108 protein-coding genes, 2 tRNA genes and 1 other RNA gene (1 of these 111 running past the window's edge) are annotated in these 115343 nt (G+C 30.6%); 64 read left to right on the forward strand and 47 right to left on the reverse strand.

Features of this window, described 5'->3' with window-relative positions; translation table 11 throughout:
- The first annotated feature begins 133 nt into the window (after positions 1 to 133).
- On the forward strand, positions 134 to 1162 hold the full coding sequence (gene porQ / locus Q0678_RS00005; RefSeq protein ID WP_299052195.1) for a type IX secretion system protein PorQ: 1029 nt from the start codon (positions 134 to 136) through the stop codon (positions 1160 to 1162).
- Positions 1162 to 1851: a (d)CMP kinase gene (gene cmk / locus Q0678_RS00010; protein ID WP_299052197.1), complete on the forward strand. Its 690-nt coding sequence runs from the start codon at positions 1162 to 1164 to the stop codon at positions 1849 to 1851. The genes porQ and cmk overlap by 1 nt, the downstream gene beginning before the upstream one ends.
- 190 nt (positions 1852 to 2041) lie before the next feature.
- Here the strand turns inward: cmk and Q0678_RS00015 are convergent, their stop codons facing one another.
- Positions 2042 to 2671 (reverse strand): 7-carboxy-7-deazaguanine synthase QueE, encoded by a 630-nt coding sequence (locus tag Q0678_RS00015; protein ID WP_299052200.1) that lies wholly within the window; start codon positions 2669 to 2671, stop codon positions 2042 to 2044.
- A 289-nt stretch (positions 2672 to 2960) separates the two neighbouring features.
- On the opposite strand from Q0678_RS00015, the gene rpsA reads away from it, so the two are divergent.
- A complete protein-coding gene (gene rpsA, locus Q0678_RS00020) occupies positions 2961 to 4784 on the forward strand; it encodes a 30S ribosomal protein S1 (RefSeq protein WP_299052202.1) in 1824 nt (607 codons plus the stop codon).
- Between the two features lie 418 nt (positions 4785 to 5202).
- Positions 5203 to 6594 carry a phosphoglucosamine mutase gene (glmM, locus tag Q0678_RS00025; RefSeq protein ID WP_299052204.1) on the forward strand — a complete coding sequence of 464 codons (1392 nt, stop codon included), beginning with the start codon at positions 5203 to 5205 and terminating at the stop codon, positions 6592 to 6594.
- A gap of 29 nt (positions 6595 to 6623) precedes the next feature.
- Here glmM and Q0678_RS00030 read toward each other — a convergent pair whose 3' ends face one another.
- Positions 6624 to 7514, reverse strand: coding sequence for a lysophospholipid acyltransferase family protein (locus Q0678_RS00030; RefSeq protein WP_299052206.1), 891 nt, complete (start codon positions 7512 to 7514; stop codon positions 6624 to 6626).
- 87 nt (positions 7515 to 7601) lie between these two features.
- Between Q0678_RS00030 and Q0678_RS00035 the strand changes: the two genes are divergently transcribed.
- A complete protein-coding gene (locus tag Q0678_RS00035) occupies positions 7602 to 8255 on the forward strand; it encodes a rhomboid family intramembrane serine protease (protein WP_299052208.1) in 654 nt (217 codons plus the stop codon).
- A 36-nt stretch (positions 8256 to 8291) separates the two neighbouring features.
- On the opposite strand, the gene Q0678_RS00040 is transcribed toward Q0678_RS00035, so the two are convergent.
- The 3 genes from Q0678_RS00040 to Q0678_RS00050 form a co-directional block, all read right to left on the reverse strand.
- A tRNA-Gly gene (locus Q0678_RS00040) sits at positions 8292 to 8364 on the reverse strand.
- Positions 8365 to 8427: 63 nt separating this feature from the next.
- Positions 8428 to 8874, reverse strand: a complete 447-nt coding sequence (locus Q0678_RS00045; RefSeq protein WP_299052210.1) for a GNAT family N-acetyltransferase — start codon at positions 8872 to 8874, stop codon at positions 8428 to 8430.
- Positions 8875 to 9025: 151 nt separating this feature from the next.
- Positions 9026 to 9099 (reverse strand) — tRNA-Met (locus tag Q0678_RS00050).
- Positions 9100 to 9209: 110 nt separating this feature from the next.
- Between Q0678_RS00050 and Q0678_RS00055 the strand changes: the two genes are divergently transcribed.
- Together Q0678_RS00055 and Q0678_RS00060 are read left to right on the forward strand one after the other, a co-directional pair.
- Entirely contained in the window at positions 9210 to 9590 is a 381-nt protein-coding gene (locus Q0678_RS00055; RefSeq protein ID WP_299052212.1) for an START-like domain-containing protein, read from the forward strand.
- Positions 9591 to 9689: 99 nt separating this feature from the next.
- Entirely contained in the window at positions 9690 to 10523 is an 834-nt protein-coding gene (locus tag Q0678_RS00060) for an aminotransferase class IV (RefSeq protein ID WP_299052214.1), read from the forward strand.
- Here the strand turns inward: Q0678_RS00060 and Q0678_RS00065 are convergent.
- From Q0678_RS00065 to Q0678_RS00085, 5 genes are all read right to left on the reverse strand, one after another.
- Positions 10520 to 11068, reverse strand: a complete 549-nt coding sequence (locus Q0678_RS00065; protein WP_299052216.1) for a YqgE/AlgH family protein — start codon at positions 11066 to 11068, stop codon at positions 10520 to 10522. The genes Q0678_RS00060 and Q0678_RS00065 overlap by 4 nt on opposite strands.
- A gap of 97 nt (positions 11069 to 11165) precedes the next feature.
- On the reverse strand, positions 11166 to 11438 hold the full coding sequence (locus Q0678_RS00070) for an HU family DNA-binding protein (RefSeq protein WP_299052218.1): 273 nt from the start codon (positions 11436 to 11438) through the stop codon (positions 11166 to 11168).
- A 187-nt stretch (positions 11439 to 11625) separates the two neighbouring features.
- Positions 11626 to 12579, reverse strand: coding sequence for a methionyl-tRNA formyltransferase (fmt, locus tag Q0678_RS00075; RefSeq protein WP_299052220.1), 954 nt, complete (start codon positions 12577 to 12579; stop codon positions 11626 to 11628).
- Positions 12576 to 14471, reverse strand: coding sequence for an ATP-dependent DNA helicase RecQ (locus Q0678_RS00080; protein ID WP_299052222.1), 1896 nt, complete (start codon positions 14469 to 14471; stop codon positions 12576 to 12578). The genes fmt and Q0678_RS00080 overlap by 4 nt, the downstream gene beginning before the upstream one ends.
- Complete coding sequence (locus Q0678_RS00085; RefSeq protein WP_299052224.1) at positions 14468 to 15010, reverse strand: ATP-binding protein; 543 nt, start codon at positions 15008 to 15010, stop codon at positions 14468 to 14470. Before Q0678_RS00085 ends, Q0678_RS00080 begins: the two co-directional genes overlap by 4 nt.
- A 91-nt stretch (positions 15011 to 15101) precedes the next feature.
- Here Q0678_RS00085 and Q0678_RS00090 point away from each other — a divergent pair, with 91 nt between their 5' ends.
- From Q0678_RS00090 to Q0678_RS00105, 4 genes are read left to right on the forward strand one after another with little or no spacing between them, the layout of a single operon-like run.
- Entirely contained in the window at positions 15102 to 15383 is a 282-nt protein-coding gene (locus Q0678_RS00090) for a DUF493 family protein (RefSeq protein ID WP_299052226.1), read from the forward strand.
- Positions 15384 to 15391: 8 nt separating this feature from the next.
- Entirely contained in the window at positions 15392 to 17029 is a 1638-nt protein-coding gene (locus Q0678_RS00095; RefSeq protein WP_299052228.1) for a peptidylprolyl isomerase, read from the forward strand.
- Positions 17026 to 17871 (forward strand): hypothetical protein, encoded by an 846-nt coding sequence (locus Q0678_RS00100; RefSeq protein ID WP_299052230.1) that lies wholly within the window; start codon positions 17026 to 17028, stop codon positions 17869 to 17871. The genes Q0678_RS00095 and Q0678_RS00100 overlap by 4 nt, the downstream gene beginning before the upstream one ends.
- Complete coding sequence (locus Q0678_RS00105; protein ID WP_299052232.1) at positions 17837 to 19216, forward strand: peptidylprolyl isomerase; 1380 nt, start codon at positions 17837 to 17839, stop codon at positions 19214 to 19216. The genes Q0678_RS00100 and Q0678_RS00105 overlap by 35 nt, the downstream gene beginning before the upstream one ends.
- Positions 19217 to 19302: 86 nt before the next feature.
- On the opposite strand, the gene Q0678_RS00110 is transcribed toward Q0678_RS00105, so the two are convergent.
- From Q0678_RS00110 to Q0678_RS00120, 3 genes are read right to left on the reverse strand one after another with little or no spacing between them, the layout of a single operon-like run.
- Complete coding sequence (locus Q0678_RS00110) at positions 19303 to 19842, reverse strand: RsmD family RNA methyltransferase (RefSeq protein ID WP_299052234.1); 540 nt, start codon at positions 19840 to 19842, stop codon at positions 19303 to 19305.
- Entirely contained in the window at positions 19839 to 20714 is an 876-nt protein-coding gene (locus Q0678_RS00115; protein WP_299052236.1) for a DUF3822 family protein, read from the reverse strand. Before Q0678_RS00115 ends, Q0678_RS00110 begins: the two co-directional genes overlap by 4 nt.
- Positions 20647 to 21381 carry a hypothetical protein gene (locus tag Q0678_RS00120; protein WP_299052238.1) on the reverse strand — a complete coding sequence of 245 codons (735 nt, stop codon included), beginning with the start codon at positions 21379 to 21381 and terminating at the stop codon, positions 20647 to 20649. Before Q0678_RS00120 ends, Q0678_RS00115 begins: the two co-directional genes overlap by 68 nt.
- A 104-nt stretch (positions 21382 to 21485) precedes the next feature.
- Here Q0678_RS00120 and Q0678_RS00125 point away from each other — a divergent pair, with 104 nt between their 5' ends.
- On the forward strand, positions 21486 to 22910 hold the full coding sequence (locus Q0678_RS00125) for an AAA family ATPase (protein ID WP_299052240.1): 1425 nt from the start codon (positions 21486 to 21488) through the stop codon (positions 22908 to 22910).
- Here the strand turns inward: Q0678_RS00125 and Q0678_RS00130 are convergent.
- Positions 22907 to 23857, reverse strand: coding sequence for a lipid A deacylase LpxR family protein (locus Q0678_RS00130; protein WP_299052242.1), 951 nt, complete (start codon positions 23855 to 23857; stop codon positions 22907 to 22909). The genes Q0678_RS00125 and Q0678_RS00130 overlap by 4 nt on opposite strands.
- Before the next feature lie 92 nt (positions 23858 to 23949).
- Between Q0678_RS00130 and ppk2 (Q0678_RS00135) the strand changes: the two genes are divergently transcribed.
- Entirely contained in the window at positions 23950 to 24807 is an 858-nt protein-coding gene (gene ppk2, locus Q0678_RS00135) for a polyphosphate kinase 2 (RefSeq protein ID WP_299052244.1), read from the forward strand.
- A gap of 4 nt (positions 24808 to 24811) precedes the next feature.
- Positions 24812 to 25594: a polyphosphate kinase 2 gene (ppk2, locus tag Q0678_RS00140; protein WP_299052246.1), complete on the forward strand. Its 783-nt coding sequence runs from the start codon at positions 24812 to 24814 to the stop codon at positions 25592 to 25594.
- Here ppk2 (Q0678_RS00140) and Q0678_RS00145 read toward each other — a convergent pair.
- Positions 25591 to 26223, reverse strand: a complete 633-nt coding sequence (locus Q0678_RS00145) for a hypothetical protein (RefSeq protein WP_299052248.1) — start codon at positions 26221 to 26223, stop codon at positions 25591 to 25593. The genes ppk2 (Q0678_RS00140) and Q0678_RS00145 overlap by 4 nt on opposite strands.
- 64 nt (positions 26224 to 26287) lie before the next feature.
- Between Q0678_RS00145 and Q0678_RS00150 the strand changes: the two genes are divergently transcribed.
- Positions 26288 to 26830, forward strand: coding sequence for a Smr/MutS family protein (locus Q0678_RS00150; protein ID WP_299052250.1), 543 nt, complete (start codon positions 26288 to 26290; stop codon positions 26828 to 26830).
- A gap of 16 nt (positions 26831 to 26846) precedes the next feature.
- The gene (locus Q0678_RS00155) at positions 26847 to 27992 is read left to right on the forward strand and encodes a cysteine desulfurase family protein (protein ID WP_299052252.1); all 1146 of its coding nucleotides are present in this window, start codon (positions 26847 to 26849) and stop codon (positions 27990 to 27992) included.
- Between the two features lie 28 nt (positions 27993 to 28020).
- Here Q0678_RS00155 and Q0678_RS00160 read toward each other — a convergent pair whose 3' ends face one another.
- From Q0678_RS00160 to dnaN, 11 genes are all read right to left on the reverse strand, one after another.
- Complete coding sequence (locus tag Q0678_RS00160; RefSeq protein WP_299052254.1) at positions 28021 to 29559, reverse strand: hypothetical protein; 1539 nt, start codon at positions 29557 to 29559, stop codon at positions 28021 to 28023.
- A gap of 7 nt (positions 29560 to 29566) precedes the next feature.
- A complete protein-coding gene (locus Q0678_RS00165) occupies positions 29567 to 31858 on the reverse strand; it encodes an FdhF/YdeP family oxidoreductase (RefSeq protein WP_299052257.1) in 2292 nt (763 codons plus the stop codon).
- The gene (fdhD, locus tag Q0678_RS00170) at positions 31851 to 32651 is read right to left on the reverse strand and encodes a formate dehydrogenase accessory sulfurtransferase FdhD (protein WP_299052259.1); all 801 of its coding nucleotides are present in this window, start codon (positions 32649 to 32651) and stop codon (positions 31851 to 31853) included. Before fdhD ends, Q0678_RS00165 begins: the two co-directional genes overlap by 8 nt.
- A gap of 74 nt (positions 32652 to 32725) precedes the next feature.
- On the reverse strand, positions 32726 to 33922 hold the full coding sequence (locus tag Q0678_RS00175; RefSeq protein WP_299052261.1) for a class I SAM-dependent methyltransferase: 1197 nt from the start codon (positions 33920 to 33922) through the stop codon (positions 32726 to 32728).
- A 7-nt stretch (positions 33923 to 33929) separates the two neighbouring features.
- Positions 33930 to 35012, reverse strand: coding sequence for an AI-2E family transporter (locus Q0678_RS00180; RefSeq protein ID WP_299052263.1), 1083 nt, complete (start codon positions 35010 to 35012; stop codon positions 33930 to 33932).
- On the reverse strand, positions 35013 to 36290 hold the full coding sequence (locus Q0678_RS00185) for a hypothetical protein (protein WP_299052266.1): 1278 nt from the start codon (positions 36288 to 36290) through the stop codon (positions 35013 to 35015). It abuts the gene before it with no gap.
- A 74-nt stretch (positions 36291 to 36364) separates the two neighbouring features.
- Complete coding sequence (locus tag Q0678_RS00190) at positions 36365 to 37228, reverse strand: RluA family pseudouridine synthase (protein ID WP_299053738.1); 864 nt, start codon at positions 37226 to 37228, stop codon at positions 36365 to 36367.
- Between the two features lie 5 nt (positions 37229 to 37233).
- Positions 37234 to 37653 carry a VOC family protein gene (locus Q0678_RS00195; RefSeq protein WP_299052268.1) on the reverse strand — a complete coding sequence of 140 codons (420 nt, stop codon included), beginning with the start codon at positions 37651 to 37653 and terminating at the stop codon, positions 37234 to 37236.
- A 39-nt stretch (positions 37654 to 37692) separates the two neighbouring features.
- On the reverse strand, positions 37693 to 39384 hold the full coding sequence (gene ggt / locus Q0678_RS00200; RefSeq protein WP_299052270.1) for a gamma-glutamyltransferase: 1692 nt from the start codon (positions 39382 to 39384) through the stop codon (positions 37693 to 37695).
- A 62-nt stretch (positions 39385 to 39446) separates the two neighbouring features.
- Entirely contained in the window at positions 39447 to 40049 is a 603-nt protein-coding gene (locus Q0678_RS00205) for an ACP phosphodiesterase (protein WP_299052272.1), read from the reverse strand.
- Between the two features lie 98 nt (positions 40050 to 40147).
- Positions 40148 to 41266 carry a DNA polymerase III subunit beta gene (gene dnaN, locus Q0678_RS00210; RefSeq protein ID WP_299052274.1) on the reverse strand — a complete coding sequence of 373 codons (1119 nt, stop codon included), beginning with the start codon at positions 41264 to 41266 and terminating at the stop codon, positions 40148 to 40150.
- Between the two features lie 354 nt (positions 41267 to 41620).
- On the opposite strand from dnaN, the gene Q0678_RS00215 reads away from it, so the two are divergent.
- The 3 genes from Q0678_RS00215 (at position 41621) to Q0678_RS00225 (ending at position 47118) form a co-directional block, all read left to right on the forward strand.
- Positions 41621 to 44107 carry a PIG-L family deacetylase gene (locus tag Q0678_RS00215; protein ID WP_299052276.1) on the forward strand — a complete coding sequence of 829 codons (2487 nt, stop codon included), beginning with the start codon at positions 41621 to 41623 and terminating at the stop codon, positions 44105 to 44107.
- A 309-nt stretch (positions 44108 to 44416) separates the two neighbouring features.
- Entirely contained in the window at positions 44417 to 46126 is a 1710-nt protein-coding gene (locus tag Q0678_RS00220) for a sodium:solute symporter (protein WP_299052278.1), read from the forward strand.
- Between the two features lie 17 nt (positions 46127 to 46143).
- Complete coding sequence (locus Q0678_RS00225) at positions 46144 to 47118, forward strand: Gfo/Idh/MocA family oxidoreductase (RefSeq protein WP_299052280.1); 975 nt, start codon at positions 46144 to 46146, stop codon at positions 47116 to 47118.
- A gap of 54 nt (positions 47119 to 47172) precedes the next feature.
- Here the strand turns inward: Q0678_RS00225 and Q0678_RS00230 are convergent, their stop codons facing one another.
- Positions 47173 to 48021, reverse strand: coding sequence for a DUF2911 domain-containing protein (locus Q0678_RS00230; protein WP_299052282.1), 849 nt, complete (start codon positions 48019 to 48021; stop codon positions 47173 to 47175).
- A 102-nt stretch (positions 48022 to 48123) separates the two neighbouring features.
- Between Q0678_RS00230 and Q0678_RS00235 the strand changes: the two genes are divergently transcribed.
- Positions 48124 to 48885 (forward strand): NAD(P)-binding domain-containing protein, encoded by a 762-nt coding sequence (locus Q0678_RS00235; RefSeq protein ID WP_299052284.1) that lies wholly within the window; start codon positions 48124 to 48126, stop codon positions 48883 to 48885.
- A 38-nt stretch (positions 48886 to 48923) separates the two neighbouring features.
- Here Q0678_RS00235 and gldG read toward each other — a convergent pair whose 3' ends face one another.
- The 3 genes from gldG to Q0678_RS00250 are packed head-to-tail and all read right to left on the reverse strand — an operon-like array spanning position 48924 to position 52186.
- Complete coding sequence (gene gldG, locus Q0678_RS00240; RefSeq protein ID WP_299052286.1) at positions 48924 to 50567, reverse strand: gliding motility-associated ABC transporter substrate-binding protein GldG; 1644 nt, start codon at positions 50565 to 50567, stop codon at positions 48924 to 48926.
- On the reverse strand, positions 50560 to 51276 hold the full coding sequence (gene gldF / locus Q0678_RS00245) for a gliding motility-associated ABC transporter permease subunit GldF (RefSeq protein ID WP_299052288.1): 717 nt from the start codon (positions 51274 to 51276) through the stop codon (positions 50560 to 50562). Before gldF ends, gldG begins: the two co-directional genes overlap by 8 nt.
- Positions 51277 to 51325: 49 nt before the next feature.
- Entirely contained in the window at positions 51326 to 52186 is an 861-nt protein-coding gene (locus tag Q0678_RS00250) for an SAM-dependent chlorinase/fluorinase (protein ID WP_299052290.1), read from the reverse strand.
- Positions 52187 to 52316: 130 nt separating this feature from the next.
- Between Q0678_RS00250 and Q0678_RS00255 the strand changes: the two genes are divergently transcribed.
- The 6 genes from Q0678_RS00255 to Q0678_RS00280 all read left to right on the forward strand — a co-directional run bounded on the left by Q0678_RS00255 (position 52317) and on the right by Q0678_RS00280 (position 56919).
- Positions 52317 to 53270, forward strand: coding sequence for a PhoH family protein (locus tag Q0678_RS00255; RefSeq protein ID WP_299052293.1), 954 nt, complete (start codon positions 52317 to 52319; stop codon positions 53268 to 53270).
- A 14-nt stretch (positions 53271 to 53284) separates the two neighbouring features.
- The gene (locus Q0678_RS00260) at positions 53285 to 53680 is read left to right on the forward strand and encodes a hypothetical protein (protein WP_299052295.1); all 396 of its coding nucleotides are present in this window, start codon (positions 53285 to 53287) and stop codon (positions 53678 to 53680) included.
- A 52-nt stretch (positions 53681 to 53732) separates the two neighbouring features.
- Positions 53733 to 54680, forward strand: a complete 948-nt coding sequence (locus Q0678_RS00265; RefSeq protein WP_299052298.1) for a phosphoribosylaminoimidazolesuccinocarboxamide synthase — start codon at positions 53733 to 53735, stop codon at positions 54678 to 54680.
- Positions 54681 to 54795: 115 nt separating this feature from the next.
- A complete protein-coding gene (gene fabV, locus Q0678_RS00270) occupies positions 54796 to 55983 on the forward strand; it encodes an enoyl-ACP reductase FabV (RefSeq protein WP_299052300.1) in 1188 nt (395 codons plus the stop codon).
- A 92-nt stretch (positions 55984 to 56075) separates the two neighbouring features.
- Complete coding sequence (locus Q0678_RS00275) at positions 56076 to 56558, forward strand: hypothetical protein (protein ID WP_299052302.1); 483 nt, start codon at positions 56076 to 56078, stop codon at positions 56556 to 56558.
- Positions 56551 to 56919 carry a glyoxalase gene (locus tag Q0678_RS00280; protein ID WP_299052304.1) on the forward strand — a complete coding sequence of 123 codons (369 nt, stop codon included), beginning with the start codon at positions 56551 to 56553 and terminating at the stop codon, positions 56917 to 56919. The genes Q0678_RS00275 and Q0678_RS00280 overlap by 8 nt, the downstream gene beginning before the upstream one ends.
- Before the next feature lie 261 nt (positions 56920 to 57180).
- Here Q0678_RS00280 and Q0678_RS00285 read toward each other — a convergent pair whose 3' ends face one another.
- On the reverse strand, positions 57181 to 57987 hold the full coding sequence (locus tag Q0678_RS00285) for a sulfite exporter TauE/SafE family protein (RefSeq protein ID WP_299052306.1): 807 nt from the start codon (positions 57985 to 57987) through the stop codon (positions 57181 to 57183).
- Positions 57988 to 58049: 62 nt separating this feature from the next.
- Between Q0678_RS00285 and Q0678_RS00290 the strand changes: the two genes are divergently transcribed.
- The 9 genes from Q0678_RS00290 to Q0678_RS00330 all read left to right on the forward strand — a co-directional run bounded on the left by Q0678_RS00290 (position 58050) and on the right by Q0678_RS00330 (position 69445).
- The gene (locus Q0678_RS00290; protein WP_299052308.1) at positions 58050 to 58469 is read left to right on the forward strand and encodes a helix-turn-helix domain-containing protein; all 420 of its coding nucleotides are present in this window, start codon (positions 58050 to 58052) and stop codon (positions 58467 to 58469) included.
- Between the two features lie 107 nt (positions 58470 to 58576).
- Complete coding sequence (locus Q0678_RS00295) at positions 58577 to 59791, forward strand: hypothetical protein (protein WP_299052309.1); 1215 nt, start codon at positions 58577 to 58579, stop codon at positions 59789 to 59791.
- Positions 59792 to 59802: 11 nt separating this feature from the next.
- Positions 59803 to 60063: a DUF4212 domain-containing protein gene (locus tag Q0678_RS00300; protein WP_299052311.1), complete on the forward strand. Its 261-nt coding sequence runs from the start codon at positions 59803 to 59805 to the stop codon at positions 60061 to 60063.
- A gap of 29 nt (positions 60064 to 60092) precedes the next feature.
- Positions 60093 to 61862: a sodium:solute symporter family protein gene (locus tag Q0678_RS00305; RefSeq protein ID WP_299052313.1), complete on the forward strand. Its 1770-nt coding sequence runs from the start codon at positions 60093 to 60095 to the stop codon at positions 61860 to 61862.
- A 290-nt stretch (positions 61863 to 62152) separates the two neighbouring features.
- The gene (locus Q0678_RS00310; protein WP_299052315.1) at positions 62153 to 64843 is read left to right on the forward strand and encodes a sensor histidine kinase; all 2691 of its coding nucleotides are present in this window, start codon (positions 62153 to 62155) and stop codon (positions 64841 to 64843) included.
- Positions 64844 to 64857: 14 nt separating this feature from the next.
- Entirely contained in the window at positions 64858 to 65223 is a 366-nt protein-coding gene (locus Q0678_RS00315; RefSeq protein WP_299052317.1) for a response regulator, read from the forward strand.
- A 49-nt stretch (positions 65224 to 65272) separates the two neighbouring features.
- The gene (locus Q0678_RS00320) at positions 65273 to 65509 is read left to right on the forward strand and encodes a hypothetical protein (protein WP_299052319.1); all 237 of its coding nucleotides are present in this window, start codon (positions 65273 to 65275) and stop codon (positions 65507 to 65509) included.
- Between the two features lie 89 nt (positions 65510 to 65598).
- Positions 65599 to 67509: an acetate--CoA ligase gene (gene acs / locus Q0678_RS00325; protein ID WP_299053742.1), complete on the forward strand. Its 1911-nt coding sequence runs from the start codon at positions 65599 to 65601 to the stop codon at positions 67507 to 67509.
- 169 nt (positions 67510 to 67678) lie between these two features.
- A complete protein-coding gene (locus Q0678_RS00330) occupies positions 67679 to 69445 on the forward strand; it encodes an ABC transporter ATP-binding protein (RefSeq protein WP_299052321.1) in 1767 nt (588 codons plus the stop codon).
- Here Q0678_RS00330 and Q0678_RS00335 read toward each other — a convergent pair.
- The 5 genes from Q0678_RS00335 to Q0678_RS00355 all read right to left on the reverse strand — a co-directional run bounded on the left by Q0678_RS00335 (position 69442) and on the right by Q0678_RS00355 (position 74522).
- The gene (locus Q0678_RS00335) at positions 69442 to 69996 is read right to left on the reverse strand and encodes a hypothetical protein (RefSeq protein ID WP_299052323.1); all 555 of its coding nucleotides are present in this window, start codon (positions 69994 to 69996) and stop codon (positions 69442 to 69444) included. The genes Q0678_RS00330 and Q0678_RS00335 overlap by 4 nt on opposite strands.
- Before the next feature lie 257 nt (positions 69997 to 70253).
- Positions 70254 to 70919, reverse strand: coding sequence for a PolC-type DNA polymerase III (locus tag Q0678_RS00340; RefSeq protein ID WP_299052325.1), 666 nt, complete (start codon positions 70917 to 70919; stop codon positions 70254 to 70256).
- 5 nt (positions 70920 to 70924) lie between these two features.
- Positions 70925 to 72835, reverse strand: coding sequence for a DUF294 nucleotidyltransferase-like domain-containing protein (locus Q0678_RS00345; RefSeq protein WP_299052328.1), 1911 nt, complete (start codon positions 72833 to 72835; stop codon positions 70925 to 70927).
- 2 nt (positions 72836 to 72837) lie between these two features.
- Positions 72838 to 73380: an NUDIX domain-containing protein gene (locus Q0678_RS00350; RefSeq protein WP_299052330.1), complete on the reverse strand. Its 543-nt coding sequence runs from the start codon at positions 73378 to 73380 to the stop codon at positions 72838 to 72840.
- Positions 73381 to 73433: 53 nt separating this feature from the next.
- Positions 73434 to 74522 carry a M42 family metallopeptidase gene (locus Q0678_RS00355; protein WP_299052332.1) on the reverse strand — a complete coding sequence of 363 codons (1089 nt, stop codon included), beginning with the start codon at positions 74520 to 74522 and terminating at the stop codon, positions 73434 to 73436.
- Positions 74523 to 74672: 150 nt separating this feature from the next.
- Between Q0678_RS00355 and Q0678_RS00360 the strand changes: the two genes are divergently transcribed.
- The 12 genes from Q0678_RS00360 (at position 74673) to Q0678_RS00415 (ending at position 89458) form a co-directional block, all read left to right on the forward strand.
- Positions 74673 to 75569, forward strand: a complete 897-nt coding sequence (locus Q0678_RS00360; RefSeq protein WP_299052334.1) for an ABC transporter ATP-binding protein — start codon at positions 74673 to 74675, stop codon at positions 75567 to 75569.
- Between the two features lie 114 nt (positions 75570 to 75683).
- Positions 75684 to 79334: a M1 family aminopeptidase gene (locus tag Q0678_RS00365; protein ID WP_299052336.1), complete on the forward strand. Its 3651-nt coding sequence runs from the start codon at positions 75684 to 75686 to the stop codon at positions 79332 to 79334.
- A 51-nt stretch (positions 79335 to 79385) separates the two neighbouring features.
- Positions 79386 to 80477 (forward strand): esterase-like activity of phytase family protein, encoded by a 1092-nt coding sequence (locus tag Q0678_RS00370; RefSeq protein ID WP_299052338.1) that lies wholly within the window; start codon positions 79386 to 79388, stop codon positions 80475 to 80477.
- Positions 80478 to 80488: 11 nt separating this feature from the next.
- Entirely contained in the window at positions 80489 to 81019 is a 531-nt protein-coding gene (locus Q0678_RS00375) for a hypothetical protein (protein WP_299052340.1), read from the forward strand.
- A gap of 104 nt (positions 81020 to 81123) precedes the next feature.
- The gene (gene dapA, locus Q0678_RS00380; protein WP_299052342.1) at positions 81124 to 81999 is read left to right on the forward strand and encodes a 4-hydroxy-tetrahydrodipicolinate synthase; all 876 of its coding nucleotides are present in this window, start codon (positions 81124 to 81126) and stop codon (positions 81997 to 81999) included.
- Between the two features lie 310 nt (positions 82000 to 82309).
- On the forward strand, positions 82310 to 83176 hold the full coding sequence (locus tag Q0678_RS00385) for an outer membrane protein assembly factor BamD (RefSeq protein WP_299052344.1): 867 nt from the start codon (positions 82310 to 82312) through the stop codon (positions 83174 to 83176).
- Positions 83177 to 83185: 9 nt separating this feature from the next.
- Positions 83186 to 83506, forward strand: coding sequence for a DNA-directed RNA polymerase subunit omega (locus tag Q0678_RS00390; RefSeq protein WP_299052346.1), 321 nt, complete (start codon positions 83186 to 83188; stop codon positions 83504 to 83506).
- Complete coding sequence (coaBC, locus tag Q0678_RS00395; protein WP_299052348.1) at positions 83506 to 84714, forward strand: bifunctional phosphopantothenoylcysteine decarboxylase/phosphopantothenate--cysteine ligase CoaBC; 1209 nt, start codon at positions 83506 to 83508, stop codon at positions 84712 to 84714. The genes Q0678_RS00390 and coaBC overlap by 1 nt, the downstream gene beginning before the upstream one ends.
- A gap of 83 nt (positions 84715 to 84797) precedes the next feature.
- Positions 84798 to 85691 carry a DUF4835 family protein gene (locus Q0678_RS00400; protein WP_299052350.1) on the forward strand — a complete coding sequence of 298 codons (894 nt, stop codon included), beginning with the start codon at positions 84798 to 84800 and terminating at the stop codon, positions 85689 to 85691.
- A gap of 71 nt (positions 85692 to 85762) precedes the next feature.
- Positions 85763 to 87415 carry a DNA repair protein RecN gene (recN, locus tag Q0678_RS00405; protein WP_299052352.1) on the forward strand — a complete coding sequence of 551 codons (1653 nt, stop codon included), beginning with the start codon at positions 85763 to 85765 and terminating at the stop codon, positions 87413 to 87415.
- 44 nt (positions 87416 to 87459) lie between these two features.
- On the forward strand, positions 87460 to 88266 hold the full coding sequence (locus Q0678_RS00410) for an SDR family oxidoreductase (protein WP_299052354.1): 807 nt from the start codon (positions 87460 to 87462) through the stop codon (positions 88264 to 88266).
- Positions 88267 to 88495: 229 nt separating this feature from the next.
- Entirely contained in the window at positions 88496 to 89458 is a 963-nt protein-coding gene (locus Q0678_RS00415; RefSeq protein ID WP_299052356.1) for a glycosyltransferase, read from the forward strand.
- A gap of 47 nt (positions 89459 to 89505) precedes the next feature.
- On the opposite strand, the gene mazG is transcribed toward Q0678_RS00415, so the two are convergent.
- From mazG to ruvX, 4 genes are all read right to left on the reverse strand, one after another.
- A complete protein-coding gene (mazG, locus tag Q0678_RS00420) occupies positions 89506 to 90285 on the reverse strand; it encodes a nucleoside triphosphate pyrophosphohydrolase (RefSeq protein ID WP_299052359.1) in 780 nt (259 codons plus the stop codon).
- Between the two features lie 104 nt (positions 90286 to 90389).
- A complete protein-coding gene (locus tag Q0678_RS00425) occupies positions 90390 to 90806 on the reverse strand; it encodes a DUF5606 domain-containing protein (protein WP_299052361.1) in 417 nt (138 codons plus the stop codon).
- Positions 90807 to 90909: 103 nt separating this feature from the next.
- Positions 90910 to 91500 carry a peptide deformylase gene (def, locus tag Q0678_RS00430; protein WP_299052363.1) on the reverse strand — a complete coding sequence of 197 codons (591 nt, stop codon included), beginning with the start codon at positions 91498 to 91500 and terminating at the stop codon, positions 90910 to 90912.
- A 110-nt stretch (positions 91501 to 91610) separates the two neighbouring features.
- Positions 91611 to 92021, reverse strand: coding sequence for a Holliday junction resolvase RuvX (ruvX, locus tag Q0678_RS00435; RefSeq protein ID WP_299052365.1), 411 nt, complete (start codon positions 92019 to 92021; stop codon positions 91611 to 91613).
- A gap of 209 nt (positions 92022 to 92230) precedes the next feature.
- On the opposite strand from ruvX, the gene Q0678_RS00440 reads away from it, so the two are divergent.
- Positions 92231 to 93046: a 2,3,4,5-tetrahydropyridine-2,6-dicarboxylate N-succinyltransferase gene (locus tag Q0678_RS00440; protein WP_299052368.1), complete on the forward strand. Its 816-nt coding sequence runs from the start codon at positions 92231 to 92233 to the stop codon at positions 93044 to 93046.
- A 14-nt stretch (positions 93047 to 93060) separates the two neighbouring features.
- On the forward strand, positions 93061 to 93816 hold the full coding sequence (locus Q0678_RS00445; protein ID WP_299052370.1) for a glycosyltransferase family 2 protein: 756 nt from the start codon (positions 93061 to 93063) through the stop codon (positions 93814 to 93816).
- Here the strand turns inward: Q0678_RS00445 and Q0678_RS00450 are convergent.
- The gene (locus Q0678_RS00450) at positions 93813 to 94559 is read right to left on the reverse strand and encodes a glycosyltransferase family 25 protein (RefSeq protein WP_299052372.1); all 747 of its coding nucleotides are present in this window, start codon (positions 94557 to 94559) and stop codon (positions 93813 to 93815) included. The two genes, Q0678_RS00445 and Q0678_RS00450, sit on opposite strands and share 4 nt — an antisense overlap.
- Before the next feature lie 88 nt (positions 94560 to 94647).
- On the opposite strand from Q0678_RS00450, the gene Q0678_RS00455 reads away from it, so the two are divergent.
- The gene (locus Q0678_RS00455; protein WP_299052374.1) at positions 94648 to 95610 is read left to right on the forward strand and encodes a Stealth CR1 domain-containing protein; all 963 of its coding nucleotides are present in this window, start codon (positions 94648 to 94650) and stop codon (positions 95608 to 95610) included.
- A 31-nt stretch (positions 95611 to 95641) separates the two neighbouring features.
- Here Q0678_RS00455 and Q0678_RS00460 read toward each other — a convergent pair whose 3' ends face one another.
- On the reverse strand, positions 95642 to 97636 hold the full coding sequence (locus tag Q0678_RS00460) for an LTA synthase family protein (protein ID WP_299052376.1): 1995 nt from the start codon (positions 97634 to 97636) through the stop codon (positions 95642 to 95644).
- 261 nt (positions 97637 to 97897) lie between these two features.
- Here Q0678_RS00460 and Q0678_RS00465 point away from each other — a divergent pair, with 261 nt between their 5' ends.
- Positions 97898 to 99319 carry an HD domain-containing protein gene (locus tag Q0678_RS00465; protein ID WP_299052378.1) on the forward strand — a complete coding sequence of 474 codons (1422 nt, stop codon included), beginning with the start codon at positions 97898 to 97900 and terminating at the stop codon, positions 99317 to 99319.
- Here the strand turns inward: Q0678_RS00465 and Q0678_RS00470 are convergent.
- The 4 genes from Q0678_RS00470 to Q0678_RS00485 all read right to left on the reverse strand — a co-directional run bounded on the left by Q0678_RS00470 (position 99311) and on the right by Q0678_RS00485 (position 104474).
- On the reverse strand, positions 99311 to 101140 hold the full coding sequence (locus Q0678_RS00470; protein ID WP_299052380.1) for an ABC transporter ATP-binding protein: 1830 nt from the start codon (positions 101138 to 101140) through the stop codon (positions 99311 to 99313). The genes Q0678_RS00465 and Q0678_RS00470 overlap by 9 nt on opposite strands.
- A gap of 4 nt (positions 101141 to 101144) precedes the next feature.
- Positions 101145 to 102860, reverse strand: coding sequence for a phospho-sugar mutase (locus Q0678_RS00475; protein ID WP_299052382.1), 1716 nt, complete (start codon positions 102858 to 102860; stop codon positions 101145 to 101147).
- Between the two features lie 52 nt (positions 102861 to 102912).
- The gene (locus Q0678_RS00480) at positions 102913 to 103869 is read right to left on the reverse strand and encodes a glycosyltransferase family 2 protein (RefSeq protein ID WP_299052384.1); all 957 of its coding nucleotides are present in this window, start codon (positions 103867 to 103869) and stop codon (positions 102913 to 102915) included.
- An 83-nt stretch (positions 103870 to 103952) separates the two neighbouring features.
- Positions 103953 to 104474, reverse strand: a complete 522-nt coding sequence (locus Q0678_RS00485) for a DUF4199 domain-containing protein (protein WP_299052386.1) — start codon at positions 104472 to 104474, stop codon at positions 103953 to 103955.
- A 175-nt stretch (positions 104475 to 104649) separates the two neighbouring features.
- On the opposite strand from Q0678_RS00485, the gene ffs reads away from it, so the two are divergent.
- From ffs to Q0678_RS00515, 6 genes are all read left to right on the forward strand, one after another.
- Positions 104650 to 104748, forward strand: an RNA gene (gene ffs, locus Q0678_RS00490) — signal recognition particle sRNA small type.
- 86 nt (positions 104749 to 104834) lie between these two features.
- Positions 104835 to 105638 carry an SDR family oxidoreductase gene (locus tag Q0678_RS00495; RefSeq protein ID WP_299052388.1) on the forward strand — a complete coding sequence of 268 codons (804 nt, stop codon included), beginning with the start codon at positions 104835 to 104837 and terminating at the stop codon, positions 105636 to 105638.
- Positions 105639 to 105849: 211 nt separating this feature from the next.
- Entirely contained in the window at positions 105850 to 106503 is a 654-nt protein-coding gene (gene fsa, locus Q0678_RS00500; protein WP_299052390.1) for a fructose-6-phosphate aldolase, read from the forward strand.
- Between the two features lie 279 nt (positions 106504 to 106782).
- Positions 106783 to 108456, forward strand: coding sequence for a 2-succinyl-5-enolpyruvyl-6-hydroxy-3-cyclohexene-1-carboxylic-acid synthase (menD, locus tag Q0678_RS00505; RefSeq protein ID WP_299052393.1), 1674 nt, complete (start codon positions 106783 to 106785; stop codon positions 108454 to 108456).
- Positions 108456 to 108947, forward strand: a complete 492-nt coding sequence (locus Q0678_RS00510; protein WP_299052395.1) for a DNA-binding protein — start codon at positions 108456 to 108458, stop codon at positions 108945 to 108947. The genes menD and Q0678_RS00510 overlap by 1 nt, the downstream gene beginning before the upstream one ends.
- A 32-nt stretch (positions 108948 to 108979) precedes the next feature.
- A complete protein-coding gene (locus Q0678_RS00515) occupies positions 108980 to 109657 on the forward strand; it encodes a transporter (RefSeq protein ID WP_299052397.1) in 678 nt (225 codons plus the stop codon).
- Here the strand turns inward: Q0678_RS00515 and Q0678_RS00520 are convergent, their stop codons facing one another.
- On the reverse strand, positions 109658 to 110809 hold the full coding sequence (locus Q0678_RS00520) for an alpha/beta hydrolase-fold protein (RefSeq protein WP_299052399.1): 1152 nt from the start codon (positions 110807 to 110809) through the stop codon (positions 109658 to 109660). It lies immediately after the preceding gene.
- A gap of 68 nt (positions 110810 to 110877) precedes the next feature.
- Between Q0678_RS00520 and Q0678_RS00525 the strand changes: the two genes are divergently transcribed.
- The 7 genes from Q0678_RS00525 to Q0678_RS00555 all read left to right on the forward strand — a co-directional run.
- Positions 110878 to 111717 carry a 1,4-dihydroxy-2-naphthoyl-CoA synthase gene (locus tag Q0678_RS00525; protein WP_299052401.1) on the forward strand — a complete coding sequence of 280 codons (840 nt, stop codon included), beginning with the start codon at positions 110878 to 110880 and terminating at the stop codon, positions 111715 to 111717.
- A 79-nt stretch (positions 111718 to 111796) separates the two neighbouring features.
- The gene (gene purU / locus Q0678_RS00530; RefSeq protein ID WP_299052403.1) at positions 111797 to 112666 is read left to right on the forward strand and encodes a formyltetrahydrofolate deformylase; all 870 of its coding nucleotides are present in this window, start codon (positions 111797 to 111799) and stop codon (positions 112664 to 112666) included.
- 70 nt (positions 112667 to 112736) lie between these two features.
- Entirely contained in the window at positions 112737 to 113345 is a 609-nt protein-coding gene (locus Q0678_RS00535) for a fumarylacetoacetate hydrolase family protein (RefSeq protein WP_299052405.1), read from the forward strand.
- 77 nt (positions 113346 to 113422) lie between these two features.
- The gene (locus tag Q0678_RS00540) at positions 113423 to 114664 is read left to right on the forward strand and encodes a competence/damage-inducible protein A (RefSeq protein ID WP_299052407.1); all 1242 of its coding nucleotides are present in this window, start codon (positions 113423 to 113425) and stop codon (positions 114662 to 114664) included.
- A gap of 88 nt (positions 114665 to 114752) precedes the next feature.
- On the forward strand, positions 114753 to 114992 hold the full coding sequence (gene rpmB / locus Q0678_RS00545; protein WP_299052409.1) for a 50S ribosomal protein L28: 240 nt from the start codon (positions 114753 to 114755) through the stop codon (positions 114990 to 114992).
- Between the two features lie 27 nt (positions 114993 to 115019).
- Entirely contained in the window at positions 115020 to 115202 is a 183-nt protein-coding gene (gene rpmG / locus Q0678_RS00550; RefSeq protein WP_087562587.1) for a 50S ribosomal protein L33, read from the forward strand.
- 52 nt (positions 115203 to 115254) lie between these two features.
- On the forward strand, positions 115255 to 115343 hold the 5' portion of the coding sequence (locus Q0678_RS00555; protein ID WP_299052417.1) for a DUF4295 domain-containing protein. The gene runs 64 nt beyond the window's last position; only the first 89 of its 153 coding nucleotides appear in the window; the start codon lies at positions 115255 to 115257; the stop codon falls past the right edge of the window.

A 115343-nucleotide genomic window follows, 5' to 3' on the forward strand; every position in this document is an offset into this window, starting at 1 on the left:
GCCGCCTTTCTTTATTACTGATCATTCAGTAACCTAAACCTCATATCTTAACGATATGAGGTTTTTTTATGTGTTTAGTGTAATAATAAATGTTATTTTCGTTCTAATTTTATAGACATTATTTAAATTTTTAATGAAACTCATATTATTTTCTTTTTTCATTCTATTATTATCCATTAACCAAACAAATGGTCAAGTTGGAGGTGAAAACATATATGAATTTTTAAACATTTCTACTTCGGCAAGACAAGTTGCTTTAGGAGGTGAAGTTTTAACACTTATAGACGATGTAAATCAACCTATTTGGAATCCTGCAACCATTAATAATGATCTAAATGGTTTGATTTCTGTTAATTATACTAGCTATTTAGCTGGTATTAATATTGGATCATTGTCATTTGCAAAAATGGTTTCCAGAAAATTTGGTATTCTACACGCTGGCATTAAGTACATTGATTATGGTTCTTTAATTGGTGCTGATATTCAAGGGAATGAAACAGGTAGTTTTAATGCCTCAGATATTGCTTTGTCTTTAGGGTATTCTTACAACATACCTTGGACAAATTTTTATATTGGGAGCAATTTGAGAGTTATAAATTCATCAATTTCAAATTTTTCTTCTTTCGGAATTTCTACAGATTTAGCTGTATTGTATAGTAGTCCCTTTAAACCATTTTCTATTACTTTGGTAGCAAGAAATATTGGTACACAAATTACTACTTTTGATGCTGTTCGTGAACAACTACCTTTTAAAATATCTTTAGGTGGTTCTTACCAATTAGAGCATGTGCCATTAAGATGGTATTTTACATTAGATAATTTACAAAAATGGAATCTTTCTGTACCAAATCCTTCTGAGCAGACGATAGATTTAAATGGTAATATAACAGAGAAAGAAGTTTCTTTTGCAAGCAATGCCTTTAGACACGTTGTTGTTGGTGGAGAGTTGTTTCCGGAAAGTGCTTTTAATTTACGTTTTGGTTATAATTTTAAAAGAGCGGCTGAGTTAAAGTTGCAGAATGTTAGAACTTTTAGTGGTATTTCTTTTGGCTTCGGACTTAAAATGAATAGGATAAAATTTAATTATGCATATTCTAAATTTCATTCTGCTGCTAATTCGAGTACTTTTAGTTTATTAATAGATTTAAATAAAAATGAATAATGAGTAAAAAAATAATAATAGCTATAGATGGATTTTCTTCTACAGGCAAAAGTACGATTGCAAAATTATTAGCAAAAAAGTATAATTATATTTATGTTGATACCGGTGCAATGTACAGAGCTGTAACACTTTTTGCGAAGAATAATAATTTTGTAGGTATTGATTTTTTATCTAAAGATAAACTTATTACTCACTTAAGTGACATTTCACTTTCCTTTAAATTTAATTCTAAATTGGGGTTTGCAGAAATGTATTTAAACGATAAAAATGTAGAAAAGGAGATTAGAACTTTAGAAGTTTCTCAATTAGTTAGTAAAGTTTCTGCAATTTCTGAAGTTCGAAAAAAATTGGTTGCAGAACAGCAATTAATGGGTAAAAGTAGTGGTATTGTTATGGATGGTAGAGATATTGGTACTGTTGTTTTTCCTAACGCTGAGTTAAAATTATTTATGACTGCTTCTGCAGATAAACGTGCAACCAGACGTTATAAAGAATTAATTGATAGAGGAGATAAAGTAGATTTTAAAGATATTTTATTTAATGTAGAAGAAAGAGATCGAATAGACTCTACTAGAGAAGATTCTCCTTTATTAGAAGCAGATGATGCAATTGGTTTTGATAATTCTGACATGGGAATACAAGAACAATTCGAAAGAATTTGTGCCTTGGTAGATAGAAGAATATCATAAGGTTATTCTTCTTTTTAGCCCAGATTGAAACGGCATCCTTTTTTTGATACAAGAGAAGTATTCAGAAAATTAATGAAAATAAATCTTTTTTAAGGTATTATTTTTAAAATGATGAGTCTAAAAAAAAAGATATAGTGAAAAGCTTGAAATAGCTTCAAATAAAACAAAATACTGAAATAAGTTTGGTGTTTTATGGGATATTTAAGTACTTGTGTGTTTGTAAAGAAATTTTCCATTTCGGATTTTTCATCACATAGTTTACAATTTCTTCGGTCATTTTTTCTTTTTTAGACCATTCTGGTTGTAAAAATAGTTTGCATTTTTTGCCTACTTTAGCGGCTTGTTCTTCAGCAAAATCAAAATCAGATTTATTATGAATAATCATTTTTAATTCATCTGCTTCTCTGTAAACTTCTTCTAAAGGTAATTTTGTTTTTTTAGGAGATAGGCAAAACCAATCCCATTTACCAGAAAAAGAATAGGCGCCAGAAGTTTCTATGTGTGTTTTTATATGGTTTTCTTGCAACAGATTTGTAATATAATCCATTGACCACATTAGCGGTTCTCCGCCTGTTATAACTACAGTATTTGCGTATTTTTTTACATTATTAACAATGGTATTTGCCATGGTTGGCGGGTGTAAATCGGCATTCCAACTTTCTTTAACATCGCACCAATGGCAGCCAACATCGCAACCACCAACTCTTATAAAATAAGCAGCGGTACCTGTATGTGCGCCTTCGCCCTGTATGGTGTAAAATTCTTCCATTAGCGGAAGCATGATTCCTTTGTTTACTAAGTCTTTTGTTTTTGTATCCATTGTATTTAAAATACGCCCTAAGGTATTAAAGTGCAAAGGTAGTTTTTTGATCTACAATTATACAATGAAACCAATATATTTCTGCTTTTTTATGTTGTTGAATTTACATATTATGTAAAAATAATTAGGACTAAAGTGCTATAAATCAAATCATTTTTGTAAGTTTGCACTCCTTTTTACGAGAACAGATTTATAAAAGGAATATTAGAAAATAAATTATAAAAACTACTCTTTGCGTTTTTATCGTTAAAAATCTGAAAAACAATAAGATACAAATTATTATTCAGAAATGTCTGAAGAAACAAAAAACACTGAAGAGCAGGTAGCTGCTACTGAAGTACAAGAAACAGCTACACCAGCTGTAGATCCAAAACAATTTTTAGCTGATTTTAACTGGCACAAATACGAACAAGGTATTGAAGCTGTTGATGAAGAAAAACTAGTAGCTTTTGAAAAAGCTTTAGAAGGTACTGTAGGTTTTGTAAATGAGCGTGATGTTATTGAAGGAACTGTAATTAGAATTACAGATAGAGATGCAATTATAGACATCAATTCTAAGTCTGAAGGAGTTATTTCTTTAAACGAATTTCGTTACAACCAAGCTTTAGCTGAAGGAGACAAAGTAGAAGTATTAGTTGATAAAAGAGAAGATTCTTCTGGTCAGTTAGTATTATCTCACAAAAAAGCAAGAGTTATTAAGGCATGGGAACGTGTTAATAATGCTCATGAAACTGGTGAAGTAGTAAACGGTTTTGTGAAGTGCAGAACAAGAGGTGGTATGATTGTAGATGTTTTTGGAATTGAAGCATTTTTACCAGGATCTCAAATTGATGTGAAGCCAATTAGAGATTACGATCAGTATGTAGAGAAAACAATGGAATTTAAAGTTGTTAAAATCAACCACGAATTTAAAAACGTTGTTGTATCTCATAAAGCTCTTATTGAAGCAGATATTGAATTACAGAAAAAAGAAATTATTGGCCAGTTAGAAAAAGGACAAGTATTAGAAGGTGTTGTTAAAAACATTACTTCTTACGGTGTCTTTGTAGATTTAGGTGGTGTTGATGGTTTAGTACATATTACAGATTTATCTTGGTCTAGAATTAACCACCCGAATGAGGTTGTTGAGTTAGATCAAAAATTAAACGTTGTAATTTTAGACTTTGATGATAACAAATCTAGAATTCAATTAGGTTTAAAACAATTATCTGCTCATCCATGGGAAGCTTTAAACACAGACTTAAAAGTTGGTGATAAAGTTAACGGAGAAGTAGTTGTTTTAGCAGATTATGGTGCATTTGTAGAAGTAGAACAAGGAGTAGAAGGGTTAATTCACGTTTCTGAAATGTCTTGGTCTACACATTTACGTTCTGCACAAGATTTCGTAAAAGTAGGTGATAAAGTTGAGGCGCAAGTGTTAACGTTAGATAGAGAAGACCGTAAAATGTCTTTAGGTATCAAACAATTACACCCAGATCCTTGGACAGATATTACTACTAAATACCCTGTAGGTTCTACACATACTGGTACTGTAAGAAATTACACTAACTTTGGTGTGTTTGTAGAATTAGAAGAAGGTATTGATGGTTTGGTTTATATCTCTGATCTTTCTTGGACTAAGAAAATTAAGCATCCTTCAGATTTTGTTACTGTTGGTGATAAATTAGAAGTACAAGTTTTAGAGTTAGATGTAGAAAACAGAAAACTAAACTTAGGACACAAACAAACACAGGAAAACCCTTGGGACGAGCATGAAGCTACTTATGCAATAGGTTCTAAACATGAAGGTACTGTTAAAGAAAAGAATGATAAAGGAGCAGTTGTAACTTTTGCTGATGGAGTAGAAGGTTTTGCACCAACAAGATTCTTAGAAAAAGAAGATGGTTCTAAATTAGAAAAAGGAGACAAAATCGAATTTGTAGTTTTAGAATTCTCTAAAGAATACAGAAGAGTTGTTGTTTCTCATACTTCTTTATTTAAAGAACAAGAAAAGAGAAATGTAAAAGTTGCTGTTAAAAAAGCGGCTGAAGCAGAAAAAACTACACTTGGAGACATTGGTGGTTTAGCAGCTCTTAAAGAGAAAATGGAAGCTGGAGCTAAAAAGAAAAAGTAATCTTTTGTACTGAACTCGATTCAGTATTTGATTATAATTTCTGCTTAGGCAAAAATCCATAATATTTAAAACCCGATACAATTTTGTATCGGGTTTTTTTATGCACTAAATTTATTTCAGTCTCTCATTTTTAATCAAACAGTAAATTACCATTTACAATAATAATAAGGGCGTTTCCCCGCAAAAAAAAGCGGGGTCAGGCTTTTTACTATATCTTTTTAAGTTTTCTCTATGTAATTTTTGCTAAAAATAAAAATCATTTCAAATGAAACTTAAAAAGGATGCCGTTTCAATCCTTAACGCAAAACGGCTAACACTATAAAACTTAATCTAAACTATTTACTACTTGCTAAATTACTTTAGAGACTCATATAATAAATTTATATTTGTTACTACAAAAAAAAAGAGATTAGAAAAGATGACATTAATAAAATCAATATCAGGAATTAGAGGAACTATCGGAGGTAAAACCGCCGATAATTTAACACCAATCGATGCAGTAAAATTTGCAGCTGCCTATGGAGCATTTATAAAAGAAAGAAATAAAGATAAGCAAGATATAAGAGTAGTAATTGGTAGAGATGCTCGTATTTCTGGTAAAATGATTTCTAGTTTGGTGGCAAATACTTTAGTTGGTTTAGGAATAGATGTGGTTGACTTAGGTTTATCTACAACACCAACAGTAGAAGTGGCGGTGCCTTTAGAAAAAGCAGATGGAGGAATTATTTTAACCGCATCTCACAATCCGAAACAATGGAATGCTTTAAAATTATTAAATGAAAAAGGTGAGTTTTTAAACGGAGCAGAAGGAGAAAAAATACTAGCCTTGGCAGAAAGTGAAGATTTCGAATTCGCAGCAGTAGATGATTTGGGAACGTATTCAAAAGACAATACCTATCTAGAAAAACACATACAAGAAGTTTTAAACTTAGAATTGGTAGATGTAGAGGCCATTAAAAAAGCAAATTTTAAAGTTGTGGTAGATGGCGTAAATTCTACTGGCGGAATTTTTATTCCTGCTTTGTTAAAAGAATTAAACGTAGCATGTGTAGAATTGTATTGTACACCAAATGGTGAGTTTCCTCACAATCCAGAGCCTTTAAAAGAACATTTAACCGATATTTCTGAACTGGTTGTTAAAGAAAAAGCAGATTTCGGAATTGTAGTTGACCCAGATGTAGATCGTTTGGCTTTAATTTCTGAAGATGGTTCTATGTTTGGCGAAGAATATACATTAGTAGCTTGTGCAGATTATGTTTTAGGAAAGTTAGGCGGTGGAAATACAGTTTCTAACTTATCTTCTTCAAGAGCATTAAGAGATGTAACCGAAAAACATGGTGGCACTTATACTGCATCTGCAGTTGGTGAAGTAAATGTGGTCATCAAAATGAAAGAAACAAATACGGTAATTGGTGGCGAAGGTAATGGCGGAATTATATATCCTGCATCTCATTATGGTAGAGATTCTTTAGTAGGTGTTGCGTTGTTTTTATCGCATTTAGCTACTAAAAAAATGTCTTGTAAGGCGTTAAGAGATTCTTATCCTAGCTATTTTATGAGTAAAAATAAAATACAGTTAACACCACAAATAGATGTTGACAAGATTTTAGAGACAATGGCTACAACTTACTCAAACGAAGATGTAAATACTATTGATGGTGTAAAAATAGATTTTGCAGATGAGTGGATTCATTTGCGAAAATCAAATACAGAGCCAATTATTAGAATTTATACAGAGGCTAAATCTCAACAAGCTGCAGATGATTTAGCAATTCGATTTATAGATGAAATTAAAGCGTTAATTGCTTAAAAATAATAAAATATCCAAAGAGTTTTAGTTTATTGAAACTCTTTGGGTACTTTATCTCTGTGTTTAAAACGCTTATGAGACCATAAGTATAATTCGGGTTGCTTTTTAATGTTTTCTTCCGTTAATAAAGTAAATTTATCTGTAATCTTATAATCTTCAAAGTCTTTTGGAGAATCGGTTAATAATTGAAATTCAACTTCATAATAACCTCTTTTTACTTTTTTAGCAACATAGTTAATTACAACAAAATCAAACTTTTTAGATAGCATTTCTGCACCAGTATGTACAGGTACTTTTATTTCAAAGAAATCTCTCCAATAATAGGTTTTATGTACTTGTGGAGATTGGTCACTTAACAAAATGTAGGCTCCTTGTTTTTTTTCTGAAACATTTTTTTGAATGGCTCTTACAGTATCTGAGGTTTTGTAGCCATTAATGCCAAATTTTTCTCTAGATTTTCTTACCCATTTTTCAAAATATTTATTTTGTAGTTTAGTGTAAGCACCATAAAGATCCATCTCTAACACCAAAGACATTCCTATAGACCATTCCCAATTTGCTTGATGCGCACCAACCAAGGCAATACTTCGTCCTTCATTTGCATATTTATTTACTAAATCTGCATTTTTGTATTTATATCTTTTCGAAATTTCTTTTTTAGAAATGGTAAACGCTTTTACACTTTCCATAATTAAATCTAAAAAGTGTTTAAAAAATTTCTTTGAAATTTCTTTAAGTTCTTTGTCCGTTTTTGTTGGAAAAGCAAGTTTTAAATTATCGAAGACTACTTTTTTTCTATATCCAACGACATAATACATTATTAGATATAAAAAATCTGATTTAATGTAAAGAATTCTCATAGGTAACCTAGAAAGTAACCAAATAATAGGGTAGGCTATGATATAGATAATTATGTTCATGAATAGTTTTTTAGGTCTACAAATATCGTATATAATTTTATAAACCAATAGTAATAGTTTGCTGTTTTTTAGTATGTTTGTTATATAATGAATACTATGAACCAAGCAGTTTTATTACTTATAATAGCAAATGTTTTAGTTTCTATGAAAGGTTTTAATGATTACTTTTTTTTAGATACATATAAATTTCAGGTAGGTAAAATAATATCTGGAGAAAAAATACGCACACTTACATCTGGTTTTTTACATGTAGATTGGATGCATTTAGGCTTTAATATGTATGCATTGTATCTTTTTGGGGGTATTGTTGCTAGTTTTTTAGGGATGGTTAATTTTGTTATTATTTATTTTGTTAGCCTGCTAGCAGGCAGTTTGTACTCTTTGTATTTTCATAAAAACGAACCTTATTACAGTGCTGTAGGTGCTTCTGGTGCTGTATCGGGTATTATTTATGCATCGATACTCTTATACCCAGCAATGGAGTTATATTTATTTTTTATACCCATTCCGATACCAGGTTATATTTTTGGAGTCGGTTATTTACTGTATTCTATTTACGGCATGAAAAAACAATTAGGTAACATTGGGCACTCTGCACATTTAGGAGGAGCGATGGGTGGTTTTGCAATTACATTATTAATAAGTCCGTCTTTATTTACAACAAATAGAATATTGGTAATATCTTTAGGAGTTGTTATTATGATGCTCTTACTTTTTGGCAATCAATTAAAAAAGCTATAAAATAAAAAAGCCTTATTATTTCTAATAAGGCTTTTGAGCGAAAGACCAGGTTCGAACTGGCGACATTCAGCTTGGAAGGCTGACGCTCTACCAACTGAGCTACTTTCGCGTGGTAAAGAGCTGCAAATATAATATGTTTTTTGAGTTTGACAATTATTTTTTAATCAAAAAATTAATAAAAATTTTTATCATCTCTTAATACTTTTAAGAAGTGAAATCCATAGATATTATAGCCTTCGTTATAATAAAATTTATGAGATTGTGGATTGCTAACATAGGCATTTAATTCAATAGCCTCGCAACCTTTGGTTTGTACGTGTTGGTCTATCCAACTAAAAAACTGTTTACCAATACCTTTGCCTCTTAAACTCTCATCAATAATTACATGATCTGGTTCTGCAGATTTACCAATATAATGCCTTGTAGAGTACCAAAGACCAGCAATACCGGCTAATTGATTATCAATATATAGACCAACACATTCGTAGTTTTGTAGTGTAGACATTTCTAAGACACGTTCTGTTAAAATATTTTTAGGTGTTTTTGTATTTAGCTTACCAAGTAGTGGTAGTATGGTAAGAATATCTTCTTGTGCAATAATTTTAATTAGAGTTTCCATTTGTTTGATTTTTACAAGTAAAATAGGGTGTTTTATATCGTTATAAAATGATCAAATAAAAAGTTGAATCACTTTGTAAAAATAATATTATCAGTCAATTATCCTATTCATTTAAATAAAAAAATCTCAAACAAATGTTTGAGATTTTTAGTAGCGAGAACGGGATTTGAACCCGTGACCTCAGGGTTATGAATCCTGCGCTCTAACCAACTGAGCTACCTCGCCATTGGTTTTGAGGCTGCAAATATAATTGAATTTTACAAACTAGCAAGTGCTGTTTTTAATTTTTTTTAAATAGAATTAATACCTATATTGCCTCCTTAAGAAAAAAAATAATGAATAAAGTAAAGTTCGAATTAGAAATTCCTATTCACGCATCACCACACATGTTGTATCAGTATATTTCATCACCTTCTAATTTACAAGAATGGTTTGCAGATAAAGTTAATTCTAGAGGAAAAGAATATAGTTTTATTTGGGAAGGAGAAGAAGAGAAGGCCGAGTTGATAACCAAAAAAGCAGATGATAGAATTCGTTTTAAATGGTTAGAAAGCGAAGACGATGATAGTTATTTTGAAATTAAAATTCAAGTAGATGCATTAACAAAAGATGTTTCTTTAATTGTAACAGATTTTGCTGAAGAAGATGAAGTGGAAGAATCTAAACAATTATGGGAAAATCAGATAGATGAATTAAGACACACAATAGGTGCTTAATTTTATTGCTTTTTATGATAACAAAACCCAACATTAATGTTGGGTTTTTTGTGCTATAAATTTAAAATACATTAATTTTGCAGTTCTAAAATATCAAGCATGATTAACTTTAATGGCGAGCTTTTATCTCAAGAAAATATACAAATAACTACTCAGAATAGAGCTTACAAATACGGAGACGCTATTTTTGAAACTATAAAGGTATTGCCAAGCAAAGTTGTTTTTTGGGAAGATCATTATTTTAGGTTAATGGCTTCTATGCGAATGTTACGTATGAAAATACCGCTAAGTTTTACTTTAGAGTTTTTAGAACAACAAATTTTACAAACTGTTGCAACACAAGAACAAGCCAGTGCTTATAGAGTTCGGTTAAATGTTTTTAGAAAAGATGGTGGGTTGTATTTGCCAGAAACAAATACAGTTGACTATTCTATGGAAGCAGCGCCTTTAGTACATAAGACAAAAGAAAGTTATTCTTTAGATGTTTATAAAGATTTTTACAATTATTCGGGTCTTTTGTCAACTATAAAAACCAATAATAGAATGTTAAATACTTTGGCAAGTATTTTTGCAGAGGAAAATGAGGTAGATAACTGTATCCTTTTAAATGAAAAGAAAGGTGTAGTAGAAGCTACTAATGGCAATATCTTTATGGTGAAAGGGTCCGTCATAAAAACACCTGCACTTACAGAAGGATGTATCAAAGGGATTGTAAGAAATAAAGTTATAGATATTATTTTAAAAAACAACCAATATACATTAGAAGAAACAACCATTTCTCCTTTTGAAATTCAGAAAGCTGATGAAGTTTTTATTACCAATGCAATTATTGGTATTCAACCGGTAACTAGTTATAAAAAAACTACTTTTAAAACGATAGTTGGTAAAAAAATGGCAAGTAATTTATCTGTTCTACAGATAACAAGTGCTTAGTTTTGATTAAAATCACTTGGTGCATTTGCCCAAAGTTTATAATCACCTCCTTTTTCTAATAATTTATTTTTCCATAAATTTTTATCATCTAGAGATAAAATATTTTCAAAATTATTATTTTCTAAGAACCACGAATTTTCATTCATTTCTTTTTCTAACTGTTGTTTTTCCCATCCAGAATAGCCCAAGAAAAAGCGGATGTCAGATTCTTTTAGACTGTTATTGTTTAATAATTCTTTAAGAGATTCAAAGTTTCCTCCCCAGTAAATTCCATCAGAAACCTCAATACTTTCAGAAATTATTTCGGGTTGGTTGTGTATAAAGTATAAGTTATCTTGTTCTACAGGTCCACCTTGATATACTGAGAAATTACAATTTATTTCTGGTATTAAATCATTGATAGTATATTTTAAGGGTCTGTTAAGAATAAAGCCAACCGCATTTTTTTTTGTAAATTCTGTAAGTAATACGATTGTTCTATTAAAAGAGGTATCATTTAATATCGTTGGCTCTGCAATTAATAATTTTCCTTTTGCTGGTTTCAAATTTTGATTTTAATATAGGTATCTAAATGTACTAAAAATTTTAACAAAAAAAAACTCTCTTTAAAAAAGAGAGTTTGTATACTTAATAAAGTAAGTTTTAGTTTACAGCTTCGCTTAAACCAGCACCTGCTTTAAATTTTGCTACATTTTTAGCAGCAATTTGAATAGTTTTACCAGTTTGAGGGTTTCTTCCTGCTCTAGCAGCTCTGTTAGAAACAGAAAACGTACCAAAACCAACTAAAGCAACTTTGTTACCACCTTTTAAAGCAGAAGTTACATTACCTGTAAAAGATTCTAATGCTGCCTTAGCTGCTACTTTAGAAATTCCTGCATCAGCAGCCATTGCATCGATTAAATCTGACTTGTTCATAATAAATTGTTTTTTTTAAATTAAATAATATTTTTTTGCCTTATAGCTTAACAAATATAGTAGGATTAAGGCCTTGTGCAAATTTGGACCCCATAAAAACCACTTTTTGTTGATAAAATGAGTTAAATTGTTAATAACGACAGTAAAAAAAGTGTAATTAATCTAAAAATCTGTAAAAACCTTACTATTAGAGGCTTTGCAAGACTTTTGCATCTTCAGTAAATTGATAGCCATTTAAAAGGCTTTGAGCATCCATTTTTTTCTTACCAGAAAGTTTAATTTCATCAATAATTATAAAACCTTCTTTAACTGCAATTTTTAATTCTTTTTTTGTGGCAATAATTTTTCCGATTGTTAAAGTATGCGATTCAAATACTTTTTTAACGGCATATACTTTTGCAGTAATTTCTTGTTCTCCATTCATAATTGTTGTCCAAGCTGCAGGAAAAGGGTTAAGCCCTCTAATTTTATTGTAAATGTTTTCTAAACTATCTGTAAAATCTATTTTACAGTTATCTGTATTTAGTTTATAAGCAGTTTTTTCTTCTAAATTTGGTTGTTTGGTAGTTGTTATTTTATCTTTAGTTATTAAGTCTACTGTTTTTAAAACAAGATCTGCACCAAGATGCATTAGTTTATCATGTAAAGTACCAACAGTTTCCTCTTTTAGAATAGCTATTTTTTCCTGTAAAATAATTTCTCCAGTATCAATTTTATCATCAATAAAAAAGGTGGTTACACCTGTTTCTGTTTCTCCATTTATTATTGCCCAATGTATGGGTGCTGCTCCTCTATATTCTGGTAATAGAGAGGCGTGTAAATTAAAGGTGCCTTTTTTTGGCATCTGCCAAACTGTTTTGGGTAACATTCTAAAAGCAACTACTATTTGTAAGTCTGCATTTAATTTTTTTAACTCAGTATTAAAGTCTACGTTTTTTAAGTTAGTAGGCTGTAGTATGTTTAAACCATTGGCTGATGCATATTTTTTTACAGCAGATTCATTTAATTTTCTTCCTCTACCAGCAGGTTTGTCTGGTGCGGTAATAACCCCAACAACATTGTAATTATGATCTATTAGGTTTTTTAAAATAGTAACCGCAAAATCTGGTGTACCCATAAAAACGATTCGTAAGTCTTTCATAATTTATTATTTAATTGGTATCTATTTAAATGATTGATTGCAATTTTATTTTCTATTAGCAACTCTTGCAAATGTATTAAAATGTCTTTTTCGTTTGCGGTAATTTGGTTGCAAATTTCTGAAGATGACAAATGATTTTCTTTTAAAAGAAGAAGAATTTTATTAGCTATGTTTTTAGTGTTTTTATTTTTTTCTGAGATACAAACATCGCAAATGCCACAATTTTCTTTTTTATTTTCATTAAAATAATTTAAAATCTGCAAACTTCTACAAATAGTGGCAGTTTGTAAATAATGAATCATGTCATCAGATTTTTGTTTCTTTTGCTTTACCAGCTGCTTTATTTCTTTTGCAAACCTATTAATCGTATAATCATCTTCTCTTGGTAAAAGAAATCTAATTTGTGCTTCATTATTTATAGAATTATAGATAACAATTTCATCTTTTTGCAAACGTTGTAAATTTGCTATTACAATTTTTGTTGTTAGTCCTGTTTTTTTAGCGATAAAAAATTCGTCAATATTAACTTCATTTTCAAATATACCAGCATAGGTTCTTAATAGCGTATTGGTAAATTTCTTTAAAATATTATTTTTATCAAGATAATTTAAAACGGTTCTACTGCTTACAGTAAATTGAAGTGTTGCTTTTTTATTATAATTGTTTTCAATTTCAACTATTCCATTATTTACCAATATTTTAATAGCGGTATCTACTTTTATTGAAGGAATTTTATTTTTTTTAGAAAACTCTAAAAGGTTAAATAAGTAAGATTCTGTTGGTTGTTCGCCAAATGAAATTCTGTAAGATTGACAAATCTTCTTATAAATCTCTTTTACTTCTTTTACGTTAATTTCTGTTTGATGCAATCGATCTTTGTACAACAGAATGTCTGATTGGTTATATAGCAATACTGCAAATGATTTTTCATTGTTTCTACCAGCTCTTCCTGCTTCTTGTAGGTAGTTTTCTATACTGCTCGGGATGTCTAAATGTATAACCAAACCAACATTGGCTTTATCGATACCCATACCAAAAGCATTGGTTGCTACCATAATGGGTGTTTTTTCTGTTAGCCAATTGCTAAAAGAACTATTTTTTTCTTCCGTAGAAAGACCTGCATGATAAAAAGAACTATTGTAGTTGTTGGTATTTAAAAAAGAGGCTATCTGAGTAGTTTTGTTTCTAGAATTTACATAAACAATGGCAGGTTTTTGGGTTTTCTTAAATATTTGTAGCAGTCTTTGTAATTTATCTTCAACGTTAAATATTTGGTAAGCTAGATTGTCTCTAAAAAAAGACTTTTTAAATAAAACAGGACTTTTTAAACTTAATGAAGTTGCAATGTCATCTAAAACTTTTTTATTTGCTGTTGCAGTTAATGCTATAAAATTTACCGTTGGATGTAACTCTTTAAGAAGATTAATATTTCTGTACGATGGTCTAAAATCATGACCCCATTCAGAAATACAATGCGCTTCATCAATAGCTATTAAATTGATGTTTAATTCTTTTATTTTTTGTTGAATAAAATAAGATTGAAGTCTTTCTGGTGATATGTATAAGAATTTAACACCCCCAAATTTAATATTATCAAAAAAGGATATTAATTCTTCTTGTGATGTGCCAGACTTTATAGTAACGGCCTTAATGCCTTTGTCGGTTAGGTTTTTTACCTGATCTTGCATTAATGCAATTAAGGGAGATATTACAAGGCAAACACCATTTTTTGCCAAAGCAGGTATTTGAAAACAAATAGATTTTCCGCCTCCTGTTGGTAGTAAAGTGATGACATCTTTGTCTTCTAATACAGCATTAATAATCTCTTCTTGTAGTGGTCTAAAACTATTATAATGCCAGTATTTTTTTAATATTTCTATTGATGAAATCATAGCTCGCAAGAGAGCGAATTAATAATAAAATTTGTTCTTTCTTGAATATTACCAAACGGAACATTGATTAAATTATACCCTAAACTCTTATAAGCTTTTTGTAAAAAAGTATCTATTATTTCTGTTTCTTCAAAAGATTCGTACCGTTCGTTATCAGTTGTATGAATTTCTTTCCATGGAGCAAAATGAAATACCTTGTCATAAGAATACAACTTGCTTTTGGTTAAAAAGGTTTCGGGGTATTTTGTTTTAAAATAATCCATGTAGGCATGAACATCAGGAATTCCTCTGTCAAAAAAAATAATGTTAGAATTTGCTTTTTTTGCCTCTAAATATTGCGCTTCTCTACCTTTTAAAAGTAGTTCACTAAAAAGTAGAGGTTCTGTTAAAAAAAGTTGATCTATACCTTGTTCTTTTGCTTCTAAAGTTACTTTTCTTGAGATTTCTGGCATGCACAAATAGTCTCTTTTTATTAACTCATCTAAAACCGAAGTTTTACCTGTTCCTGGTCCGCCAATTAATACTATTTTATGTTGCATCACACAAAAATAAATGATTCCATTAATAAAACTAATTTTTAATGTAATTTTGTGTAACTATTTTTAAGATTTTCTATAAAAAAAAAGAGATATGAGTATTGAAAATGATTTTTATACAAAGTTAAAGCTTCAGTTAGATGATACCACAACCTTTCCTGCAGATTATATGTACAAATTTATTGTGCCTTCTGATGGTAATCAAGTAGAAGAAGTAGCACAGATTTTTAATGATTCAGGCGCGGTCATCAACACAAAAAAATCTAAGACCGGAAAATATATTAGCCTTTCTATCGTATTAAAAGTAGCCAGTGCAGACAAAGTAATTTGGTATTATAAAAAAGCAGAAAAAATTAAAGGAATAATTTCATTATAATTAAAAATATGAAGAGCGTAGTTTTAGTAATTTTATTAGCTGTTTCATCAGTTGTGTATTCTCAAAATAAAGAGAAAGTTTTAGTGTCTATTGATGGTGAAAAAACAACCGTTTCTGAGTTTAAAAGAGTGTACGAGAAAAATTTAGATGCCATTGACAATGAAGCAGCCAAAAGTGTTGTTAATAATTTAGATTTATTTATCAATTATAAGTTAAAAGTAAGACAGGCTTACGATCTTAAATTAGATACGGTTAAAACATATATAAGAGAATTAGATACTTATAAAAAACAATTATCTACGCCTTATTTACAAGATACAACTTTTATAGATAAGCTTGTAAAAGAGGCATATTACAGAACAAAATTTGAAGTAAAAGCAAAACATATTTTGTTAAGAATACCAAGAGATGCATTGCCTAAAGATACAATAGTAATTTACAATAAAATTTTAAAATTACGAGAACGAATCTTAAATGGCGAAAAGTTTGAAACAATTGCAGCTCAATTCTCAGAAGATATTTCTGCAAAAGATGATGTAAGAACTGGTAGAAAAGGCAATGGTGGTAATTTAGGATATTTTTCTGCTTTTAGAATGGTTTATCCTTTCGAAGATGCAGCATATAAGACAAAGGTTAATGAAATTTCTATGCCCTTTAAAACCCAATTTGGTTATCATATTGTTAAAGTAGATGCTTTAAAAGAATCGCAAGGAGAAATAGAAGCAGCTCATATTTTAATTAGAGATACTTCTGCTGTTGGTAAAATTAAAATAGATTCCATTTATACTAAATTAAAGGCAGGTGAAGATTTTGAAACCTTGGCTACAAGTTTTTCAGAAGATCCAGGATCTAAAAGTAACGGAGGAAAATTAGGTAAATTTAGCACAGGTAGAATGGTAAAACCATTTGAAGATGCTGCTTTTGGCCTAAATAATATAAATGAATTTTCTAAGCCATTTAAAACAAACTTTGGTTGGCATATTGTAAAATTACTTAAAAAACACCCAATACAATCTTTTGAAGATATGAAGGTAGGTTTAAAGGCAAAAGTTAAAAAAAGCCCTAGAATGCAACTTTCTGATAAAGCAGTTATTAATAAACTTAAAAACCAATACAACATTGTTGAATTTGAGAAGGCTAAATTAATTTTGAATGATAAAAATATTAGAGCCATTCATAAAGATTCTTTACAAAATGTGCTGTTTAGTATTAATGATAAAAATATTACACAAGAAACATTTGTAAACTACATTAGAAACAGAAGGCATATTGCCGTTTTTACACTTTATAATAGTTTTAAAGATGCACAAATATTAACCTATTACAAAGAAAATCTTGTTAATACAGAACCAGATTATGCTGCTACTTTAAAAGAGTATGAAGATGGATTGTTATTGTTTGAGTTAATGCAAGATAAAATATGGTCTAAATCTTCTAAAGATACACTTGGTTTACAAACTTTTTTTGACAAGAATATTAAGAAATATAATTCTAACAGTCTAAAAGAAGTAAAAGGGCAAGTAATTAACGATTATCAAGATTTTTTAGAAAAAAATTGGATTGAAGACCTTAGAAAGAAGAGTACCATTAAAATTAATAAAAGAGAGTTAAAAAAAATAATTAAACATTACGGTAACGCTTTATGAGATATTTAGCTATTTATTGTTTTTTATTATCTTTTATTTCTTGTGATTTTTTTAAGCCCAAACAAGTAAAATCGTCTACCGATAAAATTGTTGCGTCTGTAAACAATGAAAATTTATACAGAAAAGATTTAGAAACTATTTTACCAGAAAACTTTGAAAAGCAAGACAGCATTGTACTTGTTAATAGTTTTATTAATAGTTGGGCAATTAAAAGACTTTTATTAGACAAAGCAAAAAATAATAGTACTCAAGAAAATTTAATTCAGATAGATAGATTGGTTAATGATTATAAAGAGAGTCTTTTAATTAACACTTATAAAGAGCAACTTGTTAAACAACAATTAGATACAGTTGTAAGTGAAGAAGAATTAGAAGCTTTTTACCATCAAAACAAAGAGAATTTTAAATTAAACGAAGAGTTAGTTAAAATAAAATATCTGCATGTAGACAATACGATACTAGAGAAAGACGAAATTATAAAACTCTTTAAATCGACTATAATTACTGATTTAGAACTATTAGAAAAAAAAGAGTTGAGTTTTAAATTTCATCATTTTAATGATTCTATTTGGTCTCAATTAGATAACGTTTTGTTAAAACTGCCTATTTCGAAGCAAAAACTGTTAAAAAAAACAAAATTCCTTCAAAAACAAGATTCAATAGGTTTATATTTGGTGGCTATAAAAGATGTTTTACCACGTAATTCTATTGCGCCGATAAGTTATATAACATCAACCATAAAACAGATGATTTTACATAAGCGTAAAATTGAATTAATACGAGAAATCGAAAAAATAATAGTAAAAGATGCAACACAGAATAACAATTTTAAAACATACTAAAGTATCAATCATTACCCTTCTTTTTAGCGTTATTAGTTGTGTTTCATTTGCACAGCAAACAAAGATAGACGGTGTTGCAGTTGTTATTGGTAAAAACATTGTTTTAGATTCTGATATCGAAAAATTTAAACAAGAGATTGTAGTAAGAAGTGAAGGTAAAATTACTATTACAGATTGCGAGATGTTAGAAGAATTAATGCAACAAAAATTAATGGCACACCATGCTGTAGTTGATAGTGTTACCGTGTCAGATGCAGAAATATCGGGAAGAGTAGATAGAAGTATCGATTATTTTACACAACAATATGGTTCTGTAGAAAAAGTGATTAAAGTATATGGCTTTAATGACTTGGCAGATTTTAAAAAGGAGTTGTCTACCGTACAAAAAGAGAATCTACTAATAGAAAAGGAACAAGAAAAAATCACAGAAAAAGTAGATGTTACTCCAGAAGAAGTTAGGTTATATTATGTTGGCTTAAAAGAAAAGGGAGAGTTGCCACAATTTCCTGCAGAGATAGAGTTGGCACAGATTGTTATAAAAGCAGTACCCTCAAAAGAAGAAACCGAAAAACTTTTGTCTAAGCTTAATGAGCTTAAAAGTGAAATAGAGCAGGGCGCTAGTTTTAGAATGAAAGCAATTATTAACTCAGACGACCCTGGTGTAACAAGTAACGGGGGTGAATATACCGTAACTAAAGAGTCTAGTTTTATAAAAGAATTTAAAGAAACAGCATTTACTTTAGATGTTGGTCAAGTATCTAAGCCTTTTAAATCTGAGTTCGGATACCATATTATGCAATTGCATAGTATTAAAGGAAACACTAGAGTTGCATCGCATATATTAATGCAACCAGATGTGTCTGAGCAAAAGTTAGCAGAGATTAAAGAAAAAGCAGAAAGTATTATTTTAGAAATTAGAGAAGGAAAAATTTCTTTTGAAGAAGCTGTTAAAAAATATTCTAATGATGATGAAACTAAAAATAGTGGTGGTTTAATAATTAACCCGTCTACTGGTGAGTCTAAATTTGATTTAACAAGAATGGATCCTGCTTTTTATGCACGTGTAAGTGACCTTAAAAAAGGAGAAATTACCGAGCCTTTTTACGATGAAGAAAGATCTGGAGATAAAATGTATAAGTTTATTTTGATGAGAGATAGAACAGATACTCATACAGCAGATATTATTGAAGATTATGTTAAAATTCAACAATTAGCACTACAGAAAAAGAAAGAAGAAACGATTACAAAATGGTCTAAAGAGAAAATTAAAGATACTTACATTAAGATAGGTAAAGATCATGGTAATTGTAGTTTTGATAAAAACTGGAAAAAAGAAGTACGTTAATTATTTTATAAATCAACGTTTTACTTTTAAACTATAAGCATATATTAAAAAACCGTAACTCATTTTATGAGTTACGGTTTTTAGTTTTAATTATTTTCGAAAAAACTAAAGACGTTTCCTCCATAGCGTTTGTCATAACTATGGTTTTTGTGATTAGAAAGATCTGTATGTTTAGAATGCTCTACAATTAATACGCCTTCTTCATTTAAAAGGCCTCTTTCAAACACAAGATCTACTATTTTTAAAAACTCACTTTCCTCAAAATCATAAGGCGGATCTGCAAAAATAACATCTACTTTTAAAGGCGTTTTTTCTAAAAATTTATAAACATCACTTTTAAATGTTTTTATTGGTAATTCTAACTGTTCTGCAGTTTGATTGATGAATTTTATACATCCGAAGTGCGCATCTACAGCATTGATGTCTTTAGTGCCTCTAGAAGCAAACTCATAACTAATATTACCAGTACCAGCAAAGAGGTCTATTACAGCAATATTATCAAAAAAGTAGGTGTTGTTTAAAATATTAAACAAAGACTCTTTTGCCATGTCTGTTGTAGGCCTTACAGGTAGGTTTTTAGGTGCAGATAAACGTCTGCTTTTGTGTTTTCCAGAAATTATTCTCATGTACCTAAAAGTATATAGTTAGTGTGTTTTGGTGTGTTTAGTTCTTTAAAAATAGGGTTGTTACTTTCTAAGAAGTTACAATCTCTAATATATTTGTATGCTATTTTATATAAGTCAGATTCTAATAAGATAGCGCCTGTAAAGTACACTTTTATTTTTTCTGTATCTATTTTTAGTTGCTCGAAAGAAAAAAGTAGATAATACATAAAGTCTTCTTTGGATAAAAAAGAAAACGAATTTGAAAAAATTAATTTTTTATGCTCGATAACAACCAAATCAAAATGATCTTTAGCAACATTTATGTAAGCTGTTTTTTCTTCTGATGTTGTGTTTTTTAGTAATTTTTGAATGTATACAGTTAAATGATGTTTGTACTCAAACTCACCAAAATTTTGATATAGATAGTTGTTTATATTTACATAAGGCACGTAAATATTTTTAGCTTCTATTGCCTCAATATCATCATAAGCAATAAAATCTGTTGCCAATGTTTTTATATTAAAATTTAAATAATCCTTGCAATTTTCTTCTTTAAAATACTTGTTAGGTACAATTGTAAATAAATGATTTTGGTAGATGGCATTTATAGAAGAAAAGTCTTTTTGTAAGTGAATTTCTGAGTTAAATATTTCTTCAACTTTTTTTAGTAATTCTTCTGGAGAACTTTGTTTTTCTTCGAAACTAAATTCAGAAAAATAGACATTTTCTTTCGTACTATTATCAGTAATACAAAAAGAAAATCCATTCAAACTAAATTGAATGGATAAATCTAAATCTTTTATGTTTTCTAAAAAACGAATTGTGTTATTCTTTTTTACCACTATCTTTTTTATCATAAAACGGTGGCCAGTTACCACCAGTTGTAACTTCATTTAAAGAACCTACAGAAACAAATTCTCCTTTAATTTGGTCAGTTGCGCCTGCTTCTAATTCTTGTTTAATTAAAGATGCATCCATTCCTTTTAAAATACTAGCTTTCTCTGTTTTTACAAAAAAAGTAGGTACTACTAAACCTTGTACTTTTTCTACAGATCCTACTTCTATATCAAACTCTTTACCAGGTACGCCAGGTACTTTAAACATTTCTTTGTAGTTGGTGCCTTTAAAATATTTTAATACTGGTTCATAGCCAATGGTATCTGTTTTTCTTTTTTCAACATCAACAATAATTCCACCACCTCTGTTTTCTTTTTCTACAATCGTTTTAGTTTCTGTTAAAGCTAATTTTGCAGTATCTATAAATCTAATTAAACCTGCTTTATCTTTAGTATAGTTTCCAGTAATTTCAAAATGTTTTACTTGTGCGTCTCTAATAATTTTTAAGTTATCAACTACTTTTGCATATTTAATTACTTTGTTTTTATTAAAGATAATTGGTTGCATAATACCGTAGTATATTTTGTATACTAAAAATACAGTTGCACCCAATAGTAATAAAGATGCTACCCATCTTAATTTTAATGGTAAATATTTTACGATAACAATTGCTAAAAGTACTGCAACTAGAACCGCTGCTAAAATCATTCCAAGTAATCCCATTTTTTGTTTTGTTTTTATAGTATTAAGGCAAATCTACATTTTTTTTTTTTATGTTAAAAATTTTTATTTATAATTCAATGTATCTTTGTAACATTAATTTATTTATGGTACAAAATACATCAGATTTTTATTCAGAATTACTTAAGAAATTTCGGTTTTCACCTACAGTAAAACAAAACAAGCTATTGCGTTTATTAAGTGATTTTATTTTTACTGAAGATAAAGATGCTTTGTTTTTGTTAAAAGGATATGCTGGTACCGGAAAAACAACCACCATTAGTGCGTTTGTAAATAGTTTGGGCAGCGCTGGTAAAAAAGCAGTTTTATTAGCACCAACTGGTAGAGCTGCAAAAGTAATTGCTTTGTATGCAAAAAGACCAGCTTTTACGATTCATAAAAAAATATATTTCCCCAAGAAACAATCTAACGGAAGTGTAGATTTTGTGTTACAACCCAATAAGCATAAAAATACTATTTTTATAGTAGATGAGGCTTCTATGATACCCGACAGCAGGCAAAATCAAAAATTATTTGAAACAGGTTCTTTGCTAGATGATTTAATAAAGTATGTGTATGCAGGGCATCAATGTAAATTAATTTTTATTGGAGATACCGCTCAGTTGCCGCCTGTTAAATTATCGATAAGCCCAGCATTAGAGCAGCAAAATTTAATGTATGATTATCATAAAAATGTTACTGAGATAGAGTTAGATGAAGTTATGCGTCAGCATGAAGATTCTGGCATTCTTGCCAATGCTACCTTACTAAGGTTAATGATACAGAATGAAACTACTAATTTTAAATTTGATGTTGATTTTCCTGATATTATTAGGTTAACCGATGGTTATGACATAGAAGGTGCTTTGGTGACTGCTTATGATTCTGAAGGCATAGAAGATACTGCTTTTATTGTTCGTTCTAATAAAAGAGCCAACCAGTACAACGAACAAATTAGAATGAAAATAAGGGGGCAAGAAAATGAAATTTCTGCTGGTGATTTTATCATGGTTGTAAAAAATAATTACTACTGGTTACAAGAAAATTCTACGGCTGGTTTTATTGCCAATGGAGATATTTGCGAAGTGCTAAAAATATTTTCAATTAAAGAATTGTATGGCTTTAAGTTTGCCGAGGTAAATGTTAGAATGATTGATTATCCTGACATGCAACCTTTTGAAACTGTTTTAATTTTAGATACTTTAACAAGTGAAACACCTTCTTTGTCTTATGAAGAGTCTAATAAATTATATCAGGCTGTTCGAGAAGATTATGCACATGAAAAATCGAAATACAAACAATTTATGGCCATTAAAAAGAATGCTTACTTTAATGCTTTGCAAGTTAAGTTTTCTTATGCAATAACTTGTCATAAGTCTCAAGGTGGTCAATGGCAAACTGTTTTTATAGAGCAACCGTATTTACCAGAAGGTGTATCTAAAGAGTATTTTAGATGGTTGTATACTGCTTTAACAAGAGCCAAAGATAAAGTGTACTTAATAGGCTTTAAAGACGAGTTTTTCAATGACTAACGTAGTAAATAGTTAAAAGAGATTTGTCCGTAAGAATGACCGTTATTCATACGTAAATTTTTAGATTTATTGGTATTGTATAGAAATGAATAACCTAGAATAAACCTATTTATAGTATGTTTTACACCCATTTCTAGATTAAAAATAAACGGATTTATTTCATTAGTAACACTACTGTTTTTATTCAAAAAACTACCTTGTATAGTAGCATCATAACAAGTAAACTGTAACATCGGTTTTACATAAAAAAAAGATTCTAAGTTATTGTAATAGTCAGATTGTTTGTTATTTAAATTTGTATTAAAACTAACAGAATTTATATTTTTTTGTAGCGGTTTAAAGCCAATTCTAGCAATCAATCCAGATGCAATATTTGTATGAACCGTTCCTATGTTTAAGTAGTTTGTGTTTGTAACATCAAAGATGTTGTTTTTTGAGGTGTAAAGCGGTTTGTAATAATTTAATTTAAAGTTTATTGCCAAGGCATTTTCTATTTGATATTCCCAGCCGATGGCCTTTTTAAAGCCATAAATTTCATGAATAAATTCTTGTAAATTTTTAGCCATAGCATTTTCACCTAAAACACCTAATTGAAAATTAATCTTTAAAATTTGATTGTTTTTATAGCTATTGCTTATTCCGAAACCAGCATATAAATGACCCGCAAAAGGTCTGTCATGTTCAATAATACTGCCAACAACAGCATTAAATGGAGTATACATTTTGTGGCCAATCTCCCAACTGTAAATCTTTTTTATAATTGACTCTTTTTTTTTGTTTGAAAGGTGTCTGTATGAAATAAAAAATCCATTTGTATAGTATCTGTCTTTTGAAGTAGATACATACAAATCGTTTTCTGATGTTAAAAGAATCTCTTTTGAAAATTTCTCTTGAGAAAATATTAAAGAGGTACTAAATAATAAAAGTGTAAAAAAGATGCATTTCATAAGTATCAAAGATAAAATTTCTAATTTAAAAAGCTCTTTTTTTAATGATATCTATAAAAAAATAGTTATTTTAGATTTTGTAAATTCAATAAATGAAAACAAAAAATAAATTAAGCTCCGAAGATTTTTCTAGATTAGAAACTGTTGAAGAATTAAGGGCTCTTATTCAAGATAAAAGTAAAGATTGTAACAAAGTAGAAAAAACAATTTTATATAATGAAGAGCTGCGTTTACTTCAGATAGAGTTGGTAAAACTGCAACAATGGATTTCTAAAACGAATAAGCGAATTGCTATTATTTTTGAAGGAAGAGATGCTGCTGGTAAAGGAGGTAACATTAGAAGATTTATGGAGCATTTAAATCCGAGATCGAGTAGGTTGGTGGCTTTAAACAAACCAACAGAAGTAGAAAAAGGACAATGGTATTTTCAGCGTTATATAAAAGAATTACCCAACCCAGGAGAAATTGTTTTTTTTGATAGAAGCTGGTACAACAGAGCTGTTGTAGAGCCTGTTATGGGGTTTTGTACCACACAACAATACAAAGAATTTTTAGTTCAGGTGCCAGAATTTGAGCACATGATGTATGAAGATGGTGTAATTATTATAAAATTTTGGCTTTCAATAACCAAAGACGAACAACTAGACCGTTTTGAGGAGCGAAAAGAAAATCCATTAAAACGATGGAAATTTAGCCCGGTAGATAAACAAGGACAGATTCTTTGGGATAAATACACCCATTATAAAGAAGAAATGTTTTCTAAAACACACACTTCTTATAGTCCATGGATTATGATTAAAACAAATGACAAGCAAGTAGCTAGATTAGAGGCGATACGTTATGTTTTATCTAAGTTTGATTATGAAGGCAAAGAAGATGTAAAAACCGTTTTAACACCAGACCCAAATGTAGTAATGCGTTATTACAGATCAAACACTAATATCGATTAATCGTATGATAGAGATTACACCTAAAATTTTAAAGAAATTAAACTCTAAAAAAGGCTTATTAGCATTAATTTCTAAAAAACCTTTTAATATCGAAAGAGCCGTTAGATATGTCGATTATCAAAAGAAGTTAAAAAAGTTACAAGTAGAGGTAATTCGTTTACAGACTTGGGCAATTGAAAATAACGAAAGGATAATAATTGTTTTTCAGGGTAGAGATGCCGCAGGTAAAGGAGGCGCAATTAGAAGGCTTACAGAGCGAATTAACCCAAGGCATATGCGAATTGTTGCCCTGCCAAAACCAACTGAAGATGAAAAATCTCAATGGTATTTTCAAAGATATGTAGAGCAGTTTCCAAAGGCAGGAGAAATTGTTTTTTTTGATAGAAGCTGGTACAATAGAGCGGTAGTAGAGCCGGTAAATAATTTTTGTACACCAGAAGAATATTCAATTTTTATGAATCAGGTAAATGATTTTGAAAGAATGATTTTAGAATCTGGCATTCACTTAGTTAAAATTTATATGTCTATTTCTAAAAAAGAGCAAGCAAAACGATTTGTAGACATAAAAAGCGATCCATTAAAACAATGGAAAATGACAAAGTTAGACGAAAAAGCACAAATTTTATGGGACGATTATACCGAGTATAAAAAAGCAATGTTTGCCAAAACAAATACTGAAATTTCTCCTTGGAAAATTATAAGAGCCAATAGAAAAACAGAGGCTCGTATTAATGTAATCAATCATATTTTAGACAGAATACCTTACGACAAAGATTTAGAGATTTAAGTAATTTGCTGCTTTACTTCAGAAAAAATAAAATAAATTTCTGCGGCAATTTCTCTATTGATTTTTAAGTAAGTTTCTTCCTCTTTCACAGTTCCGTCAGAAAATTTTGGGTCTACAAAAGGCAAGTGAAATCTTTCAATAGCATCAGGTATAAAAGGGCAGTTTGTATCTGCGTTATTGCAAGTTGTAATGGCAATAAAGGGTTTTGTGTTATCAATGTCATCAATTTTTTTTGAATACCCTAAAATGGTTTTTTTACAACCGTTAAATGATATTTTATAAACAGGGTTTTGATGGCAAAAATTTTCTAAATCAAAATTAAAACCTGTATTTTCTAATGTTTTTATAGTATTTTTATAAAAAGCTGTAATTTCTGTACCTCCAGAAAAACTCTTTATTGGTAACTTAAAATAGTCAGCAGCAAAAAAGCCCCAAACTTGGGCTAATTGACTTCTTCTAGAATTATGCGTGCAAATAAAATTTAGATTTGCGTTGCCCTCTTTCTTGAATTCTAAAATAATAGTTTGCGCTATTTTTTTTAGCAACTCTTTTCTATTCTCATCTAATTGAATAGTATTAAATGCATTTGTGAAGAAATTATCTGTAGAACTCATAGAAGTTGGTTTCATCTTGCTATTTTTGTAACAAATATAATATCATAAGAAAGAGATAAAAGTTAATACAACGTTAAGAATGAATTTAAAAGTAGGAGATAAAGTAGCGGTTTTAGATGCTGTTTTAAAAGGTGAAATTATTGGTATTAACGATAATGAAATTTCTGTGAATGCAGATGAAATGGTTTTTAAATTTAAAGCATCTGAACTTGTAAAGATTGAAGTAGAACAGTACGAATTATCTAAGTATAGCGATATTAATAACAGTTTACTTCAAGAAAAAATAGCGACTAATACTCCGAAAGTAAGTCTTTTTAAAAAGGAAAAAAAAGAGGTGATTTTAGAGGTAGATTTACATATCCAAAAATTGGTAAAATCAACCTATAAAATGGATAATTATGATATGCTGAATGTACAATTAGATGCCGCAAAAAATAAAATTGAGTTTGCGATTGCAAAAAGAATACCCAAAGTGGTATTTATTCATGGGGTAGGAGAAGGTGTTTTAAAGTCTGAATTACATAGACTTTTGGATAAATATCCTGTTAAATATTACGATGCTTCTTATAAAAAATATGGTTTAGGAGCCACCGAAATTTATATCTATCAAAATAGTAATTAATTGTATTTTTGTGTTTATGAAAACTGTTTATTTAGACAATGCTGCTACCACTCAAATAGATGAAAAAGTACTAGAAGTGATGCATGCTTCTATGCAAAATAACTTCGGAAACCCTTCTTCTACACATCAAATTGGTCGTAAAGCAAAATCTGCTGTAGAAACTGCTAGAAAAAATATAGCCAATCATTTTAACGTATCTGCATCAGAAATTATTTTTACTGCTGGCGGAACAGAGGCAGATAATTTAATTTTAAATAATGTCGTTTTAAACCTTGGGGTACAAAGAATTATTACCTCTAAAATAGAGCATCATGCAGTTTTACATACTTGTACGCATCTTAAAAACACCCAAAATATAGAATTAAGTTATGTAAATGTAGATGAATTTGGTCAGCCAGATCTATTGCATTTAGAGGCGTTGTTATCAAACAATACTACCAAAACATTGGTAAGTTTAATGCTGATAAATAATGAAATAGGAACCCTTTTAAATACAAAAAAGATTGTAGATTTATGTAGCGCTTACCAAGCTTTATTTCATTCAGACACTGTGCAAGCAATTGGTCATTATCCTATAGACTTACAAAAAACACCTATTGATTTTATTGTTGCAAGTGCTCATAAATTTCATGGACCTAAAGGTGTTGGTTTTGCCTATTTTAAAAAAGGTTTTGGTGTTTTACCTATGTTTTATGGTGGCGCACAAGAAATGGGAGCAAGGTCTAGCACCGAAAATGTACATGCAATTCTTGGTATGGAAAAAGCCTTAGACATTGCAATTACTAATTTGCAGAGAGATAAAATTTATATAGAAAGTATTAAAACGTATTTTATAGAATTATTAAAAAATAATTTTAAAGATATTGCTTTTAATGGAGCTTCATCTAATTTACAAACAAGTAGCTATACTATTTTAAATGTACGTTTTCCGTTTTCAAATGCTTTTTTATTATTTAAGTTAGATTTGGCTGGTATTGCAGTTTCTGGTGGTAGTGCATGCCAAAGCGGAAGTAATACAGGTTCTCATGTTTTATTAGAAATACTTAAAGAAACAGATACAGACAAAACATCGGTTCGCTTTTCATTTTCTAAATTCACCACAAAGTTAGACATAGAGTATACAATAGACGCGTTAAAAAAACAAATTCCATCGCTTACTTAGAGGTCTTATTTAATCAGTGTTTTTAAACCTACTTTAGTTTTAAGAATGAAAGATGGTAAGAGATTCCGAAGTTGATAAACGGGCTACTCAATGTGCCACCTTTAGCACTTACAAAACCACCTGCAGCTCTTAGGTTTAATGTATTAGATACCTTGTAGTTTATACCAGCACTTGGTTTAAAAATAAGTCCTTCTCCTGTGCTTATGTTTCCACCACCTGCAGCGCCACCAATAAATTGAGTGAAAAAAGAGGTTGTATTATTAAATAACATATTGGTTTTTGCACCCAAACCTAGCAAACCTTCTCCGTATGCACCTGCATTACCAAAATTAGCAAATGAAGTTTGAGCAGCTAGAAAAACATTTTTATTAAGATCTAAATTTACTTGAAGAGATATTTGATGCATATTTTCTGTTGGATCTGTTTCTCTTTCAGCATTAAAATATACGTCATGTTTTACAATAACATCTAATCCTTTAAATTTGGCTTTCTTAAAATTATTTTCTTCTAATTTAACGCCATTTCTATTTACGTAATATTTAATACCTAGGCCAAATGTACTGGTATAAAAATCTTTGTTAGGTGTTAACAAGTAACCTTTATTTAATGATACATATATATCGTTAAATAGTTTTTGTTCTAAAGAGATGTCTGGGTATAATAAAAATCCTCCTTTGGTATCTACACCACCACCGCCTCCAGCTCCAATACCAAATTTTGCAGCTATTTTAGTTCTGTTTTTATTAAAGTTAGCTAGGTAACCAGCACCTACAAAAACATCCATATATCCGGCTCTAATTCCGTTATAAGCCCCATCAACTTTCACAAAAGTAAACCAGTTTTTATTTAGATAAGAACTAAATTCAAAACCAGCTAAATTGATTGTTTTTCCTTTTAAAATTTCTCCATTTGAAGCTTTTGCATCGCTTAAAACGTTTAAATTATTAAAGTGAAACATGATAGCGTTTCTTTTTGGAGTCGCATTCCAAGTAGTTTGTTTTAATTCATTGATGTCATATTCCTTTTCTTTATTGTTAGAATAAGAATAATTAAAATTCAACGGTACTTCTAAACCAAAATTTAATTGATGTCCTTTAATAAGTCCATTGTCAAAAAAATTAACATAACTATAGCCGGTATTTATAGAAAAATTTTTAAAATTATATCCAAGGTTTACGTGTGGTAGTATAAAAGCACCACCACCGTCTGGTGCGCCTGCACCGCCACCGCCACCAAAATGAAAGCCAGTATCTAAATAAATATTTTTGTAGATTTCTTTTTTAATACCAGCATTAACACCTAAGGTAAAAAAGCCGCCTCTGTTGCCGCTAACAGCTCCATAAAGACCAACACCTGTATACCACAGATCATTAAAAGTTAAGTTGTAATGAATACCAGTAAAACCCATGTTTTGTTCATCAGGGATAGTTGTTATTGGCATTTTAATAGAAAGGAAATCTATTTTTGCAAAACCATTTTGAGTTCTTTTTTTTGGTATATTCTCATTTTGAGAAATCATACATTGATACGTAATAAGCATCAAACATAGAGTAAAAACCTTTTTCATAATTATTTTATCTTTTTTCAATACTAATAACAACTGTTTTAGAAGTTGGTGTATTACTTTTATCGGCGCTACTTTTTAGCGGTATTAAAACATTTGCTTCCGGAAAATAGGTAGCCGTACATTGTGCTGGTATATTATATGGCACCACTAAAAAACCTTTAGCTTTTCTTTCTTCTGATTTAAAATGACTTGTAATATCAACCAAATCTAATTTTTTAAAGCCAAGTCTTTTCATGTCCTCTTTATTCATTAAAATAACTCTTCTCTCGTTTAAAATACCTCTATATCTATCATTTAAACCATAAATAGTAGTATTATATTGATCGTGAGTTCTAATAGTCATCATTAAAAATTGATTCTTATGTAGTTTAATTTCAGAGGCTTTGTTTAAACTAAAATTTGCTTTACCTGTTTTTGTGGGTGTAAAATTATTCTCTCTTGCATTATTCGGCAAATAAAAACCACCTTTATTTCTAATACGTTTATTAAAATTTGAAAAGCCAGGAATGGTTGCCTCAATTTTATCTCTAATTAAATCGTAGTTAGAAGCTAAGGAGGTCCAGTTTGTTGTGGTCTTTTTTAAAGTTGCATTGGCAATTCCTACAACAATTGCCGGCTCGCTATATAACTTATCAGAGCACGGTTTTAAAGTTCCTTTAGATTGATGAACAATACCCATAGAGTTTTCTACTGAGACAAATTGTTCTTTATCTGCTTGATAATCTATCTCAGTTCTACCCAAACAAGGCAATATAATTGCAGTTTTACCGGTAACCAAATGACTTCTATTTAGTTTTGTAGAAATTTGAACAGTTAAATTGCAATTCTCTAATGCTTTGGCAGTAAAAGTAGTATCTGGGGTTGCAGAAATAAAATTACCGCCCATGCCAATAAATACTGATGCTTTTTTGTCATGCATGGCCTGTATGGCATTTACCACATCGAAACCATGTTTTCTCGGGGCTTTAAAATGAAATTCTTTTTCTAGATTATCTAAAAAGTCATTATTAGGTTTTTCCCAAATACCCATTGTTCTGTCTCCTTGAACATTAGAATGCCCGCGAACCGGACAAGTACCTGCGCCTTTTTTTCCGATACTTCCTTTTAGTAATAAAACATTTACAAGCTCTCTAATATTATCAACGGCATTTTTATGTTGAGTTAAACCCATTGCCCAGCAAATAATAATTTTTTCGTTTTTAATAATTAACTCAGCTGCTTTTTTTATTTCATCAAGCTCCAAACCTGTTTTAGGGTATAACTCTTCAATAGAATAACGCTCTAAATCTTCTAATAGAGAATCGATGCCCGCTGTTTTGTCTTCTATAAATTGATGATTAAAAACCGTACCAGGATTTTTAATTTCTTCTTCATGCATCAATTTTAAAATAGTTTTTAACAAGGCAACATCACCATTAATTTTTACTTGAAGGTAAATATCTGTTAAATCTTGTCCTTTGCCAATCCATTTTAATGGGTTTTGTGGGTCTTTGTAGTTTACCAAGCCAACTTCTTGCAAAGGGTTGATTGTAATTATTTTACCTCCATTTTTTTTGGTATCACTTAAGGCTGTTAACATTCTAGGATGATTGGTGCCTGGGTTTTGACCAATGACAATTACTACATCTGCATGGTTAAAATCATCTAAAGTAACAGAGCCTTTACCTATACCAAGAGTTTCTGTTAAGGCAATTCCACTCGATTCGTGACACATATTAGAGCAGTCTGGTAAGTTATTGGTACCAAATTGCCTTACAAATAATTGATACAGAAATGCAGCTTCATTACTAGTTCTGCCAGAGGTATAAAAAATTGCTTCATTTGGCGATTTTAATAAATTTAGTTCGTTGCCAATTTTATTAAAAGCATCATCCCAAGAAATTTCTTGATAATGTGTGCCTCCTTCTGCTAAATACATAGGATGCGTTATTCTACCACTTTTACCAATTTCGTAATCAGACATTTCAGAGAGCTCTTGAACCGAATGCGTCATAAAAAACATTGGCGAAACCTTGTTTTTTGTAGCTTCTTCTGCAATTGCTTTGGCACCGTTTTCGCAATATTCAGCTAAAAAAGCTCTTTTTTGATCTGGATCTGGCCAAGCGCAACCCGGGCAATCAAAACCATCTAGTTGATTTATTTTAGAGAGTAATTGTATGCCTTTGCCAACCCCAACTTCTTTTTTAACATGACTTAAAGCACTGCTAATAGCTTTTACACCAACGGCACTTTTGGGATTTTCGTGTAAATGAATTCCGGTTAGTTTTTCTGAAGTTAGTTCTTTTGCTTTTTTAGTCATGCGTTTCAATTCTGTTTGGGTTTGCATAAATTGTCATCCGATTCTCTCTTGTAAAACCAATCAAACATATACCAAATTCTTTAGCAAAATCTACAGCTAAAGAAGAGCAGGCAGAAACGGCAACTATTATCGGAATTTTAGCAATAAATGCTTTCGAAACAATTTCATAAGAAACGCGTCCGCTAACTATTAAATACTTAGCTTTTTTAAGATTGTTTTTGCTTAGTAAATCGCCCACAACTTTGTCTACAGCATTATGTCTACCAATATCTTCTTTAATTGTTAGTAGTTTTTGTCTGTCATCAAAGATAGCGGCTGCATGGCTTCCGCCAGAACTTTTAAAGGTATTTTGTAATTGGCTCATTGTTAGTAACATTGTATGCAAAATTGCGCTAGAAAAAGAACTTGTTTCTTCTAATTTATTGCCTTTTACCTTTATGTCTTTTAATTCTTTTTTGCCGCAAATACCACAAGAAGAAACAGATAATAAGGTTCTTTTGTTAAGGTATCCCTTTCCTAACAAGGTTTTATTAATATTTATATTGATGATTGTAGGAATTGAATCTTCTATTTCTACGATTTCAAAAATTAAATTTTCAGTTTTTTTATAAATGTCTTCGGCAAATAGTAACCCTCTAATAAGTGCTTCATCATTATCTGGCGTTCGCATTACAACCGTATATGGCTCGCCATTAATATTAATTTGCAATGGCGACTCTAGTACCAATGTGTCAGAATCTATTGTCTGAGTATTGTTTTTAATTTTGATGGCTTGATAGACGAGCGTTTGCATAAAAAAATGGATAGCTTTATTACAAAATTAATGAAAATACACACCGATAAAAAGGAAAATATAGAAACTATTTTTTAACTATTTATTTCAATTTTAATAGCTTTTGTACAAATAATAACAACTAGTTTGTTTGATGAATAGGTGGTAAAAAAAAGATATTGATTACCACCTTCTTTAATTTTTGTTTCTTTTCTTATTTGTGCAACTGTCTTTGGGAAGTTTCGAGTAGTAATATTAGCCTTATTGTTCGTTAAAAATTGTTTTATTTTTTTCTTATCATAATTTAAAACATGTTCAACTTTAAAGCATCTTCCCGGAAAATCAATTAGTTCTTTAGAGGTATATAAATGAGAATGTTGTGCTATTTTAAAAACATTTAATTGATTTGCAATAGCAACAAAACCACCTGCTTTTAAAATGGCAGCATTTGGTTCATACAAGTATTTATCGGTATCTGTGTAAATTGTATTTGCCTCTTGTTTGTATTTAAAATTAAAAGTTTGTTTGGTGTTTTTAACAATGTTTATGGTGTTAATATCAATCTCTTTTTTAGTGTTCTTTTCTAATAAAAAAATCAATTCTTTAACTTCATTATTAATAGCAACAATATGAATTTCTTTTACATATTTAAGTTCATTAATCGTACTGGTAATATCTAGAATAGGAGAGTTCTTAATTAATATTTGAGTTGTTTTTGTGAACAAAAAATCAATATTTTCTGGCACATTAGGTAGGCAGTCTTTTAATAAAAAGACCTTGCCTTTCGTTTCATTTCTTCTAGATGGATCAACGTAAATACAATCAAAACTTTTATCAGATTTTTTTAAATAATCGAGACCGTTGCCAGAAAAAGTTTCAATATTTTTTATTTTTAATTGTTTATAATTATGACTTACAATTGTTGATAAATCGCTATTAATTTCACAATGTGTTACTTCTTTAAAATGCTTAGAAAATGCATAACAATCTACTCCAAAACCGCCAGTAATATCTATCATAGATTTCCCATTAATTAAAGAAGCTTTATAATTTGCAGTTATTTCTGATGAGGTTTGTTCTATACTAATTTTTAAAGGATAATAAATGTTTTTAGAGGAAAACCAAGAAGGTAACTTTTTTTCAGATTTTTTATTTGCAATTATTTGATTTGCCAATTCTTGAACACTAACATTCTTAAAAGTACTTCCTTTTAAAATCAGTTTTGTGATATCTGAATTTAAATTTTGCTTTATAAATAGCTGAACTTCTGTATCTAAAATTGCTAAATTCAAAGTTTATTTAGAGGTCTTTTGTGATTGATTTTACAATCTTATTATCAGATAAAAACTCTTTTAAAATTACTTTTAATGCAGTATACAAGGGTACTGCAGTTATCATTCCTATAACGCCAAAAAGTAAGCCGCCAATAATAATTATTAAAAATATTTCTAAGGGATGAGATTTTGTTGTCTTCGAAAATATAATTGGTTGACTTGCAAAATTGTCTATTAATTGTGCAATTAAGTAGCCAATCATTACATAGGTTGTTGTTGGCAAAATATCATTCTGAAAATCTAAACCAATATTACTAGTCATCGACAAAATAAACATCATAACGGCGCCAATTAAAGGGCCAACATAAGGTATTAGGTTTAGTAAAGCACATAAAAATGCGATAACAATAGCATTATCAATCCCAAAAATAAGTAAGATAATTGTGTATAATACAAAGAGAATTGTAATCTGAATAATCAAACCAATAAAGTATCTTGACAGTAAATTGTTAATGGTTTCTAATGATTTAGAAAACCTTTTTTCTGAGGTGTTTGGTATCATTGTCATTACTCCCTTTTTAAGTAGTTGACTGTCTTTCATAAAAAAGAAAGAGATAAATAAAACAGAAAACAGACCAATACTTAAAGAACCTACAGTTGACAGAATAGCATTTAAAAAATCAGGTATTTCTTTAAATTGAGCCATAAAGTCGACATTTTTAATTTCACTTAAAACATCAATTCCTTTTGAAGAAAAATATTGGTTTATTTGATGAAACACTTCCTGAATATTTGCTTGCAATTTATCTACTTGTAATAAAGACAAACTTCTACTTTGTTCTGTAACTAACGGAATAAACATAATAATTAACCCCATTAATAAACTGAGCATAACTACCATGGTAAACACTACTGCAATTGTGTTCGGAAACTTTAATTTATTTCTTAAAAACAAAATAATTGGTCTTGCAATTAAAGATAAAACTGCAGCGATAATAATGTAAACAATTACAGATTGAATTTTAAAGATGAAAAAGCCAAAGAGTAAAATACCAATTATTATTGCTAAAGCCCTTAAAATACCTGATGTTATTATTTTAGAATTCATTTAATTATATCCTTTTACGTTTTCCATTTTTAAAAATCTGCCATTATCAAACTTATGATTTGTAGATAATAAAGTGCCACTTTTTGTGGTAATCCAATCTTGCCAAGTTGCAGAAACCTCTTTCATTTTCATGCTTGGCACTGTCATTTTATAACTTTCTGGTATGTTGTTTTTATCTAAAATCCAAAGATAAGAATCTCCAGGAGTAGAGCCGCCTTGGGTATATTTAACCAAAAGAGTATTTTTATCATTAATTCTTTTATAGCTTCTAATTGTACCTTTATCAAAAAGTTTATGAGGTGCTACCATCCAAAAAGAGTCATTATTAAAAATATGCCATGCTTTTTTTACAACCAAAGAATCTTGAGTTTTTTGCGATTCATTGTTATAAGAAACAGTACTTTTTTTAATATTCTCTGGATAAAGTTTTACCTGAATAGTATCCCAAGTAACATCTACAATATGCTCTTTTTTATCCCATTTAAAATGTCTTTTACCAGCAGAACTCCATTCTAAATACCTAGTATTTTTATATGCTTGATGATTAATTGCCTTTAAAACCTTATTAGCTAAACTATCTGCTTTGCTATTAATCGATGATACATTACCCATATCTATTTCTAAGTCAAACAAAGAAAGTTGATGTTTTGTAGGTAGTTTTATGCCTGTTTTTGTTTCTTTTAAATCAGACCAAGTTGCCGATATGCCTCCTATAGGTAGTATTGATGTCCACATTTTAAAGGAAGTCGGTAGGTAGTTTTTATCTAAAATCCATAAGTATGAATCTCCAGGAGTAGATCCTCCGCTGGTGTAGGTTATAAGCAGAGCTTCTTGGTTTTTATAGTTTACAATTCGTCTTTCTGTTCCTTTATCAAAAATTTTATAAGGAGCAACTAGCCAAAAAGAATCATTGTTAAAGTAGTCTACTGCCTTTTTAAGTAAATCATTATTTTCTACCCTTTTATCAGCTACAAAAACACTACTTTTTGAGGTGTTTTTTGTGTTTAAAAGTACTTTGTTTTCATTCCAAGAAACTTCAACTATATGTTTATTTTTAAACCATTTATAATGATTTTTATTTCTAAAACTCCATTCTAATGTTTCGGTATTTTCGTAAGCTTCATAATTTAAAGCGGTAAGCATTTTACTAGCTAATTCATCTGCTTTTTTACCTGTTTTTCCTTCAGGTAACGGTTCGTTATAGATCATATAATAAATACCAAAAATCACCAATATTATTAGTACTAAGACTCCGATTAACTTTACTGCTTTTTTCATTTTTAGTACTTTAGTTAGATTGCTAAATTATTAATTTTTAAAAGAAGAAACGATTTGTTTTCTATGATTACTTTTTATTTTTCTTGTGGATTAAAAATTTTTAAAAACTTTTTTGGTAAATCGATGGCAATAGAAAAGTCTTTTTTGGTAAAAGGATGTGTAAAGTTTAACGCAGAGGCATGTAAAAACAAGCCTTTTCCTTTTAATACTTTATCTTCTATAAAATAATCTTTATCACCTAAAATAGGATTTTTAATTGATAATAAATGTTTTCTTAATTGATGTTTTCTACCGGTTTTAGGAGTTAGTTTAACTAAATTTAAATAATTAAATCGTTCAGATTTTACACTTTTTAAAACGGTATATTCAGAAAAAGCAGTTTTATTATCAACCAAACTATTAATAAACCCTTTCGCATTCATTTGCCCGATTGTTATGGCTAAATAAGTTTTCTGTATCTTTTTTTCTTCGAATAATTTATTTAATTTTAAAATAGCTGAACTTGTTTTTCCAATCACTAAAAGACCACTTGTAGGGTAATCTAATCGATGAACTGGTTTTGGATTTACAGCATCTAATTGAGTGCTTTTGTTTAGATTTTGAGACAATGCATTTGCAATGGTTACAAATTTATTGCCACTCACTAAAACTCCGGCTGGTTTGTTAATAATGGCTAAATAATCATCTTCAAAAATTACTTCTAACGTTAATTTTAATCGGCTATAATTTACCGATTCTTCAGCTTCAAATAATTCTATATGTTCGCCACCAGTAATATATTTAGCGGTGGTTGCCATTTCTTTGTCAATTAAAATAAGTTTTTTTTTGAGGGCCTTTTTGATACCCGATTTTGTGGGTATTGTGTTAAAAATTCCAACGGCATATTCTTGAAACCTAATCTTTGCAATATTATTTTTTACTTTATGTGTTTCTATCAGAATCACTATTTTGCAAATAATTGATTTATATCTCTAAAAGCCTTAAATTCTAAAGAGTTGTTTTCTGGGTCATTAAAAAACAAGGTTGCTTGTTCACCTACCTTTCCTTTAAAACGAATACAGGGTGCTATTATAAAATCGGTGTTTACTTTTTTTAAGTTTTCGGCCAATTCATGCCAATTATCCCAAGACAAAACAACGCCAAAGTGGGGCACAGGAACATCGTGACCATCTACAAGGTTTGTTACTGGTTTTTTCGGTTGGTGTTCTTTCTTTTGATGAATGACTAATTGATGTCCAAAGAAATTAAAATCTACCCATTCTTCTGTACTTCTGCCTTCTTCGCATTTTAAAATATTTTTATAAAAGTACCTGCATTTTTCTAAGTTTTTAACGGGTATTGCAATGTGAAAAGGTTGTAACATTTTTAGTTGGTTTTTATTAATAAAATTGGTGTAATATTGTTAATAACCAGCGGCTTTATCATCGCCTCTAGGGTCTGCACCACCTTCTAATGTGCCATTTTTAAGAACTAAGATTCCTTCTACTTTTCCTATGACAGGCGCGTCTTTTTCATTAATATTATACCCTTTTTCTTTTAACTGATTGGTTGTTTTAGTACTAAATTTATTCGGTTCCATCATAATTACATCTGGTAGCCATTGATGATGAAATCTTGGCTGATTGACAGCTTCTTGCATTCCGAAACCAAATTCATGCACATTTAAAATTGTTTGTAAGACAGAGGTGATAATTGTAGATCCGCCAGGTGTACCAACAACCATCCATAGTTTTCCTTGTTTTTCTACAATTGTTGGTGTCATAGAGCTTAACATTCTTTTTTCTGGTTTTATTTCATTTGCTTTGGCACCAATTAAACCAAACATATTTGGTACACCTGGTTTGCTAGAAAAATCATCCATTTCATTATTTAAAAAGAAGCCTAAATCATTGCAATATAATTTAGATCCATACGCACCATTAATAGTTGTAGTTACAGAAACGGCATTGCCAAATTGGTCTACAATGGCATAGTGAGTTGTTTCATCACTCTCTACTATTTCTATATTACCATGCCCAATATCTGTTGATTTTGTTGCTTTATCAAAAGAAAAATCATTCATTCTGTCTTTTGTGTATTCTTTTGATATTAAGGTTTCCACAGGAATTTTTACAAAGTCTGGGTCTCCTAAAAAGTAACTTCTATCTGCGTAAGCTCTTCTTTCTGCTTCTGTAATTACTTGTATTGCCTTTACAGAGTTATGGCCATAATTATTTAAGTCAAAAGGCTCAATTCCGTTCATAATTTGTGCCAAACAGATTCCGCCACTAGAAGGTGGCGACATCGAAATTACATTTAAGTCGTCATACTTAAAAGTAACTGGTGTTCTCCATTTAGCCTCATACTTAGCCAAGTCTTCAAGCGTCATAATTCCGCCATTTTCTTGCATAAAATTCACCAATCGTTCTGCAGTTTCGCCTTTATAAAATTCATCTCTACCGTTTTTAAGAATTCTTTCTAAGGTTTCTGCAAGTGCATTGTATTTTATGGTGTCGTTTTCTTTCCATTTTTGATCAAAAAGAATTGGTTTTTTGTTTGCTTTCTCAAATAAAGGTTGGTATTTTTTAATACGTGCCTCTTGTTTTTTTGTGACTATAACACCTTGCTTTGCTAAATTAATTACAGGTTCTAATATTTCATTTATTGGTAAAATCCCGAATTTTTTATGAGCAGCAAAAACTCCTGCTACAGTTCCGGGTATGCCAACAGCCATTGCACCCAAGGTACTTTTGTTTTTAATAACATTGCCTTGTACATCTAAAAACATTTCTTTTGTAGAGGCTAAAGGAGCTTTCTCTCTATAATCTAAAGCACCGATTTCGCCATTATTTTTGCGGTAAACCATAAAGCCACCACCACCAATATTACCTGCATACGGATACGCAACTGCCAAAGCTAGTTCTGTTGCAGCCATGGCATCAAAAGCATTGCCTCCTTTTTTTAAAATAGCAACACCTATTTTAGAAGCTTCTTCTCTTGCAGAAACCACCATTGCTTTTTGGGTAATTAACCCCGTTATTTTTTCTTTTTCTGCGGATGTTTTGCATCCAAACATTAATAATGAAAGTGTAGATAATAAGAATATTTTTTTCATGTGCTATGTTTTTAATAGTGATAATAGTAAATGATAAGAAATCTATTGTTGCTTTTTCTTTACTAATTGTTTGTGTTACTATTTAGTTCTTTCAATTTTTTGTCTGTGAATTTACATAAATCTTCAAAAAATAATGTAAAATCTTCTTCTAATTCCGTTTTTAATTGTTTTAAATCTTCAATGGCTAAATTCATTTTAGATTTTCCTTTAGTTCTTTGGTTCATTCCGTTTAAAACCTTTGCAATACCTTCTTCAAATTGATAATTATACAGAATGTTGTACTCGATCATGTAATTTATAAAATCTTGAGATTTTTTTGGTAACTCTAATTTTATGCTGTCAAAAAACGAGTAAATCCCTTTTGTGTAAATATTTAGTGGTATTTCAGAGTAATTTGACCAGTTTTTAGCTAAAAAGAAATCATAAAAAATATCGATAATCACACCATCATAATGCCTATATCTTTGGTGTAAACGTCTTTTACTTTTTCTAACTATTGGGTGTGTGTCTGTAAAAGTGTCTATTTCTCTGTGTAAAAATATGCCTTGCTGAATTTCTTTTGAGTAGTTCTCAAAATTATTACCTCTAATATGGTCTGCAATAAAATTGCCAATCATAATATTGCTATTGTTATTCGATAAATATAAGTGAGCTAAGAAATTCATGTTATAAATGTAAACAAAAAACCACAGCTTTTGGCTGTGGTTTTATAAATATACATCTATTTTTTATTGTGTAAAAAAGCTATGTTATGGTTAGTTTTTTAACTGTTAAGCATTACTGGCATTACTAGCATTGTTACTTGCTCACCTTCATCGGTACCATCAATTGGCGTTAATATACCTGCTCTGTTTGGTAAAGACATTTCTATAACAACTTCATTAGAATTTAAGTTGTTTAACATTTCGCTTAAAAAACGAGAGTTAAAACCAATTTGCATATCATCACCTTGATAATCGCAGCTTAAACGTTCATCAGCTTTGTTAGAGAAATCTAAATCTTCGGCAGAAATATTTAATTCTGTACCTGCCATTTTTAAACGAATTTGATGTGTTGTTTTACTAGAAAATATAGAAACACGTCTAACAGAGTTTAAAAAAGAAGCTCTATCTACGGTTAATTTATTTGGATTTTCTTTCGGAATTACAGCTTCGTAATTTGGGTATTTACCATCTATCAATCTACAAACAAGTACAACATTATCAAAAGTAAATTTTGCATTTGCTTCATTGTATTCAATAGTTACATCGGTATCTGTCCCTCCTAAAATACCTTTTAATAAATTTAAAGGTTTTTTTGGCATAATAAATTCTGCCGTTTGGTCTGCAGTTACATCTGTTCTAGAGTATTTTACTAATTTGTGTGCATCTGTTGCAACAAAAGTTAAGCTCTGAGAACTAAACTGAAAGAAAACGCCACTCATTACTGGTCGTAAATCATCATTACCAGCAGCAAAAATAGTTTTAGAGATTGCAGTACCTAAAATACTAGCAGGCAATACTGTTTTGCTTGGCGATTGTAAAGAAACTGCTTTCGGAAACTCTTCTCCGCTAAAATATGCCATGTCATATTTACCCTGATCAGAGCTAATTTCAATGGTATTTTCTCCTTCTGTTTTAAACGTTAAAGGTTGGTCTGGAAACGTTTTTAAAGTATCTAATAACAATCTTGCAGATACTGCAATAGAACCAGCGCTATCGCTCTCTATATCTACTACAGAACTCATAGTAGTTTCTAAATCTGAAGCAGATACTTTTAATTGATTTTCAGAAATTTCAAATAAAAAGTTATCTAAAATTGGTAAGGTGTTGTTGCTATTTATAACGCCTCCTAAAACTTGTAATTGTTTTAATAATTGCGAACTAGATACAATAAACTTCATATACTGTTTTTTCTTAATTTGTGATACAAATATAACTTTATTAACTGACACTGAAAATTATTTTATTAACAGGTTATCACTATTTTGTTGATGCTTTTAAGACCTCATTTTCGTTTCTTATTTTTAATGATCTAGTAAATAAATACGAACTTGGTATCGACATTTAATCAAGGGTACTTACCTTTTAGTACACAATATTTAAAATATACATTCTTACTTTTAGTTTGATGCATAAAAACTATATTTGCTATCATAGTACTTTTTTATAAATTGAAAAAGACTGTTTTATAGCAGTTTATTAAACTTTTATTAGGTTTCGTTTATAATCAAAAGAACTTTTATCTATAATTTCTTATGAACAAGCAAGCATTACTTTTTTTCTTTTTTTTATTAATATCGTTTAATTTGGTATCTCAAAAGCCTCAAAAATTAACTTCAAACCAAATTTTTGAAAAAATTGAGAAACTAAATTTTTTAGGAACAGCTTTATACATTGCGGCACATCCAGATGATGAAAATACCAGATTAATTGCTTATTTGGCAAACACTATAAAAGCAAGAACCGGCTATTTGTCTTTAACTAGAGGAGACGGTGGGCAAAATCTTATAGGATCTGAAATAAGAGAATTACTTGGGGTAATTAGAACTCAAGAATTATTAGCAGCAAGAGCTATCGATGGTGGCGAACAGTTTTTTACAAGAGCCAATGATTTTGGCTATTCTAAACACCCAGATGAAGCGTTAGAAATATGGAATAAAAAAGAGGTTTTAAGCGATGTTGTTTGGGCAATTAGAACCTATAAACCAGACGTAATTATCAATAGGTTTAATCATAGAACTCCTGGTACAACCCACGGGCATCATACAGCATCTGCGATTCTTAGTTTACAGGCTTTTGATCTTGCTAGCAATAAAGATCAGTATACAGAACAACTTAAACTTACAAGTGTTTGGCAACCTAAAAGATTGTTTTTTAATACGTCTTCTTGGTTTTATAAAACGCAAGAAGCTTTTGAAAAGGCAACAAAAGGAAAATTAACTTCTTTAGATGTGGGTGTTTATTATCCTTTAAAAGGAATGTCTAATAATGAGTTGGCTTCTGTGGCAAGTAGCCAGCATTTATGCCAAGGTTTTGGTAGATTAACAACAAGAGGCGCCCAAAATGAATATATCGAGTTTTTAAAAGGAGACAAGCCAACAAATCAAACTGATATTTTTTCTGGAATTGATACTACTTGGAATCGTATTGAAAATGGTCAAAAAATTGGAGATATTTTATATGATATAGAGCAGAATTTTGATTTTAGAAATCCAGAGAAACATTTATCTTCATTAATGCAAGCCTATGTGTTAATAAAAAATATAAGTGACCCACATTGGCAATCTATCAAAGAAAAACAGATTAAAGAAATTATTGAAGCTTGTGCCGGATTGTATTTAGAGGCAAATGCCATGAGATCTTTTACAACCCCGAATTCTAATGTAGAAGTTGCTTTTGAAGTATTGAATAGAAGCAAAGCAACAATACTTTTAACAGAGTTAGTAACCGAAAAAGGGACTCGTAAAATTATAAAAAACACAAATTTAACAACTAACCAAAAGATTGTTTTTAAAGAAAGTGTTTTTATAAATCAGACAACTTATTCAGATCCGTATTGGTTAAAAAACAAAGCTACATTGGGCATGTATAATGTGGCAGATCAAAAACTAATTGGTTTGGCAGAAAGTCAAAGTGCCTTAACAGTAGATTTTAAGTTGCTTATTGATGAAATTCCGATTACAATTACTAAAAATGTAGTTAGAAAATATGCAGAAAAAGACCAAGGAGAAATCTATGAGCCATTTTCTATTTTGCCAAAAGTAACTACAAAGCTAAGTCAGAAAGTAATTGTTTTTTCTGATGATGCACCTCAAACAATTTTTGTAGAAGTTAGAGCTGGTATAAAAAATGCGAAAGGTACAGTTGCTTTAACGGTTCCAGAAAATTGGAACGTATTGCCCAAAGAGATGAATTTTAATATTCAGCAAATAAATGGTATTCAAAAAGTAGCCTTTCAAGTGTATCCATCTAAAGAGCAATCGGATGGTAAGATAGCTGTAACAGCTACTTTAGAAAATATGATGTATGATAAAGAGTTGGTAGAAATTAATTACAGTCATATACCGAAACAGGTTGTTTTGTTAAATTCTGAAGCCAAAGTGGTTCGATTAAACGTAAAAAAAGCGGGGAATTTAATTGGTTATATTCAAGGTTCTGGAGATGCCGTTCCCGAAAGTTTGCGTCAGTTAGGATATTCGGTGACTACAATAAAGCCTTCGGATATTACGACAGCTTACTTACAACAATTCGATGCTATTGTTTTGGGTATAAGAGCCTATAATGTAGTTAAAGAATTAAAATTTAAACAAAAATTTTTATTAGAATATGTTTATAATGGCGGCAATATGATTGTGCAGTATAACACCAATAGAGGCGTAGATGTTATGGCGCCTTATCAATTAGAATTGTCTAGAGATCGAGTAACAGATGAAAATGCAAGTGTTTTTATTTTAGATAAAAATCATTCGCTTTTAAATTATCCGAATAAAATTACTACAGAAGATTTTAAAGGGTGGGTTCAAGAACGTGGGTTGTATTTTCCGAATTCTTGGAGCAAAGAATACACGCCAATTTTTTCTATGAATGATACCGATGAATCTCCTAAAAAAGGGAGTTTATTAGTAGCAAAATACGGTAAAGGCAATTATATATACACAGGTTTAAGCTTTTTTAGAGAGTTGCCTGCAGGTGTTTCTGGTGCCTATAAATTATTTGCGAATATGTTGTCTGTAGGTAAATAGTAAGAATACCATTAAAGAATTAAAAAGTTATTATTCTTAACAAAAATAAGGTTCTAAAACTACTTTAGTTTTCTTATTTTTATAGATTGATAAAAAAAGATGAATACGCTTAGCCCTGATAGAGCGGTTTGTTTAAGCTCTCACGCTTTTTTGCGTGAAGCGAGTAGCGAAAGCAGGTAATAGCTTCAAATAGCAATACATGAATAGTAAAAAATATACTTGGAAAAAAGAGTACTCACTGGTTTTATTAGTGAATGTAGTTTACATAATTGTGTTTTATTGTATTACTAATTATTATTCGTTTTAAAGATGGAAATAGCAAGTAAATTACATCTTATCGATTGGGTAGTTTTATCGATTACCTTAATTTCTATTGTTGCCTACGGCACCTATGTTACTAGAAAAAACAATAATGTAACCGATTATATTAAAGGAGGAAATGACTCTAAATGGTGGACGATAGGTTTGTCTGTAATGGCCACACAAGCAAGTGCTATTACTTTTTTATCTACGCCAGGCCAAGCGTTTGATAGCGGTATGGGATTTGTGCAATTTTACTTCGGATTGCCCATTGCGATGATTATTATTTGTGTCGTTTTTATACCTATTTATCATAAGTTAAAAGTTTATACAGCTTACGAATTTTTAGAAGGTAGGTTCGATTTAAAAACAAGAACTTTAGCGGCAATTTTGTTTTTAGTACAACGAGGTTTGGCTGCAGGAATTACCATTTTTGCCCCTGCAATTATTTTAAGTGCAGTATTAGGATGGGATTTGCTGTTGCTAAACATTATTATTGGTGTACTAGTTATTATTTATACCGTTTCTGGTGGTACAAAAGCAGTAAACGTAACTCAAAAGCAACAAATGATTATCATTTTTATAGGAATGTTAATTGCTTTTTTTATGATTATGAGTCAGTTACCAGCCAATATAACTTTTACAAAAGCATTAGAAATTGCTGGTGCTAGTAATAAAATGGAGGTGTTAGATTTCTCTTTTGATTTAAGCAATCGATATACCGTTTGGACAGGTATTTTAGGGGGTACATTTTTAATGTTATCTTATTTTGGTACAGATCAAAGCCAAGTACAACGCTATTTGTCTGGTAAATCTATTAGAGAGAGTCAGTTAGGTTTAATTTTTAATGGGTTGTTAAAAATACCAATGCAGTTTTTTATTCTGCTAATTGGTGTAATGGTTTTTGTTTTTTATCAATTTAATCCATCGCCTTTAAACTTTAATCCGGGTGCAAATTCTGCTGTGCAAAACTCTAAATATGCCAATGAGTATAGTGTATTAGAAACAAAGCATATTACGATAGAAAATACTAAAAAAGAGTTGTTAATTGATGGAGTTCAAAAAAAGGATGTGCAACTTTTACAAGAGTTAAATTCTGCAGATGCAGCGATCAAACAACAATCAAAAGAAATCATTAATAAAATAGATGCCGAAAACGATCTTAAAAAAATAGAATCGAATGATAAAGATTATGTATTTATTCATTTTATTTTAAACAATTTGCCAAGAGGATTGATTGGTCTTTTACTGGCTGTTATTTTATCTGCAGCAATGTCATCTACTGCATCAGAATTAAATGCATTGGCAAGTACAACGGCTATAGATTTGTATAAGCGAAATGTATCATCACAAAAAAGTGAAGCTCATTTTGTAAAAGCATCTAAATGGTTTACATTATTTTGGGGTATTATTGCTATAGGAGTTGCTTGTATTGCTAATTTATTTGATAATTTAATACAGCTGGTAAATATTATTGGCTCTATTTTTTATGGTAATGTTTTAGGTATTTTTTTATTGGCTTTCTTTATTAAATTTATTAAAGGGCATGCCGTTTTTCTTGCTGCATTAATAACACAAGCAATTATTATTAGTGTATTTATTTTAGATTGGTTGCCTTATTTATGGTTAAATTTATTAGGATGTGCTCTGGTGATGATGTTTGCAGTTCTTTTACAGACATTTGTTTTTTCTGATAAAACTAAAACATCAAAAATTTAATATTATAGAATCATTACATGAAAGATAAAACGATACGTTGGGGAATTATAGGCTTAGGAAAAATAGCCAACAAATTTGCTGCAGATTTGGCAACAGTGTCTAATTCTGAGTTAGCAGCCGTAGCTTCTAGAGATAAAGAAAAAGGAGTGGTTTTTGCCAATAAATACGCTGTAAAAAAAGTTTACAGCTCATATGAAGAACTTTCTAAAGACAACGAGATTGATGCTGTCTACATAGCGACACCGCATAGTTTTCATAAAGCGCATACGCTTCTTTGCCTTCAGCATAAAAAAGCGGTTTTATGTGAAAAACCTTTTGCAATGAATTTAGAAGAGGTAACAGAAATGATTGCTGTTGCTAAAACAAATAATGTATTGTTAATGGAGGCTTTATGGACTTGTTTTTTACCTCATTTTAATTATGTTTTAAACTGTATTGAATCTAATACTTATGGTATTTTAACAAAGTTAGAAGCAGATTTTGGTTTTTATAAAGCGTTTGATACAGACAATAGGTTGTTTAAAAAAGAAGTTGGTGGTGGTAGTTTGTTAGACATTGGTATTTATCCAATTTTTACCGCTTTATGTGCTTTAGGAATTCCTAATGAAATAGATGCAAGTGCTACTTTTTTTAAAAATGGTGCAGATGCTACTTGTAATATGATTTTTAATTACAACAAGGCAACCGCTATTTTAAAAAGCTCTTTAATAGAAGATACACCTACAGAAGCTGTTTTTACTTTCGAAAAAGCCGTTGTAAAAATGAACACACAGTTTCATGCACCAACTACTATTACTATTCTTAAAGACGGTAAAGAAAAGCATGTTAATTTTAAGACCAATACAATTGGTTATAGTTTTGAAATAGCTCATTTTAATGCTCTTTTAAGAGCAGGAAAAAAAGAGAGTGATGTTGTTTCTTTTGATTTTTCTAAAACTTTAATAAAAACCTTAGATCAGGTAAGATCTATTATAGGATTGTCTTATTCATAAAAAAAAATCTCAAGCATTACACTTGAGATTTCGTTTTCTATTGTTTAATTAAAATTACAACGCTCCCCATTCTTTTAAAGAAGCTTTATTCATTTTGATATAGCCAGTATTGTTTGCTTTTTCTGCATATTTTAATGATGCTTTAGCAGCAGCAATTGCGCCTTTAGTATTTCCTGCTTTTGCGTGTATTAAAGATTGTTGTCTTAAATACCAAAATTTAGGGGCATCCGAAGTCATTTTTACAGCTTCGTCTATCCAAGTTTGTGCTTTTTTAATGTCTTTGTTGGCTTGTAAATAATACACTGCTGCTGCATACATATCGTTTGCAGAAGGTCCGTTCATTACATTTTCTATATTTTTTGAAACCATTTTGTCTGTTGGTGTTTCAAACTTTAAGCCAACATAGGTGTTTTCCCATAAAATACCTAAGACTGCAGAGTTGTTAGTTATGTCATCAAAAGTAATGGTAAATGTTTCAATAAGCATTGGTATTTGCTGCGCTGTTACAGTTGTTTTTGCCGCTATTTTAGTTTCGTCCCAAACACGAGGTGTGCCCCAATTTGTAGCGTCACTGTATAAAATAATGTCCCAATTTTCTTCTCTTGGTATGGTGTATAAAGCATAGGTTCCTGCTTTTATTGTTTTACCATCAACCATAAAATCTGTAGAAAAGGTAAGTTTTGTATTCTCATTTGCACCCGTTCGCCAAACTTTACCATAGTCTTCTAAACCACCAAATATTTTTCTTCCTTTTACATTTGGTCTACTGTATTCTAATGTAATATTTGTTAAACCAACAATTTGTTCTGTTTTTTGAAACGTACTTGGTGCTGGTGTTTTTATTTGTGCGTTTACAGAAAAGGCAAAAATAAGCAGGCATAAACTTGTAATTATTTTTTTCATAAATTAATGTTTTTAATTTTATAAAATTACAATTTCAAAAAAAGAGAAACGTTAACAAAAACTTAAAAAGGGATTGTATCTTTGTGCTTTACACTAATTTTTATGAACAATATAAGTATTTTAGGTTGTGGTTGGCTGGGTAAGCCTTTGGCTGTTTCTTTTTTAGAAGATGGTTTTTCTGTAAAAGGATCTACCACTTCTGATGAGAGGATAGAGGAGTTAGAAGCTTTGGGGATTGAAACTCATTTGGTAAATATTTCTGAATTTGAAGAGTTTGATTATTTTTTAGAGTCAGATATTTTAATAATTGCCATTACTTCTAAAGACGTTGATGGTTTTGAGAATTTGATTTCTCAAATTCAAAATTCTTCTATACAAAAAGTTATTTTTATTAGTTCTACCTCGGTTTACCCGATGTCTAACAAAATAATGACAGAACTAGAACCTGTTTTAAAGACGCCATTAACTGAAATAGAAAACTTATTTAGACAAAACAATTTCTTCGAAACTACAATTATTCGTTTTGCGGGGTTGTTTGGTGGAGACAGACATCCTGCCAACTGGTTTAAAAACGGACGTAAAATTCCGCAACCAAAAGGGTTTGTAAACATGATTCACAGAGAAGATTGTATTGAAATTATTCATACAGTTATTGCTCAAAACTCTTGGAATAGAACTTTTAATGCTTGTTCTAACCATCATCCTACAAGAAGTGAGTTTTATATAAATGCAAAACTTAGTAAAAATTTAGAACTTCCAGAATTTGAAGACAATGAAGAAGTGAAATGGAAAATTATAAGCTCTAAAAAACTTCAAAATATTTTAGATTATACATTTATTCATGACGATTTGCTGTCTATTTAACCTAAAAATTATTGTTACATTTTGTAATCTATAAAAAGTTACAATGTATATTTTCGTTTTCTTAAGTAATTGAAAATAAATCCGAAAATAAATAAAACCAAAATAGGTAGAACAACATTTAAAGACTGCCAAAAACTTCTTTCTTTGTATGCTTTTTGCTTGTTTAAGGTTTTTATTTTTAATGTTTTGTTTCGTAGTTTCATTAAGCCATCATCATCTAATAAAAAAGAAATACAATTTAAAAGAAAATCTTTGTTGCCAAATGTTTCATTGGTCCATTTATCTCTATTTAAATCGAAGGGTTGTTCTTTTAAAAGTTGATTTTTACCTACGTCACCGTCTGCAATAACAATCATTTTATTTTTAATAAATTTTTCTTCGTAAAGATTTGTTTCAAAGGGTTTTATTCTATTTTTATAGGCAGATTTAAAATTACCTTCTAGTAAAACAGCAAATAGTTGGCTGCCATCTGTATACTCTTTTTCGTTTACTTTTTCTGCAATGCTCTGTAATTCTACAATTGTAGGTGTGCCTACTTTTTTAGTTAAAAGTGAACTTGTTAAAAGTGGCGTTTTTTTAAGGTTATTTTTTAAAGTATCGATAGCGCTCACAAATTGTAACCTTACAGGAGCAATGTTTTTTGTAATTTCATGATTTGGATTCCCATTCACTAACGGATGATAAAACCATTCTATGTTTTTAAATTGAGTTTGATTGCCAATATTACCTGTGGCTAAAGGTATTTTAGCAGCATACAAATCTTTAATTAAGTGAGTGTTTATTCGAACTCCATAAGAAAACAGTAAATCTGTAAGCGCTAAATCTCTTGGGTATGCAAGTAATTTACCTTCTTTAAGCAAGCTATCTTGTTCTGCTTGTACGTTGTCTATCATCCAAAGAGTTTTACCACCATTGGTAATAAACTGGTCTAGTAAAAATTTTTCTTTTTCGGTAAATTTTTCTGTAGGTTTTGCAATTATAGCAAGGTCTAAGGTTGATATATCTGTTAGGGTTTGTGCAGCATTAGTTGCAACAGAGTCTAGCGTAAATTTAGCTAGTTTGTGCTTTTTTGCTACTTCGCTTAAAAAGCTATAAATATAAATGTCGTTTAATTCACCATTGCCAGTTAATACTGCTACTTTTTTTTCTGAAGTTTTACTAATGGCATGTATTGCATTAGAAAAACAATACTCTAAATTTTCAATAGCTTTTTCTAACTGTTCATCTTCCGATGCTACAATTGCATTGGGCAATAAAGAAACTTTGTTAGCTTTGTTTTTAAAAGAAATTTCTGCCCATGGAAAAATAATTGCTTCAGATAGTTTACCAGCTTCTTCTACTGTTAATTGACTAGGCATCATTCCTTTTTTAATTAGCCTTTCCCTTAAGTTGTCTGGGTTTATAAAATTAATTTTTATTAGTTTATTTACGGCTGCTACTTCCTCTAAATATTGTTTGGTTTCTAATTGAAGTCTCTTAAATTCAGAAGGAAAATCGCCTTCTAAATAAACAGAGATATAAAGAGGTTCTTTAACTTTGGTAAGAATGTTTTTAGTTGTTTCAGAAAGAGTGTATCTCTTGTTTTCTGTAAAATCGAATCGTTTATAAAAAGACTGATTTAGGATGTTTAAGAGTATTAAACCTATAAAAATAGATGCTATTTTTTTTGTTTTCTTATTCATTTTCGATTCTAGTTTTAGTAACAAATAAAAAGAAAACGGTTATACTTATAAAGTAGATGATGTCTCTACTGTCTAATACACCTCTAGAAATGCTTCTATAATGTTCGTAAATGCCTATTTTTTTGATTGATAAGTCCGTATCAAAAGAATTGGCAATAGCATCAAAACCAAAAAATAAGAAAAAGGTTATTAATACTCCTAAAATAAATGCAACTATTTGGTTTTTAGAGAGTGTAGAGGTAAATAATCCGATAGATATATAAGTTGCAGTTAAAAATAAAAGGCCTAAATACGAGCCAAATGTACTCCCGAAATCAATATTTCCGGTAGTATTACTTAATTGGTAAATGGTGTATACGTATATTAAGGTTGGTATTAAAGCAGTTAAAACTAAAAGCAGTGCTGCTGTAAATTTACCCAAAACAATTTGCCAACTAGAAATTGGTTTTGTTTTTAGTAGCTCTATGGTTCCGTTATTAAATTCATCTGCAAAACTTTTCATTGTAATTGCAGGTATTAAAAATAAAAATAACCAAGGCGATAAGTAAAAGAAAGCATTTAAGTCTGCAAAACCAGCGTTTAAGATGTTAAAATCGCTTTTAAAAATCCATAGAAATAAACCATTAATCAATAAAAATACACCAACTACTAAATAGGCAATTGTGCTTGCAAAAAACGAGTTGAATTCTTTTTTTAGAATGGGTATCAAATTATTGTTTTTATTAGTTTTAAAGTTTAACTCTTTTTAAAAATGCATATTAATTTAAAGTAGTGTATTCACTTTTAGGAGTGTCTATAAAATTGATTACAATAATATCTCTATATTCAAGTCCTAATAAAGAATTTGCACCACCAACAGTATCAGAATTACTTCTGTAAATAGCAATTTCTAAATATGAAGCAGAGTTAAAAAGGGCTAATTTTTGACCCTCAAATTGCTGATTGCTATAACCGCTATTGCTAGCAATTTCGTTATACTTCGAAAATATTTTAGTAAATTCATGTTTTTTAGAAATAATTTTAAAATCTCTTCCTTTGCCAACATCAGCAAACATTTTTTCACTAATATTTGAAATTGCATTTCCGTAATTGTCAATGTAAATAACGCCACCAACAATTTGGTTTTCTGTTTGATTTACTTTGGGCTGAATTTCAGTAATTTTTTTATAGTCTGTAATTTCCTTTCCAATAACTGTTAAATTGCCGCCTCTGCCAATAAAACAAGCAACTTGCACAAAAACATCTAACACAGGAAAACTACTTTCTATGCGGTCATGAATATTTATTTCTACAATTTTAGCAGGTTTAATTTCTGCTGCAATCATAGAAATTAAACCATTGTCTGGGCATACAAAAAAATGACCGTCTAATTCTAAAGCAATGTGTTTGTTTTCTTCACTTAACTCAGAATCTACCCCAACAATATGCACCGTTCCTTTAGGGAAACTCTTGTAAGAATTTTTAATAATATAAGCAGTTTCTGTAATGTTAAACGGAGATATTTCATGAGTAATATCTACAATTTTAGCTTCAGGTAACTCTGTATAGATAGCTCCTTTAACAGCGCCAACAAAGTGGTCTTTGGTGCCAAAATCTGTAGTAAGAGTTATAATAGACATTTATTTACTGCTGTTAATTAAGTTGTGTAAAAGTTCTGAATTATTTTACGCAAATCTAATCAATTTAGAAATTTTATTCATTATTTTTAAATGAAATTAAAAATGCTTTTTAACAATTAAAAATAAACATTTGAACGAACGCATTATAGAGTTAGAAGAAATAAATCCAAAAGATTTTTTTGGTACAAACAATAGTACCATAGAGCAATTAAAAAGATATTTCCCAAAAATAAAGATTGTTGCTAGAGGTTCTCATATGAAAATTTATGGTGCATCTGATGTATTGGATGAATTTGAAATTCGTATGGAGAGGTTGATAAAGTATTTCAATCGCTACAATAAATTAGATGAAAATAGCATAGAGCGTATTTTAACTTCTACAGGAAATGACGAAAAACTCGCAGCATCAAAAAACTCTAAAGAAGTTTTGGTACATGGTGTTTCTGGTAGATTGATTAAAGCCCAAACCGAAAACCAACGCAAAATGGTTACTTTAATGGCAAAAAATGACATGTTATTTGCTGTTGGACCTGCAGGTACTGGTAAAACTTACACCGCTGTTGCTTTGGCTGTAAAAGCACTTAAAGAAAAAGAGGTTAGACGTATTATTTTAACGAGACCAGCAGTAGAATCTGGTGAAAATTTAGGTTTTTTACCTGGTGATTTAAAAGAAAAATTAGACCCGTACATGCAGCCGTTGTACGATGCCTTACGAGACATGATTCCGCATGAAAGGTTAGAGTCTCACTTAGAAAAAGGTGTCATACAAATTGCACCTTTGGCGTTTATGCGAGGTAGAACTTTAGACAATGCATTTGTAATTTTAGATGAAGCACAAAATACCACTCACAATCAAATGAAAATGTTTTTGACTAGAATGGGAAAAAGCGCCAAGTTTATTATTACTGGAGATCCTGGTCAGATAGATTTACCTAGAAAACAAGTTTCTGGGTTAAAAGAGTCTTTACTTGCACTAAAAGACATTGAAGGCATTGCACAAGTCTATTTAGATGATAAAGATGTGGTAAGACATCGATTGGTAAAACAAATAATTTCTGCCTATAAGAGCATCGAGACAGAATAATTGGTTTTTGGTTTATGGAGTATAAGAACGATTTTATTGAAAGAGAGGTTCAGAGAATAACACAATTTATTAGAGAATTAATTAATAAAATTGCTACAGGCGGAAGCTCGGAAGCTTATAGAGATACCATAGATAAACAATTAAAGGAGAAATTAGATTTCGGTTTTTATGAGTTATTAAAACTGAACAATGCAGAACTGATCAATAAAATAAAAGGAGTAGATGTGATGATTTTGAGTAGTTTAGTGTCTCTATTTTATGGGTTAGATATTGCAAATGATGACTTTACAGCATCTAATGAAGTAAAAAGAGTATCATTAATTATAATTGAAGAAATAGAAAAAACAACAGACATCTATTCTTTACAAAGACAGCAGATAAAAAACTACTTCAAATCTCAAAAAAAATAAATTTGAAAGCCTATTTTTGCAACCAACAACCACAAACTATTATCTTAAATTAATGAACACAATAAACAATACCAATCTACAATTTCCTAAGCAGAAGTCGCTTTATATAGGTAAAGTAAGAGAGGTTTATAATATAGACAACCATCTTTTGGTAATGATTGCTACAGACAGATTGTCTGCTTTTGATGTTGTTTTACCACGTCAAATTCCGTTTAAAGGGCAAATTCTGAATCAGATTGCAACTAAAATGATGCATGAAACAGCAGCCATTGTTCCGAATTGGTTAGTTGCCAATCCAGATGAAAATGTAGCCGTTGGTCATTTATGCGAACCATTTAAAGTAGAAATGGTAATTAGAGGCTATTTGTCTGGGCACGCAGCCAGAGAATACAAGCTGGGTAAAAGAATTCTTTGTGGTGTTGCAATGCCAGAAGGTTTAAAAGAGAACGATAAATTTCCAACGCCAATAATTACGCCATCTACAAAAGCAGATAATGGCGAACATGATGAAGATATTTCTCGTGAAGAAATTTTAGCAAAAGGAATTGTTTCTGAAGCAGATTATTTAGTTTTAGAAGAATATACGCGTAAATTATTTACCAAAGGTTCAGAAATTGCTGCAAAAAGAGGGTTGATTTTGGTAGATACAAAATACGAATTCGGAAAAACAAAAGAAGGTAAAATTGTTTTGATTGATGAAATTCATACCCCAGACTCTTCGCGATATTTTTATGCTGACGGATATCAAGAAAGACAAGATAAAGCAGTACCACAAAAACAATTGTCTAAAGAATTTGTAAGACAATGGTTGATAGAAAATGGATTTCAAGGAAAAGAAGGCCAGCAAGTGCCAGAAATGACAGATGAAAAAGTGCTTGAAATTTCGAATAGATACATAGAATTGTATGAGCAAATTACAGGAGAAACTTTTGTAAAAGCATCTACAGAAAATGTTTTAAAGAGAATTGAAACGAATGTAAATTCTTTTTTATCAAAATAAATACAGCTTACTTTAATACCTAAAATTAGGGCAAGCAGCAACTTAAAATAAAAATCAATAAATAGTTAACTTTGTTACTGTTTTAAAGTAACTAGTTAAAAATAAACACACAAAAATGATTATAGAACCAAGAACAAGAGGATTTATTTGTTTAACATCGCACCCAACAGGATGCGAACAAAACGTGATCAATCAAATTGAATATGTAAAATCTAAAGGAAAAATTGAAGGCGCTAAAAAAGTATTAGTTATTGGGGCATCAACAGGATTTGGATTGGCATCTAGAATTTCAAGTGCTTTTGGTTCAGATGCTGCTACAATTGGTGTTTTCTTTGACAAGCCAGGTACAGAAGGCAGACCAGGGTCGCCAGGTTATTACAATACTGCTGCTTTCGAAAAACATGCAAATGCAGCTGGTTTGTATGCAAAAAGTGTAAACGGAGATGCTTTTTCTAATGAGATCAAAGAAGAGGTAATTCAGTTGATTAAAGAAGATTTAGGTCAAATAGATTTGGTAATTTACAGTTTAGCATCACCTGTAAGAACGCATCCAACAACCGGAAAAAGGTATAAATCGGTTTTAAAACCAATTGGCGATGTTTTTTCTAATAAAACAGTAGATTTTCATACCGGAAATGTATCAGAAATTTCTATAAATCCTGCAGAAGGAGATGATGTAGAAAATACAGTAACTGTAATGGGTGGTGAAGATTGGAAAATGTGGATGGATGCTTTGCAAGCTGAAAATTTATTAGCAAACGGAGCAACAACGGTTGCATATTCTTACATTGGCCCAGAAGTTACAAAGCCAGTTTATAGAAATGGTACTATTGGTGCTGCAAAAGATCATTTAGAGGCAACTGCTTTTACGATTGCAGATGCATTAAAATCAATTGATGGTAAAGCATATGTGTCTGTAAATAAGGCATTGGTAACTCAGGCTAGTTCTGCTATTCCTGTAATTCCGTTGTACATTTCTTTGTTATATAAAATTATGAAATCGAAAGGAATTCATGAAGGTTGTATCGAGCAAATTCAGCGTTTGTATAGTCAGCGTTTATTTGGTCGCGATTTAGCTTTAGATGCTAAGGGAAGAATTAGAATAGACGATTGGGAAATGAGAGAAGATGTGCAAGCAGAAGTTGCAAGTCTTTGGGAAAAAGCAACCACAGAAAACTTATCTGAAATAGGAGATTTAGAAGGGTATAGCAACGATTTTTATAATCTATTCGGATTTAAAGTTGCTGCCGTAGATTATGCCGCAGATGTAAATGAAGTAGTGCAAGTGCCAAGTATTCAGTAAGTAGCTTTAATAAGCTAGAATACAATTAAAGTAATTTTTGATAAATAAAACTACAAACCTCAAAGGTTTTTAACTTTTGAGGTTTTTTTATAATGAAAGCCGTAACTATAAAACAACTTAAAGACGAATTAGCTCATAAATCTGCTCAAGATTTAAAAGAGTTGTGTTTGCATTTGGCGCGTTTTAAAAAAGAAAACAAAGAGCTTTTAACCTATGTATTGTTTGAGTCGCATGACGAAGATGGCTATATAGTAACCCTAAAAGAAGAGGTAGATGTTCAGTTTGATGAAATTAACACCCATAGTTTTTATTACATTAGAAAAAGTATGCGTAAAATATTAACAGGCATTAAAAAGCACATACGGTATTCAAAAAAGAAAGAAACAGAGGTGGAGTTGTTATTGTATTTTTGTGCCAAATTAAAAGCGTTTAGGCCTTCTATAAAAAGAAGTGTTCAGTTGCAAAATGTTTTTGATACGCAGTTAAGAATGGCTAAAAAAGCCATTGAAAAGTTGCATGAAGATTTACAGTACGATTTTCAATTAGAAGTAGATAATTTGTTAGATAATGAATAAAGAGAGACCGGTTTTAGAAAACCTATTGAAAGAGAATATGTCTGAATTAGAGATTTTTCAGAACACCACTTTACGTCCTGTTATTAAAATGCAACATAGTTTGTTGATACATTCTTTTAAAAACTACTTACAAAAAAGAAAAATAGATTTTACAAGTCTTACCGACCAAAAGAAAAGAAGTAAAATAAAAGGTGTTTTTACCAAAGACATTAATTATAAGAATTTTACTTTAGGATGTATTGTTGGAGCATTTTCAGAGGAAGAATATCAATTGTATGCTCCAAATTCTTCAGAAATACATAGAAGAATTCTTCAAATTATAATACAGAGAATTCAAGATTCAATCTTAGAAATTTCATAAAAAAACCGTTTACTGGCAACGGTTTATCAATCAACCAAAAACGCCTATTGTTTCACTAAAACCAACTATTCTAAACAATTAGCTTAGCGAGAAGTATCTTTATAGCATTATTAATGCTACATCATAAAGACAGGTTTTATTTGTTTAAACAAAACTTAAATTTAACTTAAAAAAGAAGTAGAAAAAGGTTGTTGTATTATCTTGATTTTTAAGTCTATTGATTTGTTGCTGAATCTTTTAATCTTTATTTGTAAGTCATGTTTACAGAAATAAATATTTCCATAAAATTCTAATACCTACAAAAGCAATTAATAGTGCAGTTGCTTTTTTTAACAAAACAGGGCTAAAGTAGTTATTGCGAAGTCTATTCCCAATTTGGCTTCCTATAAATACAGTTACTAATAGTACAGAGGTTAATTGCCAGTTTATTGTAAAGTCAGAATTTGTAGATTGCCCAATAAGACCAGCTATCGAGTTTAGTAAAATAAAGACACTTGCTGTAGCGGCAATTTTTTTAGGAGTATTCCAATTTGTAAGGTGAAGTACTGGAGCTAAAAAAACGCCACCACCAATACCTACCATTCCAGATATAAAACCGATAACGCTTCCGAAGCCAGCATTAATAATTTTATATTCTTTAAATTTAAGAGGTTTGTTATTAATTTTAGAAATAAACATGCTAACAGCCGCAAACAAAAGGGTGAAACCAAGTAGTATAAAAAAGAAACTTTGACTAATTTTAAGCTTTCCGCCTAAAAAAGAAAACGGAATGCTAAAAAGAACAAGCGGTATAATTTTTTTCCAAACAATTGCTTTTTGTTTTTGAAACATATAGCTATTGCCAGATACTACTAAAATATTGCACAACAACGCTGTTGTTCTAATTTCTGTAAAAGCCATGCTTGTAAGTGCTAAAATGGCTAAATATCCAGAGCCACCTCCAAAACCAACAGAAGAGTAGAGTACTGCAATTGTAAAAAATAGAAAAAGTAGTAGATAAAAATTTTCTAGCATTGGGTTTTTCGTATTTGTAGTTTCAAAGAAACAAAAACTGTTTAGTATACCCATTAATTAAATAAACATTTTTGTTATTAATGCTAATTTAGTATATTTATGCTAAATTTATATATATGAATATAGAATCTTGCCCAAATTGCAACTCTAATAGTTACATTAAGAGTGGAATAATAAAAAATAGACAGCGTTACAAATGCAAAAAATGCAATTATTTTTTCACTGTAAATAAGATAGGTAAAAAGATTGATGATTATTATGTGAATAAATCCTTGCAGTTATACCTTGAGGGATTGACGTATCGTGAAATTGAGAGAATTCTAGGAGTTTCTCATGTGAGTATCATGAATTGGGTTAAAAAATACAACATCAAAAGACCGTATAATTCTAATTATCACCCTAGTTATAAAATTTTTAATGCGGCAGAGTTGAGTTCTTATTTTCAAGATCCTAAAAATATAAAAGGGGCAGGAGTAGTGGTAACAGAGTTAGGAGATAAGTTTATGCTTATTAAATGGGAGCGATTTAGGGATTAGTATATATAATTAACAAATAACTATATAAATATTTTTTTAACTAATTATTTTTAAGAGTTTAGCGAGGCACACAAAATCAATCAATTACTAACTAAACACTTAAATTAATGAGATTACAAAAACTATTCTTGATAGGATTGCTACTCGCATCCTCTCAATTTGTAAGTGCTCAAGGATCGCCTGATTACAATGGCGGTCTTAAAATTAAATTTGACGAAGACGGAAAAAAATACCTTCGTTTAATTTCTTGGGCACAAGTACAAGCTACTTATAATAATGATGCCGCTGCAACATCAAGCAATACAAGTTTCAATTTAAGAAGAGCACGTATTTTAATGTTCTCTCAAATTACAGACAAATTTTTAATACTTACCCATTTTGGTCTAAATAGCTTAAACGCCAACACGCTTTCTCCAACAGGAAAAGGTACAGGTTCTCAATTGTTTTTTCATGACGTTTGGGCACAATACAGTATAGGTGAAAACCATGCTGTAGGTGCGGGATTGCATTATTTTAATGGTATTTCTAGGTTAAATAACCAAAGTACATTAAATATGATGACCTTAGATAATAACAGACAGTCATGGGCTACCATTGGCTTGTCAGACCAATTTGCAAGACATGTAGGTGTTTTTATGAAAGGGAAGTTTGGTAAATTACAGTATAGAGTTGCTATTAACGATGCTATTGCAAATGGTTTAGATGATAGGCCTGCAGTAAGCGGACAAGCAGTGTACGGTGGTACAAATATATTAGGTACCAAAGATGCAGGTAAAACATTTGCAGGTTATTTCGAATACAATTTTTTAAGTCAAGAATCTAATTTCTTACCCTTTAAGGTAGGTAGTTATTTAGGCGGAAAAAAAGTTTTTAATGTTGGGGCAGGTTTTTTCTTACATCCTAATGGTGCTGTAAAGTTAGAAAGCGGCAATGCTGTAGGCGAAGACGTATCTATATTTGCTATTGATGCTTTTTATGATACCCCTTTAGGAGACGATGGCAGCGCATTAACGGCTTATGCAACTTATCAAGCTAACAATTACGGAGAAAATTATTTATACAGTGCTTATGGTACAGGTAGCATGGTGTATTCTCATGTAGGATATGTTTTTGCTGGCGATACTTCAAAGACCAGATATCAGCCTTATGTTTCTTATGGTAACAATACTTATGATGCTACTTCTAATAACAGAAATATACTTGGCTTGGGTGTAAACGCGTATTTAAGCGGTCATCACTCTAAACTAACATTAGAGTATAAAAATCAAGATTTTGGCACCGCTACAAGTGCAATTACTTTACAAGCAATGATTTATTTATAAAAACAAAAAAGATGAGCAATAAACAAGAACACGCAACTGCGTATTGGAAACAGAACCTAAAGTACTTAATTATTTTACTGTCAATTTGGTTTGTCGTTTCTTTTGGATGCGGAATACTATTCAGAGAAGAATTAAATCAACTACGACTAGGAGGCTTTAAATTAGGCTTTTGGTTTGCACAACAAGGATCTATTTATGTATTTGTAATACTGATTTTTGTATATGTAAGATTGATGAACAAATTAGATAAGAAATACGGTTTTGACGAATAAACCACTAAACTTTTAAAAATATATTTATTATGAGTGTACAAACTTGGACTTGGATATTAGTAGGAATTACTTTTGCCCTTTATTTTGGAATCGCAATTTGGGCAAGAGCAGGTTCTACAAAAGAATTTTATGTTGCTGGCGGAGGTGTTTCTCCCTTAGCAAATGGTATGGCAACTGCCGCAGATTGGATGTCTGCTGCCTCTTTTATAAGTATGGCAGGTATTATTTCCTTTGCAGGGTATGATGGTTCTGTCTATTTAATGGGATGGACTGGTGGCTATGTATTACTGGCATTGTTATTAGCACCTTATTTAAGAAAATTCGGGAAGTTTACAGTGCCTGATTTTATTGGAGACAGGTATTATTCTCATACTGCAAGAACAGTTGCTGTATTTTGTGCTTTAATAGTTTCATTTACCTATGTTGCTGGTCAAATGAGAGGTGTAGGAATTGTATTTTCTCAATTTTTACAGGTAGAAATCGTTTGGGGTGTTTTAATTGGGATGACCGTAGTTTTGGTTTTTGCTTTTTTAGGCGGAATGAAAGGAATTACATATACTCAAGTAGCACAATATTGTGTATTGATTTTCGCATTTATGGTGCCTGCATTTTTTATCTCTATGCAAATGACTGGTAATATTATTCCACAAATTGGTATGGGAGGTACGGTAGAAGGTGGTGAGTTTTTACTCGATAAACTAGATAAATTACACGTACAACTTGGTTTTAATGAATACACAAGTGGTACAAAATCTACTTGGGATGTTTTTGCAATTACGTTAGCCTTAATGGCTGGTACTGCAGGGTTGCCTCACGTAATAGTTCGTTTCTTTACGGTTCCTAAAGTAAAAGATGCACGTAAATCTGCAGGGTATGCATTGTTTTTAATTGCAATTTTATATACCACAGCACCAGCTATTTCAGTTTTTTCTAGAACAAATTTAATTGAAACGGTTAGTGAGAAAAATTATTCTGAAATTCCTGAATGGTTTAAGAATTGGGAAAACACAGGTTTAATTTCTTGGACAGATAAAAACGGAGATGGTAAAATACAATACATCGCAGGAAATGCTTTAGATGGTAAAAAACCAATATATATTGAAGCAAGAGGTACACACGGAGAGCGTTTAATTTCGAATGCAAACATGGCTACAATAAACGAATTGTATGTAGACAGAGATATTATGGTATTGGCAAATCCAGAAATTGCCAACTTGCCAAATTGGGTAATTGCGTTAGTAGCTGCGGGTGGTTTAGCGGCAGCTTTATCTACAGCTGCAGGTTTGTTATTGGTAATTTCTACCTCTGTTTCGCATGATTTAATCAAAAAACAATTAAAACCAGACATTTCTGAAAAAGGAGAATTGCTAGCTGCAAGATTAAGCATACTTGGTGCAATTATTATTGCGGGGTATTTTGGTCTAAATCCACCAGGTTTTGTGGCCGCGGTGGTAGCGCTAGCATTTGGTTTGGCAGCAGCCTCATTTTTTCCGGCTATTATTTTAGGTATTTTCGATAAGAGAATGAATAAAGAAGGAGCCATTGCAGGTATGGTAGTTGGTATTTGTTTGATGCTTTTTTACATGATGAAATACAAACTAGATATGTTTGGCGGCGGTACAAAAGAAGATTGGTGGTTCGGTACTTCTCCTGAAGGTTTTGGTACCATTGCAATGCTTGTTAATTTTGTAATTTCTGTAGTTGTTTCTAGACTTACTGCTGCACCACCAGTAGAAGTGCAACAAATGGTAGAAAGTATTAGAATACCTTCTGGCGCAGGCGAAGCTTCAGATCATTAAGTAATAAAAATAAGTTAGAATTTATTTTTTAGAAATCAGTATTACATTTTGTAATACTGATTTCTTATATTGTTCAAAATTTTTTTACAACAGCTATTTTAAGATGAAAAAACACCATGCACAAAAATTAGTCATCCTTTCAATAATTATTCTATTGTTATTCAATATTCCCTTTGTGTTAATTTTTAATATTGATGGAAACGTACTTGGTTTTCCAACATTATATTTCTCTATTTTTTCTATTTGGCTGGTTTCAATTATTGTTTCTTATATCGTGTTAAATCGTTATTATGAATAATTTTACACTTTTTTTTATCATCATTATTTATTTAGGATTGCTTTTTTACATCGCTTTTTTAGCGGAGAAAAAGAAAAATACCAAGTGGGTAAACAACCCTTATGTGTACACACTTTCTTTGGCTGTGTATTGCTCTGCTTGGACTTATTATGGTAGTGTTGGTATTGCAGCAAATAGTGGTGTAGATTTTTTGCCAATTTATTTAGGTCCAGTTATTTCTGCGCCATTATGGATTCTTTTACTTAAAAAAATTATAAGAATCTCTAAACAAAATAAAATATCTTCTATTGCAGATTTTATTTCTCTACGTTATGGTAACAATCGTTTTTTAGGTGCTTTGGTAACCTTAATTTGTCTATTTGCTACGTTGCCCTATATTTCATTGCAGTTAAAAGCAGTTTCTGAAACGTTTGAAATTATGACGGACAATACTAGTTACACATCTACAAATATTTTAGACGATTCTACATTTTATGTGGCATTGTTACTGGCTATTTTTGCGACTTTTTTTAGTACTCAAAAAACAGATGCATCAGAAAGTCATAAAGGTATTATTGCCTCCGTGGCGTTCGAGTCTGTTTTAAAACTTGTTTTCTTTTTAATTATTGGTGTATATGTTACTTTTTATTTGTTTGATGGCACTGTAGATATTCATCAGCAAATGTCTGTGAAAGAAAATTTTAAAACACTCACCAATTTTAGCGGAGTAGAAGATGGGTTAAACTGGCTTTTTATGATTTCGTTATCTTTTTTTGCTATTTTTTTATTACCAAGACAGTTTCAGGTTTCAGTATTAGAGAACAACAGAGAGCGTCATTTAAAAAAGGCTATTTGGTTGTTTCCGTTGTATTTGTTGCTATTTAATGTTTTTGTAATTTTTATAGCTTGGGCAGGTAAATTAACCTTTGGCGATGCTTCAACTACAGAATATTACTCTCTTTTATTACCCTTAAAACAAGGCAATGTATTTTTAGCAACCTTGGTTTTTTTAGGCGGATTTTCTGCAGTTATTTCTATGGTAATTGTATCTACCTTAGCACTTTCTACAATGGTTAGTAATAATTTAATAATTCCGTATGGATTTTTAAATATGTTCAAAAAAAATGAAACGAATAGAAACTCTAAGTACATTAAAAATATTAGAAGGATCTCTATTTTCACCATCATAATAGCGGCTTATTTTTTCTATGTTTCTTTTTCTAAAGAGCTTTCTTTGTATTCAATAGGGCTTATTTCTTTTGTTATAATTGCACAATTAGCACCTTCTTTTTTTATCGGTTTGTTCTGGAATCGCGGTTCCTCTAAAGCATCTATAATTGGTATTATAGTTGGCTTTTTAATTGTAAGTTATACCTTAATTCTTCCTTTTACCTTGTTTGCTTACACAGGAAATAACAACTTTATAGACAATGGATTGTTTGATGTGGCGTATTTAAAACCACACCAATTATTGAACATCAATTTTTTAAGTCCGCCAGCACATGCTTTCTTTTGGAGTTTGTCATTAAACACCATTTGTTATTTAATATTTTCATTGGCTTTAAAAAGTAATTACAGAGAGCGTAATTATGCAGAAATGTTTGTACAAAGTAGTAGCTTTAGTAATTTACAAGACAATGCGTTTGTTTGGAAAGGAGAGGCTTATGTTAAAGATATTAAAAATGTATTGATACGTTTTTTAGGAAATCAAAAAGCCAATAGAGCGCTAGATTTATTTTTTAGAAAATACAATATAGATAAGAACACGCAGTTGGCAGATGCACGTTTGATAAATTTTTCAGAAAAATTACTAACAGGAAATATTGGTAGTGCATCCGCAAAAATATTAATTGCAAGCGTGGTAAAAGAGGAAGAAATAAGTTTAAGAGAAGTTTTAAAAATATTAGAAGAATCTAAAGAAAACATTATCAATAATAAGGTATTGTTAGAAAAGACAACGCAGCTCTCTAAAATTTCATCAGAATTAAAAAATGTAAATGAAGAGTTGGTGGTAAAAGACAAGCAAAAAGACGAATTTTTAGACACTGTTGCCCATGAATTAAAAACACCAATTACAGGTATTAGGGCATCAACAGAACTATTGATAGACGATTTAGAAGAAATGCCAACCGAGTTAAAAAAACAATTTTTAACCAATATTTTACAAGATTCTGATCGATTGGGTAGATTGATAAACAATATTCTAGATTTTGAAAAATTAGCAACAGGCAAGTTGTTTTTAGATTTAAAACTTCAAGATTTGCAAAAAACAATTCAAAAAGTTCTGGCAAGTGTATCTCAAATAGCAGTTAAAAAAGGGGTACAGATTGTCAATAATAATCCGCATAAATTTTTATTGGTGTATGATGATGATAAAATTCACCAAGTTTTAACCAATTTAATCTCAAATGCAATAAAATTTTGTCCGGCAGCAGAGGGTAAGATTGTAATTGATTGTAAACTAGGTAATAATAGGGCGGAAATTTCGATAACAGACAACGGAAAGGGTATCTTAGAAGAAGATTTTAATTTTATTTTCGATAAGTTTTACCAATCCAAACATCAAAATACAATTAAGCCACAAGGAAGTGGATTGGGATTGGCAATTACAAAACAAATTGTTGCATTGCATCAGGGGACAATTTGGGCAGAAAAACAGCAGAAAAAGGGTGCTAAATTTGTTTTTACCATTCCTTTTAGTTAATTTTATAACTTGCTATGAAAAGAAAGATTTTAATTGTTGATGATGAGCCAAACATAGTAATGTCTTTAGAATATGCGTTTAAAAAACAAAATTTTGAAGTTTTTATTGCAAGAGATGGTAGCGAGGTTTTTAGTATTTTAAATGGTGAAATACCCGATGCAATTATTTTAGACGTAATGATGCCCAATGTAGATGGGTATCAAACCATAAAGAAAATTAAAGAAACGGTAAATTTAACAGCAACAAAAGTTGTATTTTTATCTGCAAAAAATAAGGCTTCAGACATAGAAAAAGGTTTGAAATTAGGAGCCGATTCATATATTACAAAACCTTTTTCTGTAAAAAAAATAGTTTCAGAAATTCTAGAACTACTAAATTAAGTATTGGTTTTGTGTGCAAACAAACTGAATTTAATTAACGTTTTTTATTATGAAATTTCAACTTAATGCACTTGCATCAGATATTTTTATAAGTATCTATGCAATTACTACTTTATACTTTCGATTTAAATTTGAAAGTACTAAAAACATAGACCCAGTTCTTTCTATTGTATTGGGGCTTTCTTTTGTGTCTATCTTATGGGCGCTTATCAAACTTAAATTTTTAAATCCAAATTGGTTTGGTTTATTAAACTCAAACAAAAACAAGCTTTTAACAAAAAAATAAAGGTACGTACATGTAAAATTTTCGGGAAAGAAATTTTTACATAAAGATACTATTGTGTGTTATTTTTTTTAATAAAATTAAACAATAAAATTATGAGTAATTATCATATAAAACATTTAGAAGAATATTATAAAGTCTATAGAAAATCGATTAGAGAGCCTGAAGTTTTTTGGGAAGAAATTGCCGAAGAGCACTTTGTTTGGCGTAAAAAATGGGACAAAGTTTTAGAATGGGATTTTAAAAAGCCCGAAGTAAAATGGTTTCAAGGCGCTCAATTAAATATTACAGAAAATTGTATAGATAGGCATTTAACAACAAAAGGCGATAAAACGGCTATTTTATTTGAGCCCAACGACCCAAAAGAACCTGCAGAGCATATTACCTATAAGCAATTGCATCAAAGAGTTAATCAGTTTGCAAATGTGTTAAAAGCCAATAACATTGGCAAAGGAGATAGGGTTTGTATCTATGTGCCAATGATACCAGAATTGGCAATAGCAACGTTGGCTTGTGCAAGAATTGGTGCCATACATTCAGTAGTTTTTGCAGGGTTTTCATCAACAGCACTGGCAACAAGAATCAACGATTCAGACTGTAAGTTGGTCATTACCACAGACGGCTCTTTTAGAGGTAAAAAAACCATCGATTTAAAAGGAATTGTAGATGAAGCTTTAGAAGATTGCCCAGGCGTAGCAACCGTTTTGGTTGCTAAAAGAACCAATACAACTGTACATATGAAAGCTGGTAGAGATAAATGGCTACAGCCTTTGTTAGACGAAGCTTCGACAGATTGTAATCCAGAAATTATGGATGCAGAAGATCCATTATTTATACTGTACACTTCAGGTTCTACAGGCAAACCGAAAGGTATGGTACATACTACAGCAGGGTATATGGTTTATACCGCTTATACCTTTAAAAATGCTTTTCAGTACAGAGAAAATGAGGTGTATTGGTGTACAGCCGATATTGGTTGGATTACCGGGCATTCTTACATTGTTTACGGTCCATTAGCAAACGGAGCCACTACATTAATGTTCGAAGGTGTGCCTAGTTATCCAGATTTTGGTCGATTTTGGCAAATTATCGAAAAACACAAAGTAAATCAATTTTATACAGCGCCAACCGCTATTAGAGCCTTGGCAAAACATGGATCTGAACTGGTAGATCAGTACGATTTAACCTCTTTAAAAGTTTTGGGTTCTGTAGGAGAACCGATTAATGAAGAAGCTTGGCATTGGTATAACGACAATGTTGGTAAAAATAAAAGTCCGATTATAGATACTTGGTGGCAAACAGAAACTGGTGGAATGATGATTACCCCAATACCTTACGTAACACCTACAAAACCAACCTATGCAACCTTGCCTTTTATAGGAATTCAGCCTGCATTGATGGATGAAAACGGACAAGAGTTAAAAGAAAATCAGGTAGATGGTCGTTTGTGTATCAAGTTTCCGTGGCCAAGTATGGCAAGAACCATTTGGGGAAACCATGAGCGTTACAAAGAAACCTATTTTTCTGCATACGAAAACATGTATTTTACTGGTGATGGCGCCTTGAGAGATGAGGTTGGTTATTACCGAATTACAGGTAGAGTAGACGATGTAATTATAGTTTCTGGTCATAATTTAGGGACTGCTCCAATAGAAGATGCCATCAACGAGCATCCGGCAGTTGCAGAGTCTGCCATTGTTGGTTTTCCGCATGACATAAAAGGAAGTGCATTGTATGGTTACATCACTTTAAAAGAAACTGGCGAAACCAGAAATCATGACAATCTTCGTAAAGAAATCAATCAATTAATTACAGACAGAATTGGTCCGATTGCAAAATTAGATAAAATTCAGTTTTCAGAAGGCTTGCCAAAAACACGTTCAGGTAAAATTATGAGACGTATTTTACGTAAAATTGCCTGTAATGAAATGGATAATTTAGGAGATACAAGTACTTTGTTAAATCCGGAAGTTGTACAAAGTATCATTGATGATAAACTATAATTTTTCCTATATGGTTTAAAAAAATGTAAGTATTTACGTTTGAATGGTTCTTAGATATTTATATACATACCTCACAGGTTTTAAAACCTGTGAGGTATTTTGGTTTGTTGTAACTTTGCAAATATGTCAGATAATGTATCAATGGCATGTAAATTGACAATTATTTTTTATGAAACACTTACAAGAATCAAAAAAAGATAAAAGAAAACCAAAAGTAACTTTAAAACAAGCTTTTAAAACCATTATTTGGCCCAGAAGAAACTTGGTTTTTATCGGTTTAATTTTAATAATTATTAGAAGTTTATCTGGTTTTGTTTTGCCTTTACAAAGTAAGGTTTTGTTAGATGAAGTAGTTCCTAATAAAGATTTTAACCAATTATATACCTTAATTTTAATAGTAATTGGTGCCATATCAGTACAAGCAATTACTTCTTTTTTATTAACAAAAGTATTAAGCATTCAAGCACAGTATTTAATATCAGAATTAAGAGCACAGGTTCAGAAAAAAGTATTGTCTTTACCGATTAGTTTTTTCGATAACACAAAATCGGGTGCATTGGTTTCTAGAATTATGACAGATGTAGAAGGTGTTAGAAATTTAATTGGTACAGGTTTAGTACAATTAATCGGTGGCTCGTTTACAGCCATATTAACCTTGGTAATTTTATTAAAAATGAATGTCTGGATGACGGTTTTTACCTTTGTGCCTTTATCGATATTTGGACTTATTGCCTTAAAATCGTTTAAATACATTCGTCCTATTTTTAGAGCAAGAGGAAAAATAAATGCAGAAGTAAAAGGACGTTTAACAGAAACTTTAGGAGGTATTAGAGTTATAAAAGCGTTTAATGCAGAAGAGCAAGAAACAAAAATTTTCGAAAAAGGAGTTGCAGAAATTTTTATCAATGTAAAAAAATCGATGACAGCTACTGCTATCATGACAAGTTCATCTACCTTTTTAATTGGTTTGGCAACTACTGGAGTTATGGGAATTGGTGGTTATTTTATGATGCAAGGCACCTTAACTTTTGGAGATTTTATTCAGTTTACTTTTTTACTTGCTTTTATGGTAGCGCCCATCGTGCAAATGAGTAATATTGGTAGTCAGTTAACAGAAGCTTTGGCAGGTTTAGATAGAACAGAAGAGTTAATGAATATGACTGCCGAAGAAGATGATGAACATAGAACAGTTGAATTAACAGAGACTCAAGGAGAAATTATTTTTGAAGATGTGTCTTTTGCTTATGAAAAAGGAAAAGAAGTATTGCACAATCTTAATTTTAAAGTTCCTGCTGGGTCGGTAACTGCTTTGGTTGGTAGTTCGGGATCTGGTAAATCTACGATTGCAGGTTTGTCTGCAACATTTTTAAATCCTAATTCAGGAAAAATAACGATAGATCATAAAGACATGGCTACTATTAAGCTAGCTAGTTTTAGAAAACATTTGGGAGTGGTTTTACAAGACGAGTTTTTATTTGAAGGTACAATTAGAGAAAACATATTATTCCCAAGACCAAATGCATCCGAAGAAGAGTTACTAAATGCAGTAAAAGCGGCTTATGTAAACGAATTTACAGATCGATTTGAAGATGGTTTAGATACTTTAATAGGAGAAAGAGGGGTAAAATTATCTGGCGGACAAAGGCAGCGATTGGCTATCGCTAGAGCTATATTAGCAAATCCTAAAATTATTATTTTAGATGAGGCTACTTCTAATTTAGATACCGAAAGCGAAGCTTTAATTCAAAAAAGTTTGTCTGAATTGGTTAAAAATAGAACTACGATTGTAATTGCACATCGATTGAGTACTATAAAAAAAGCAGATCAAATTTTGGTAATTGAAGCAGGTAAAATTGCAGAAAGAGGTACGCACGATGAGTTAATTGCCAAAGAAGGCAGGTATTACGATTTGTATACCTATCAAGCTAAAATTTAAAGGCTACATCCTGTTTTTTTAGTTTCGAACAAAGCAATTTCTAAACCGACAAAAAAACTAGAACGAACAACGTTTAAGTTGTAGGCTATTTTTAAATCAGATCTTTGTTTGTATTGAAATTTGGTGCTTAATCTTACTTTTTTGCTAACATTATAGGCAGTTTGAATTGTGCCTGAGATACTTGAAGAAGTTTTGCCTCTTCGTACTATTTTTCCGTAATTAATTGCAGGTGTTATTTTTAATTTAGGATCATTAAAAACAAAGTTAAAGGTATAGCCTACAAAACCGCTATATCTTTCATAACCATCTTTAATATTTGCTTTTTCGTAATCGATACCAAATACATAAAAGCCTAATTTTTGTTGTGTAGCCTCGTGTTTTAAAGTTGTAATTAAATTTAGAGTTCCCGGAGCATTACCTCTTTCATCTCCAATGGTTAGCAATTTAAAATCTTGATGCCCAGAAAGAGTAATTAAATCTTGAGCATTTATGTAGCAAATGCTAAAAAAGAAAGTTATAAAAAGTAGAATACTATTTTTTTTAAAAATCATTGTATTAAATATTGAGGAATTTAATACAAAGGTAAAAGGCTTCTTAGGTAGGTAAACCCTTAATGTTGTGTAACTGCTAGTCTATGTTGTAAAAGCAAGAGTATTTTATAAAGCAGCTATTTATTTTATAGCTAAGTGTTTTATAAAGAAGACATAAAGGATATATAATCTGCAGAAGAATTTACTTTATCTATACTAAGTAAAGGTAGATTAGCAGATTCGTTTTTAAAAATCAGTTAATTAAGTTAAAAAATTATTTAGTTTTTTAATAAATCTCTAAACTTTAGAGTGTCATTTGTGTTTAAACGAGAAAGAATTTTTAAGAAAGCGATTGCTGTAATATAAGCATCTCCGCTGGCGGTATGTCTATCGCTTTTAGAAATATTTAATTCATCAGACAAATTATCTAAAGTATAATTTTTTTCTTCAATTTGATAAACTATGTGTTTCGATTTTTTAAATAAATAACCTGTATCTATTGTTTTGTTTAGTAGCTTTGGTAGCTTATTTCTCTTTAGAATCTCATTAATCATTTGTACATCAAAATTTATATGATGACCAACTAAAACAGCATTGTTAATATACTTTAAGAAAAGTTTTAGTGCAGCTAGTTCTGTAATTTTATCAATACGACCTTCTTTTAGTATGCCGTGAATTGGTACTGTTTCTGCTTTAAATATTTGCTGTTTTACATAAACTTCAAAACTATCATTTACATTAATAGTATTATTTATTACAGCGACTGCACCTATAGACAGAACTCGGTCTGTTTTATGAGAGAAACCAGTGGTTTCAGTATCAAAAACAATAAATCTAGTTTCTGCTATTGGTAGTTTTTGAGTCTTTAAAATACTTTCTTGATACTCTTTAAAATAAGTAGGTAAATTGTGTTTTTCTTTTTTACGAAATAGATTAAATTTCATAGTCATTATGCTTTTAAATTAAATCTTACAGAAAGTACCTCTTGAATTTCTCTAATAGGCTTAAAAGTTCTTTTCAGTTTTAATTTTTCTTCTTTTGTTAAAGATTCTAACTGAATAAATTTGCCAGAATCGTTATGCAATATTCCTTGTTTGGTTTTAAATTTTAATAAAGCTTTAAATGCATAGGAACAAGATTGATATAACTCTTTGTTTTGTGGCTCCAATTCTGCTAACCTTTCAAAACGTTGTGCAGTATTATTAATTTCAGAAATATTTTTTGATAAAACTAGAAGTCTAGCAGCATTAATTAACGGCATTAAGGCTCTTTTCTTTATGTTAAATGAATCTTTTTTATCACCATTATTTTCTACTAAAAATTGTTTAAAAAAACCTAGAGGAGACGGACTGGCAATGGCTTCTTTACCCAGATACATAAATAATAAGTTTCTTTCATTTAGCGTTTTAAAAATACTCTTTGTTAATTCTTTTGCCATAGAACTTTTTCCGTAAATATGGTTGTAATCAAAGAAAATTGAAGATAATAAAATAGCTTTTTCATCAACATTAATAATCCAATTGTTAAATTGGTTTTTCCATTCAGTTAAAGATAAACACCATTTAGGGTTGCTAGCCATCATCTCTGCAGGACAATATTCATATCCAATTTTATGAAGATATTTTGTTATATGACCTGCTAATTTTAAGAAATAATTTTTGGTTTCTTCAAGTTGATTTTTATCTACATCTTCAAAAATTAAAGCATTATCCTGGTCTGTATATAAAAGTTGCTCTTTTCTTCCTTGACTACCTAGGGCTAACCAAGAAAATTCTACAGGCGGAGGAGTATCCATCTTTTTTAAAGAAAGTTCAATAACTCGAATTGTTACTCCGTCGTTTATTTCCGAAATAATTTTAGAAATATGAGATAACGGTATATTTTGTTCTAAATAAGATTTTAGAAGTTGGTTTGCCTTGTTTCTAGTGTTTCTAATTTCCTTTATTTTTTTAGCACGTTTAATTTCTTTTAAAATAACCGTAGGATTGTTTCCTAACGAGGCTAAAACATCATGATTTGTTAAAATACCAATTAATTTAGAGTTACTTGTGCCGTCTTCTGTAATACACAAATGGCCAACATTATGTTTAATCATTTGTAACTGAGCATCTAAAACAGTAAGGTTTTTTGATTGTGTAATAACTGGAGATGACATAATCTTTTTTACGGATGCATCAATTGGAAAAAGACCTGTTGCAATTTTGTTTTTAATATCGCTATTTGTGATAATTCCTATAGGCATACATGCTTCATCAACCACAACTATACAACCAATTTTTTGAGTACTCATTTTTATAGCAGCTTCTTTTATGGTCGATTTTACACTGCATTTTAATGGTTTTTTTGTGTAATTAACAGAATGTAAATTGGTAGTTGCTAAATTATCTTTTGTAATATAATCTGTAAATACATTATTATTTTGTTCACTTGTGTAGGGGTCAAAAGATTTTGAAGCAAATGAGGTTATAAGATATTTATTAACTTTTATATTGTTTTCAATTTCGGTTTCAAAAATAGTAATAGGAATACCATAAACGATAGATTCTTCATTTGCAATGGCATCTAATAAATAGTTTTCTTTACTAATTAAAGGTCTTAGGCCAAATACATCTCCACCATCACAAGTATCAATTAGTGTTTTCTCGTTTTCTGAATTTTTGTATAAGCTAATACCATCATTTCTTACTACATAAAAATGGTTATGATTTGTATCATTCTGATTAAAAAGAACTTTCCCTTTTTCTAAATATATAATTTTTACTTCCGAAGCTATTTCTAGAACTTTACTCTTAGATAATAAATTAAAAGGAGGGAAATCTTTTAAGAAGTCAAAAACACGTTCTGCAATGGTATTTTTCATCTTTATTTTATTTGTTGATGAATTTTGTTATAGACACTACAATAATACTCATGAAACTCAGAAAGCAATACGTTTTCTAACTTTTTAGTATTTATTAAGGTTGATAGTTCAAACAGTTGAATGGCGTCTACTTCTTCTTTTTGAATTGATAATTCGGAAATAGAAACTTTAAGTTCAGCCATAAATACATGATGGTGTTCGTTGTCTATAATTCCGTTTTTATGACTAATTTGATGAATTCTTGTGCCAATTTTAATGAGGTCTTTTGTTTCTAATTGTAAACCAATTTCTTCAAAAACCTCTCTTTTGGCTGCGTTTATAATAGTCTCTCCGGCACCAATATGGCCTGCTACAGAAATATCCCACAACCCCGGAAACACCTTTTTTGTAAGAGCTCTTTTTTGCAGTACTATTTTTTCATCAGCAGTAAACAACCAAATATGCACTGTTGCATGAAACCAACCATTTTTATGAGCTTCAGACTTTAAAGCAGTTTTGCCAGTTGGTTTTCCTTCTGCAGTTAAGATGTCTATGAGTTCGTCCATATATAAAATTATGAATTACGAATTATGAATTCGTAATTCATAATTAGATTTTTTTATTCAAAATAAGAAAACGTTTCTCCGTCTTTAATATTTAATAAGGTTTCGTAAATCATTTTAATTACATTTTCTACATCTTCTCTATGCACCATTTCTACAGTGGTATGCATGTATCTTAAAGGTAAAGAAATTAAAGCAGAGGCAACACCACCATTACTGTATGCAAAAGCATCTGTGTCTGTACCTGTAGCTCTAGACAATGCAGAACGCTGAAAAGGAATTTTTTTAGCCTCGGCAGTTTCTGTAATTAAATCTCGTAATTTTTGTTGCACAGCTGGTGCATATGCAATAACAGGTCCTTTTCCTATTTCTAAATGTCCCGCAGATTTTTTATCTATCATTGGTGTGGTTGTGTCGTGGGTTACATCGGTAACAATGGCAACATTTGGTTTTATGGTTTGTGTAATCATTTCTGCACCTCTCAAACCAATTTCTTCTTGTACAGAGTTGGTAATGTACAAGCCAAAAGGAAGTTTAATATTGTTCTCTTTTAAAAGTCGACCAACTTCGGCAATCATAAAGCCACCCATTCTGTTATCTAAAGCTCTACAAACAAATTTGTTTTTGTTTAAAATATGGAATTCATCTGGGTAGGTTATAACACAACCCACGTGTATTCCCAAAGCTTCTACTTCTTCTTTAGTAGCACAACCCGTATCTATTGTAATGTTATCTGGTTTTGGTGCTTGCTCATTTGCTTTGTCTCTTGTGTGTATTGCTGGCCAACCAAAAACACCTTTTACAATACCGTTTTTAGTATGGATATTTACAATTTTACTAGGTGCTATTTGATGATCTGAGCCTCCGTTTCTGATTACATATATCAATCCGTTATCAGAAATATAATTTACATACCAAGAAATTTCATCTGCATGTCCTTCAATTACAACTTTGTATTTTGCGTCTGGATTGATAACCCCAACTGCAGAACCATAGGTATCGGTAATAAATTCGTCTACATAAGGCTTTAGGTAATCCATCCAGATTTTCTGTCCTTCCCATTCATAGCCAGTAGGAGCGGCATTGTTTAAATATTTTTCTAAAAAGTCTAAAGATTTTTTATTTAAAATTGATTTTGTTGCCATTTTATATAATTTTATAAATGTTTTGTTTTTCTTTGTTTCTGTAAAAATAAAACCATTTTTTATCATTTACATTAAAAAAATCATAAAAAACTGTAACAAAAGTGCTTACTTTTACACAAACCAGATACTAATTTTTTTAAAAACAAAAATATGAAGCTAGTAATAGAAAATTTAACCAAGACTTATAAGAATGGCGTAAAAGCAATAGACAATCTAAGTATAGAAATTGGCACAGGTATGTTTGGTTTGCTTGGGCCTAATGGTGCAGGAAAATCTTCTTTAATGAGAACGATTGCAACATTACAAAGTCCGGATTCTGGTAAAATTACCTTTGGCGATATTGATGTTTTAGAAGACAACATGTCTTTAAGAAAAGTATTGGGGTATTTGCCGCAATCTTTTGGGGTATATCCAAAAATGTCTGCACAAGATTTGTTAGATTATTTTGCTACTTTAAAAGGTATTTCTAAAGTATCTGACAGAAAAGCAATTGTAAAAGAAGTTTTAGAAATTACCAATTTATACGATGTAAGAAATAAACATGTTGCAGGTTATTCTGGTGGTATGAAGCAGCGTTTTGGTATTGCACAACTGCTTTTAAACAACCCGAAATTAATTATTGTTGATGAACCAACTGCTGGTTTAGATCCTGCAGAGAGACATCGTTTCTTAAATGTTTTACGAGAGGTTGGTACCAATACAACGGTCATTTTTTCGACACATATTGTAGAAGATGTAAAAGAGTTGTGTAATGAAATGGCTATTTTAAATGGAGGTAAAATATTAAAACATACCACACCGCAAGAAGCAACAAAAGAAATTGAAAATACCATCTGGACCAAGGTAATTAAAAGAGAAGAGTTAGAAGATAATGAGCTGAAATTTAATATTTTATCATCAAACTACAATCAAGACAATTCGTTAAATATTAGAGTGCATTCCGAAGAAAAACCATCCGAAGATTTTGTTGCAGCAACACCACAATTAGATGATGTTTATTTTATAGCGTTAAAACAAGATGAACCTGTTTTAGCAAGTTTAAGTTAGTTGTAAGTTTTTAAAAGAAATACGTTTTTTATGTTTCTTTTTTTTGGAGAAATTTTAAACACAAATAAAACTAGCAATTACACATTTTAACAGTACAACTTTTACACAAATTTTATGTTTTTAACAATTTTTAAACAAGAATTAAAATATTGGTTTTCTAAACCAGCATTTTATATTTACATAAGTATTTTTATCATTTTAGCCTTCTTTTTATCGGCAGCATCTGCTGGTTTTTTTGATAGCATAACAGCAACTACAGGTTCTTCTAGAATTGTAAATTCGCCCATAGGTGTTTCTAGTTTGTTTAATGCGTTAACCATTTTTATATTCTTTTTATTTCCGTCTATTGTTGGCGTTTCTGTTTTTAGAGATTTTAAAAGTGAAATGCATACCATATTATATTCGTACCCTTTTACCAAGGCAAATTATTTATTTGCAAAGTTTTTTAGTTCAATAGTCGTTGTTTCAATTATTGTGTTTTCTATTGCATTGGGTATGATTATTGGGTTCCGTTTTCCGGGTACAAATTCAGATATTGTTGGCGCTTTTAATGCAATTACCTATTTGCAAACTTATGTTGTATTTATTTTACCAAATGTTTTGTTATTTGGTGCTATTGTTTTTGCAGTAGTTGCTTTTACAAGAAACATTGCTGCAGGTTTTATAACGGTAATTATTTTAATGTTTGGGCAGGGAGTTTTAGAAAGTTTACTTTCTGAACCAGAGCATAGAACATTGGCTGCAATTTTAGATCCTTTTGGTGCAGCTGCGTCTAATTATTACACAAAATATTGGACACCCGCTGAGCAGAACGAATTGCAAATACCGCTAAAAGAAATGATTGTTTACAATCGTTTATTATGGTTGGCAATAGCCTCTTTAATTTTTGGTTTGGTGTATAAGTTTTTTACATTTAGCCAGAATGCAATTTCTATTTCCTTTAAAAAACAAAGGGCAGAAAGAGTAACAAAAACTAATTTTAGTGGTATAACTAGAATTAAATTACCAAAAGTAGCATATAATTTTTCTACTTCTCAAAATTTAAAGACAACGTGGCAATTATCAAACATAGATTTTAGGTACATAATAAAAAGCTGGCCTTTTATATCGATTGTTTTAGTGGGTCTTGTGCTTATTGTAGTAACACTCTCTGAGGTTGGTAATATTTTTGGTACTTCTACATTACCAGTAACCTGGAAAACCTTGAGTTTAAGTTCGGTTTTCTTTGCCTCTATAAATATTTGTACGTTTTTATACGCAGGTATGTTAGTGCATAGAGCAAAAATTGCAAAAATTAATCATTTGGTAGATGCAACACCAATTCCGAATTGGACTCTTTTATTCTCCAAACTAATAGCTTTGATAAAAATGCAGCTAATTTTATTGGCGGTTATTATGTTTGCGGGTGTTTTATTTCAAATGTATAAAGGATTCTATAATTTTGAAATTGGGCACTATCTTTTTGAACTTTATTTTTTAAACTTTGCAAGCCTTTTAATTTGGGCATTATTATCTATATTTATTCAAACCTTAATTGGCAACCCTTATTTAGGACTATTTGTTTTGTTGGTAATATCTATCGGAATGCCATTTTTATCTTTGGCAGGGATAGAGCAAGCAATTTTTAAATTTAATCAAGGTCCTGGTTATAATTATTCTGATATGAATGGTTATGGTGTTTTACAGCCTTATTTAACGTATAAATTGTATTGGCTTTTAGGCGGTCTTATTTTATTAGTCGTTTCTTTTTTATTCTGGGTGCGCGGTATACCGAATTCTTTTGTAGAAAGGTTTACCATTGCTAGAAGAAGATTTAAAGGCGTTGCACTAATTAGTTTTATGTTTTTGATGAGTGCCTTTTTAGCATTCGGAATTTCAATTTATGCAGCTACCGGAACTAAGCTTAAAAGAACATCTTCTAAAGAAGCAGAACTAAGAAGCGTTAATTGGGAAAAAGACTATAAAAAATATGAAAATTATGCTCAACCAAGAATTGTTGGGGTTACTACTGATGTAAATATTTTTCCTAATAAAAATATGTTCGATGCTGCCGCTACTTTTACCTTGGTAAATAAAACAGATAAAGCAATAGATACGCTATTTTTAAATCATAATTCTTTAGAGAGTACCTTTAAATTTAACAAGCCAAACACTTTAGTTTTAGAAGATACTATTCAGCATTTCGATATGTATCACTTTAAAGATAAAATTTTACCAGGAGATAGTTTACAACTATCATTAACCATAAAAAGTAAGCAAAATACTATTTACAGAAGAAACTCATCCGTAAGAAAAAACGGGACATTTATTAGTAATTTTTCAATGTTTCCTTCTTTAGGGTATTCTTCTCAAGGAGAATTAAGAGACGATAAAACAAGAGAGAAATACAATTTACCCAAAAATAATTTACGTCCTCATCCTTCAGATTCTTTGGCCTTAAATAATACGTATATTTCTAAAGATTCTGATTGGATAGACTTCGAGGCAACGGTTTCTACATCCGAAGATCAAATAGCCATTGCGCCAGGTTATTTACAAAAAGAATGGGTTGCAAATGGGCGTAAGTATTTCCATTATAAAATGGATAGTAAAATGTTAAATTTCTATGCATTTAACTCTGCCAGATATGAAGTAAAAAAAGAAATTTGGAACGGAATTAGTTTAGAAATTTACTATCACAAACCACATACTTATAATTTAGATAGAATGATGAAGGGAATGAAAGCTTCCTTAAAATACAATGCAGATAATTTTAGTCCGTATCAACATAAGCAATTAAGAATTTTAGAATTTCCGAGAACGCAGGGTACTTTTGCACAATCTTTTGCAAATACAATTCCGTTTTCTGAAGGCTTTGGATTTATTGCAGATGTGGATGATAAAAATGATGATGGTGTAGATTATCCTTTTGCGGTTACCGTGCATGAAGTAGCACATCAATGGTGGGCGCATCAAGTTATTGGAGCCGATGTTTTAGGTGCAACCATGTTGTCTGAAAGTTTGTCTGAATATGTTGCGTTAAAAGTATTAGAGCATCAACAAGGAAAAGAAAAAATGCGAACTTTTTTAAAGAAAGCCTTAGATGATTATTTATTACAGAGAACCCTAGAAAGAAAAAGAGAAAATGCTTTAATGTACAATGATGGGCAAGGGTATATTCGCTACCAAAAAGGCTCTTTGGTGTTTTATGCTCTAAGTGATTATATTGGTGAAGAGAAGTTGAATGGCGCCTTAAAAAAATATGTAGAAAAAGTGGCCTTTCAAGAAGCACCATATACAACATCTGTAGAAATGGTAAACCACATAAAAGCAGTTACACCAGACACGTTGCAGTATGTAATTAAAGACATGTTTGAAACCATTACTTTATATAGAAATAGAATTTTAGAGGTAAAATATACCGAATTAGAAAACGGTAAATATGAAGTAGAAATAGCATTTGAAGTATCTAAATATAGAAACGACGAAAAAGGAAAGCGTTATTATGGAGAGCAAGTTGGCGACACTTTGTCTTATAAAACAGACAAAATGAAAAAACCAATTTTATCGGTGCCATTGGCAGATTATATAGACCTTGGTATTTTTACAGAGGTAGAAGTTGATGGTAAAAAAATAGAGAAAGTGCTTTATTTACAAAAACATAAAATTACAGAAATTAACAATAAAGTAATTATTATTGTTGATGAGAAGCCTGTTGAGGTTGGTGTAGATCCTTTTAATAAATTAATTGACACACAATCTGAAGACAATAGAAGAAGATTGTAATTTTTTATAGAACAAATTTACCTGTTGTATTTCTGATTTAATATTAGTTGAATGAAAAACCTTTTTTTATACAGTATTATTAGTTTATTTTTTGTTGGTTGTAACAAACAAAAAACAGCAACAGTTACTCAGCTAAATTTTTTAGATGAGTTTGTTATAAAAGATTCGTTATTGTTTAAAAATGACCTGATAGGCGGCTTATCTGGGGTAGATTATGCAAACGGAATGTATTATTTTGTAGTTGATGATGCTATAAAACCACGTTTTTTAAAAGCAAATATTAGCATTGAACAACAAAAAATTAAGAGTATTAATTTTGAAAACAGCATTTTATTAAACGATTCTTTAACAAGTTTTTACAAAGAAAATAGCCTCGATTTAGAATCTATTTTTGTTGATGAAACTACACAAGAAATTAATTTTATTAGCGAAGGATCAATCAAAAACTATAAAAAACCACTGGTTTTTAAAACAAATTTACAAGGACAGTTTTTAAGAAGCTTCGAGTTGCCATTATCGTTTCAAAAATTAGAAAACATACAACATAATGCTGTTTTTGAAGGGTCTGCAAAGTCATTTGATGCAAACGGTTTTTGGGTAGCTATGGAAGGTGTTTTAAAAAAAGATGGAGTAGAGGCAACGTTTAAAAGAACAGTATCGCCAGTAAGAATTACCTATTTTGATAATAATTCTGGTTTAGCAACCAAGCAATTTGCTTATCAACTAGAAAACATTACCAAACCAGCTAAAGGCAATATTAATTTAAATGGAGTTACCGCTATTTTAGAATATGCTAAAAATAAGTTTTTTATAGTAGAAAGAACTTACCAAAGTGGCTATGGATCGCATGGTAATATTGTAAGAATATTTGATGCTCATGTAGATGACCAAGTAACAGATGTTTTAAAGTTAGAAACACTTAACGGACACGGTTTTACTCCCTTAAAGAAGCGATTGTTATTAGATTTTGATACTTTAAGAAATAATTTAACAGATTCAATTGTCGATAATATAGAAGGTATTACATTTGGCCCTAACTTAAAGAACGGTTCTAAAACGTTGTTATTAGTTTCTGATGATAATTTTCAGAAATATGGTAAGCAACTTACCCAATTTATTTTGCTAGAAGTTGCAACTAATTAATTTTATTTTAAATGCTATTCAATATTTTTAACTTTCATAAATTAAAAGAGGCTAGGCTTAAAAAAAGACTTTTAAAAGAGATTTTAAATAAGCAATCTGTTATTTCGCAGCCTATAAAAGAAATAAAAAAAGTAGGTATTTTAACATTAGATAGCATATCTAATAATCAAGATTTACAAGCAGAAGTAGAAACTGTATTCGGAGTAAGAAATAGCAAAATGTTTAGTTTTAGAAACTTTGAGAAACTGCAAGAAAGTTCTTACAAGCATTTTACCGAAAAAGAGTTTGATTGGTCTGGTAATATTATCAATCCAAGTTTTCAAAACTTTATACAAGAGCCATTCGACCTGCTAATTTGTGTTTATAACAGTTCTCATTTATATCTAGAATTAGCAACTGTTTTATCTGAAGCAGATTTTAAAGTAGGTTTTTCTGGTGTAAACTCAGAGCTATTTGAAATTGAAGTAGTAGAGCAAATTACAAGCGTAAATTCTTTCTTAACAGAAATAAAAAAATACCTTCAAATACTTAAAAAACTATAAAATTAAACTTTTACAATAATCTTGTTTATTCTTTGTAAGAATATAAAGTTTACCTAATAATATTCATCTATATATTGTAATTTTACAGTCTAAAATTTAATAGAATGCAAAAATTTATTGGTACCGGAGTTGCATTGGTTACCCCTTTTAAAGAAGATTTAAGTTTAGATTTTGATGCACTAACAAAACTTGTCAATTTTAATATTGAAAACGGTATTGATTACTTGGTAATTAATGGTACAACAGGCGAGAGTGGTACTATTACCAATGAAGAAAAAGAAGAAATTATTGCTACAATTATAAAAGCAAATAACAAACGTTTACCGTTGGTACTTGGTGTTGGTGGAAACAATACTAGTTTAGTAGTTTCAGAATTAAAATCGAGAAACTTTACAGGTATTGATGCTATTTTATCTGTAGCTCCTTATTATAGTAAGCCAACTCAAGAAGGGTTTTATCAGCACTTTAAGGCAATTGCAGAGGCAACCGAATTGCCAATAATACTTTATAATGTGCCAGGCAGAACCGCAAAAAACATGGAGCCATTTACAACATTAAGATTGGCAAATGATTTTTTAAATGTAATTGCCGTAAAAGAAGCAGGTAATAATATGCAACAATATTACACGCTACTTAAAGACAAACCAAAAGACTTCTTAATTATTTCTGGGGATGATGATTTGGCTTTTGGAACCACTTTAGCTGGTGGGTCGGGTGTTATTTCTGTTATAGGGCAAGCTTTTCCGAAGCAGTTTTCGACAATGATAAACCACGGTTTACAAGGGAATAATAAAGACGGTTATGACATTCATTATAAAATGATGGATATCATTGATTTAATTTTTGAAGAAAATAATCCGGCAGGTATAAAAGCAGTTTTAAAAGAGTTGCAAATTACTACCAATGAGGTTCGTTTACCTTTAGTTACAGCAAGTGAAGGCTTAACTCAAAAAATTAAAAAATTCATCAAATCATTTTAGTTATTGAGTAAAGTATTTTTGTTGAATTGATATTTAAGTAGATTAGTTTTCTATCTTACAACAGATTTTTTGTAAAAAAGAAAATTATTAATTTATTCTTAACAACTTTAATATTAACATATTTTTAATATCAGATTTCTCTTATTTTGTATTCATTTGCAGCAAAAGATAGCACAATAGCTGTGATGTTGTTTTATTTTAAAGCTTTTATTTGATTATATTTTAGAAGTATTTTATTTCTAAAATAGAATTTGTTTTAAGAAAAAATAATTTCTTTTATTTATCCATAATTAATCACTAATTTTGCCCGATGCAAAAAATTAAAAATTTAGCGTATTTATTGATGTTTTCACTACTGTTTGTTTCATGTGGTGAATATCAAAAAATTTTAAACAAAGGTACTACAGAAGATCAGTATAAAATGGCTACAAAAATGTATGAAGCCAATAAGTACAGTAAGGCGTTGCGTTTATTCGAGAAAATTACTCCAGCTTACAGGGGTAAACCTCAAATGGAACGTATTTCTTTTATGGTAGCTCAATCTAATTTTAACGAAAAAAATTATAGTATTTCTGGTTATTATTTTGATCGATTTGCTAAAAATTACCCAAAAAGTTCTAAGAAAGAAGAGGCAGCTTTTTTATCTGCATATAGCTATAAGTTAGCATCGCCAAGTTTTAGTTTAGATCCTACAGATACAAACAAAGCTTTAGAAGCTTTTCAAAGTTTTATAAATGAATATCCAGATTCTGATAAAATAGAAGATGCAAATGCAAACTATAAAGAGCTAAGGTATAAGTTGCAAAAGAAATATTTTGAAATTGCAAAAACATATTACAGAACTGCAGATTATGATTTACGTAATTATAAAGCGGCAATACAAGCTTTCGACAACTTATTATCAGATTACTTAGGGTCAGAATTTAAAGAAGAAGCATTGTTTTATCGTTTAAAAGCAGCACATGATTTTGTTTTAAAAAGTACTTTTAGAAGAAAGCTAGAGCGTATAAAAGATGCCGAAGAAGCGTATGAGAAACTTGTAAGAAATTACCCAGAATCTCAATTTTTAGAAGAAGCAGACAAAATGTTAGCAACGCTTAATAAAGAAGAGGTTTTTGTGACTGATTTAGTAGCAAAAGCAAAACAAAAAGAATTAAATAGTTTACAAAAGAAATAATAACTAATTATGGATTATAAAGATACAAAAGCAGCATTAAGTACTATTACTTATAATAAGAATGAAGTTGAGTCTCCAACTCAAAACATTTATGAAGCTATTTCTATTATTGCAAAAAGAGCAACTCAAGTAAATGAAGATTTAAAAAAAGAGTTAGTTGATAAATTAGAAGAATTTGCAACTTATAATGATAGTTTAGAAGAAGTTTTTGAAAACAAAGAACAAATAGAGGTTTCTAAATTTTACGAGCGTTTACCTAAGCCAACTGCAATAGCTGTTGAAGAATGGTTAAATGACAAAGTATATTTTAGAACACCAGAAACAGAATAATGTCTGTTTTAAGAGGTAAAAAAATCCTTTTAGGAATTTCGGCAGGTATTGCAGCATATAAGTCTGCATCACTTGTTAGATTATTTATTAAATTAGGCGCAGAAGTCAAAGTAGTAATGACTCCTGCGTCTAAAGATTTTATAACACCCCTTACACTTTCTACACTTTCTAAAAACCCTGTAAATTCTACCTTTTATGAAAAAGAGGAAGAAAATGAATTGTGGAACAATCATGTAGATTTAGGTCTATGGGCAGATTTAATGTTAATTGCGCCCGCAACTGCCAATACCTTGTCTAAAATGGCAAATGGTACTTGTAATAATTTATTATTAGCTACTTATTTATCTGCTAAATGCCCTGTGTATTTTGCGCCGGCGATGGATTTAGACATGTACATTCATCCATCAACTACCAAAAGTTTTCAAACGTTACAATCTTTCGGAAATATTTTAATTCCTGCAACCTCTGGTGAACTAGCAAGTGGTTTGGTTGGTAAAGGTAGAATGGCAGAGCCACAAGATATTGTCACATTTATAGAAAATGACATTTTAGAAAAGCTACCTTTAAAAGGGAAAAAGCTTTTATTAACAGCTGGCCCAACTTATGAAGCTATAGATCCTGTTCGCTTTATTGGCAATCATTCTTCAGGTAAAATGGGATTTGCATTGGCAGAGGCAGCAGCAAATTTAGGTGCAGAGATTTATTTAATTGCAGGGCCAACCAATCAAAAAATAACAAACTCTTTAGTACATAGAATTGATGTTGTTTCTGCAGAAGAGATGTACACAGCAGCGCATACTCATTTTAGTAAAGTAGATATTGCTATTCTTGCAGCAGCAGTTGCAGATTACAAACCAAAAAATATTGCAACTCAGAAAATAAAAAAGAAAGAAGCAACGTTAGATATTAAATTGACTCCAACAAAAGATATTTTAGCTTCTTTGGGAGAAATTAAAAAACAACAATTTTTAGTAGGTTTTGCTTTAGAAACCAATAATGAAATTGAAAATGCCAAAGGAAAATTAAAACGAAAAAACTTAGATGCAATTGTTTTAAATTCTTTACAAGATAAAGGTGCTGGTTTTGCAACAGATACCAATAAAATTACTATTATTGATAGTGATTATAATGAAAAGCATTTTGAATTAAAATCTAAAGTAGCAGTTGCTAAAGATATTATGGACGAAATTGTTTTAAGAATTTCTTAGTAATTTTGTTTCCTCGAGCGCAGTCGAGAGGTTTATTAATAAGGTTTCGACTGCGCTCGACCAGACACAATATAAATTTGAATATGCGTAAAATTGTATCATTTTTAATCTTATTTTTTTCAATAATTAGTCTTAATTCGCAAGAATTAAATAGCTTGGTTACGGTAAATTATAATCAGGTACAAGGTTCTAATACGCAAGTTTTTAAAACACTTCAAACGGCATTAACAGAATTTGTTAATCAAACAAAATGGACTAATAATGAGGTGGCGCCTGAAGAAAGAATAGATTGTGCCTTTACCATAATTGTTACCTCTAGAGATAATAATAATTTTAATGCAACCTTGCAAATACAATCTACAAGACCTGTTTATGGTGCTTCGTATGCAACGCCAATACTTAATATAAAAGACAACGAATTCCGTTTTAAATACAATGAATTTGATCCTTTAATTTATAACAAAAACTCTTTTGATAGTAATTTAATTTCTACCATTGTTTTTTATGTTAATATTATTTTAGGAACAGATGCAGATACTTTTAGTAAAAACGGAGGAGATACTTATTTAAAAGAAGCTCAAAATGTTATGTTACAGGCCCAACAAAGTGGTTTGTCTTCTTGGCAAAATGTTGTGGGTAAACAAAATCGATTTTTATTAATTGATAATCTATTATCATCAAAGCTAACAGGTTTTAGAACGACTCTTTATGACTATCACAGATTAGGTTTAGACAATTTTTACATCAACAAAAATTTAGCAACCCAATCCATAGAAAATGCAGTTATATCTTTAGAAAGTCTTTACAATAAAACAGTTGGTAATTATTTAATTAGATTGTTTTTTGATGCTAAAGCAGACGAAATTGTAAATATTTACTCTGAAGATGTTTCTTCTACAAGAAATAAAAATAAATTACTACAAGTTGTTAGAAAAATTTCGACCAATAATAACTCAAAGTGGAAGAACATTAATTAAAACTTTAATTTTAAAAACTCTTTAAAATTGATGCATTTTTCACTAATTTTAACTTCTAAAAATTAGTCAATTTGTTAACACAACTTTCTATAAATAACTACGCATTAATCAATAAATTAACTATTGATTTTTCTTCGGGACTGTCTATAATTACAGGAGAAACAGGTGCTGGTAAATCCATTCTTTTAGGTGCCTTGGGCTTAGTTTTAGGTAATAGAGCAGATTTATCTTCGTTAAAAGATACTACTAGTAAATGTATTGTAGAAGCTAAAATGGCGATTTCAAATTATAACTTACAAGCTTTTTTTGAAGATGTAGATTTAGATTATGAGCCAGAGACTATTATTAGACGAGAAATTTTACCTTCTGGTAAATCTAGAGCTTTTATAAACGATACTCCGGTTACTTTAACGGTGTTAAATGAGTTAAGAACCAAACTAATAGATGTGCATTCTCAGCATCAAACCATAGAGTTGTCTGATGTTTCTTTTCAGTTTGAAATTTTAGATGCTTTAGCAAATAATAAAAGTAAGATTGAATCTTACCAAAGAGGTTTCTTACAATTAAGCACTTTAAGAAAAGAATTACAAAATTTAGAGTTACAGCAAAAAGAAGCAAACCAACAATACGATTATAATTTACACTTGTTTACAGAATTAGAAGAAGCAAAAATTGTTGTTGATGAACAAGAGGAATTAGAATTAAAGTTAGAGAAATTAACCAATATAGAAGATATTAAAGAAAATTTATCGGAAGCTTTAGAGCTTTCTATAAATGAAGAAATAGGGCTTCAAAACTTACTAAATACATTAGAACATAAATTATCTAAAATTGCTAGTTACTCAAAAGAGTATCAAGAAATTTCAGATAGAATTACTTCTGTAAAAATAGAAGTAGATGATATTGTATCAGAATTAGAAGATGCTAATGAAAATGTAGATTTTAATCCAAACGAAGCACAAGAAGTTAATGATAGGTTACAGTTGCTTTATAATTTACAGAAAAAACATTATGTAAATTCGAATCAAGAACTTTTACAAGTTTTTGAAGAATTATCAAACAAGGTGCAAAAAGTAGCCTCTGCAGAAGAAGATTTGTCAAACAAAAATGCAGCCATTAAAAATGTAAAAGACAAGCTTGATGTTCTTGCAGATAAAATCTCTAAAGCAAGAAAAACAGCCATTCCAAAACTAAAAAAAGAGTTAGAAAATTTACTAGCAGACTTGGGTATGGCAAATGCGCGTTTTTCTATAAACATAAAAGAAACTAAAGAGTATCATTCCAACGGAAAAGATCAATTAGAGTTTCTGTTTTCTGCGAACAAAGGAGGAAGCTTTGGCGAGTTAAAAAAGGTGGCCTCTGGCGGAGAATTATCTAGAATTATGCTTTCTGTAAAAAAAGTGTTGTCTACTAATACACAATTACCCACAATTATTTTTGATGAAATAGATACAGGTGTTTCAGGCGAAGTTTCTAACAAAATTGCCGCTATAATGCAACAAATGAGTGTAAACATGCAAGTAATTGCTATTACTCATTTACCACAAATAGCTGCAAAGGGAAACAGTCATTACAAAGTTTATAAAGAAGAAGTTAACGGTATTACTACCACTAACTTAAAGCAACTTTCTAATGAAGAACGCGTAAAAGAAATTGCAGAAATGTTAAGCGGAAAAGATATTACAGAGAGTGCAATTACCCATGCAAAAGAATTATTAAATTAACGATTAGAGTTTACTAAACCGGTAAACACAAACTATTACCCAAGATGCAAAATTTACTACAAGGAAAAAAAGGAATTATTTTTGGAGCTCTAAACGAACATTCTATAGCCTGGAAAACAGCCGAAAAAGCATACCAACAAGGAGCAGAATTTGTATTAACAAATGCACCTGCTTCAATAAGAATGGGTAATTTAGAGGAATTGGCTAAAAAAACGAACGCTCAAATAATACCTGCAGACGCAACATCTGTAGAAGATTTAGAAAATTTAGTTGTTAAATCGATGGAAATTTTAGGGGGTAAAATAGACTTTGTTTTGCATTCTATTGGCATGTCTGTAAATGTTAGAAAAAACAAACCTTATACAGATCCTAATTACGATTTTACCTTTAAAGGCTTAGATGTTTCAGCCGTTTCTTTTCATAAAGTACTCAATGTTTTGTATCATAAAAAAGCCATGAAAAACTGGGGTTCAATTGTAGCTTTAACCTATATGGCTGCGCAAAGAGTGTTTCCAGATTACAATGATATGGCAGATAATAAAGCGTATTTAGAGTCTGTTGCACGTAGTTTTGGCTACTTTTTTGGTAGAGATTTTAAGGTGCGTGTAAACACCATTTCTCAATCGCCCACACCAACAACTGCAGGTACTGGTGTTAAGGGCTTTGACGGTTTTATTGCCTATTCAGAAAAAATGAGTCCTTTAGGCAATGCTACTGCTGCCGATTGTGCAGATTATACCATTTCTATGTTTTCAGACTTAACAAAAAAGGTAACCTTGCAAAACCTATTTCACGATGGCGGATTTTCTAATATGGGTGTAAGTGATGCAGTAATGGAGAAATTTGAATAATTTTTTTTGAAGCATTTTCCTGCTTTTCACTATATCTTTTTATAATTTTAAGGCTTACCTTTAAATACTACTTATCAAAAATAGGGCTTCTTTAAAAGAGATGTTTAAATTATAAAAAGGATGCCGTTTCAATCAGGGCTAGGGGCTTTTTAAGAATTAGAAATGTAGAAAAGTAACATTATATTTTTTACATTTACAAACATTAAAAATAAAATACTTACTTAGTATCTTGAAACCTAACTATTCAATCATAATACCAGTTTATAATCGCCCTCAAGAAATTGATGAATTATTAACCAGCCTTACTCAACAAAATTTTTCAGAAGATTTTGAAGTGATTTTAGTAGAAGATGGCTCGGATTTAAAAAGTGATGTGATTGCTAGTACATACGAAAATAGCTTAGATTTAAAATATTTTTACAAAGAAAATAGTGGAGCAGGAGCAAGTAGAAATTTCGGAATGCAAAAAGCTTCTGGTAATTACTTTATTATTTTAGATTCAGATGTACTTGTTCCTAAAAATTATCTTGTCGAAGTAAACAAAGCACTTTCTACTAGCTATACAGATGCATTTGGTGGTCCAGATGCAGCGCATAAAAATTTTACATCCTTACAAAAAGCCATTAATTATGCCATGACATCTTTTTTAACAACCGGTGGTATTCGTGGTAAAAAAGAGGTGTTCGGTAAATTTCAGCCAAGAAGTTTTAATTTAGGTATTTCAAAAAAAGCATTTATTAAAACCAACGGTTTTAGTGCTATGAAAACAGGTGAAGATATCGACTTAACGTATAGGTTATGGAACAGCGGGTTTAAAACACAACTAATAAAAGAAGCCTTTGTTTATCATAAAAGGAGAAGTACAATCTCACAATTTTTTAAACAAACTTTTAGTTTTGGTAATGCTAGGCCAATTTTAAATAAAAATTACCCAGAAAGTGCAAAGATTACTTATTGGTTTCCGTCTTTATTTATTATCGGAATAGATATAAGCATCATTTTAGCGTTTTTTGGCTTTTATCAAATGCTGTTCGTTTATGCTGGCTATTTCTTTCTAATTCTGGTAGATTCTTTATTTAAAAACAAGAGTTTATATGTAGCGGTACTAAGTGTTTTTGCCATACTTACACAATTTATGGGTTATGGATTGGGTTTTTTAGAATCGAAATTTTATCCAAAAGAAAGTAAATAATTACTTAGAATTTAAACTTAGGAAATATGGAAGTTTAGGGTTGTAGCTTATTTAAAAAAAGCTTTCGATTTTTCCCAATACACATCCATTTCTGTCAAAGACATTTCAGACAATTCTTTTCCTTCTTTTTTAGCTTCTTGTTCTAAAAACTGAAAACGATTGATAAATTTTTTATTCGTTTTTTCAAGCGCATTTTCTGCATTTACATTTATAAAACGCGCATAATTTATCATCGAAAATAAAACATCACCAAATTCTTTTTCAGTATTTTCTTTATTTCCTGCTTTAATTTCTTCGTTTAGCTCAGTAAGTTCTTCTTGTACTTTTTCCCAAACTTGCGCTGGATGTTCCCAATCAAAACCAACACCAGCAACCTTTTCTTGAATTCTACTAGCTTTTACAACAGCAGGTAAGCTTTTAGGCACTCCTTCTAAAACAGATGTATTACCTTCTTTTAATTTTAATTGTTCCCAGTTTTGTTTAACCTGTTCTTCGGTATCAGCAACTACATCGCCATAAATATGAGGATGTCTGTGAATTAGTTTATCAGAGATATTATTGGCAACATCTGCAATGTCAAAAGCTTTCTTTTCACTTCCAATTTTTGCATAAAAAACAATGTGTAATAACACATCGCCTAATTCTTTTTTAATTTCTTGTAAATCGTCTTCTAAAATTGCATCTGCCAACTCGTAAGTTTCTTCTATGGTAAGATGGCGCAAGCTTTCTAAAGTTTGTTTTTTATCCCACGGACACTTCTCTCGAAGATCATCCATAATATCTAACAAACGATTAAATGCTTCTAATTGTGCTTTTCTAGAATTCATTTTATAAATTTAGTGATGCAATTTTCTTTGTATTATAGCAAAAGTGAACTGAAAACTAAAAAGAAGATTTTCTTCACCATTCACCATCCACAATTCATCATTTACTACTTTTCTACTTCTTCTGTATTTTCTACTATTTTAGAAAAATCCATTCCAGCTTTAATAAGAATATTATACCACTGTATTACCTTTTTAATGTTTGATGCATACACTCTTTCATCATCATAGTTTGGTAAAATTTCAGCAAAAAAAGCAGTTAGTTGCTTGCTACTTTCTTTATGAGACAAGGCTTCTTTACCTGCTGTATTTTCAAACATAGCTTTAAATACATTTAATAAAGGTACGTCTTCTTCAAAAGTATAAATTGCAATATTTTCTAATAAACTAACGTTTTGAGTTGCGTTAATTGCCAAACGTTTATTTTCTATTAAAGATTCTGCAATTACTGCATTTTTAGATTGAGATATTACTTGAAACAATCCTGGTTTACCTGTTACGGCAATAATTTTATTAAATTCCATTTGTATAATTTTATAACCTGTTTCAATAAAATAGAGAGCTTATATAACTTAAATAAAGTTTCTGTTTTATAGATACAGACTTGTTTTTAATTTCTTTTTAAGATTATTTTCCTTTTTTTGCATTCGGAAAACGCATTCTATAATCTGCTCTAACTTTACCTTTAGAGATGTTTTCTAATTTCTTTTTTATCAACCTTTTTTTAAGTGAAGAAAGTTTATCTGTAAATAATATGCCATCTATATGATCATATTCATGCTGAAAAACCCTAGCAGCTAAACCGTCTAAAACTTCGGTATGTTTTTTAAAGTTTTCATCTAGGTATTCTATAGTAATAGTTGGTTTTCTGTAAACATCTTCTCTAACATCTGGGATGCTTAAACAACCTTCATTAAAAGCCCATTCGTCGCCTTCTTCTTTAATTATTTTAGCATTGATAAAAACTTTGTTAAATTCTTTCAATACTTTTCTGTCTTTTTCAGACAAATCTTCATCTTCTGCAAAAGGAGAAGCATCAATTAAAAAGATTCGAATTGCTTTACCAATCTGAGGCGCAGCTAACCCAACACCAGAAGCATTGTACATGGTTTCTTTCATGTTAGAAATTAGCATTTCTAAGTCGGGGTAATCTTGGTCAATTTCTACTGCTACTTTTCGTAAAACAGGATCTCCGTAGGCAACAACTGGTAAAATCATTTTTTTATTTTTAAACGCTGCAAAAGTACAATTAAGAATTACGAATTACGAATTTTTGAATTATGAATTTTAAGCTTTGTTGTATTAAAAAAGAAACATTTAAGCTTTAATTACTTATTGTATAAATAAGATTGAAGAATTATAGTTGCACTAATTTCATCAACCAAAGCTTTATTCTGACGCTTTTTTTTATTTAAACCACCGTCTATCATCGTTTGAAAAGCCATTTTAGAGGTAAAACGCTCATCAATTCTTAATAAGGGTATTTGTGGTATTTGTTTTTCTAATTTTTTTAAAAAGGGAATAATCAAGGCTTCACTTTCACTGGCAGTATTGTTCATTTGTTTCGGTTTACCAATAACAAAAAGCGATACTTTATTTTTAGAAATATACTCTTTCAAAAAAGAAATTAAATCAACAGTATTTACAGTAGTTAAACCAGAAGCAATAATTTGTAGTTCGTCTGTTACAGCAATACCTGTTCTTTTTTGTCCATAATCAATTGCTAAAATTCTACTCAAATTAAATGTTTTTTGCAAAAATAAAAGGAATAACTTAATAATTGGGTTTTAAATAAAATATTATCAGTTTAGTGTCGTTTGTTTTGTAAATTATTGATGCAAACAAGAGACTTACTATTTTTAACAGTCTGTTTAAATTTGTTTAATTAATGTATATTCGTCTTCGTTTTTCTAGATAGGTTTATATTTGCATACATTAATAAAATAAGATGAAAGAAATTAGAGAAATTATAGAATCGGCTTGGGAAAATCGTGAGTTGTTAAAAGAGCAAAACACTATAGACACTATAAGAAAAGTAGTTGACTTGTTAGATAAAGGAACATTAAGAGTTGCAGAACCTACTGCAGACGGATGGCAAGTTAATGAATGGGTAAAAAAAGCGGTTGTTTTGTATTTTCCAATTCAGAAAATGGAAACATTAGAAGCTGGTATTTTCGAATACCATGATAAAATGCCTTTAAAAACCGATTACGAAGCACAAGGTGTTCGTGTAGTTCCTGGGGCGTCTGCTAGAAAAGGATCTTACCTTTCACCAGGTACTATTTTAATGCCAAGTTATGTAAATATTGGTGCTTATGTAGATGAAGGAACTATGGTAGATACTTGGGCAACAGTAGGTTCTTGTGCACAAATTGGTAAAAATGTTCACTTATCTGGTGGTGTTGGTATTGGTGGTGTTTTAGAGCCTTTACAAGCCGCACCTGTAATTATAGAGGATGGTGTTTTTGTAGGATCTAGATGTATTGTTGTAGAAGGTGTGCATGTAGAAAAGGAAGCAGTTTTAGGTGCAAATGTTGTATTAACAATGAGTACTAATATTATAGATGTTACTGGCAATGAGCCGGTAGAAATGAAAGGGAGAGTTCCTGCTAGATCTGTTGTAATTCCTGGTAGTTATACAAAGAAATTTGCAGCAGGAGAGTTCAATGTGCCTTGTGCATTAATTATTGGTAAAAGAAAAGAAAGTACCAATAAAAAAACATCTTTAAACGATGCTTTGCGTGAATATGATGTAGCGGTTTAAGAATAAGGAAATCTATGACAAAAATATCAGCAATTATACCTACTTTAAATGAAGAAATTCATATTGCTGACGCGATAAAATCTTTAGATTTTGCAGATGAAATTATTGTAATAGATTCTTTTAGTACAGATAAAACGCTAGAAATAGCAGAAAAGTTAAATGTAAAAATCATCAAGCGAAAGTTTGATGATTTTTCTTCTCAAAAAAACTTTGCCATTGAACAAGCTAAGCATGATTGGATTTATATATTAGATGCTGATGAACGTGTTACTTCCGAAGTTAAAAAAGAAATTTTAGAAGCTGTAAAATCTCCTAATAATAAAGTTGGTTTTTATGTTTGTAGAAGTTTTTACTTTGCTGGTAAACAGATTCATTATGGTGGTTATCAAAGAGATAAAGTAGTCCGTCTTTTTTTAAAAGAGTATTGCAAATATGAAGGGGTTGTTCATGAAACGATAAAAGCGGAAGGTGATTTAGGTTTTTTTAAAAATAAGATAAATCATTTTGGGTATAGAAATTACGATCATTTTATTTTTAAAATAAATCATTATTCTACATTAAAAGCTAGGCAATTACATCATAATGAAAAAAAAGTAAACGCGTTTCATTTGTTAGTTAAACCAGCGGTAAGGTTTTTTATCCACTATGTTTTGCGTTTTGGTTTTTTAGATGGTATTGCAGGCTTAGTTTTAGCTAAAATTTTAGCTTATTCAGTTTTTACTAGATATATTAAGTTATGGTTGCTGAATAAAAAAATAAATGAAAATTAATTATTTATATAAAATGAATGATTTTTAAAAACTCTATAACTTTTATAAGTTATTAATGATATTAATTGCCATAATGGTCTTGCTATCTCTCTTAATATTTTTTTACCTCTAGACATACTTTTACGCTGTATTGTTGTGCCTCCAACATTCTTATCATTACTACTAACATAAGCTTTATTAGTAGTATATACCTTTACTTTATGTTTAAATACATCTTGTTTTAAAACATCAATTGGCGCATAATAAGTAGTCAAATTTTTGACTAAAATTCTAGCAGCATCTTTACCAACGATTTGTCCTGTTGTTTGTAGAGCAGGTACAAGGAACTTTGATAGTAAAGTGTTTTTTTCTAATGAATAGAATCCTTTTCTACCAGCAATATCAATAAAATCTTTAGAGGTAATTAAATTCAGTATGTTTTGTAAGTCTTTAAAAAAGTCTATAGTTAACAACGCATCATCTTCTAAAATAATAGAAAAATCTTCCTTTTGGTTAGCTACAGTTTTCCATAAATCGAAATAAGTTTTTGTTAAACCAATTTCACCATCATTTAAATTTGGGAAGTGGGTTAGAATTTTATGCTGTTTTTTTGAGCTAGTTAAAAAGTTTATAGGTAATTTTTTTCCGTAAACAGCTGGTATTCTAGTAATGGAAATTTTAAACTCTTTAAATTGATTTTCCATAAAATTCCTTCTTTCAAGACTTTTATCTAAATTTATGTAGTAAACTTTATATGAAATCATTTTTATTAAATCTTATTTTAGACAAATATAAAACTTAAATACTATTTTTGTTTTGTAATTTAATAAATTGGATAATATATTTTAACACATGATAATAGATGTAGTTTTTACTTGGGTAAATGGTAATGATCCAAATCATAAAGAAAAAATGAAAAAATTTATTTCTAAAGATTTGTTAGAGTCAAAAGATATTAGGACAAAACTAGACCAAGTTAACGAAATTGAGTTTGCGGTTAAATCTATTTTAAAGTACGCTACCTTTGTTAGAAATATATTTATTGTTACCGATAACCAAATTCCAAATTTTTTAAAAAACAAAGTAAAAGCCCAAGAAGAATACCCTAATGTAATTATAATAGATCATAAAACTATTTTTAAAGGCTATCATCAATACTTACCAACTTTTAACTGTTTACCAATAGAATCTTTGTTATATAAAATTCCTGATTTAGCAGAACATTTTTTGTATCTTAATGATGATTTTTTTCTTTTAAGAGAAACAAATGTTACTGATTTTTTCATAGATGGTAATCCTGTTATCAGAGGTTTTTGGACACCTTTCTCTGAGGATATTTGGTATAAAAAACTTCAAAATAGTATTTATAAAATTATAGGTAAAGAAGGAAAAAGGAATACTTATGGTTTTAAGAAAGGGCAACAAAATATTGCTAAAATATTAGGTTTTGATAGATATGTTAGGTTACATCATACTTTTGCTCCTCTAAAAAAATCTACTTACGATAACTATTATAAAAAGAACCCAGAAATATTAGAATTAAATATAAAACATCGTTTTAGACATCCAGAACAATATACTAACCAATCATTAGCAAATCACTTAGAGCTAAAAAATAAAACAGGTATTGTTAAAAACGATTTTCAATTAGCATATTTTCAGAACTATAAAAAACCTTTTTGGTGGTTAAAAAATAAACTGAAAAGGGCAGAAAATAATAAAAATAAAATCTTTTTATGTATGCAAAGTTTAGATCAATGTCCGCCTAAAAAGTTAGCTTATATAAAAAATTGGCTTCACAAAAAATACGATTAATCGTATTTATAAAGTATATTTCTTATTTTAATTATTTCTTGTTATTAAAGTACAAATATTTAGTTGAATGGTAATAAGCAGATAAAAGACTGTCCATTTCTTGTGTAAGTAATGGGTTTGTTAATTTAATATCTTTTACTGTTTCTGTTTTTAAATCAAACAAACTAGTTTTCTTAGAGATGTTTGTTTTTTCGTAATAAAACCCGTCTTTTATAATGCCAACTGCTTTTTCTCCTTTATTCTGGTTATATACAAAAGCCGCGGTATTTGTATAAGTACTGTCTAATAAATTACTGCCAAGCGTATAATTAACATAATCTATTTTGGCTAAACTTGTTGCAGTAGGAAAAACATCTACTAGTTTTGCATACTTATCATTGATATTTGGCTTAACATATTTCGGACTATGAATAAAGAAAGGAACATGGTGTACTTGAATACCAATAGCATCTTCATTGTTTTTTAAGAAATTTAATTTTTTCATACCACCTCTATGGTCTCCAAAAAAGACAAAAATAGAATTGTCATAGTAACCAGACTCTTTGGCTCTTTCTAAAAAACGAGCAACATTAAAATCTAAATAGCGCATGGCATTTAACTGACCTAAAGATCTAAAACCTCCTTTTAATAACGTTTCTTCGTTAATTTCGTTTTCTAAAATAGGAGTATAGCTCTCTTTTTTGTCAGGTACAGTAAACGGCATATGATTTGTTGCTGTTTGTATGTATGTAACAAATGGTTTGTTTTTTAAATGTAGTTGTTTTAAAACTTTGTCAGCTTCTTTAAATAAGTCATAATCATCAATACCCCAAACATCGGCTCTGTCTTCTTGTTCATAGCTTCCTTCTTCGTATATTTTTAAATCTTTTACATTAGATTGAAAGACACCTCTTATATTAGCCCAATTTGCAGATCCACCAATAAAGTAAGACTTTTCGTATCCTTTTATTTGGTCAAAAACAATTCGTTGGTCTATAATTAAAGGATTTCTAGAGGCTGTTTTTACATCTTCTATATCGGGTAAACCTGTTATGCTAGCAAAAACACTTGCTGCTGTTCCGGGTTTGTGTACATAAAATTTAGAGAAGCTTAAACTTTCGTTTAAAATAGCATCAATTTTTGGAGAACTATTTAAAGGGTTACCGTAATAACTTAAAGTAGCTGTTCCGGTAGATTCTAACATTACAAAAATAAGATTTGGTTTTTCTTTGTAAGGGTTTTTAAAGGTTGTTTCTCTTTTAAAATTAATAGTATCTAAAGGTAAGTTTAAATGTTTGGCAATAACCGGGTAATAAGATTTAAATTTTTCTATATCTACACCTTCACTTCTAAAAGCAAAACTGTCAAAGAAATATAAAACAGGATTTAAAGCAAACTGATTAACATTGTTGTTTTTAGAAAAGAAAGCTTCACTCCATCGTAAAGGGTAGTGAGAAGTACTATTATAAATTCCAAAAGAAAAAAGTAAAATGATGCTGATGAAGTAGGCCGCTTTTATTTTTTTTGAAACTTTTTTCGTTGTATTTGAAAACGAATTATAAATAAACTTCGAGTATTTGTAAATTACTACACATAAAATTAAGAGCCCTAAAAGACCTTTATAGATCGGGTAACTTTCAATTAAAACTTGAGTAGATATTTTAATGTTACTTAAAAATCTAAGAGATGAAGCATCTAATCTAATGGCTAGGTATTCATAATATCCGAAGTCAAATAGATAAAATAAAGTCAATGCTAAATAGCACACAACTAAATAGATAGTGGCAATTTTTTTGTATATTTTTTTACTAAAAAAACGATAATTTGATATTAAGACTAATATTGTTAAAGGAAACGCGGCAATAATACTTAGTTTTAGGTCGAAACGGATTCCTAGAAGCAATGCTTTTTGTATTTCTGTATTAGAAATGCCATCTAATTGAGCGAAAAATAGATAAAAAATAGTTCTGAATACTAATGTAAAAACAAATAGAAAAAAAGTGTTTATAAATAAGTATTTTATGTAATTAGGTATTTTTTTTAGCATGTTTTTTGTTTCGATGAACAAAGGTAATATTTTTAGAATTATTTAAATAGCCAGATTGGCATAATGCATCTATTTTAAAGCCATAATATAGTCGCTTAATTTAATGCTACTTTTTATGAAAACGATTTAAAGAAATATATAATTCTTTCTTTGTCTGATATGTTTTATATAGTAAGTTTGCACAATACAATAATAATTATAAACTTATTTCTTTCTTATTTATATAAGTGATTAATAATCAGTTTTTAAGATCGTCAATTCATGCAAAATAAATCTTTTAAAGAAGCAATTTCTTCTGAAATATTTACGGTTATTTCTAAGGCATCTAAGCTTTTAGAAATAGAAAGTTATGTAATTGGAGGTTATGTAAGAGATTTTTTTTTAAACAGAGACAACTCTTCAGATGTAGATATTGTTGCTATTGGTAGCGGAATCGACTTGGCACAAAAAGTATCTCAATTACTACCTAACAAACCAAAAGTACAAGTTTTTAAAACCTACGGAACAGCCATGTTGCGTTACAAAGACACTGAAATAGAATTTGTAGGTGCAAGAAAAGAATCGTACGCAGAAGATAGTAGAAATCCAGAAGTTTCTTTAGGTACTTTACAAGACGATCAGAATAGAAGAGATTTAACTATAAATGCGTTGGCACTGAGCTTAAATGAAGTCAATTTTGGGGAATTGTTAGATCCTTTTAATGGCATTCAAGATTTAGAAGATAAGGTGATTAAAACACCTTTAAATCCTGATATTACCTATTCTGATGATCCTTTAAGAATGATGCGTGCCATCCGTTTTACAACACAATTAAATTTTAATATTGATGCCAATTCTTTAGAGGCTATTACTAGAAATGCACATCGATTAAAAATTATTACTAGAGAACGTATTGTAGACGAATTGCATAAAATACTTTCAGCACCAAAACCATCTATAGGATTTTTATTGTTAGAAAAATCTGGCTTGTTACCACAAATTTTACCCGAGCTAATTGCCTTAAAAGGAGTAGAGGAGGTAGAAGGACAAAAGCACAAAGATAATTTTTACCATACTTTAGAAGTAGTAGATAATATTGCACAAAATACCGATGATGTTTGGTTGCGCTGGGCAGCATTGTTGCATGATATCGGAAAAGCACCGACCAAAAAATTTAGTAAAAAAGTAGGTTGGACGTTTCATGCGCACGAATTTGTAGGATCTAAAATGGTCTATAAATTGTTTAAACGCTTAAAAATGCCTTTAAACAATAAGATGAAATTTGTGCAAAAAATGGTATTGTTAAGTTCTAGACCTATTGTGCTAGCTTCAGAAGTTACAGATTCGGCTGTAAGACGCCTTGTCTTTGATGCTGGTGATGATATCAATGCATTAATGACCTTGTGTGAAGCAGATATTACCACAAAAAATCCAAAGAAATTTAAACGTTACCATCAAAATTTTGATGTTGTTCGTTCTAAAATTAAAGAAGTAGAAGCACGTGATAAAGTGCGTAATTTTCAACCACCTATTACTGGAGAAGAAATTATGAAAGCTTTTAATCTAAAGCCCTGTAGAGAAATCGGTCAACTAAAAGAAGCAATAAAAGAAGCAATTTTAGAAGGAGAAATCCCTAATGAGCACAAAGCTTGTTTTGACTTTATGATTGAAAAAGGAAAGAAATTAGGGTTGGTCTTAGCTTAAAGATTGCATTGTTACCAATTTAAAATATTCTCCTTTTTTAGCCAATAACTCGTCGTGTTTTCCTTGCTCTACAATTTCACCTTGTTTTAACACCACAATTTTATCTGCTTTTTGAATGGTAGACAATCGATGTGCTATTACCAATGAGGTTCTATTCTGCATCATTTTTTCTAAAGCAATTTGCACCAATTGTTCAGATTCTGTGTCTAAAGCAGAAGTTGCTTCATCTAAAATCATAATTGGTGGGTTTTTTAAAACTGCTCTTGCAATAGACAATCGTTGTTTTTGTCCGCCAGAAAGTGTGTTTCCACTATCGCCAATATTGGTGTTGTATTTTTCTGGTAAAAGTTGAATAAACTCGTCTGCATTCGCAATTTTGGCAGCTTCTAAAACAGCCTCATCAGTTGCATGTTGCGTTCCTAATTTAATATTGTTAGCAATCGTATCATTAAACAAAATAGAGTCTTGAGATACAATGCCCATTAAGTCTCTTAAAGAGTTTTTTGTAATGTCTTTAATATCAGTATCATCTATCAAAACAGTTCCTTTATTTACATCGTAAAAACGAGTAATTAGGTTTGCTAGTGTAGATTTTCCACTTCCAGATTGCCCAACCAAAGCAACGGTTTCTCCTTTATTAATGGTTAAAGAAAAATCTTTTAAAACATAAGTGTCTTTGTACTTAAAAGAGATGTTTTTAAATGCTACCATGCTGTTAAAACCCTCTTTTGTAGTTGCATTAGGTTTGTCTTTAATACTGTTTTCGGTATTTAAAACTTGCATAATTCTCTCCGCAGAAGCTTCTCCTTTTTGAATGTTATAAAAGGTAGTGGTTATTAATTTTATCGGATTTAAAACTGTATAAAATAGCACAATATATCCAAAAAACTCATCAGGTTGTAAGGCACTAGTTTTAGATAAAACTTCCGTACCACCGTACCAAAGAATGGCAATAATAGTAGCAGATCCTAAAAACTCGCTCATTGGTGAAGCCAGTGTTTGCCTATGAAAAACACTAGTCATTAGTTTTTTAAATTCAGAGGTAGAAGCATTAAATTTGCTTTCAATAACTTTCTCTGCATTAAAACCTTTTATAATTCTTAATCCTGTTAAAGTCTCTTCTATAAAAGATAAAAAATGACCCGTTTCTTTCTGAGCTTTTGCAGATTTGGCTTTTAATTTTTTACTAATCGATGAAATGATAAAACCAGAAACCGGGAGTAAAACAAAAACGAATAACGTAAGTTTTAAGCTCATAAAAAGCATAATTGAAATAGAGATAATTACCGTTAATGGCTCTCTAACAATGGTTTCTATTGAGGTTAAAATTGAGTTTTCTACTTCTTGTACATCCGAAGTCATCCTGGCAATAATATCTCCTTTTCTTTTTTCTGAAAAGTAGGCAATTGGTAATTCAACAATTTTATGATATAAGTTATCTCTTAAATCTTTTACAACACCCGTTCTTAAAAAGGTGATACAATAAGAAGCCAGGTATCTAAATAAATTTTTAAAGAAAAATAAGGAAATCGCCAAAAGACAAATAAAAACAAGCGTTTTAATTGTTCCTTCTACAGCTATTTTTTCGGAAATAAAGTAATAAAAACTATCTTTTAAGTAGGTGCCAATACTCCCTATACTTTTGTAAACGGGTGCTGTAACTACTTTTTTTTCTGTTTCGAAAAGTATTCCTAAGACAGGGATAAATGCCAAAACAGACAGCACATTAAAAATGGCATACAGAATGTTAAATACAATGTTTAGGACTGTAAATTTTCGATACTTTTTTTCGTATTTTAAAATGTCTTTAAAGTAGCCCATTAATTTAATTTAATTTCATTTCTTTAATGATGCGCTGTATTTTAGTATCTAACTCAGATTCTACTTTTTCTACCTGTTCTTTTGAACCTAATTGGGTGTTTACACTAAAGTAAAATTTTATTTTAGGTTCTGTACCACTTGGTCTTGCTGCAATTCTTGTCCCTTTTTCAGTTTGATAAATTAAAACATTCGATTTTGGTAAATCAATTTTAGTTTCGGCACCTGTAATTAAGTTTTTTTGAATAGAGACATTGTAATCAGAGAGCGTTGTTACTTTTTCTCCATCAATTTCTGTCAACGGATTGTTGCGCATATCACTTAACATTTGTTTGATTTCTGCCGCGCCGTTCATTCCTTTTTTTGTTATCGAAATTAAATGCTCTTTGTAAAAGTTTTCTCTTTCATAAATGGCTACCAATTCCTGGTAAAAAGAACTTCCGTTTTGTTTTGCCAAAGCAGCAACTTCACAAGCCAAAAGTGTTGCAGTTACGGCATCTTTATCTCTTACAAAATCGCCTACCATGTAGCCAAAACTTTCTTCGCCACCACCTATAAAATCTAATTCAGGAAAATCACGTACCATTTTAGCAATCCATTTAAATCCGGTTAAGCCAACTTTGGTTTCTACATTGTAATTTTCTGCGACTTTGTTTACCAATTTAGAAGATACAATGGTAGATCCTACAAACTGTTTGCCGTTAATTTTATTTTCTTCTTGCCATTTTTTTAAGAGAAACTCAGTCATAACCACCATGGTTTGGTTTCCGTTCATTAGTTTCATGTTGCCGTGTGTATCTCTAACAGCAACTCCTAAACGATCACAATCAGGGTCTGTGCCAATTACAATATCTGCACCAATTTTATTGGCTAAATCTGTAGCCATTTTTAGGGCTTCTGGTTCTTCCGGATTCGGAGATTTTACGGTCGGAAAATCTCCATCGGGTATTTTTTGAGCATCCACAAGGTGCACATCTGTATATCCCGCTTTTTTTAGCGCATCGGGTACCGAAATAATTGAGGTTCCGTGTAACGACGTAAATACAATTTTTAAGTTCTTTCGATCAATGTTTTCTTTTAATGTTCCGTTTTGTACAGAAGCCTTAATAAAAGCATCGTCTACTTCTTTGCCAATAACTTCTATCAGTTCTTCATTGGCCTTAAAATTTATTTCAGAAAAATCTAAAGCATTTACTTTGCTAATAATTCCGTTGTCATGTGGTGGTACAATTTGTCCGCCATCTGCCCAATATACTTTATAGCCATTGTATTCTGGCGGATTGTGAGATGCAGTTAAAACAATACCTGCATCGCAGTTTAAATAACGAACCGCAAAAGAAAGCTCTGGTGTTGCTCGTAATTCTTCAAACAGAAAAACTTTGATATTATTTGCAGATAGAACGTCTGCTACAATTTTAGCAAATTTTTTGCTATTGTGTCTGCAATCGTAAGCAATTACAACGCTTTTATTTACTTTATCGACATTTTTATTTATGTAATTAGACAAGCCTTGTGTAGCTCTACCTAAAGTGTATTTGTTAACTCTGTTTGTACCTGCGCCCATAACGCCACGCATACCACCGGTACCAAATTCTAAATCTTTGTAAAACCTGTCTTCTAAATCCGTTGCATTAGAAGCAATTAATTCTTCAATTTCTTTTCGAGTTTCAACATCAAAACTTGGTAGTAACCATTGTGTTGCTTTTTCTAGAATATTGCTCATTTTTTGTAATATATTTTACGTGTAATTTTCTTTTAAAATGTAAAGATACATTTTAGAAATTGACTTTTTCTTTAATAGAATAGTGTTTTTCGTTGGTTTTAGTTTTAATAACTAGCTCGCCAATAAAACCAGCTAAAAATAACAGAGTACCTAATATCATAGAAGTTAACGCTATGTAGAACCAAGGATTGTCTGTAATTAAAATAGTTTTAATGCCATTGTAAACTTTGTAGAGCTTAACAATGCCAATATAAAATGCAGACGTAATACCAAATAAAAACATAAAAGTACCTAGCAAACCAAAGATGTGCATGGGTCTTTTGCCAAATTTTGATAAAAAAGAGATGGTAATTAAATCTAAAAAACCATTTATAAAACGGTCTAAACCAAATTTTGTAACACCGTATTTTCTTGCTTGGTGTTGTACTACTTTTTCGCCAATTTTAGTAAAACCTTCATTTTTTGCCAATACAGGAATGTATCGGTGCATTTCTCCGCTTACTTTTACAGTTTTAATGACTTCATTTTTGTAAGCTTTTAGGCCACAATTAAAATCGTGTAGTTTTAAACCAGAGGTTTTTCTGGCAGCAGCGTTAAATAATTTTGATGGGATGTTTTTGGTAATCACATTGTCATACCGTTTCTTTTTCCAGCCAGAAATTAAGTCGTAGTCTTCTTTAATGATAAGATTGTACAATTCTGGTATTTCATCTGGATTGTCTTGTAAGTCGGCATCCATAGTAATTACTACGGCACCTGTTGCCATTTCAAAACCAGCGTCAAGGGCTTGGCTTTTACCGAAATTACGCTGAAAACGAATGCCTTTTACAGCTTTGTTTTTTTCTGATATTTGCTGTATCTCTTTCCAAGAGTTGTCTGTGCTACCATCATCAATAAAAATAATTTCATAAAAATAACGATTGGATTGCATAACAGTTGCAATCCAATCGTGTAATTCTTGTAAAGATTCTTCTTCGTTAAGAAGTGGTATTACTACCGAAATATCCATATTTGTGTAGTTGTAAATTTAAGAGTTGTAGCGTTTTAAAATAACTTTAAAAACTTTACACTTTAAAAACTTTTAAACTATTTTTAGTAAGCCTCTTCTTCATTTTTTTTCATAATTGCAGATGCAATTGCAGAAATAATAAAACCTAGAACTGCTGCGCCAATAATAGACATTGCAGCTAAAATACCTGGAGACTGAAACTTTTTACTCATTTCATTAGTAGCTTCTATTTGTTCTTCGGTCATGCCTGCATCTAAATATGCTTCATTTTGAAGTTCCATTGCTTGAACTAAAAAATCTGGCTCAATAAAATTCATAAAAACATATTGGTAAACAGCAGTGATAAGAGCAGATAATATACAGATACCAACACCAACTTTTACACCTTGTCCCCAAGACATAAAACCGTTATTTTCTTCTTTAAATTTTTTGATACCTGCTATTACTAAACCAATAGATATCGCTATTGATATTACAGAAATAGACCAGTGTGGCTGTAGGTGAGAACCCATTGCATAAGTTACAAGACTAACTAAGATACCAGCTACTGCTAGTATAACTCCATAATTTAAAATAATATTTTTACTGTTTCCCTGATTTTCCATTGTGTTTATTTGGTTAAGTTAATTTTACAAATATATTCATTTCGTTTAGATGACAATAAAAAAATAAAAATTTTAATTACCTAAATCATTTAGTTAGAAACCAAACAGTTAAAAATCTTACAAAAAAAGTAATTAAAATTAATTGTTTAAATAAAAATCTATTGTAAATTTGCATCGGCAAGTTCTACACAACTAGCTCCCTTTGAATCCTCCAGGGCGGGAACGCAGCAAAGGTATTAGGTTGTAGCAGTGTGATGTAGGTAGCTTGCCATTTTTTATGCGCTAAAGTTTCCTTTTTAAAGCCTGCATCTTTCATTTTTACTTTTTAACTTTACAACCTCATTAAATTACAATTAACATATGTCTAAAGTTGTTTTAATTACAGGTGCTTCTTCTGGTATTGGCAAAGCAGTTGCAAGCTATTTATCTGAGAAAGGATACATTGTATATGGTACAAGTAGAACTCCAAAAAACACCCAAAATTATCCTTTTAAATTGATTACTCTAGATGTTTTAAAGGTAGAAACTATAACAGCTGCAGTTAGTTTTATTATAGAAAAAGAAGGCAAGCTAGATGTTTTGGTTAACAATGCAGGAATGGGAATTACGGGTCCTGTAGAAGATACGCCAACAGATGAAATGCGTGCCGTTTTTAATACCAATCTTTTTGGGGCTATTGATGTAATGAAAGCGGTATTGCCACAGATGCGCTTGCAAAAATCGGGAACAATTGTAAATGTTACTTCTATTGCAGGTTATATGGGTTTGCCTTTTAGAGGTATGTATTCGGCAACCAAAGGTGCTTTAGAAATTGTAACAGAGGCCACAAGAATGGAGGTTAAAGAATTCGGAATTAATGTTGTAAATGTTGCTCCCGGAGATTTTGCAACCAATATTGCTGCTGGTAGATATCATACACCAGTTTTTAAAGATTCTGCGTATAAAGAAAAGTATCAGGCAAATTTAAATTTAATGGATGCACATGTTTCAGGCGGAATGGATCCTTTGGCAATGGCAATAAAAATTCACAAAATTATAGCTACTAAAAACCCTAAAATACACTACAAAGTAGGTGCTTTTTTAGAGAAGTTTTCTATTGTTTTAAAACGAATTTTGCCAGACAAAATGTACGAGCGCATTTTAATGAACCATTACAAACTATAAAATTAGTGTTTTGGTAGAGTTTACCGTTTTTTAGAAAAAAATATCTGTACTTAACTTTCTGAAATTGTGATTAACTAACTATCTTTGCGTTAGGGATTGCAGCAATTGTGTGAGCTCTTACACTTTTGGGTGTAAAGCGAGTGCGAAAAGCCCGACCCTTTTTAGGGAACGCCCAAAAAAAATATAGAAACACACTATTAAATATATACAAATGAAATTTTTTATAGACACAGCTAATTTAGCACAAATTAAAGATGCACAAGCAATGGGTATTTTAGACGGTGTAACAACCAATCCGTCTTTAATGGCCAAAGAAGGCATAACTGGTGCAGACAATATTATTAACCATTACAAAGCAATTTGCGACTTGGTAGATGGTGATGTTTCTGCAGAAGTTATTGCTACCGATTTTGACGGAATGGTAAAAGAAGGTGAGGCTTTGGCAGCTTTAAATCCGCAGATTGTGGTAAAATTACCAATGATAAAAGATGGTGTAAAAGCGTGTAAATATTTTTCTTCTAAAGGAATAAAAACCAACGTAACCTTAGTTTTTTCTGCCGGACAAGCTTTGTTAGCAGCAAAAGCAGGAGCAACGTATGTATCTCCGTTTATTGGCCGTTTAGATGATATTTCTACCGATGGTTTAAATTTAATAGCAGAAATCCGTCAGATTTATGACAATTATGGTTTCGGAACTCAAATTTTAGCAGCATCTGTGCGTCATACCATGCATATTATAGATTGTGCAAAACTTGGGTCTGATGTTATGACAGGGCCTTTAAGCGCAATAGATGGCTTGTTAAGACACCCTTTAACAGATAGTGGTTTGGCTAAGTTTTTAGAAGACTACAAAAAAGGAAATTAAATAAAAGTTTTTTAGTTATTAGTGCTTAGTTGTTATATTTAATTGAGCACTAATAATTTAAAAATTAAAAATAATAAGAAGCTATTTCCTGCTTTACGTTTTATCTTTTTTTGAGAAAAACAAAAAAAGGATGCCACTTCAATCAGGGCTAAGCTTGTTTGCAAGCAGATAGCAAAATTAATAACAGTTTTAGTGTTCAGTTTTTATGGTTTTTGGTGCTTACTAATAACTATCAACTAAAAACTAATAACTTTTAAATCTTACAAAAGATTTAAAACGATGTATCCAAAAAAAGAACTCGCTCAATTGCTAATTTCAGCTTGTACTCAATATCAAATTGAGACGGTTGTAATTTCTCCAGGTTCGCGAAATGCGCCCTTAACAATTGGTTTTTCTAATCATCCTAAAATAAATGCGTTAAGCATTGTAGATGAGCGTTGTGCAGCTTTTTTTGCATTGGGTATTGCACAGCAAACACAAAAACCTGTAGCCATAGTTTGTACTTCTGGTTCTGCGTTGTTAAACTATTATCCGGCAATTGCAGAGGCATTTTATAGCAATGTGCCTTTGGTTGTTATTTCTGCAGACAGACCCAAACATCTAATAGATATTGGCGATGGGCAAACAATTCGTCAAGAAAATGTCTTTGAAAATCATATTTTATTTTCAGCTAATTTAACGGCAGTTTCTAAAGATGATCTAGCAAACGCTGTAAATCAAGAAAATCTAAATCTTATTTCAGAAGCCTTTCAAATTGCTACTTCTCAACAAGGTCCTGTGCACATAAACGTGCCTTTTGATGAGCCTTTGTACGAAACAGTGCCTGAGCTGCCAATATTTAATTTTCCTACAAAGACTACTCAAATTGAAAAAAAGCCGGTAGATTATATTAAATTGGCTAAAATCTGGAATTCTTCTGAGAAGAAAATGATTTTAGTTGGTGTAAATTATCCAGACAAAGCGCTAGACAATTTGATAGATATTTATGGCTCAGATGATTCGGTATTGTTATTTACAGAAACTACTTCTAATCTGCATCATAGCAAAGCAATAGATGCTATAGATCAGCTAATTTTCTCTTTAGAAGATGCAGATTTTAAAGAGTTGCAACCAGCTCTGTTAGTCACTTTCGGGGGCATGATTGTCTCAAAAAGAATCAAACGTTTTTTAAGAGATTACCAACCGAAGCATCATTGGCACATTGATACTAAAAAAGCAACAGATACGTATTTTTGTTTGTCGGAGTTTTTACAAACAACACCTGTAGATTTCTTTTCTAATTTCAACCCATTAATTAGCTCTGTTGATAGTAATTATCAACCAAACTGGTTAAAAATTAGAGATCACAGAAGACAAAAACATGCGGCTTATTTTAAAGAGTTGCAACATTCAGATTTTAAGGTTTTTGAGCAGATTTTAAATGCTATCCCTTCAGATTCAGATTTGCAAATTAGCAATAGTTCTATTATTAGATATGCACAACTTTTTAAAATGAATACTACTTTTCGTGTGTTTTGCAATCGCGGTACAAGTGGTATAGATGGTAGTACAAGTACTGCTATTGGTGCAGCTTTTGCAAGTAATAAACAAACGGTGTGTATTACAGGCGACCTAAGTTTTTTCTATGATTCTAACGCATTGTGGAATAGTTATATACCTGTTAATTTTAGAATTATTTTAATTAACAATTCAGGTGGCGGAATTTTTAAAATAATACCAGGTCCAGCTACTACAAATGCTGCCAATTATTTTGAAACTCCGCATTGTTTAACTGCAGCACATTTGGCAAAAATGCATGAGTTCGAGTATGCAAGCGCGTTTACCACAGAAGTAGTTACAAAAGAATTAGAAGGTTTTTTTGAGTCTTCAGAAAAACCAAAAATACTAGAGATTTTTACGCCAAGTGCGGAAAATGATGTAGTTTTAAAAGAATATTTTAAATATATAAAATAATGAGTTTACAAGAAGATTTACATGAAGACGCAGCGCGTTCTGAAGAAGAAAATAATTTTCATGAACATGACTATGATTTTAAAGAAGGCGATAAAGTAAACCTAGTTATTGAAACAGAAACAGGTTTAGGGTACACCGTTTTAATCAACGAAGAGTTTGATGGCTTGTTGTTTAGAAGCGAAGTTTTTCAGGAGCTAGAAGAAAATATGGAAGTTACTGGCTATATCAAACAAATTCGTGAAGATGGTAAAATAGATGTTTCTCTAAGACCACAAGGTTTTAGAAATGTTATTGATTCAGATGTAGATAAAGTGCTTTCTAAATTGAAAGACAGTAGAGAAGGTTTTTTGTTGTTAACAGATAAAAGTAGCCCAGATTCTATACGTTTTCATCTAAAAATGAGTAAGAAAGCCTTTAAAAAAGCGGTGGGCAATTTGTATAAGCAAAAGTTAATTACCATCGAAGAAGATCGTATTGTATTGGTTTCTTAAAAAAAAAAGCATTAACATTGTAAAAAAAAGAAATGAAAAAGTTAGTATTTTTAGTATTTATATTCGTTGCTTCTGTAGCAAATGCACAATTTACAGAAACCTTATCGTCAGATAGACCAGGGCAAGCCTTGTCTGTAAATACGGTGGGTAAAAATGTTTTTCAAATTCAAGCAGGTTTCGATTTTCCTTTAAGTAATATCAGTTTTACACCGAGTTCTTATTTTAGATATGGACTTTCTGAGCGATTAGAATTGAATTCTGGAATCTTATTTTCTGATTCTGATGATGTTCGTTCTTTAACAATAGGTGCTAGATATTCACTAACTAAAAATAATAGTTCAACAAGTTCTAGCATTCAGGCTTCTTATGATATTGGAGGTGATGAAAAAAATACCCAGGTAGTCTATATTTTTAGTAGTAATTTTAATGATAAATTAAGTTACACTGCAAATTTAGGGTTCAATGTAAATGAAGATTTTGGCGACCTTAGTGGCTTGTATGTTTTTAATTTGTCTTATGCAATTAATACCAAAGTAGGCGTTTTTGCAGAAGCTTTTGGTACTTTTTTAAATAGTGGTTTCGAGTTGAATTTAGATACAGGTGTTTATTTTTTGCTAAACAACAATCTACAGTTAGATGCACTTTTAGGTTATAACAATGATCTGTTTGCAAGCATAGGTGTTACTTGGAGGTTGCCTTCTAAAAAGTAGTTACTCGCCACCCAGTCTTAAAATATTTTCATAAAAAGCATCAGAGTTTGGGTCTGCAGGATCCATTTTTCCATACCCAATTTTATAGTATTTAAGTGCTTTTTTAGTTTGATTGCCTGTTTCGTAATACCTACCAATATAATAATCTCCTAGCGGAGATGACGGAAAAAGCTTTAAAATCATTTTACCAAAATCTCTAAGTTTGTCTCCGTTTTCTTTCTCGATAATAATGTCTTCTATAGCGTAAATGTCTTGTGGTCTAATACCCAAATTAGTACCAAAAAGAAATTCTATTTCTAGGTATTTGTTTTCTAAATACGCTATGGCATCATCAGGAGATAAGTCTTTAATTTTTGTCTCAAACTCTTCTTTGGTAATGGCTGCATAGATTTCGAAAATTTTAGTCATTACTCTTGGTACTGTTTCTGCTATGGCAGATATGCTGCTTGGTGTGTTTATGGTGTCATTTATTACCTTAAAATTTTTCATTTGCATAAGAGACAATGCTTTTTGAATTTCGCCAATTTTAGTTTGTTTAGTTGTAGAAAACGAAGTAGCATTATTAATATATAAATAAAAAGAGTTGTCTTGTTTTTGAAACTTTAAGAGTCTGTATGATTCTAATTGCTGCCCAATAAAGTCAGAAAAAATAGGGTTGATACAAATATAGGTGTTGATAAAAGGGTTTGCTTCTTTTAAGTAATGTGTAATTAAATTTGCAGCAGTTCCCTCGCCAACCAAAGAAATAAATGGCGATGTTTTGTAGTTACTTTCCATAAAAAAAATAACTTCATCTTTAATAAATTGATAAAATGCATTATTACTAGCAGTTAGTCTGCCATCATTTACATTAAAATAGGTGTCCTTTTTTTTATCCAAAGCAACACCTACAATAATTTGTTTTGGTGCTTTGTCTTTTGCTGCAAATAATTTGGCATTACCAGTATAAATATCAAAAAGATAGCCTTCATCAAAAACAATTGTTAAAGGATAGTTTTTTAAACTATCTTTTTCATATCCTTTAGGTAAATATATTTTAAGATCTCTTTTGGATTCTAAAAAATCTGAGGTTATTTGTTTTTCAATAATTTTTTGCGAAAATCCACTTAGGCAAAACAGTGTAAATATTAGTGAAAATGATTTCTTTATCATAAATTTGACTCTTTATTAGTATAACTATTTATTTTCTCTGATAACAATAACGGCAAAATACAAAAATTATGATGCAACCTGAATGGAAAACTGTTAAAGAATTTGAAGATATTACTTACAAAAAATGTAACGGAGTAGCTAGAATTGCTTTTAACAGACCAGATGTAAGAAATGCTTTTAGACCTAAAACAACAAAAGAGTTGTACGAAGCTTTTTATGATGCCGGTGAAGATGTAAATATCGGAGTTGTTCTTCTGTCTGCCGAAGGACCTAGTAGTAAAGATGGTGTGTATTCATTTTGTTCTGGTGGTGATCAGAAGGCAAGAGGGCATCAAGGTTATGTTGGTGATGATGGTTATCACAGATTAAATATCTTAGAAGTACAACGTTTAATTCGTTTTATGCCAAAAGCAGTTATTTGTGTTGTTCCTGGTTGGGCAGTTGGTGGCGGACATAGTTTGCATGTGGTTTGCGATTTAACGTTGGCATCTAAAGAACACGCAATTTTTAAACAAACAGACGCAGATGTTACTTCTTTTGATGGTGGCTACGGTTCTGCTTACCTAGCAAAAATGGTAGGACAGAAAAAAGCACGTGAAATTTTCTTTTTAGGAAGAAATTATTCTGCACAAGAGGCTTATGAAATGGGAATGGTAAATGCCGTAATTCCGCATGCGGAACTAGAAGATACCGCTTATGAGTGGGCGCAAGAAATTTTAGAGAAAAGTCCGACTTCGATTAAAATGCTAAAGTTTGCAATGAACTTAACAGATGATGGAATGGTTGGGCAGCAAGTTTTTGCTGGTGAGGCAACACGATTGGCTTACATGACCGATGAAGCAAAAGAGGGTAGAGATGCTTTTCTTGAAAAAAGAAAGCCAAATTTCCCTAAGAAATGGATTCCATAGTCCTTTTGAAAAAATAAGATTGTTAAAATAAAATACAAATAAAACAGTTTCTTCTCTTTGGGAAGATTAAGAAGAGAAAATGAAATCACAAGTAGTTACTTTTTTAATAAAGTGTCCAGATCAAAAAGGATTGGTAGCAAAAATTACCAACTTTTTTTACAACAAAGGGTTTAATATTTTAAGCTGTCAGCAATATGTAAATTCTTTAGAAGAAACTTACTTTATGCGTGTTCGTTTAAATGCGGCAGGTACAGAAATATCAAAAACCGAGTTAGAAGAAAGTTTCTTAGAGTTGGCAGTACCTTTACAATTTAAATGGTCTGTAAAGTATAGCAACCAAATGCAAAATGTGGCCATTATGGTATCGCATACCAGTCATAATTTATATGATTTATTAGAGCGTTCTAAAGAAGGACGTTTGAATTGTAAAATTAAAATGATTATTAGTAATCATGACAAGTTGCGTTCTATTGCAGACATGTTTCAGGTGCCTTATTATCACTTGCCAGTAACTAATGAAACAAGAGAATTACAAGAAGCTCAAATTATAGATTTAATAGAAACCAATGAGATAGATTTAGTTGTAATGGCAAGATATATGCAAATTCTGTCATCATATTTTATAAATCGTTATCCAGAGAAAATCATCAACATACATCATTCTTTTTTACCCGCATTTCAAGGAGCCAATCCTTATAAGAGAGCTTATGAAAGAGGTGTAAAATTAATAGGTGCTACAGCTCATTATGCTACAGAAGATTTAGATGAAGGGCCAATTATAGAGCAAGATGTAAAGCCTGTAACACATGATAGTACACCATCAACCTTAAAAAGAATAGGAGCAGATATAGAGAAATTGGTATTGGCAAGAGCTGTTAAAAACCATTTACAACACCAAATAATTGTATCAGGCAATAGAGCAATAGTTTTTCCGGAAGCAGGAGAATAGGGTTGATAACGAATTATGATTGATGAATTTGTAATTAACAATTTGTAATTTTTAATTTTAAAAAATTATTTTGAAGATAATCTGTATTGGGCGCAATTACGCAAAACATATTGAAGAGCTAGCAAATGAAAGGCCAGAGCATCCTGTTGTTTTTCTAAAGCCAGATTCTGCTATTTTACCAAAGAAGAATCCTTTTTTTATTCCTCCTTTTTCTGATGATGTGCATTATGAAGTAGAGGTTTTGGTGAAAATTAATAAAGTAGGAAAACATATTGCGGCCAAGTTTGCTCATAAATATTATGATGAAATTGGTTTAGGAATCGATTTTACAGCTAGAGATGTTCAGCAACAATGCAAAGAAAAAGGATTGCCTTGGGAAAAAGCAAAAGCGTTTGACGGTAGTGCTGTTATTGGTGAATTTTATCCGAAAGCAGAATTTGATACTGATAATCTAGAGTTTCAACTAGATAAAAACGGAGCAATTGTGCAAGATGGTAATACCAATGCAATGTTGTGGAAAATAGACGAATTGATTTCTTATGTTTCGCAATATTTCACCTTAAAAAAAGGAGATATTATTTTTACAGGAACACCCGCAGGAGTTGGTAAAGTTGTAGAAAATGATCTGCTAACCGGAACAATTAACGGAAAAGAAGCTTTTCAAATTAGGGTAAAATAAAAAGAAAGACACTGTTTTAAGTAGCACCGTTTAGTTGTGTTTCTTTTTAAACTTTGTCGTTTTGTAACGCACAACAAATGAACGCAGAGATTATAACGATTGGTGATGAAATACTTATCGGACAAATAGTTGATACAAACTCGCAATGGATTGGTCAAGAATTAAATAAAATAGGGGTTTCTGTTTATCAGATTACTTCAATTCAAGATGATGAACAACACATTTTAAACGCCTTTAAAGAAGCGCAAGAAAGAGTAGATATTGTTATTGTAACAGGTGGTTTAGGCCCAACTAAAGATGATATTACCAAAAAAACGTTGGCAACCTTTTTTAACAATGATCATTTTATAGAGTATCCAGAGGTAATTGCTCATATAAAAGAGATGTTCAAGAAAATGAATCATCCTTTTAAAGAGATTCAAAAAACACAAGCACAGATTCCATCAAAAGCGACTTTGTTAAAAAACGAACTTGGTACAGCACCAGGAATGTGGTTTTTTGAGAACGCTACTGTTTTTGTGTCATTACCCGGTGTGCCATACGAAATGAAAGGGTTGATGCTTAAAGAAGTTTTGCCAAGAATTCAACAACAATTTAAACTTCCTTTTATTATTCATAAAACCATTATGACTTATGGACAAGGAGAAAGTACGATTGCAGAAAAAATTGCAGATTTCGAAAACAATTTACCTGCACATATAAAGTTGGCATATTTGCCATCTTTTGGTCGTGTTCGACTTCGTTTATCTGGTAAATCGAATGACAAAGCACAATTAGAAGAAGAGTTAGCTGTATTAGTAGCGCAAGTATATCAATTGATACCAGATATAATTTCTGGGATAGACGATGCTGCACCATTAGAAAATAGAGTAGGTGTTCTGTTGAAAGAAAAAAAACAGACAATTTGCACAGCAGAGAGTGTAACAGGAGGTAAGATTGCTGCCACTCTAGTTTCTGTAGCAGGTGCCTCTGAGTATTTTAAAGGAGGTTTTATAACCTACGATGCTGCAACAAAAATAAATGTATTAGGTGTTTTAGATAAAACAATTGAAAATCATACAGTAGTGAGTGCTGCGGTAGCTTTAGAAATGGCAAAAGGTGCAAAAGAAAAATTAAATACAAATTATGCAATTGCTGTAACAGGCAATGCAGGTCCTACAAAAGATGCAACAGATAAAAGTTTAGGAGCCGTTTTTATTGCAATTGTGTCTGATAATAAGCAAGTTGTAGAGTCGTTTAACTTTGGACAGCCTAGAGAGAAAGTAATTCATAAAACTGTAAATAAAGCTTTAGAATTATTACAGAAAGAAATTATTTAAAAATAAATGAAATTGTTTTGCTCAATATTGTAATTATTTGTAGATTTGCACCTCGTTTAGAGATAACACTATAAATACTGTCGAAAAGATGTCTAGAGTTTGTGAATTAACAGGTAAAAAAGCAATGGTTGGGAACAATGTTTCTCACGCTTTAAATAGAACTAAGAGAAAGTTTGACGCTAATCTAATGACAAAGCGTTTTTATATCCCAGAAGAAGATAAATGGATTAAATTAAAAATATCTGCTTCTGCATTAAAAAATATTAACAGGAAAGGAATTTCTGCAGTTATAAAAGAAGCGAGAGCTAACGGATTTTTAACAAAGTAAGCTTACGCGATTTAAAATTTTATACAGATGGCAAAAAAAGGAAACAGAGTTCAGGTAATTTTAGAATGTACAGAGCATAAAGCTACAGGAGAAAGAGGTACTTCTAGATACATTACAACAAAGAACAAGAAGAATACACCAGATAGAATGGAGATTAAGAAATTTAATCCTATTTTAAAGAAAATGACTGTTCATAAAGAAATTAAATAAATATAATATCTAGAACTCTTTGTAGAGTACATAGATTTAAAAAACACATACAATGGCAAAGAAAACAGTAGCATCGTTACAGACTTCTTCAAAAAGATTAAGTAAAGCTATCAAAATGGTAAAGTCTCCAAAATCAGGAGC

The sequence above is a fragment of the uncultured Polaribacter sp. genome (assembly GCF_947497125.1).
Classification (GTDB): Bacteria; Bacteroidota; Bacteroidia; order Flavobacteriales; family Flavobacteriaceae; genus Polaribacter.

What these genes read in the sequence shown, in the direction of transcription:
- porQ (WP_299052195.1), top strand. Translation starts at nt 134, where the DNA reads ATGAAACTCATATTATTTTCTTTTTTCATTCTATTATTATCCATTAAC.
- cmk (WP_299052197.1), top strand. Translation starts at nt 1,162, where the DNA reads ATGAGTAAAAAAATAATAATAGCTATAGATGGATTTTCTTCTACAGGC.
- Q0678_RS00015 (WP_299052200.1), bottom strand. Translation starts at nt 2,671, where the DNA reads ATGGATACAAAAACAAAAGACTTAGTAAACAAAGGAATCATGCTTCCG.
- rpsA (WP_299052202.1), top strand. Translation starts at nt 2,961, where the DNA reads ATGTCTGAAGAAACAAAAAACACTGAAGAGCAGGTAGCTGCTACTGAA.
- glmM (WP_299052204.1), top strand. Translation starts at nt 5,203, where the DNA reads ATGACATTAATAAAATCAATATCAGGAATTAGAGGAACTATCGGAGGT.
- Q0678_RS00030 (WP_299052206.1), bottom strand. Translation starts at nt 7,514, where the DNA reads ATGAACATAATTATCTATATCATAGCCTACCCTATTATTTGGTTACTT.
- Q0678_RS00035 (WP_299052208.1), top strand. Translation starts at nt 7,602, where the DNA reads ATGAATACTATGAACCAAGCAGTTTTATTACTTATAATAGCAAATGTT.
- Q0678_RS00045 (WP_299052210.1), bottom strand. Translation starts at nt 8,874, where the DNA reads ATGGAAACTCTAATTAAAATTATTGCACAAGAAGATATTCTTACCATA.
- Q0678_RS00055 (WP_299052212.1), top strand. Translation starts at nt 9,210, where the DNA reads ATGAATAAAGTAAAGTTCGAATTAGAAATTCCTATTCACGCATCACCA.
- Q0678_RS00060 (WP_299052214.1), top strand. Translation starts at nt 9,690, where the DNA reads ATGATTAACTTTAATGGCGAGCTTTTATCTCAAGAAAATATACAAATA.
- Q0678_RS00070 (WP_299052218.1), bottom strand. Translation starts at nt 11,438, where the DNA reads ATGAACAAGTCAGATTTAATCGATGCAATGGCTGCTGATGCAGGAATT.
- fmt (WP_299052220.1), bottom strand. Translation starts at nt 12,579, where the DNA reads ATGAAAGACTTACGAATCGTTTTTATGGGTACACCAGATTTTGCGGTT.
- Q0678_RS00080 (WP_299052222.1), bottom strand. Translation starts at nt 14,471, where the DNA reads ATGATTTCATCAATAGAAATATTAAAAAAATACTGGCATTATAATAGT.
- Q0678_RS00085 (WP_299052224.1), bottom strand. Translation starts at nt 15,010, where the DNA reads ATGCAACATAAAATAGTATTAATTGGCGGACCAGGAACAGGTAAAACT.
- Q0678_RS00090 (WP_299052226.1), top strand. Translation starts at nt 15,102, where the DNA reads ATGAGTATTGAAAATGATTTTTATACAAAGTTAAAGCTTCAGTTAGAT.
- Q0678_RS00095 (WP_299052228.1), top strand. Translation starts at nt 15,392, where the DNA reads ATGAAGAGCGTAGTTTTAGTAATTTTATTAGCTGTTTCATCAGTTGTG.
- Q0678_RS00100 (WP_299052230.1), top strand. Translation starts at nt 17,026, where the DNA reads ATGAGATATTTAGCTATTTATTGTTTTTTATTATCTTTTATTTCTTGT.
- Q0678_RS00105 (WP_299052232.1), top strand. Translation starts at nt 17,837, where the DNA reads ATGCAACACAGAATAACAATTTTAAAACATACTAAAGTATCAATCATT.
- Q0678_RS00110 (WP_299052234.1), bottom strand. Translation starts at nt 19,842, where the DNA reads ATGAGAATAATTTCTGGAAAACACAAAAGCAGACGTTTATCTGCACCT.
- Q0678_RS00115 (WP_299052236.1), bottom strand. Translation starts at nt 20,714, where the DNA reads ATGAAGTTACAACTGGTGGTAACTGGCCACCGTTTTATGATAAAAAAG.
- Q0678_RS00120 (WP_299052238.1), bottom strand. Translation starts at nt 21,381, where the DNA reads ATGGGATTACTTGGAATGATTTTAGCAGCGGTTCTAGTTGCAGTACTT.
- Q0678_RS00125 (WP_299052240.1), top strand. Translation starts at nt 21,486, where the DNA reads ATGGTACAAAATACATCAGATTTTTATTCAGAATTACTTAAGAAATTT.
- Q0678_RS00130 (WP_299052242.1), bottom strand. Translation starts at nt 23,857, where the DNA reads ATGAAATGCATCTTTTTTACACTTTTATTATTTAGTACCTCTTTAATA.
- ppk2 (WP_299052244.1), top strand. Translation starts at nt 23,950, where the DNA reads ATGAAAACAAAAAATAAATTAAGCTCCGAAGATTTTTCTAGATTAGAA.
- ppk2 (WP_299052246.1), top strand. Translation starts at nt 24,812, where the DNA reads ATGATAGAGATTACACCTAAAATTTTAAAGAAATTAAACTCTAAAAAA.
- Q0678_RS00145 (WP_299052248.1), bottom strand. Translation starts at nt 26,223, where the DNA reads ATGAAACCAACTTCTATGAGTTCTACAGATAATTTCTTCACAAATGCA.
- Q0678_RS00150 (WP_299052250.1), top strand. Translation starts at nt 26,288, where the DNA reads ATGAATTTAAAAGTAGGAGATAAAGTAGCGGTTTTAGATGCTGTTTTA.
- Q0678_RS00155 (WP_299052252.1), top strand. Translation starts at nt 26,847, where the DNA reads ATGAAAACTGTTTATTTAGACAATGCTGCTACCACTCAAATAGATGAA.
- Q0678_RS00160 (WP_299052254.1), bottom strand. Translation starts at nt 29,559, where the DNA reads ATGAAAAAGGTTTTTACTCTATGTTTGATGCTTATTACGTATCAATGT.
- Q0678_RS00165 (WP_299052257.1), bottom strand. Translation starts at nt 31,858, where the DNA reads ATGACTAAAAAAGCAAAAGAACTAACTTCAGAAAAACTAACCGGAATT.
- fdhD (WP_299052259.1), bottom strand. Translation starts at nt 32,651, where the DNA reads ATGCAAACGCTCGTCTATCAAGCCATCAAAATTAAAAACAATACTCAG.
- Q0678_RS00180 (WP_299052263.1), bottom strand. Translation starts at nt 35,012, where the DNA reads ATGAATTCTAAAATAATAACATCAGGTATTTTAAGGGCTTTAGCAATA.
- Q0678_RS00185 (WP_299052266.1), bottom strand. Translation starts at nt 36,290, where the DNA reads ATGAAAAAAGCAGTAAAGTTAATCGGAGTCTTAGTACTAATAATATTG.
- Q0678_RS00195 (WP_299052268.1), bottom strand. Translation starts at nt 37,653, where the DNA reads ATGTTACAACCTTTTCACATTGCAATACCCGTTAAAAACTTAGAAAAA.
- ggt (WP_299052270.1), bottom strand. Translation starts at nt 39,384, where the DNA reads ATGAAAAAAATATTCTTATTATCTACACTTTCATTATTAATGTTTGGA.
- Q0678_RS00205 (WP_299052272.1), bottom strand. Translation starts at nt 40,049, where the DNA reads ATGAATTTCTTAGCTCACTTATATTTATCGAATAACAATAGCAATATT.
- dnaN (WP_299052274.1), bottom strand. Translation starts at nt 41,266, where the DNA reads ATGAAGTTTATTGTATCTAGTTCGCAATTATTAAAACAATTACAAGTT.
- Q0678_RS00215 (WP_299052276.1), top strand. Translation starts at nt 41,621, where the DNA reads ATGAACAAGCAAGCATTACTTTTTTTCTTTTTTTTATTAATATCGTTT.
- Q0678_RS00220 (WP_299052278.1), top strand. Translation starts at nt 44,417, where the DNA reads ATGGAAATAGCAAGTAAATTACATCTTATCGATTGGGTAGTTTTATCG.
- Q0678_RS00225 (WP_299052280.1), top strand. Translation starts at nt 46,144, where the DNA reads ATGAAAGATAAAACGATACGTTGGGGAATTATAGGCTTAGGAAAAATA.
- Q0678_RS00230 (WP_299052282.1), bottom strand. Translation starts at nt 48,021, where the DNA reads ATGAAAAAAATAATTACAAGTTTATGCCTGCTTATTTTTGCCTTTTCT.
- Q0678_RS00235 (WP_299052284.1), top strand. Translation starts at nt 48,124, where the DNA reads ATGAACAATATAAGTATTTTAGGTTGTGGTTGGCTGGGTAAGCCTTTG.
- gldG (WP_299052286.1), bottom strand. Translation starts at nt 50,567, where the DNA reads ATGAATAAGAAAACAAAAAAAATAGCATCTATTTTTATAGGTTTAATA.
- Q0678_RS00250 (WP_299052290.1), bottom strand. Translation starts at nt 52,186, where the DNA reads ATGTCTATTATAACTCTTACTACAGATTTTGGCACCAAAGACCACTTT.
- Q0678_RS00260 (WP_299052295.1), top strand. Translation starts at nt 53,285, where the DNA reads ATGGAGTATAAGAACGATTTTATTGAAAGAGAGGTTCAGAGAATAACA.
- Q0678_RS00265 (WP_299052298.1), top strand. Translation starts at nt 53,733, where the DNA reads ATGAACACAATAAACAATACCAATCTACAATTTCCTAAGCAGAAGTCG.
- fabV (WP_299052300.1), top strand. Translation starts at nt 54,796, where the DNA reads ATGATTATAGAACCAAGAACAAGAGGATTTATTTGTTTAACATCGCAC.
- Q0678_RS00275 (WP_299052302.1), top strand. Translation starts at nt 56,076, where the DNA reads ATGAAAGCCGTAACTATAAAACAACTTAAAGACGAATTAGCTCATAAA.
- Q0678_RS00280 (WP_299052304.1), top strand. Translation starts at nt 56,551, where the DNA reads ATGAATAAAGAGAGACCGGTTTTAGAAAACCTATTGAAAGAGAATATG.
- Q0678_RS00285 (WP_299052306.1), bottom strand. Translation starts at nt 57,987, where the DNA reads ATGGGTATACTAAACAGTTTTTGTTTCTTTGAAACTACAAATACGAAA.
- Q0678_RS00290 (WP_299052308.1), top strand. Translation starts at nt 58,050, where the DNA reads ATGAATATAGAATCTTGCCCAAATTGCAACTCTAATAGTTACATTAAG.
- Q0678_RS00295 (WP_299052309.1), top strand. Translation starts at nt 58,577, where the DNA reads ATGAGATTACAAAAACTATTCTTGATAGGATTGCTACTCGCATCCTCT.
- Q0678_RS00300 (WP_299052311.1), top strand. Translation starts at nt 59,803, where the DNA reads ATGAGCAATAAACAAGAACACGCAACTGCGTATTGGAAACAGAACCTA.
- Q0678_RS00305 (WP_299052313.1), top strand. Translation starts at nt 60,093, where the DNA reads ATGAGTGTACAAACTTGGACTTGGATATTAGTAGGAATTACTTTTGCC.
- Q0678_RS00310 (WP_299052315.1), top strand. Translation starts at nt 62,153, where the DNA reads ATGAATAATTTTACACTTTTTTTTATCATCATTATTTATTTAGGATTG.
- Q0678_RS00315 (WP_299052317.1), top strand. Translation starts at nt 64,858, where the DNA reads ATGAAAAGAAAGATTTTAATTGTTGATGATGAGCCAAACATAGTAATG.
- Q0678_RS00320 (WP_299052319.1), top strand. Translation starts at nt 65,273, where the DNA reads ATGAAATTTCAACTTAATGCACTTGCATCAGATATTTTTATAAGTATC.
- Q0678_RS00330 (WP_299052321.1), top strand. Translation starts at nt 67,679, where the DNA reads ATGAAACACTTACAAGAATCAAAAAAAGATAAAAGAAAACCAAAAGTA.
- Q0678_RS00335 (WP_299052323.1), bottom strand. Translation starts at nt 69,996, where the DNA reads ATGATTTTTAAAAAAAATAGTATTCTACTTTTTATAACTTTCTTTTTT.
- Q0678_RS00340 (WP_299052325.1), bottom strand. Translation starts at nt 70,919, where the DNA reads ATGAAATTTAATCTATTTCGTAAAAAAGAAAAACACAATTTACCTACT.
- Q0678_RS00345 (WP_299052328.1), bottom strand. Translation starts at nt 72,835, where the DNA reads ATGAAAAATACCATTGCAGAACGTGTTTTTGACTTCTTAAAAGATTTC.
- Q0678_RS00350 (WP_299052330.1), bottom strand. Translation starts at nt 73,380, where the DNA reads ATGGACGAACTCATAGACATCTTAACTGCAGAAGGAAAACCAACTGGC.
- Q0678_RS00355 (WP_299052332.1), bottom strand. Translation starts at nt 74,522, where the DNA reads ATGGCAACAAAATCAATTTTAAATAAAAAATCTTTAGACTTTTTAGAA.
- Q0678_RS00360 (WP_299052334.1), top strand. Translation starts at nt 74,673, where the DNA reads ATGAAGCTAGTAATAGAAAATTTAACCAAGACTTATAAGAATGGCGTA.
- Q0678_RS00365 (WP_299052336.1), top strand. Translation starts at nt 75,684, where the DNA reads ATGTTTTTAACAATTTTTAAACAAGAATTAAAATATTGGTTTTCTAAA.
- Q0678_RS00370 (WP_299052338.1), top strand. Translation starts at nt 79,386, where the DNA reads ATGAAAAACCTTTTTTTATACAGTATTATTAGTTTATTTTTTGTTGGT.
- Q0678_RS00375 (WP_299052340.1), top strand. Translation starts at nt 80,489, where the DNA reads ATGCTATTCAATATTTTTAACTTTCATAAATTAAAAGAGGCTAGGCTT.
- dapA (WP_299052342.1), top strand. Translation starts at nt 81,124, where the DNA reads ATGCAAAAATTTATTGGTACCGGAGTTGCATTGGTTACCCCTTTTAAA.
- Q0678_RS00385 (WP_299052344.1), top strand. Translation starts at nt 82,310, where the DNA reads ATGCAAAAAATTAAAAATTTAGCGTATTTATTGATGTTTTCACTACTG.
- Q0678_RS00390 (WP_299052346.1), top strand. Translation starts at nt 83,186, where the DNA reads ATGGATTATAAAGATACAAAAGCAGCATTAAGTACTATTACTTATAAT.
- coaBC (WP_299052348.1), top strand. Translation starts at nt 83,506, where the DNA reads ATGTCTGTTTTAAGAGGTAAAAAAATCCTTTTAGGAATTTCGGCAGGT.
- Q0678_RS00400 (WP_299052350.1), top strand. Translation starts at nt 84,798, where the DNA reads ATGCGTAAAATTGTATCATTTTTAATCTTATTTTTTTCAATAATTAGT.
- Q0678_RS00410 (WP_299052354.1), top strand. Translation starts at nt 87,460, where the DNA reads ATGCAAAATTTACTACAAGGAAAAAAAGGAATTATTTTTGGAGCTCTA.
- mazG (WP_299052359.1), bottom strand. Translation starts at nt 90,285, where the DNA reads ATGAATTCTAGAAAAGCACAATTAGAAGCATTTAATCGTTTGTTAGAT.
- Q0678_RS00425 (WP_299052361.1), bottom strand. Translation starts at nt 90,806, where the DNA reads ATGGAATTTAATAAAATTATTGCCGTAACAGGTAAACCAGGATTGTTT.
- def (WP_299052363.1), bottom strand. Translation starts at nt 91,500, where the DNA reads ATGATTTTACCAGTTGTTGCCTACGGAGATCCTGTTTTACGAAAAGTA.
- Q0678_RS00440 (WP_299052368.1), top strand. Translation starts at nt 92,231, where the DNA reads ATGAAAGAAATTAGAGAAATTATAGAATCGGCTTGGGAAAATCGTGAG.
- Q0678_RS00445 (WP_299052370.1), top strand. Translation starts at nt 93,061, where the DNA reads ATGACAAAAATATCAGCAATTATACCTACTTTAAATGAAGAAATTCAT.
- Q0678_RS00450 (WP_299052372.1), bottom strand. Translation starts at nt 94,559, where the DNA reads ATGATTTCATATAAAGTTTACTACATAAATTTAGATAAAAGTCTTGAA.
- Q0678_RS00455 (WP_299052374.1), top strand. Translation starts at nt 94,648, where the DNA reads ATGATAATAGATGTAGTTTTTACTTGGGTAAATGGTAATGATCCAAAT.
- Q0678_RS00460 (WP_299052376.1), bottom strand. Translation starts at nt 97,636, where the DNA reads ATGCTAAAAAAAATACCTAATTACATAAAATACTTATTTATAAACACT.
- Q0678_RS00465 (WP_299052378.1), top strand. Translation starts at nt 97,898, where the DNA reads ATGCAAAATAAATCTTTTAAAGAAGCAATTTCTTCTGAAATATTTACG.
- Q0678_RS00470 (WP_299052380.1), bottom strand. Translation starts at nt 101,140, where the DNA reads ATGGGCTACTTTAAAGACATTTTAAAATACGAAAAAAAGTATCGAAAA.
- Q0678_RS00475 (WP_299052382.1), bottom strand. Translation starts at nt 102,860, where the DNA reads ATGAGCAATATTCTAGAAAAAGCAACACAATGGTTACTACCAAGTTTT.
- Q0678_RS00480 (WP_299052384.1), bottom strand. Translation starts at nt 103,869, where the DNA reads ATGGATATTTCGGTAGTAATACCACTTCTTAACGAAGAAGAATCTTTA.
- Q0678_RS00485 (WP_299052386.1), bottom strand. Translation starts at nt 104,474, where the DNA reads ATGGAAAATCAGGGAAACAGTAAAAATATTATTTTAAATTATGGAGTT.
- Q0678_RS00495 (WP_299052388.1), top strand. Translation starts at nt 104,835, where the DNA reads ATGTCTAAAGTTGTTTTAATTACAGGTGCTTCTTCTGGTATTGGCAAA.
- fsa (WP_299052390.1), top strand. Translation starts at nt 105,850, where the DNA reads ATGAAATTTTTTATAGACACAGCTAATTTAGCACAAATTAAAGATGCA.
- menD (WP_299052393.1), top strand. Translation starts at nt 106,783, where the DNA reads ATGTATCCAAAAAAAGAACTCGCTCAATTGCTAATTTCAGCTTGTACT.
- Q0678_RS00510 (WP_299052395.1), top strand. Translation starts at nt 108,456, where the DNA reads ATGAGTTTACAAGAAGATTTACATGAAGACGCAGCGCGTTCTGAAGAA.
- Q0678_RS00515 (WP_299052397.1), top strand. Translation starts at nt 108,980, where the DNA reads ATGAAAAAGTTAGTATTTTTAGTATTTATATTCGTTGCTTCTGTAGCA.
- Q0678_RS00520 (WP_299052399.1), bottom strand. Translation starts at nt 110,809, where the DNA reads ATGATAAAGAAATCATTTTCACTAATATTTACACTGTTTTGCCTAAGT.
- Q0678_RS00525 (WP_299052401.1), top strand. Translation starts at nt 110,878, where the DNA reads ATGATGCAACCTGAATGGAAAACTGTTAAAGAATTTGAAGATATTACT.
- purU (WP_299052403.1), top strand. Translation starts at nt 111,797, where the DNA reads ATGAAATCACAAGTAGTTACTTTTTTAATAAAGTGTCCAGATCAAAAA.
- Q0678_RS00540 (WP_299052407.1), top strand. Translation starts at nt 113,423, where the DNA reads ATGAACGCAGAGATTATAACGATTGGTGATGAAATACTTATCGGACAA.
- rpmB (WP_299052409.1), top strand. Translation starts at nt 114,753, where the DNA reads ATGTCTAGAGTTTGTGAATTAACAGGTAAAAAAGCAATGGTTGGGAAC.
- rpmG (WP_087562587.1), top strand. Translation starts at nt 115,020, where the DNA reads ATGGCAAAAAAAGGAAACAGAGTTCAGGTAATTTTAGAATGTACAGAG.